This window comes from Streptomyces sp. NPDC023838 (assembly GCF_040639555.1).
Lineage (GTDB): Bacteria > Actinomycetota > Actinomycetes > Streptomycetales > Streptomycetaceae > Streptomyces.
The window spans coordinates 251,638-339,678 of sequence record NZ_JBFAAD010000005.1; the positions used below are offsets into that span (position 1 = coordinate 251,638).

75 protein-coding genes, 3 tRNA genes and 1 pseudogene (1 of these 79 only partly in view) are annotated in these 88,041 nt (G+C 72.2%); 47 read left to right on the top strand and 32 right to left on the bottom strand.

Annotated elements, in window-relative coordinates:
- A protein-coding gene (gene aceE, locus AB0G17_RS08990; RefSeq protein WP_361377821.1) for a pyruvate dehydrogenase (acetyl-transferring), homodimeric type crosses the window boundary here: on the top strand, positions 1 to 1,608 show its 3' portion. 1,140 nt of this gene lie to the left of the window's left edge; only the last 1,608 of its 2,748 coding nucleotides appear in the window; the start codon falls outside the window, past its left edge; its stop codon occupies positions 1,606 to 1,608.
- Positions 1,609 to 1,701: 93 nt separating this feature from the next.
- Positions 1,702 to 2,472, top strand: coding sequence for a potassium channel family protein (locus AB0G17_RS08995; RefSeq protein WP_361377824.1), 771 nt, complete (start codon positions 1,702 to 1,704; stop codon positions 2,470 to 2,472).
- 13 nt (positions 2,473 to 2,485) lie between these two features.
- Here the strand turns inward: AB0G17_RS08995 and AB0G17_RS09000 are convergent, their stop codons facing one another.
- Positions 2,486 to 2,932 (bottom strand): peptidase inhibitor family I36 protein, encoded by a 447-nt coding sequence (locus AB0G17_RS09000; RefSeq protein WP_361377827.1) that lies wholly within the window; start codon positions 2,930 to 2,932, stop codon positions 2,486 to 2,488.
- 177 nt (positions 2,933 to 3,109) lie between these two features.
- Between AB0G17_RS09000 and AB0G17_RS09005 the strand changes: the two are divergent.
- The 3 genes and pseudogenes from AB0G17_RS09005 to AB0G17_RS09015 form a co-directional block, all read left to right on the top strand.
- Positions 3,110 to 3,224 (top strand): annotated as a pseudogene (locus tag AB0G17_RS09005) (TetR family transcriptional regulator); the annotation flags it as partial.
- A 245-nt stretch (positions 3,225 to 3,469) separates the two neighbouring features.
- Positions 3,470 to 4,681, top strand: a complete 1,212-nt coding sequence (locus tag AB0G17_RS09010) for an alpha/beta hydrolase (RefSeq protein ID WP_361377830.1) — start codon at positions 3,470 to 3,472, stop codon at positions 4,679 to 4,681.
- A 96-nt stretch (positions 4,682 to 4,777) separates the two neighbouring features.
- Positions 4,778 to 5,641, top strand: a complete 864-nt coding sequence (locus AB0G17_RS09015) for a DUF4429 domain-containing protein (RefSeq protein WP_361377833.1) — start codon at positions 4,778 to 4,780, stop codon at positions 5,639 to 5,641.
- A gap of 87 nt (positions 5,642 to 5,728) precedes the next feature.
- Here the strand turns inward: AB0G17_RS09015 and AB0G17_RS09020 are convergent, their stop codons facing one another.
- Complete coding sequence (locus tag AB0G17_RS09020) at positions 5,729 to 6,190, bottom strand: MerR family transcriptional regulator (protein WP_361377836.1); 462 nt, start codon at positions 6,188 to 6,190, stop codon at positions 5,729 to 5,731.
- 74 nt (positions 6,191 to 6,264) lie between these two features.
- Between AB0G17_RS09020 and AB0G17_RS09025 the strand changes: the two genes are divergently transcribed.
- Positions 6,265 to 7,077, top strand: a complete 813-nt coding sequence (locus AB0G17_RS09025) for a serine hydrolase domain-containing protein (protein ID WP_361377839.1) — start codon at positions 6,265 to 6,267, stop codon at positions 7,075 to 7,077.
- 231 nt (positions 7,078 to 7,308) lie between these two features.
- Here the strand turns inward: AB0G17_RS09025 and AB0G17_RS09030 are convergent, their stop codons facing one another.
- Positions 7,309 to 7,968, bottom strand: coding sequence for a pirin family protein (locus AB0G17_RS09030; RefSeq protein ID WP_361377842.1), 660 nt, complete (start codon positions 7,966 to 7,968; stop codon positions 7,309 to 7,311).
- Between the two features lie 77 nt (positions 7,969 to 8,045).
- Here AB0G17_RS09030 and AB0G17_RS09035 point away from each other — a divergent pair, with 77 nt between their 5' ends.
- The 5 genes from AB0G17_RS09035 (at position 8,046) to fabF (ending at position 12,947) form a co-directional block, all read left to right on the top strand.
- Positions 8,046 to 9,242, top strand: coding sequence for a helix-turn-helix domain-containing protein (locus AB0G17_RS09035; protein WP_361377845.1), 1,197 nt, complete (start codon positions 8,046 to 8,048; stop codon positions 9,240 to 9,242).
- Positions 9,243 to 9,331: 89 nt separating this feature from the next.
- Positions 9,332 to 10,273, top strand: coding sequence for an ACP S-malonyltransferase (locus AB0G17_RS09040; RefSeq protein WP_361378079.1), 942 nt, complete (start codon positions 9,332 to 9,334; stop codon positions 10,271 to 10,273).
- A gap of 14 nt (positions 10,274 to 10,287) precedes the next feature.
- Positions 10,288 to 11,286 carry a ketoacyl-ACP synthase III gene (locus AB0G17_RS09045; RefSeq protein WP_361377848.1) on the top strand — a complete coding sequence of 333 codons (999 nt, stop codon included), beginning with the start codon at positions 10,288 to 10,290 and terminating at the stop codon, positions 11,284 to 11,286.
- Positions 11,287 to 11,342: 56 nt separating this feature from the next.
- Positions 11,343 to 11,591, top strand: a complete 249-nt coding sequence (locus AB0G17_RS09050) for an acyl carrier protein (RefSeq protein ID WP_356825481.1) — start codon at positions 11,343 to 11,345, stop codon at positions 11,589 to 11,591.
- Positions 11,592 to 11,684: 93 nt separating this feature from the next.
- Positions 11,685 to 12,947, top strand: a complete 1,263-nt coding sequence (fabF, locus tag AB0G17_RS09055; protein WP_361377852.1) for a beta-ketoacyl-ACP synthase II — start codon at positions 11,685 to 11,687, stop codon at positions 12,945 to 12,947.
- 98 nt (positions 12,948 to 13,045) lie between these two features.
- On the opposite strand, the gene AB0G17_RS09060 is transcribed toward fabF, so the two are convergent.
- Positions 13,046 to 13,540: a DUF3145 domain-containing protein gene (locus tag AB0G17_RS09060; RefSeq protein WP_101388175.1), complete on the bottom strand. Its 495-nt coding sequence runs from the start codon at positions 13,538 to 13,540 to the stop codon at positions 13,046 to 13,048.
- 315 nt (positions 13,541 to 13,855) lie between these two features.
- On the opposite strand from AB0G17_RS09060, the gene AB0G17_RS09065 reads away from it, so the two are divergent.
- A complete protein-coding gene (locus tag AB0G17_RS09065) occupies positions 13,856 to 14,794 on the top strand; it encodes an SGNH/GDSL hydrolase family protein (protein ID WP_361377855.1) in 939 nt (312 codons plus the stop codon).
- A 201-nt stretch (positions 14,795 to 14,995) separates the two neighbouring features.
- Positions 14,996 to 16,219 carry a pyroglutamyl peptidase gene (locus AB0G17_RS09070; RefSeq protein WP_361378082.1) on the top strand — a complete coding sequence of 408 codons (1,224 nt, stop codon included), beginning with the start codon at positions 14,996 to 14,998 and terminating at the stop codon, positions 16,217 to 16,219.
- A gap of 618 nt (positions 16,220 to 16,837) precedes the next feature.
- Here the strand turns inward: AB0G17_RS09070 and AB0G17_RS09075 are convergent.
- The gene (locus AB0G17_RS09075) at positions 16,838 to 17,653 is read right to left on the bottom strand and encodes an NAD(P)-dependent oxidoreductase (RefSeq protein WP_361377858.1); all 816 of its coding nucleotides are present in this window, start codon (positions 17,651 to 17,653) and stop codon (positions 16,838 to 16,840) included.
- A gap of 58 nt (positions 17,654 to 17,711) precedes the next feature.
- Here AB0G17_RS09075 and AB0G17_RS09080 point away from each other — a divergent pair, with 58 nt between their 5' ends.
- Positions 17,712 to 18,626, top strand: a complete 915-nt coding sequence (locus tag AB0G17_RS09080; protein ID WP_361377861.1) for a LysR family transcriptional regulator — start codon at positions 17,712 to 17,714, stop codon at positions 18,624 to 18,626.
- Here the strand turns inward: AB0G17_RS09080 and AB0G17_RS09085 are convergent.
- The 3 genes from AB0G17_RS09085 to AB0G17_RS09095 form a co-directional block, all read right to left on the bottom strand.
- Positions 18,604 to 19,392 (bottom strand): EI24 domain-containing protein, encoded by a 789-nt coding sequence (locus AB0G17_RS09085; RefSeq protein WP_361377864.1) that lies wholly within the window; start codon positions 19,390 to 19,392, stop codon positions 18,604 to 18,606. The genes AB0G17_RS09080 and AB0G17_RS09085 overlap by 23 nt on opposite strands.
- 117 nt (positions 19,393 to 19,509) lie before the next feature.
- A complete protein-coding gene (locus tag AB0G17_RS09090; RefSeq protein WP_361377867.1) occupies positions 19,510 to 19,935 on the bottom strand; it encodes an organic hydroperoxide resistance protein in 426 nt (141 codons plus the stop codon).
- Positions 19,936 to 20,108: 173 nt separating this feature from the next.
- The gene (locus AB0G17_RS09095; RefSeq protein WP_361377870.1) at positions 20,109 to 21,137 is read right to left on the bottom strand and encodes an NADP-dependent oxidoreductase; all 1,029 of its coding nucleotides are present in this window, start codon (positions 21,135 to 21,137) and stop codon (positions 20,109 to 20,111) included.
- 94 nt (positions 21,138 to 21,231) lie between these two features.
- Between AB0G17_RS09095 and AB0G17_RS09100 the strand changes: the two genes are divergently transcribed.
- The gene (locus AB0G17_RS09100) at positions 21,232 to 21,657 is read left to right on the top strand and encodes a MarR family transcriptional regulator (RefSeq protein ID WP_361377874.1); all 426 of its coding nucleotides are present in this window, start codon (positions 21,232 to 21,234) and stop codon (positions 21,655 to 21,657) included.
- 117 nt (positions 21,658 to 21,774) lie between these two features.
- On the opposite strand, the gene AB0G17_RS09105 is transcribed toward AB0G17_RS09100, so the two are convergent.
- Positions 21,775 to 22,512 carry a hypothetical protein gene (locus tag AB0G17_RS09105; RefSeq protein ID WP_361377877.1) on the bottom strand — a complete coding sequence of 246 codons (738 nt, stop codon included), beginning with the start codon at positions 22,510 to 22,512 and terminating at the stop codon, positions 21,775 to 21,777.
- A gap of 145 nt (positions 22,513 to 22,657) precedes the next feature.
- Between AB0G17_RS09105 and AB0G17_RS09110 the strand changes: the two genes are divergently transcribed.
- The 3 genes from AB0G17_RS09110 (at position 22,658) to AB0G17_RS09120 (ending at position 26,894) form a co-directional block, all read left to right on the top strand.
- The gene (locus AB0G17_RS09110; protein WP_361377880.1) at positions 22,658 to 23,239 is read left to right on the top strand and encodes a hypothetical protein; all 582 of its coding nucleotides are present in this window, start codon (positions 22,658 to 22,660) and stop codon (positions 23,237 to 23,239) included.
- Between the two features lie 1,013 nt (positions 23,240 to 24,252).
- The gene (locus tag AB0G17_RS09115; RefSeq protein ID WP_361377883.1) at positions 24,253 to 25,290 is read left to right on the top strand and encodes a rod shape-determining protein; all 1,038 of its coding nucleotides are present in this window, start codon (positions 24,253 to 24,255) and stop codon (positions 25,288 to 25,290) included.
- A gap of 29 nt (positions 25,291 to 25,319) precedes the next feature.
- Positions 25,320 to 26,894, top strand: a complete 1,575-nt coding sequence (locus tag AB0G17_RS09120) for a GAF domain-containing protein (protein WP_361377886.1) — start codon at positions 25,320 to 25,322, stop codon at positions 26,892 to 26,894.
- A gap of 75 nt (positions 26,895 to 26,969) precedes the next feature.
- Here AB0G17_RS09120 and AB0G17_RS09125 read toward each other — a convergent pair whose 3' ends face one another.
- A complete protein-coding gene (locus AB0G17_RS09125; protein WP_361377889.1) occupies positions 26,970 to 27,407 on the bottom strand; it encodes an Lrp/AsnC family transcriptional regulator in 438 nt (145 codons plus the stop codon).
- A 69-nt stretch (positions 27,408 to 27,476) separates the two neighbouring features.
- On the opposite strand from AB0G17_RS09125, the gene AB0G17_RS09130 reads away from it, so the two are divergent.
- The 3 genes from AB0G17_RS09130 to AB0G17_RS09140 all read left to right on the top strand — a co-directional run bounded on the left by AB0G17_RS09130 (position 27,477) and on the right by AB0G17_RS09140 (position 31,053).
- Positions 27,477 to 28,202, top strand: coding sequence for a hypothetical protein (locus AB0G17_RS09130; RefSeq protein ID WP_361377892.1), 726 nt, complete (start codon positions 27,477 to 27,479; stop codon positions 28,200 to 28,202).
- A gap of 69 nt (positions 28,203 to 28,271) precedes the next feature.
- Entirely contained in the window at positions 28,272 to 29,705 is a 1,434-nt protein-coding gene (locus AB0G17_RS09135; RefSeq protein ID WP_361377895.1) for an acyl-CoA synthetase, read from the top strand.
- Positions 29,698 to 31,053: a carboxyl transferase domain-containing protein gene (locus AB0G17_RS09140; protein ID WP_361377898.1), complete on the top strand. Its 1,356-nt coding sequence runs from the start codon at positions 29,698 to 29,700 to the stop codon at positions 31,051 to 31,053. Before AB0G17_RS09135 ends, AB0G17_RS09140 begins: the two co-directional genes overlap by 8 nt.
- Before the next feature lie 256 nt (positions 31,054 to 31,309).
- On the opposite strand, the gene AB0G17_RS09145 is transcribed toward AB0G17_RS09140, so the two are convergent.
- The 5 genes from AB0G17_RS09145 to AB0G17_RS09165 all read right to left on the bottom strand — a co-directional run bounded on the left by AB0G17_RS09145 (position 31,310) and on the right by AB0G17_RS09165 (position 34,990).
- Positions 31,310 to 32,572: an MFS transporter gene (locus AB0G17_RS09145; protein WP_361377901.1), complete on the bottom strand. Its 1,263-nt coding sequence runs from the start codon at positions 32,570 to 32,572 to the stop codon at positions 31,310 to 31,312.
- 437 nt (positions 32,573 to 33,009) lie between these two features.
- On the bottom strand, positions 33,010 to 33,765 hold the full coding sequence (locus AB0G17_RS09150; protein WP_361377904.1) for a class I SAM-dependent methyltransferase: 756 nt from the start codon (positions 33,763 to 33,765) through the stop codon (positions 33,010 to 33,012).
- Positions 33,766 to 34,598: 833 nt separating this feature from the next.
- Positions 34,599 to 34,675 (bottom strand) — tRNA-Ile (locus AB0G17_RS09155).
- Between the two features lie 164 nt (positions 34,676 to 34,839).
- Positions 34,840 to 34,912, bottom strand: a tRNA-Asn gene (locus AB0G17_RS09160).
- 5 nt (positions 34,913 to 34,917) lie between these two features.
- Positions 34,918 to 34,990: transfer RNA gene (locus AB0G17_RS09165), tRNA-Asn, on the bottom strand.
- A 194-nt stretch (positions 34,991 to 35,184) separates the two neighbouring features.
- Between AB0G17_RS09165 and AB0G17_RS09170 the strand changes: the two genes are divergently transcribed.
- The 4 genes from AB0G17_RS09170 to AB0G17_RS09185 all read left to right on the top strand — a co-directional run bounded on the left by AB0G17_RS09170 (position 35,185) and on the right by AB0G17_RS09185 (position 41,058).
- A complete protein-coding gene (locus AB0G17_RS09170; protein WP_361377907.1) occupies positions 35,185 to 35,496 on the top strand; it encodes a YtxH domain-containing protein in 312 nt (103 codons plus the stop codon).
- A gap of 189 nt (positions 35,497 to 35,685) precedes the next feature.
- Positions 35,686 to 37,131 carry an FGGY family carbohydrate kinase gene (locus AB0G17_RS09175; RefSeq protein WP_361377910.1) on the top strand — a complete coding sequence of 482 codons (1,446 nt, stop codon included), beginning with the start codon at positions 35,686 to 35,688 and terminating at the stop codon, positions 37,129 to 37,131.
- Between the two features lie 265 nt (positions 37,132 to 37,396).
- Positions 37,397 to 39,130 carry an ABC transporter ATP-binding protein gene (locus AB0G17_RS09180; RefSeq protein WP_361377913.1) on the top strand — a complete coding sequence of 578 codons (1,734 nt, stop codon included), beginning with the start codon at positions 37,397 to 37,399 and terminating at the stop codon, positions 39,128 to 39,130.
- Positions 39,127 to 41,058 carry an ABC transporter ATP-binding protein gene (locus AB0G17_RS09185; RefSeq protein WP_361377916.1) on the top strand — a complete coding sequence of 644 codons (1,932 nt, stop codon included), beginning with the start codon at positions 39,127 to 39,129 and terminating at the stop codon, positions 41,056 to 41,058. The genes AB0G17_RS09180 and AB0G17_RS09185 overlap by 4 nt, the downstream gene beginning before the upstream one ends.
- A gap of 33 nt (positions 41,059 to 41,091) precedes the next feature.
- Here the strand turns inward: AB0G17_RS09185 and AB0G17_RS09190 are convergent, their stop codons facing one another.
- The 5 genes from AB0G17_RS09190 to AB0G17_RS09210 all read right to left on the bottom strand — a co-directional run bounded on the left by AB0G17_RS09190 (position 41,092) and on the right by AB0G17_RS09210 (position 48,135).
- The gene (locus AB0G17_RS09190; RefSeq protein WP_361377919.1) at positions 41,092 to 42,324 is read right to left on the bottom strand and encodes an RNA polymerase sigma factor; all 1,233 of its coding nucleotides are present in this window, start codon (positions 42,322 to 42,324) and stop codon (positions 41,092 to 41,094) included.
- 152 nt (positions 42,325 to 42,476) lie between these two features.
- Positions 42,477 to 44,369, bottom strand: a complete 1,893-nt coding sequence (gene dnaG / locus AB0G17_RS09195; RefSeq protein ID WP_361377922.1) for a DNA primase — start codon at positions 44,367 to 44,369, stop codon at positions 42,477 to 42,479.
- 29 nt (positions 44,370 to 44,398) lie between these two features.
- Positions 44,399 to 45,694 carry an FAD-dependent oxidoreductase gene (locus AB0G17_RS09200; RefSeq protein WP_361377925.1) on the bottom strand — a complete coding sequence of 432 codons (1,296 nt, stop codon included), beginning with the start codon at positions 45,692 to 45,694 and terminating at the stop codon, positions 44,399 to 44,401.
- 175 nt (positions 45,695 to 45,869) lie between these two features.
- Positions 45,870 to 47,168, bottom strand: a complete 1,299-nt coding sequence (locus tag AB0G17_RS09205; protein WP_361377928.1) for a deoxyguanosinetriphosphate triphosphohydrolase — start codon at positions 47,166 to 47,168, stop codon at positions 45,870 to 45,872.
- 46 nt (positions 47,169 to 47,214) lie between these two features.
- Positions 47,215 to 48,135, bottom strand: coding sequence for a sirohydrochlorin chelatase (locus tag AB0G17_RS09210; RefSeq protein ID WP_361377931.1), 921 nt, complete (start codon positions 48,133 to 48,135; stop codon positions 47,215 to 47,217).
- A gap of 183 nt (positions 48,136 to 48,318) precedes the next feature.
- Between AB0G17_RS09210 and AB0G17_RS09215 the strand changes: the two genes are divergently transcribed.
- Positions 48,319 to 49,008, top strand: a complete 690-nt coding sequence (locus tag AB0G17_RS09215) for an ElyC/SanA/YdcF family protein (protein WP_361377934.1) — start codon at positions 48,319 to 48,321, stop codon at positions 49,006 to 49,008.
- Here the strand turns inward: AB0G17_RS09215 and AB0G17_RS09220 are convergent.
- Complete coding sequence (locus AB0G17_RS09220; RefSeq protein WP_361377937.1) at positions 48,938 to 49,453, bottom strand: gamma-glutamylcyclotransferase family protein; 516 nt, start codon at positions 49,451 to 49,453, stop codon at positions 48,938 to 48,940. The two genes, AB0G17_RS09215 and AB0G17_RS09220, sit on opposite strands and share 71 nt — an antisense overlap.
- Positions 49,450 to 49,776, bottom strand: a complete 327-nt coding sequence (gene cutA / locus AB0G17_RS09225; protein WP_361377940.1) for a divalent-cation tolerance protein CutA — start codon at positions 49,774 to 49,776, stop codon at positions 49,450 to 49,452. The genes AB0G17_RS09220 and cutA overlap by 4 nt, the downstream gene beginning before the upstream one ends.
- Before the next feature lie 442 nt (positions 49,777 to 50,218).
- Here cutA and AB0G17_RS09230 point away from each other — a divergent pair, with 442 nt between their 5' ends.
- Positions 50,219 to 51,889 carry a M4 family metallopeptidase gene (locus tag AB0G17_RS09230; RefSeq protein WP_361377943.1) on the top strand — a complete coding sequence of 557 codons (1,671 nt, stop codon included), beginning with the start codon at positions 50,219 to 50,221 and terminating at the stop codon, positions 51,887 to 51,889.
- Between the two features lie 34 nt (positions 51,890 to 51,923).
- Here AB0G17_RS09230 and AB0G17_RS09235 read toward each other — a convergent pair whose 3' ends face one another.
- On the bottom strand, positions 51,924 to 52,550 hold the full coding sequence (locus AB0G17_RS09235; protein ID WP_361377946.1) for an NAD(P)H-dependent oxidoreductase: 627 nt from the start codon (positions 52,548 to 52,550) through the stop codon (positions 51,924 to 51,926).
- A 57-nt stretch (positions 52,551 to 52,607) separates the two neighbouring features.
- On the opposite strand from AB0G17_RS09235, the gene AB0G17_RS09240 reads away from it, so the two are divergent.
- The 8 genes from AB0G17_RS09240 to AB0G17_RS09275 all read left to right on the top strand — a co-directional run bounded on the left by AB0G17_RS09240 (position 52,608) and on the right by AB0G17_RS09275 (position 60,353).
- A complete protein-coding gene (locus tag AB0G17_RS09240) occupies positions 52,608 to 53,387 on the top strand; it encodes an aminotransferase class IV (protein ID WP_361377949.1) in 780 nt (259 codons plus the stop codon).
- Between the two features lie 121 nt (positions 53,388 to 53,508).
- The gene (locus AB0G17_RS09245; RefSeq protein WP_361377952.1) at positions 53,509 to 54,093 is read left to right on the top strand and encodes a hypothetical protein; all 585 of its coding nucleotides are present in this window, start codon (positions 53,509 to 53,511) and stop codon (positions 54,091 to 54,093) included.
- Positions 54,094 to 54,123: 30 nt separating this feature from the next.
- Positions 54,124 to 54,810, top strand: a complete 687-nt coding sequence (locus AB0G17_RS09250) for a class F sortase (RefSeq protein WP_361378085.1) — start codon at positions 54,124 to 54,126, stop codon at positions 54,808 to 54,810.
- Between the two features lie 217 nt (positions 54,811 to 55,027).
- Entirely contained in the window at positions 55,028 to 57,559 is a 2,532-nt protein-coding gene (gene nirB / locus AB0G17_RS09255; RefSeq protein WP_361377955.1) for a nitrite reductase large subunit NirB, read from the top strand.
- Positions 57,556 to 57,885, top strand: coding sequence for a nitrite reductase small subunit NirD (nirD, locus tag AB0G17_RS09260; RefSeq protein WP_361377958.1), 330 nt, complete (start codon positions 57,556 to 57,558; stop codon positions 57,883 to 57,885). Before nirB ends, nirD begins: the two co-directional genes overlap by 4 nt.
- Before the next feature lie 59 nt (positions 57,886 to 57,944).
- Positions 57,945 to 58,529 (top strand): TetR family transcriptional regulator, encoded by a 585-nt coding sequence (locus AB0G17_RS09265; RefSeq protein ID WP_361377961.1) that lies wholly within the window; start codon positions 57,945 to 57,947, stop codon positions 58,527 to 58,529.
- A gap of 72 nt (positions 58,530 to 58,601) precedes the next feature.
- Complete coding sequence (locus tag AB0G17_RS09270) at positions 58,602 to 59,378, top strand: SDR family oxidoreductase (RefSeq protein ID WP_361377964.1); 777 nt, start codon at positions 58,602 to 58,604, stop codon at positions 59,376 to 59,378.
- Between the two features lie 54 nt (positions 59,379 to 59,432).
- Positions 59,433 to 60,353 carry an oxidoreductase gene (locus AB0G17_RS09275; protein ID WP_361377967.1) on the top strand — a complete coding sequence of 307 codons (921 nt, stop codon included), beginning with the start codon at positions 59,433 to 59,435 and terminating at the stop codon, positions 60,351 to 60,353.
- Positions 60,354 to 60,435: 82 nt separating this feature from the next.
- Here the strand turns inward: AB0G17_RS09275 and AB0G17_RS09280 are convergent, their stop codons facing one another.
- The 3 genes from AB0G17_RS09280 to dusB all read right to left on the bottom strand — a co-directional run bounded on the left by AB0G17_RS09280 (position 60,436) and on the right by dusB (position 66,418).
- A complete protein-coding gene (locus tag AB0G17_RS09280; protein ID WP_361377970.1) occupies positions 60,436 to 61,446 on the bottom strand; it encodes a winged helix-turn-helix domain-containing protein in 1,011 nt (336 codons plus the stop codon).
- 610 nt (positions 61,447 to 62,056) lie between these two features.
- Positions 62,057 to 64,780: a pyruvate, phosphate dikinase gene (gene ppdK, locus AB0G17_RS09285; protein WP_361377973.1), complete on the bottom strand. Its 2,724-nt coding sequence runs from the start codon at positions 64,778 to 64,780 to the stop codon at positions 62,057 to 62,059.
- Between the two features lie 492 nt (positions 64,781 to 65,272).
- Positions 65,273 to 66,418, bottom strand: coding sequence for a tRNA dihydrouridine synthase DusB (gene dusB, locus AB0G17_RS09290; protein WP_361377976.1), 1,146 nt, complete (start codon positions 66,416 to 66,418; stop codon positions 65,273 to 65,275).
- A gap of 64 nt (positions 66,419 to 66,482) precedes the next feature.
- Between dusB and AB0G17_RS09295 the strand changes: the two genes are divergently transcribed.
- The gene (locus tag AB0G17_RS09295) at positions 66,483 to 67,934 is read left to right on the top strand and encodes an MFS transporter (RefSeq protein WP_361377979.1); all 1,452 of its coding nucleotides are present in this window, start codon (positions 66,483 to 66,485) and stop codon (positions 67,932 to 67,934) included.
- 40 nt (positions 67,935 to 67,974) lie between these two features.
- On the opposite strand, the gene AB0G17_RS09300 is transcribed toward AB0G17_RS09295, so the two are convergent.
- Entirely contained in the window at positions 67,975 to 68,838 is an 864-nt protein-coding gene (locus tag AB0G17_RS09300; protein WP_361377982.1) for a helix-turn-helix transcriptional regulator, read from the bottom strand.
- Between the two features lie 146 nt (positions 68,839 to 68,984).
- Between AB0G17_RS09300 and AB0G17_RS09305 the strand changes: the two genes are divergently transcribed.
- The 3 genes from AB0G17_RS09305 to AB0G17_RS09315 all read left to right on the top strand — a co-directional run bounded on the left by AB0G17_RS09305 (position 68,985) and on the right by AB0G17_RS09315 (position 72,321).
- Positions 68,985 to 70,397 carry an MFS transporter gene (locus AB0G17_RS09305; protein ID WP_361377985.1) on the top strand — a complete coding sequence of 471 codons (1,413 nt, stop codon included), beginning with the start codon at positions 68,985 to 68,987 and terminating at the stop codon, positions 70,395 to 70,397.
- Positions 70,398 to 70,619: 222 nt separating this feature from the next.
- The gene (locus tag AB0G17_RS09310) at positions 70,620 to 71,636 is read left to right on the top strand and encodes an aldo/keto reductase (RefSeq protein WP_361377988.1); all 1,017 of its coding nucleotides are present in this window, start codon (positions 70,620 to 70,622) and stop codon (positions 71,634 to 71,636) included.
- 79 nt (positions 71,637 to 71,715) lie between these two features.
- On the top strand, positions 71,716 to 72,321 hold the full coding sequence (locus AB0G17_RS09315) for a TetR/AcrR family transcriptional regulator (RefSeq protein ID WP_361377991.1): 606 nt from the start codon (positions 71,716 to 71,718) through the stop codon (positions 72,319 to 72,321).
- 164 nt (positions 72,322 to 72,485) lie between these two features.
- On the opposite strand, the gene AB0G17_RS09320 is transcribed toward AB0G17_RS09315, so the two are convergent.
- The 3 genes from AB0G17_RS09320 to AB0G17_RS09330 are packed head-to-tail and all read right to left on the bottom strand — an operon-like array spanning position 72,486 to position 75,219.
- Entirely contained in the window at positions 72,486 to 73,334 is an 849-nt protein-coding gene (locus tag AB0G17_RS09320) for a hypothetical protein (RefSeq protein ID WP_361377994.1), read from the bottom strand.
- Entirely contained in the window at positions 73,331 to 73,984 is a 654-nt protein-coding gene (locus AB0G17_RS09325) for a response regulator transcription factor (RefSeq protein WP_361377997.1), read from the bottom strand. Before AB0G17_RS09325 ends, AB0G17_RS09320 begins: the two co-directional genes overlap by 4 nt.
- Complete coding sequence (locus AB0G17_RS09330) at positions 73,972 to 75,219, bottom strand: histidine kinase (protein WP_361378000.1); 1,248 nt, start codon at positions 75,217 to 75,219, stop codon at positions 73,972 to 73,974. The genes AB0G17_RS09325 and AB0G17_RS09330 overlap by 13 nt, the downstream gene beginning before the upstream one ends.
- A 176-nt stretch (positions 75,220 to 75,395) precedes the next feature.
- On the opposite strand from AB0G17_RS09330, the gene AB0G17_RS09335 reads away from it, so the two are divergent.
- Complete coding sequence (locus AB0G17_RS09335; protein ID WP_361378003.1) at positions 75,396 to 75,785, top strand: hypothetical protein; 390 nt, start codon at positions 75,396 to 75,398, stop codon at positions 75,783 to 75,785.
- A gap of 181 nt (positions 75,786 to 75,966) precedes the next feature.
- On the opposite strand, the gene AB0G17_RS09340 is transcribed toward AB0G17_RS09335, so the two are convergent.
- The gene (locus tag AB0G17_RS09340; protein ID WP_361378006.1) at positions 75,967 to 77,349 is read right to left on the bottom strand and encodes a glycine--tRNA ligase; all 1,383 of its coding nucleotides are present in this window, start codon (positions 77,347 to 77,349) and stop codon (positions 75,967 to 75,969) included.
- 202 nt (positions 77,350 to 77,551) lie between these two features.
- On the opposite strand from AB0G17_RS09340, the gene AB0G17_RS09345 reads away from it, so the two are divergent.
- The 5 genes from AB0G17_RS09345 to AB0G17_RS09365 all read left to right on the top strand — a co-directional run bounded on the left by AB0G17_RS09345 (position 77,552) and on the right by AB0G17_RS09365 (position 81,752).
- Complete coding sequence (locus tag AB0G17_RS09345) at positions 77,552 to 78,511, top strand: metal ABC transporter substrate-binding protein (protein WP_361378009.1); 960 nt, start codon at positions 77,552 to 77,554, stop codon at positions 78,509 to 78,511.
- Between the two features lie 64 nt (positions 78,512 to 78,575).
- Complete coding sequence (locus tag AB0G17_RS09350; protein WP_361378012.1) at positions 78,576 to 79,358, top strand: metal ABC transporter ATP-binding protein; 783 nt, start codon at positions 78,576 to 78,578, stop codon at positions 79,356 to 79,358.
- A 2-nt stretch (positions 79,359 to 79,360) separates the two neighbouring features.
- Positions 79,361 to 80,254 carry a metal ABC transporter permease gene (locus tag AB0G17_RS09355; protein ID WP_361378015.1) on the top strand — a complete coding sequence of 298 codons (894 nt, stop codon included), beginning with the start codon at positions 79,361 to 79,363 and terminating at the stop codon, positions 80,252 to 80,254.
- A gap of 59 nt (positions 80,255 to 80,313) precedes the next feature.
- The gene (locus AB0G17_RS09360) at positions 80,314 to 80,733 is read left to right on the top strand and encodes a transcriptional repressor (protein ID WP_361378018.1); all 420 of its coding nucleotides are present in this window, start codon (positions 80,314 to 80,316) and stop codon (positions 80,731 to 80,733) included.
- 383 nt (positions 80,734 to 81,116) lie between these two features.
- Positions 81,117 to 81,752: a ScbR family autoregulator-binding transcription factor gene (locus AB0G17_RS09365; RefSeq protein WP_361378021.1), complete on the top strand. Its 636-nt coding sequence runs from the start codon at positions 81,117 to 81,119 to the stop codon at positions 81,750 to 81,752.
- 268 nt (positions 81,753 to 82,020) lie between these two features.
- Here AB0G17_RS09365 and AB0G17_RS09370 read toward each other — a convergent pair whose 3' ends face one another.
- Entirely contained in the window at positions 82,021 to 83,784 is a 1,764-nt protein-coding gene (locus AB0G17_RS09370) for an AfsR/SARP family transcriptional regulator (protein ID WP_361378024.1), read from the bottom strand.
- Positions 83,785 to 84,605: 821 nt separating this feature from the next.
- On the opposite strand from AB0G17_RS09370, the gene AB0G17_RS09375 reads away from it, so the two are divergent.
- Both AB0G17_RS09375 and AB0G17_RS09380 read left to right on the top strand, forming a co-directional pair.
- Complete coding sequence (locus tag AB0G17_RS09375) at positions 84,606 to 86,360, top strand: biotin carboxylase N-terminal domain-containing protein (protein ID WP_361378027.1); 1,755 nt, start codon at positions 84,606 to 84,608, stop codon at positions 86,358 to 86,360.
- 11 nt (positions 86,361 to 86,371) lie between these two features.
- Positions 86,372 to 88,041: 2-oxoacid:acceptor oxidoreductase subunit alpha (locus tag AB0G17_RS09380; RefSeq protein ID WP_361378030.1), on the top strand; the 1,670-nt coding region annotated here is incomplete at its 3' end.

Below are 88,041 nucleotides of genomic sequence, written 5' to 3' on the forward strand. Positions count from 1 at the left end.
CACAAGAAGGTGTACGCGGCGTACGCGGCGGCCAAGGCGCACAAGGGCCAGCCGACCGTCATCCTCGCGCAGACCGTCAAGGGCTGGACGCTCGGCCCGAACTTCGAGGGCCGCAACGCGACCCACCAGATGAAGAAGCTGACGGTCGAGGACCTCAAGCGCTTCCGCGACCGGCTGCACATCCCGATCACGGACGCCCAGCTGGAGGCCGGCGCCCCGCCGTACTACCACCCGGGCCGCAACTCCGAAGAGATCCAGTACATGCACGACCGCCGCAAGGGACTGGGCGGTTACGTCCCGACCCGGGTGGTGCGCGCGAAGCCGCTGCCGCTGCCGGAGGACAAGACGTACGCGGCCGCGAAGAAGGGCTCGGGAGCGCAGTCGATCGCCACCACCATGGCGTTCGTCCGCATCCTGAAGGACCTCATGCGGGACAAGGAGATCGGCAAGCGGTTCGTGCTGATCGCGCCGGACGAGTACCGCACGTTCGGCATGGACGCCTTCTTCCCGAGCGCGAAGATCTACAACCCGCTCGGCCAGCAGTACGAGGCGGTCGACCGCGATCTGCTGCTCGCCTACAAGGAGTCCCCGACCGGTCAGATGCTGCACGACGGCATCTCCGAGGCGGGCTGCACGGCCTCGCTGATCGCCGCGGGCTCGGCGTACGCGACGCACGGCGAGCCGCTGATCCCGGTCTACGTCTTCTACTCGATGTTCGGTTTCCAGCGCACCGGCGACCAGTTCTGGCAGATGGCCGACCAGCTCTCGCGCGGTTTCGTCCTGGGCGCGACCGCCGGCCGCACGACGCTGACCGGCGAGGGCCTCCAGCACGCCGACGGCCACTCGCACCTGCTCGCCTCGACCAACCCGGGCTGTGTCGCCTACGACCCGGCGTTCGGGTACGAGATCGCGCACATCGTCCAGGACGGTCTGCGCCGGATGTACGGCCAGACCGCCGACGGCAAGCCCGGCGAGGACGTCTTCTACTACCTGACCGTCTACAACGAGCCGATCCAGCACCCGGCCGAGCCGGCGGACGTCGACGTCGAGGGCATCCTCAAGGGCATCCACCGCTACGCCCGGGGCACCGCGGGCACCATCCCGGCGCAGATCATGGCGTCCGGCGTGGCCGTCCCGTGGGCCGTCGAGGCGCAGCGGATCCTCGCCGAGGAGTGGAACGTACGGGCCGACGTCTGGTCCGCCACCTCCTGGAACGAGCTGCGGCGCGACGCCGTCGAGGCGGAGGAGCACAATCTGCTCCACCCGGAGGAGGAGCAGCGCGTCCCGTACGTGACGCGCAAGCTCGCCGACGCCGAGGGCCCGTTCGTCGCGGTCTCGGACTGGATGCGCTCGGTGCCGGACCAGATCTCGCGCTGGGTGCCCGGCCGGTACACCTCGCTGGGCGCCGACGGGTTCGGCTTCGCCGACACCCGGGGCGCGGCGCGGCGCTACTTCCACATCGACGCCCAGTCGATCGTCCTCGCGGTGCTCACCGAGCTCGCGCGGGACGGCAAGGTGGACCGCTCGGTGCTCAAGCAAGCCGTCGACCGGTACCAGCTGCTCGACGTCACGGCGGCGGACCCGGGTCCGGCCGGAGGCGACGCGTAGCCGTAGCCGCATACGAGAGGGCGGTGGGGCCGGTCGCGGTCCCGCCGCCCTTCGGCGTTCGTATGACCGCTTCACCGCTTTTACGATGCGCACATGAAGCAACTTCCCGCGCAGACGCGGTGGGAGCGGTGGACCCAGTGGCCGCTGCTCGCACTGGCCGTCGCCTTCGCCCTCGCGTACGCCGTGCCCGTCGTCCACCCCGGCGCGGGGACCTGGCTGCAGGACGCGTGCGTCGGCGTGGAGTGGGTGGTGTGGGGCGCGTTCGCCTGTGACTACCTGGTGCGGCTCGCGCTGTCCGGCCGGCGGCTGCTGTTCGTCCGCACGCACTGGCTGGACCTGCTCGCGGTGGTGCTGCCGCTGATCCAGCCGCTGCGGCTGCTCCGGGTCGTCTCCACGCTCGCCCTGGTGGGACGACGGGCGCGGATGGCCCCACAGATACAGCTGACCGTCTATGTCGGCGGGGCCGTGGTCGGGCTGCTGATGTTCGGCTCGCTGGCCGTGCTGGAGGTGGAGCGGGGCGCACCGGCCGGGAACATCAAGACGCTGGGCGACGCGGTGTGGTGGTCGTTCACCACGATGACCACCGTCGGCTACGGCGATCACGCCCCGACCACCGGGCTCGGACGGCTCATCGCGGTCGGCCTGATGCTGTCCGGCATCGCCCTGCTCGGTGTGGTGACGGCGAACATCGCGGCCTGGTTCATCTCCCGCTTCGAGCGCGACGACGAGGAGGAGCGGCGCCAGACCGCGCTCCTGGAGGCGCTCACCCAGGAGGTGCGGTCGCTGCGCGGGCAGGTGACGGCGCTGGCGGGCGGGGCGGAGTGCGCCTGCGGGCAGGGCACCCGAGGCGCGCCCCTGTCGTGACCCCCGCATGCCCTCAGCTCCCCCAGACCTTGAACGCCCGTACCCGGTAAGGGCTTTGGGGCACCCAGGACCCGCCGCCCGGATAGGTGTCGAACTCGGCGGTCTCCGCGCACTCCTCGGACTGGTACGCCGTCACCGGGCGGCCCGTCCGGTTGGCGAGGGACCCGGCGTCCGTGCCGGCCGGTAACGCCGTACAGCTCTCGATCTCGATGCTCCTCAGGTCGTACACCTGCCGGGTGCCCTTGAACTCCGGCTGCTTCCACAGGCACAGCTCGCCGGGCGCGCAGGAGCCGAGGCGCGGCGGGGCGGCCGCGCGGGCCGGGGCGGGCAGCAGGAAGGCGGTGGCGGCGAGGACGGCCGCGGCCGTCACGACCGTGGTCCGCGTCGTCGTCGCTGCCGTTGCCGCTGCCTTTGCCGTTGTCGCTGCCCTTGTCGCTGTCGCTGTCGTTGTCGTACGCATCGCGGGTCAACCCCCGTGTCGTCGGGCGATCTTCTTGTCCCGTTGAACGTGGCCCCGCCGCCACCAGTTTCCGTATCGCGCCGCTTCACCCGGATAGGTGAACAGCGGCTCGGACCACGACTTGGAGGGGCTCATATGCGGAGGGGTCATATGCGGCCGCGACCCGCCGCACGGACGATCACCGACCGTGAGGAGCTGGACGCGGAGTGCGATCCGCGCCCGCGTGTCGCGGTGGCCGCCCCCGGCGGTGTGACGAGAGTCGCGGGGCAGGGTGGAGGGGCGCGGCGAGGACACCGGCGTGGGACGCCCCGCGGCGGCCGGCCGAGGATCACCCCGGCCTTCCGGCCCAGCTCCGGCGGGTGATTGGCGGATGTGATCACCCGGGGGGCACCCGTGATCATCAGGGGCGCGCGCCGCACGGAGCGTGCGCCCGCGCGCGCGGGCGGTGACACCTCCCCACCCTCCACGACCTGCTCAAACGTGATCTGAGTCACTGTCACCCCAGTGGACCTTCCGGGCCTCCTACTCTGTACCGCAGTGACTTCCTTCGACTCCTCCCCCACACTCAACGTCTGGCGCGCGCTGCTCGCGCTCGCCGTCGTGTTCGTGATGCTCGCGACCTCGGGATGGACCGCGGTCCGCGGCCACCAGGGGTCGACCGAGCCGCGTGCCGTCGCCCTCGCCGCCTGGGCGCGGGGCACCCTCGACAACGAGAAGCTCCCGGCCCCGGACGCCTCACCGCGCCGGCTCGCCCACTTCTTCGCCTCGCTGACGGCCGGCGAGCGCACCGATCTGGTCCGGCGCTACCCGCTGGTCGTCGGCAACCTCAACGGCGCGCCGATCCCGCTGCGCTACGAGGCGAACCGGCTGGCCCTCGTCGAGGCGCGGGACACCGAGCGGGCCCGGATGCACGACAGCCGGCTCACCCCCGACGGCCGCCAGGGCGCGGGCCGCCAGATGCACCGGTACGAGTCGCTGCTCAGCGGCGACCGGCAGATCCTCGCCTTCGACCCGTCGGACAGCGGCCGCGTCGCCGAGGTCTTCGGCGACCTCGAACACGCCGAGCGCATCTCGATGATCGTCCCGGGCGTCGACACCAACGTCATGACGTTCGAGAAGACCACGCGCAAGTACTCCGCCCCGGTGGGCATGGCGCAGTCGCTGTACGCGGCGGAGCGCGCGGCGGGTCCCCGCACCCGCACCGCGGTCATCGCCTGGGCCGACTACACCACCCCGGCCGGGCTCGGCATCGACTCCGCGATCGGCCGGCTGGCCGAGGAGGGCGGGGTCCGGCTCAACAAGCTGGTCCGCGCGCTGCCCGGGAACGCGCCGGTCTCCCTGTTCTGCCACAGCTACGGCTCGGTGCTGTGCGGCGTCGCCGCGCACCGGCTGCCGCCGCGGGTGGTCGACATAGCGGTCGCGGGCAGCCCCGGCATGCGCACCCAGAGCGCCTCCCACCTGGGCACTTCGGCCCGGGTCTGGGCGATGCGGGACCGCGACGACTGGATCGAAGACGTGCCGCACCTGGACGTCGCGGGCCTGGGCCACGGCGCGGACCCGGTGTCCGCCGGGTTCGGCGCGCGGGTGCTCTCGGCGGCCGGCGCCGTGGGCCACGCGGGCTATTTCGAGCCGGGCACACAGAGTCTCGCCAACTTCGCCGCGATAGGCGTCGGTTCGTACGAGTCCGTCAGCTGTCTCAAAGGCAATACGGCCTGCCAGCGCGGTATTTCCGGCGCGGACGCGGCCTGACGCGCGTAGAAGTCGGCGCCGCCGCATACATACGTATGACATTGCGGCCGGCGCCGAGGGGGGACGCGCGGGCGTGCGCCGCCTACGATGAGGCGCATGGGTGATGTGCTGGCCGGAATTCATGCCACCTGGGAGTTCGAGCCCGACTCCGTACTCATCCGCTTCGAACGGGGGATCCGCACGCCGAAGCTGTTCACGGCGCTGCGCGAACGGCGCATCCCCCACGAAGCGTTGGAGTCGGTGACGCTGACCCCGGGCAAGCGCGGCACGGTGGTGCTGCACGCGGTGCCGAGACCCGGCGCCGACCCGCTGATGGAGGCCGCGGCGGGACAGCTCAAGGACGGGTGCGACCCGTACCGCCTGGTGCTGCCCGCGGAGCGCGAGACGCTCGCCGAGTACTACGCGGACGAGCTGCGCGCGCTGCTGGGCCCGGACGCGGCGGAGCCGTCGGAGCGGTATGTGGTGGCGGCGCCGGAGCCGCCGCAGAGCTTCAAGGCGTACGACGGGAAGGCCTCCTTCGACGGCCGCCAGGTGTCGTTCCGCTGGTTCTGGACGGGTGCCTCCTCGGCGAAGTGGAAGGCGGGCGACCAGACGTTCCCGCTGGCGTCGCTGTGCGGGGTCGAGTGGCGCTCGCCGGAGGTCTTCGACGGCTATCTGCGCCTGGTGCGGCGGGACGTCGACGCGGCCGCCGCGCCGCAGCCCGACCAGGACCCGGCCGCGGTCGTCTTCGGCCTCGGGTACGGGCCGGTCCACGAGTCGCTGCCGTTCGCGGCCGCGGTCCTCCAGGCGATCCGGGGCGCGGCCGGCGCGCCGGTCCCGGTGGCCCACGCGTCCCCCGGGCGGCGCGACCCGGCGGACATCGCCGAAAGGATCCGGCACCTGGGTGAACTCCACCGGGCGGGACTGGTGACGGACGCGGAATTCAGCGCGAAGAAGGCGGAGCTGCTGGCGGAGCTGTGAGCGGTGGAGCCGCTGGTGGAGCCGTGAGCGCCGGAGCCGTGAGCGCCGGAGCCGTGAGTGGCCGGGGTCTGTGGCCCCGGCCTCCGTTCAGGCCCTCTCCGCCGCTCGCCTCGAGTCCGCGTAAAAGTTGATCTTGTGGTCGAGGACGGCGAGGGTGTCCTGGAGCTCCGCCATGCGCGTCAGGACGTCGCGCCGGGTCTGCTCCAGGAGCTCCTGACGCGCGTCGAAGGTGTGCTCGCCCTCGCGGACCAGCTCGGCGTACCGGACCATGTCCGCGACCGGCATCCCGGTCAGCCGCAGCTTGGTGACGAAGGCCAGCCAGTCGAGGTCCTTGTTGGTGAACCGCCGCTGCCCGGTGTGCGAGCGGTCCACGTGCGGCATCAGACCGATCCGCTCGTACCAGCGCAGGGTGTGCGCGGTGAGCCCGCTCAGCGCGGAGACCTCGCTGATCGTGTAGCGGTCCTGGCCCTGGGGACGCGGGTGCGGCGGGCGCGCCTTGCACAGGTTCACGGCCGCGGGCTTCACAGGAATGCTCTCGATCACCGTCATGCCCCCACGCTAGAACGTTGGAGTGCACTCCAGGCAAGCGAAATTGGCGGCGGGGACCGTTTAGGCTCGTACGCATGAAGAGCCTGGCGCTGATCGAGAACTGGCCCGTGCCGCACGCGGCGGCCGCCGTCGTCCGTGCGGACGGCACCGTCGCCGGGGCGCACGGCCCGACCGGGCAGCGGTTCCCGCTCGCCTCCGTCACCAAGCCGCTCGCCGCGTACGCCGCGCTCGTCGCGTACGAGGAGGGCGCCGTCGAACTGGACGAGCCCGCCGGGCCCGAGGGCTCGACCGTGCGCCATCTGCTCGCGCACACCTCGGGGCTCGCGTTCGACGAGCACCGGGTGATGGGGGCGCCCGGGGAGCGGCGGCTCTACTCCAACGCCGGGTTCGAGGTTCTCGGCGACCACATCGCCAAGCGGACCGGGATCCCGTTCGCCGACTATCTGCGCGAGGGCGTCCTCGAACCGCTGGGGATGACGTCGACGTCGCTGGAGGGCTCGCCGGCCAAGGACGGCGTCTCGACCGTCGACGACCTGGCGCGGTTCGCGGCGGAGGTGCAGGCGCCGCAGCTGCTGCATCCGATGACGGTCGCGGAGGCGATGACGGTGCAGTATCCGGGTACGAAGGGGGTGCTGCCGGGGTATGGGCACCAGAACCCCAACGACTGGGGGCTGGGGTTCGAGATCCGGTCCGCCAAGTCCCCGCACTGGACGGGGAGTTCGTCCTCGCCGCGGACCTTCGGGCACTTCGGGCAGTCGGGCACGTTTCTGTGGGTCGACCCGGAGGCGTCGGTGGCGTGTGTCGCCCTGACGGATCGGGCGTTCGGGGCGTGGGCGGTGGAGGCGTGGCCTGGGTTTACGGATGCGGTGCTGGCGGAGCTGGGGTAGTTCCCCCCACCCCGCCCCTTCCCGAAAGCCCTCAGCCGGGCGGCTTGGTTCGTCGTCCGCGAGCCGGTGGGGGTTGCTCGCGCAGTTCCCCGCGCCCCTAGCCACTTAGGGGCGCGGGGAACTGCGCGAGCAACCCAGCACGTTCCGCAGACGACTCCCAGACCCCAAAGGGGCGCGGGGAACTGCGCGACCAGCCACCCACCCACCCACAGACAAACCCCGGGCCCCCACCTACGTCTCGTTCAGCTCCCAGAACAGCAGCTCCGCCCCCGTGCGCGCGATCACGTCGAGGGCCGGTTCGCCGGTGAGCCGGGCCGAGTCCCCCGGGCCCAGCCGCTCCGCCCCCAGGGCCACCTCGCCCCGGACCACGTGCACGTATGCCCCCGGCGCGTCCGGGACCGCCGTGCGCTCGCCGGGCGTGAGGCGGCGCACGTGGAGCATCGCGCCCGCCGCCAGGACCGCGTAGGGGGTCGAGTCGGCTATGCCGCGGACGATCTCGTACGACGGGGTGCCGCCGGGGTGCTGGGGGGCCAGCCACATCTGGACGAAGACCAGGGGGGCGGGGCCCTCGTTGCGTTCCTCGTGGCGCACCCCGCCGGCCGAACTGAGGTGCTGCACGTCCCCCGCCCGTACGACCGTGGCGTGGCCCGTCGAGTCGCGGTGGGTGAGCTCGCCCTCCACCACCCAGGTGACGATCTCGGTGTGGCTGTGCGGGTGCTCGTCGAAGCCCGCGCCGGGGGCGAGCCGCTCCTCGTTGCAGGCCAGGACGGGGCCGAAACGCAGATTGTCCGGATCGTAGAAGCCGCCGAAGGAGAACGCGTGCAGGGACGCGATACCGGCCGCGGCGTCGCCGCCCCGGTAGCGCTCATGGGCTCGCCTGACGGAAATCACGGGTCCACGGTAGGGCCTGGAACGCTCCCCGAACCCCGGCAGGGCACTCACCCGTCCCGATAAGGCAGTCTTGTCCCGTGCCCGAACCCGAATCGCCGCAGCCGCCGAACGCCGCCCATCCGCACGCCGCGACCCTCAAGCGCCTTGAGCAGTCCTCCGGCCGGCTCGCCGCGAACGCCATCGCCCGCATGGACGAGACGCTACCGTGGTACCGGGCGATGCCGCCGGAGAACCGGTCCTGGATCGGTCTGGTCGCCCAGGCCGGCATCGCGGCCTTCACCGAGTGGTTCCGGCACCCGGAGACCCCGCAGGCCATCTCCACCGACGTCTTCGGGACCGCGCCTCGCGAGCTGACCCGGGCCATCACCCTGCGCCAGACCGTCGAGATGGTGCGCACCACCATCGAGGTCATGGAGACCGCGATCGAGGAGGTCGCGGCGCCCGGCGACGAGTCGATCCTGCGCGAGGCCCTGCTCGTCTACGCCCGCGAGATCGCCTTCGCCACCGCCCAGGTGTATGCCCAGGCCGCCGAGGCACGCGGTGCCTGGGACGCCCGGCTCGAATCGCTGGTCGTCAACGCCGTGCTCTCCGGGGAAGCCGACGAGGGGGCCGTCTCCCGGGCCGCCGCCCTCGGGTGGAACTCGCCGGAGCATGTGTGCGTGGTGCTCGGTACCGCCCCCGACGGCGACAGCGAACTGACCGTGGAGGCCATCCGCCGGGCCGCCCGGCACGCCAAGCTCCAGGTCCTCACGGGCGTGCTCGGCGACCGCCTGGTCGTCATCGCGGGCGGCAGCGACAACCCGCTCCACGTCGCCAAGGCCCTGATCGGCCCGTACGCGGCCGGTCCCGTGGTGGCCGGCCCCGTCGTCCCCGACCTGCTGGCCGCCACCCGCTCCGCCCAGGCCGCCGCCGCCGGGCTCAAGGCGTGCACGGCCTGGCAGGACGCCCCGCGGCCCGTCCTCGCGGACGATCTCCTGCCGGAGCGGGCGATCGCCTCCGATCCGGCCGCGCGCGACCAGCTGGTGGAGGAGATCTACAGACCGCTGGAGGAGGCGGGCTCGGCGCTCCTGGAGACCCTGAGCGTCTATCTGGAGCAGGCGAGCAGCCTGGAGGGCGCGGCCCGGATGCTCTTTGTGCACCCCAACACCGTGCGCTACCGGCTGCGACGTGTGACGGACGTCACCGGCTGGTCCCCCTCCGATGTACGTTCCGCCTTCACGCTCAGGATCGCCCTGATCCTGGGGCGTCTGGCCGACGGAGATCCGCAGTCCTAGACTTTTGTCGGACACCCACAATTCCCCCGACGGTTCTTCGTCCCTGTCCCCACGGGCGAGCAGGGCCGTCCACAAGAGAGAGTGTGAGAGTGCTCGTACTCGTCGCTCCCGGCCAAGGCGCTCAGACGCCCGGCTTCCTGACTCCCTGGCTCGACCTCCCCGGCGCCGCCGACCGGCTCGCCGCGTGGTCGGACGCCATCGGGCTCGACCTCGTCCACTACGGCACGCAGGCGGACGCCGACGCGATCCGCGACACCTCCGTGGCCCAGCCCCTGCTGGTCGCCGCGGGTCTGCTCTCCGCCGCGGCACTGGGTGACATCACCCCCGGCGCGGTGGCCGGCCACAGCGTGGGCGAGATCACCGCCACCGCGTACGCGGGCGTGCTCTCCGACGAGGCCGCGCTCCGCTTCGTACGCACCCGGGGCCTGGGCATGGCCCGGGCGGCGGCCATCACCGAGACCGGTATGTCCGCGCTGCTCGGCGGTGAGCCCGAGATCGTCTTCCCGCACCTGGAGAAGCTCGGCATCACCCCGGCCAACGTGAACGGCGCCGGCCAGGTCGTGGCCGCGGGCACCCTGGAGCAGCTGGCCGCCCTGGAGGCGGACAAGCCCGAGGGTGTGCGCCGGGTCGTCCCGCTGAAGGTGGCCGGCGCGTTCCACACGCACCACATGGCCCCGGCGGTCGAGGAGCTGCGCCAGGCCGCGGCCTCGCTCGACGTCTCCGACCCGAGGATTCCTTACGTCTCGAACGCCGACGGCGCCACGGTCGCCTCCGGCGCCGAGGTCGTCGCCCGTCTGGTGAACCAGGTTTCGAACCCGGTCCGCTGGGACCTCTGCATGGAGAGGTTCCAGGAACTGGGCGCCACCGCGCTGATCGAGGTGTGCCCCGGCGGCACCCTGACCGGCCTGGCCAAGCGTGCGCTGCCCGGCGTGAAGACCGTCGCCCTGAAGTCCCCGGACGACCTCGAAGCGGCCCGCGCGCTCATCGCCGAGACCGGGACATCTGCCGCTGCCGCGGCGGGTGCCGAATAAGGAGCCGTAGCAGCATGTCGAAGATCAAGCCCAGCAAGGGCGCGCCGTTCGCCCGGATCATGGGCGTCGGCGGCTACCGCCCGACCCGGGTGGTCCCCAACGAGGTCATCCTGGAGACGATCGACTCGTCCGACGAGTGGATCCGCTCCCGCTCCGGCATCGCCACCCGGCACTGGGCCTCCGACGAGGAGACCGTGACGGCGATGTCGGTGGAGGCCGCCGGCAAGGCCATCGCGGACGCCGGTCTCACCCCCGAGCAGATCGGCGGTGTGATCGTCTCCACCGTCTCGCACTTCAAGCAGACCCCGGCCGTCGCCACCGAGATCGCGGACAAGATCGGCGCGGTCAAGCCGGCCGCGTTCGACATCTCCGCGGGCTGCGCGGGCTTCGGCTACGGCCTGACCCTCGCCAAGGGCATGATCGTCGAGGGTTCGGCGGAGTACGTGCTGGTCATCGGCGTGGAGCGGCTCAGCGACCTGACCGACCTGGAGGACCGCGCGACGGCCTTCCTGTTCGGCGACGGCGCGGGCGCGGTCGTGGTCGGCCCCGCGGACGAGCCGGGCATCGGCCGTACGGTCTGGGGCTCCGAGGGCGACAAGTCCGAGACCATCAAGCAGACCGTGCCGTGGACGGAGTACGACAGCTCCTCCGGCAAGTTCCCTGCGATCACGCAGGAGGGCCAGGCGGTGTTCCGCTGGGCCGTGTTCGAGATGGCGAAGGTCGCCCAGCAGGCGCTGGACGCGGCCGGAATCAGCGCGGACGACCTGGACGTCTTCATTCCGCACCAGGCCAACATGCGGATCATCGACTCGATGGTGAAGACTCTCAAACTGCCGGAGCACGTCACGGTCGCCCGTGACGTCGAAACCACCGGCAACACCTCGGCCGCCTCGATCCCGCTCGCGATGGAGCGGCTCCTGGCGACCGGACAGGCGAAGAGCGGTGACACCGCGCTCGTCATCGGCTTCGGGGCGGGTCTCGTCTACGCCGCGACGGTCGTTACCCTCCCCTAGGCACACCGGATCTTCCGGATGCCCACAAACCCGTAAAAACACCGAAGGAGCGCCACATGGCCGCCACCCAGGAAGAGATCCTCGAGGGTCTCGCCGAGATCGTCAACGAGATCGCCGGTATTCCCGTCGAGGACGTCCAGCTGGACAAGTCCTTCACCGACGACCTGGACGTCGACTCGCTGTCCATGGTCGAGGTCGTCGTCGCCGCCGAAGAGCGCTTCGAGGTCAAGATCCCGGACGACGACGTCAAGAACCTCAAGACCGTCGGCGACGCCGCGGACTACATCCTGAAGCACCAGGCCTGAGTCCCCGACTCAGTCCCGGACTCAGTTCCGCGTGACTGCCGCCACCCGGCGGTGGCGCCGCTGATCCCCCCTTACACCGTGGAGAAATTTCCTGTGAGCTCGACCAATCGCACCGTGGTCGTCACCGGTATCGGCGCAACCACACCGCTGGGTGGCGACTCCGCCTCGACCTGGGAAGGTCTGCTGGCGGGCCGTTCCGGCGTCCGGCCCCTGGAGGGCGAGCGCTTCGCCGACCTCCCGGTCCGCATCGCCGCCACCGCCGCCGTCGACCCGGGCGAGGTACTGCCCCGCCCGCTCGCCCGCAAGCTGGACCGCTCGGCGCAGTTCGCGCTGATCGCGGCCAAGGAGGCCTGGGCCGACGCGGGCTACACCGCCCCCGCCGGTGACGACCAGCCGATCGCCCCCGAGCGCCTCGGTACGGTCATCGCCTCCGGCATCGGTGGTGTGACCACCCTGCTCGACCAGTACGACGTGCTCAAGGAGAAGGGCGTACGCCGCGTCTCCCCGCACACCGTCCCGATGCTGATGCCGAACTCCCCCTCGGCCAACGTCGGCCTCGAGGTGAACGCCCGCGCGGGCGTCCACACCCCCGTCTCCGCCTGCGCGTCGGGCGCCGAGGCGATCGGCTACGCCGTGGAGATGATCCGCACCGGCCGCGCCGACGTCGTGGTCGCCGGCGGCACCGAGGCGGCCATCCACCCGCTGCCCGTGGCGGCGTTCGCCAACATGATGGCGATGTCCAAGAACAACGACCACCCCGAGCAGGCCTCGCGCCCGTACGACAAGGCCCGTGACGGCTTCGTCCTCGGCGAGGGCGCCGGTGTCGTCGTCCTGGAGTCGGCCGAGCACGCCGCCGCGCGCGGCGCCCGGGTCTACTGCGAGGTGCTCGGCCAGGGCCTGTCGGCCGACAGCCACCACATCGCGCAGCCCGAGCCGACCGGCCGGGGTGTCGCGGCGGCCCTGCAGAACCTGCTGGACTCCACGGACCTCAAGCCGTCCGAGGTCGTCCACCTCAACGCGCACGCGACGTCCACCCCGCAGGGCGACGTCGCCGAGATCAAGGCGCTGCGCAAGGTCCTCGGCGACGACATGGACCACATCGCGGTCTCCGCGACCAAGTCCATGACCGGGCATCTGCTCGGCGGCGCCGGCGGCATCGAGACCGTCGCGACGGTCCTGGCGCTGCACCACCGGATCGCGCCCCCGACCATCAACGTCGACGAGCTCGACGACGAGGTCGAGGCCGACATCGTCCGCGGCGAGCCGCGCGAGCTCCCGGCCGGGTCGATCGCCGCGATCAACAACTCGTTCGGCTTCGGCGGCCACAACGTCGTGCTGGCGTTCCGCTCCGTCTGAGACGCGCATACGTAACCGGAAGGGCCCCCACCGAGCGGTGGGGGCCCTTTCCGTTACGCATCTTTCCGTTACGCGTCGGACCGCGGTACGTGTCCGTGTCATACGACTTGGTGCAGCCACCTCACGGGCGCGCCCTCGCCCGCGTACCGGAACGGCTCCAGTTCGTCGTCCCAGGGCTTGCCGAGGAGGCGGGCGATCTCGGCCTCCAGGTCGGTCTCGCCGCGCACCGAGCGGGCGAGCGCGGCCCGCAGCCGGTCCTCGGGGATCAGGATGTCGCCGTGGATGCCGGTGACCGCGTGGAAGATCCCCAGGTCGGGCGTGGCGCTGTAGCGCTCGCCCTCGGCCTTGGCGCACGGCTCCGCCGTGACCTCGAACCGCAGCATCTGCCATCCGCGCAGGGCGGACGCGAGTTTGGACGCGGTGCCGGGTTCGCCCTGCCAGGAGAACTCGGCTCTCCAGGTGCCGGGCGAGGCGGGCTGGCGGATCCAGTCGAGCTGGACGCGCACACCGAGCACCCCCGCCACCGCCCACTCGACGTGCGGGCACAGCGCGCGGGGGGCGGAGTGGATGTACAGAACTCCACGTGTCGTCACCGGGACCTCCAGTGCGGTTCGAGGTTCGCCTTCCCCAGCGGCCTCGCGCCCCTACCGGTCCCGGTCAGGACAGCACCTGACATTCTGCCCCGGGGTTCAACAGTAAACAGCATCGGGAGTTAATCTCCTGAATGGGGACAGTATGTGACGTGATGTAATTTACCGGAGCCGTCTGGCGTGGTTCCTCTGGCTGGACGGGCCAAAGCTACCGCGCGGAGCAGACAGAAAGGTGTCGTACGGTCGGTCCTGGGCCCGGGAAACACGAAGCTTTCACCCGCCAGGACGCCAGGGGCACCCGAGGGAGGGGACCAGGGGATGGACCACGGGACGGACCAGGGGACGCCGCCGACACGCCGTGGCCGCCCCGCGCGCCGCCGCACCGCGGCCGCCGCCGCCCTCTCGGCGGTGGCGCTCGCCGTCACGGCGGGGTGCACCGGCTCGGGAGCGCCCGCGGAGCACCGCGCCGGGTCCGCCGCGAAGCCGTCACCGACGCCCGCCCCGCACTGGAACCCGCGCCCGGCGTCGATCGCCGCCGTGGGCGACTCCATCACCCGGGGCTTCGACGCCTGCATGGTCCTCTCCGACTGCCCCGAGGCCTCCTGGGCGACCGGCAGCGACGCGGGCGTCCGGTCGCTGGCGACCCGGCTGCTCGGCGCCGGCTCCGCGGCCGCCCGCAGCTGGAACTACGCGAAGACCGGGGCCCGGATGTCCGACATACCCTCCCAGCTGACCCGGGCGGCGGCCCACCGCCCCGAGCTGGTCACGGTGATGGTCGGCGGCAACGACGCCTGCCGGGACTCGGTCGACGGCATGACGTCGACAGCCGACTTCCGGACGGGCTTCGAGACGTCCCTGCGCCAGCTGCGCACCACCCTGCCCAAGACGCAGGTGTACGTGTCGAGCGTGCCGGACCTCAAGCGCCTGTGGTCCGAGGGGCGGGGGAACGCGCTCGGCAAGCAGATCTGGAAGCTGGGCATCTGCCGCTCCATGCTGAGCGACGCGGACGACCTGGGGGCGGCGGCGGCCGAGCGGCGCGACGCGGTGTACGAGCGGGTGGTGGCGTACAACAAGGCGCTGAAGGACGTGTGCGCGAAGGACCGTTACTGCCGTTACGACGGCGGCGCGGTCTTCGACTACCGCTTCACCGATGAGCAGCTCAGCCACTGGGACTGGTTCCACCCCAGCAAGGACGGCCAGGGGCGGCTGGCGGAGATCGCGTACCGCAATGTGACGGCGGCGCGGCCGCCGGCGTGACGGCCGGCGTGACGGCCGGCGTGACGGCCGGCGTGACGGCCGAATCCCTCGCGTCGCCCGGAGTCCCCCTGTTCACAGGGGAGTTCCTTCTCGATACTGGCCGCCCAGGCCTCGACGGAAGGATGCCCAGTGGTACGTGGACGGCGTGTACGGGGTGTACGGCGTGTGCGGGTGGCGCGGCTCGCCCTGCTGGTGGCTTCGATGACGGTCGGCGCCGTACTCGCGCCGGTCCCGGCGCAGGCGCAGGCCCCGGCCGCGACGGGGGCGCCGCCGACCGTGGAGGAGCAGCGCCTGGACCTGCCCGTACCGCAGGAGATACTGCGGCGCTCCGGGTTCGACGGTGTGGCCCCGGAGTTCGCGCGCGAGCTGAGCGGCGTACGGTCCTACCGGCAGGCCGAGCGCCTGGTCGCCCGCGAGAGCGCGGGGCTGTGGCGGCGGGCGGTGGACCGGGCGCAGGGGCGCGGCCCGACGGGCGGCGACCTGAGCCGCGACGACGACCGGCCGCTGTACTGGGCGCGGCTGGGGATGACGCGGGAACTGCGGGGTTGGGAGCCGGAGTTCGGGCTTTCGGCCGAGCGGCGGGCGGCGCTGCTCGACCGCCTGGAGCGGGGTTCGCGGGGCCAGGACTCGATCGCGTACGGCTCGGGCACGGGCTACAAGAAGATCCTGCTCACCGGGTTCGACCCCTTCACCCTCGACCAGGACATCCGGATCAGCAATCCGTCCGGGGCGACGGCGCTGGCGCTGGACGGCACGTGGGTCCGTACGGCGGCCGGGCTCGCCCGGATCGAGACGACCGTGTTCCCGGTCCGCTGGGACGACTTCGCGGCGGGCACGGTGGAGCGGACGCTGCGGCCGGTGCTGCCCCAGGTCGACCTGTTCACCACGGTCAGCCAGGGGCGGGTGGGCCGGATCGACATCGAGCGCTTCAACGGGGCGTGGCGGGGCGGCTTCCCGGACAACGAGGACCTGTCGCGGACGGGGCAGGTGCCGGTGTCCGACCCGGCGAGCCAGCCGCAGTGGACGACGACGACGCTGCCGTACCGGGCGATCGTGGCGGCCCGGACGGGGCCGTTCCCGGTGTACGACCACACGTCGGTGACGGAGATTCCGGCGGGTGGGGCCGGGCCGGTGGGGCGGGAGGACGGGCCTACGCCGGGGTCCGCGGCGCGGGCCGGTGGTGGGGGTGACTACCTCTCCAACGAGATCGCCTACCGGGCGACGCTGTTGCGGGACCGGTTGGGGCTGACGGTCCCTGGGGGTCATGTGCACACGCCTGTGCTGGAGTTCGGGGAGTCCAACGCGGATCCTTCGACGGGGGCGATCACGGATCCGGAGTTCTTGCGGAACCGGGGGGAGATCGTGGGGCAGGTGCGGGCGATCGTGACGACGGCGGTGGATGCCCCCACCCCGCCCGTTCCCTAAACCCTCCGGGGGTGGGGGTGGGTTGAGGAGGGTTTCCCGGGGGCTACGCCCCGGACCCCCGGGCGGGGGCTCCCCCCTGCACCCCTGGGCGGGGCTGCACCCCTGCACCCCCTCGCGGGGCCTGCGGCCCCTGCACCCCGCTCGGGGCTTCGCCCCGGACCTGCCTTTGTCTGCGGGTTGTGTGTGGCTGGTCGCGCCGTTCCCCGCGCCCCTTGTATGCCGCTGCGCGGCATCAGCCGAGAAGTTTTCGGGGCGGAGCCGGCCAGGACGGCCATGACGATGGCCGCCCAGACACTCCGACGCGCGAACAACCGACGGGCACGGTGCATCACTCTTCGTTTCCCCGCGTCGGCTGAGCGGGACGACCGGTGACTACCGCGGGCGTGGCCGCGCGGCCCGGCGGCCGCCGGCTCGGTACGCCGCCGACGACGTGGGTGGGGGAAGGGCATGTCTGTGCTCTCTTTCAGCCGTTGTGTCTGACCGGACCACCTGGCCGGACAACACCCGGTGGTCCGCGGAGGCCGAAAGGTTGCCGCGCACGCGAAGATTCACGGATTCACAGATTTATTCGCCTTGATCGCTGTCCGTCCGTCGCGGAGCGCGCCACGGCGAACGCCGTCAGTCCCGCAGCGCCGACAGATCCTCCCCCGCCAGGTCGCCCCTCTCCACCAACACCCCCCGCACCGCCTCCAGCACCGGCAACCCCACCACTCCCGTCGCCAGCGACACGTCCTTCGCCGCCAGCGCCACAGGGAAGTACGCGTCCGTCGCGAACGCCCGCCCCACCAGCCCGCCCAACGGGCTCGCCGCCAGCGCGGACCGGGTCAGTTCGGGCGGCAGGCCCAGGGCCGTGGCCAGGCGGAGGGACTCGGCGACCAGGGCCACCCCGCCGATCACCCCGCTGATCAGGACGAGCTTGAGCGCCGCCCCGGTACCCACCTCACCGCACCGCGTCACCGAGCCCAGCTCGGCGAGGAGACCGGCCACCGGGGCCGTCTCGCCGCCCGCCAGGATGAGGAGTTCGCCCGTCGCCGCGCGGTCCACGCTCCCCATCACCGGCGCGTCGATCAGCGCGACCCCCTCGGGGAGACGGGACGCCAGCTCCCGGACCGTGTCCGGGCCCACCGTCGAGGTGTCGATCCACGTCGTCCCCGCCCGCAGCGCCGGAACGATCGCGTCCGCCACGGCCAGCGCCGCCGCCGGGTCCGCGAGCATCGTGATCACCACGTCGGCGCCGCGCACCGCGTCGGCGGGGCTCGCGGCGGCCACGGCACCCTCGGCCACCAGCGCCTCGGCCTTGCTCGCCGTCCGGTTCCAGACCGTCAGCCCGTACCCCGCCGCCAGCAGCCGCCGCGCCATCGGCGCCCCCATGTTGCCGAGCCCCAGAAACGCCACCGTGGTCGACTTCTTCGTCTTTGCCTTCTCGCTGTTCATGAGAAGACCGTACGAAGCAACTCACCCATGCCACAAGCGAATGTCTAGCATGGCCACCATGAGCAATCCGCATGCCAGCCTCTATGACGTCTTCCTCCGCGTCGCCTCCTCCGGCTCCTTCACCGCCGCCGCCCAGGCCCTCGGCTACACCCAGTCCGCCGTATCACGCCAAGTCCAGGCCCTGGAGGACGAGTTGGGGAGCGTGCTCTTCGACCGGCTGGCCCGGGGAGTGCGGCTCACCGAGGCCGGGCGGGTGCTGGTGCCGCATGCCGAGGCCGTACGGGACCGGCTCGCCGCCGCCCGCGCCGAGCTCTCCGCGCTGCGCACACTCGACGGCGGGCTGTTGCGCGTCGGGGCGTTCTCGACCGCCGACGCCGCGCTGCTCCCCCGCGCCCTCGCCGCGTTCCGGCGCCGCCACCCCGGGGTGACCCTCGCCCGTACCGAGGGACCCTCCGTCAAACACCTCGGGCTGCTCGCCGCCGGGGAGCTGGACATCGCCGTGGTCAGCGCCACCGCCGGGCGCGCCCTCGACGGCTGCGCGCTGCGGCACCTGCTCGACGAGCCGATGTTCGTGGCCATGCCACGGGACCATCCCCTGGCGGACCGGAAGCGGCTGCGGCTGGCCGAGCTCGCCGACGAGGAGTGGGTCGCGGGCAGCACCCGGCCCGAGGACACGCTGATGCGGCCGGTCCTGGAGAGCGGGTTCCGGCCGCGCAGCACCCTGGTCGTACGGGACTGGATCGCCAAGCAGGGCTTCGTCGCGGCCGGGCTCGGCGTGACCCTGCTGCCGGCGCTGGCCGCCGACTCGGTCCGCGCGGACATCGTGCTCGTACCGGTCCACCCGGACGACGTGCCGCACCGGGCGGTCTACGCGGCGACCCCGCACGGCCGCGCCGACTCCCCCGCCGTGGCCGCCTTCCTCGGCGAGCTCCGGACGGCCGCGCGGCAGATCACCCCGTCGGGCCGCCCGTAGCGACCGCGTCCCGCTCCGGCTCCACCGTCTCGTCCAGCAGGTCGCGCACCATCAGCGTCGCCCCCGCCACCGCCCCCGGCATCAGGAACACCGCCACGAACGGCACCAGGAACGCCAGCGTCAGCGGGACGCCGAAGCCGAGGACGAGCAGGCGGCGCGTGCGCAGCAGGGCGAGGCGGTCCGCCAGCTCCACTCGCCGGCGCTGGAGCGCCACCGCCGTCAGCTCCTCGGTGAGAAAGAAGCCGGAGACGCAGAAGCCGATCGCCGGGACGACGGTCTGACCGACCACCGGCAGGAAGCCGAGGGCGAAGAGGAGGACGCCGTACAGAACGACCCTCGTCAGGACACGTACGGAGTCACGGGCGGAGATCCACAGCTCGCGCCAGAGCGGCAGGCCCGACTCCGGCGCCTCGCCGCCGCTCTCCGCGCGGTCGACGTCCTCGGACAGCTTCTCGTAGAAGGGCTGGCCGACCAGGAGCGTCACGGCCGTGAAGGTGATGACCGCCAGGAACAGGCCCATCGCGAAGACCAGCGCCGTCAGGAAGCCCCGGAACAGGCTCAGCCACGGCGACGACCAGCCGTCGGCGAACGGTGTCGCCCAGCCGACGAAGTCGTCCGCGCCGTAGGCGAGGCCGGTGAGCGCCGCCGCGTACAGGACCAGGGTGACCAGGCCCGGCAGCAGCCCTATGCCCAGGGGCCGGCCGTGGCCGGTGACCCATCGCTGCCCTTTGACCAGATAACCGAAGCCCGCCCCGAGATCACGCATGGCCGAACTCTATCGGCCGGTAACCGCCCCTCCCGTACGGGTGTTCCCCTCCCCGGAACACGGCGGAGGGCCGCACCCCGACATGCCGGGTGCGGCCCTGCGTACGGACACGGGGTGTCAGGCGACCGTCAGGTCCACCGTGATGTTGCCGCGGGTGGCCTTCGAGTACGGGCACACCTGGTGCGCCTTCTCGACGAGGTCGCGCGCGGTGGCCGCGTCCACGTTCGGGATGGCCGCGGAGATCTTGACGATGATGCCGAAGCCGTCGTCGTTCTTGCCGATGCCGACCTCGGCGGTGACCGTCGAGCCGGATATGTCGGCGTTCTCCTGGCGCGCGACCACACCGAGGGCGCCCTGGAAGCAGGCGCTGTAACCGGCCGCGAACAGCTGCTCCGGGTTGGTGCCCGCGCCGCTGCCGCCCATCACCTTCGGCGGGTTCACGACCACGGCGAGCTGACCGTCGTCGGTGGCGACCCGGCCGTCCCGGCCGTTCTCGGCGGTGGCGACGGCGGTGTACAGAACGTCGGACTGCTGGATGGACATGCTGGGGGTGCTCCTCCTGCTCGGTTCCTGCTCGTTCCCGGCCGCTCGCGCCCAGGACAGCCGTGATGTGGAAAGACCTTATCGGATGGCGGAAGTCATCCGATAAGGTCTTCAGGAGTGGCGGAGGTCACTCGCCCACTGTCCGGCCGCTACTCGGCCGGGTCCCCAGCTCGTCACTCGCCCAGCGAGACGACCATCTTTCCGGTGTTCTCGCCCCGGAGCATGCCGAGGAACGCGTCCACGCCCTTGTCGATGCCCGCGACGACCGTCTCGCCGTACTTCAGCTCGCCGGAGGCGATCCAGCCGGCCACCTCCTGGACGAACTGCGGCTGGAGCGCCGCGTGGTCGCCGACGAGGATGCCCTGGAGGCGCAGCCGCTTGCCGATGATCATGGCCATGTTGCGCGGGCCGGGCGTCGGCTCGGTGTCGTTGTAGCCGGCGATCATGCCGCAGATGGTGGCGCGGCCGTGCACCTTCAGCGAGGAGATCGCGGCTTCCAGGTGCTCGCCGCCGACGTTGTCGAAGTAGACGTCGATGCCGTCCGGGGCGGCCGCGCGCAGCTGGTCGCGGACCGGGCCGTTCTTGTAGTTGAAGGCGGCGTCGAAGCCCAGCTCCTCGACCAGCCACTTCACCTTCTCGTCGGAACCGGCCGAGCCGATCACCCGCGCCGCGCCCTTGAGGCGGGCCAGCTGGCCGACCTGGCTGCCGACCGCGCCGGCCGCGCCGGAGACGAAGACCGTGTCGCCCTCCTTGAAGGAGGCGACCTCGAACAGGCCCGCGTAGGCGGTGAGGCCCGGCATCCCGAGCACGCCCAGGTAGCTGGAGAGCGGGGCGAGCGAGGGGTCGACCTTGGTGGCGTGCTTGGCGTCCACGTCGGCGTACTCGCGCCAGCCGAGGCCGTGCAGCACGTGGTCGCCGACGGCGAAGCGCTCGTCGCCCGAGGCCACGACCACGCCCACCGCGCCGCCGTCCATCGGCTTGTCGAGCTGGAACGGCGGGACGTACGACTTCACGTCGTTCATACGGCCGCGCATGTACGGGTCGACGGACATGAAGAGGTTGCGGACCAGGATCCGGCCCTCGGCGGGCGCGGCGACCGGGGTCTCGCGCAGCGCGAAGTCGGCCGGCACGGGCCAGCCCTGCGGGCGGGCGACGAGGTGCCATTCACGGCTGGTGGCGGGGAGTGCGGACGGTACGGACATGACGGGTGCGTCCTCCTGCGTTTTATTTCATGAACTGAAACAACCATGCTCCTCGATATTTGAGATTGTCAAGTAACTGGGTAGGCTGGTTCCCATGGCCACGCGCATGGATCCCCTCACCCTCGAAGTCGTCGAGCTGATCGGCTCGGTGGTGGCCCGCTACCACGAGGAGTACGAGCGGGCGGCGGGCGAGCACGCCCTCACCGGCGCCCAGGCGCGGGTGCTCGGGCTGCTCTCGCTGGAGCCGGTCGCGATGCGCCAGATCGCCCGCAAGCTGAAGTGCGAGCCGTCGAACGTCACGGGGATGATCGACCGTCTTGAGGCGCGCGGCCTGGTCGAGCGGCGCCCCGACCCGGCCGACCGCCGGGTGAAGCTGGCCGCGGCGACGCCGGAGGGGCGGCGCACGGCGGCCCGGCTGCGCGACTCGCTCGACTTCGCGCGCGAGCCGCTCGCAGAGCTGTCGGCGCAGGAGCGGACGGTTCTGCGGGATCTGCTCCGGCGGATGCTCGGTGTGGACTGAGCGGGTCGGGTTGCGGGTGGGTGGGGGCTGAGCGGGCCCGGCTGCGCGGGGCGGTGGGGACTGGCCGGGTCCGGCTGCGGGCCGGTGGGGGCTGACCGCGCCCCTGAGGGCGTGCGCTTACAGGCACCACCACAGGAATCGGTCGCACGTCTTGGTCGGGGTCGGTGTGGGGGTCGGCGCCGGTGGTGGCGGGCCGTCCGACGTGGACGGCTGCGGTGACGTCGACGGCAGGGGCGAGCCGCCCGCGTCGGTGGGCGTGGGGGCCGGGGCGCTCGGGACGCCGGTCGGGCCGGTGGCCGGGTGCGAGCCACCCGGGGCCGGGGGGCCGTCGCCGGGACCGGTGCCGGTGCCAGTGCCGGCACCGGTCGCGCTGCCGCCAGGACCGGCGTGCGTACCGCCCGGACGCGGATGCCCCTTGCCGTGACCGTCCCTCGCGGGCACCGCGCTCGGCCGCTTGGGTCCCCCCACATCGCTCGGGTCGGGGGCGGGCGCGGTCGTCTCCTGCGAGATCTCCTCCTCCTCGTGTACGGAGGTGGCGGCGCCCCGGTCGTCCGGCGGCGGCTCCAGGGCGAGCTGCGCCAGCCCCAGCGCGCCGGCCGCGAGGACCACGCCCGCCGAGCCGAACAGCACGAGGCGGCCGCGCCGTTTGCGGGCGCGGCGGCGCGGGCGGGCCCGGGGCGGCTCGCGGCGCGCGCGGCGATGACCGGCGGGGGCCGGGTCCGCACCGGATACGGCGGACTCGTACACCCCAAGGTCAATGATTTCGGGCTGCCGCAGTTCCTCCGCGGGGGTGCCGCATCCGGCGCAGGCCAGTGCGCCGTTGAGGTGCCGTCGGCAGGCGTGGCAGTAATCCATGGCCAACGGAGGCTATGCGGGGAGCGGTCGACAATTGGGGCCGGGAATGTGTGGATCTTGTGTGGAAGGCTTCCTTCCGGGGCGTGTCGGGGGCACGAACTCGGGCGTTCGGTGCGTTGTCAGTGGGGCCGGGCAGGATGGGGACATGACGGACGCGCAGCCCCACCGTTTCGGCCCGCTCGACTTCCAACTCGTCCTGCTGCGGCGGATGGCCGACCACCAGCCGGAGCTGGTCGACGACGCCCGCCGCGAGCTGGGGGTTTCCCTGGCCCAGATGCGGGAGGCCAACCGCCGCTGGCAGGCGATGGCCCGCTCACCGCGCTCCCGGGGCGCCGCCGCGCGCTACCGGTCGGTGCTCGGCGAGCCCGAGACGGTGGCGCCGCGCAAGGTCGGCGACCTGGAGTGCGAGGCCCGGCTGTGGCCGGTGCCGCTGTGGCCGACGCTGCGGTTCGAGGTGCTGGCCGGGCCGGACGGGACGGTGTGGAACGAGTGGCTGGTCCGCGCCCCCGGGGTGCCCGGCCCCGCCCTGGAGACGGCGGCGGACCTGCACCCGTGGTCCTGCACGGTCGACGAGGCGGCCCGCGCGTTCCCCCCGGCCCGCCCGATGGAGGGCAGCGCCCCCACCCGCTGGCAGCTGGAGCTGACGGTGCCGGGCGGCGAGAAGTGCGTGGCGGAGTTCTCGTGGGGCTTGCTCCAGCGACTACTGCCGGCCGCGCGGGTGGGGTAGGGGGCGGCGGCTCACGCGGGCGGGGCTGGCGGGGCCGTCTCTGACCTGCGGACCGTGCGTGGCCGCTCACGCGGCGGGGCAGGCGAGGCACGTCTTCACCCGCGGGCCGGTGGGGGGCCGCTCACGCGGGCAGGGCAGGCGAGGCCCGTCTTCACCCGCGGGCCGGTGGGGGGCCGCTCACGCGGGCAGGGCAGGCGAGGCCCGTCATCACCCGCGGGCCGGTGGGGGCCGCTCACGCGGGCAGGGCAGGCGAGGCCCGTCATCACCCGCGGGCCGGTGGGGGCCGCTCACGCGGGCGGGGCAGGCGAGGCCCGTCTTCACCCGCGGGCCGGTGGGGGCTGGTCGCGCAGTTCCCCGCGCCCCTAAAAGCCCGGGCCCGAGCCCACCTCCCAGGAACGCGCGGCTCCGCCACGCGGGCGCGGCCAGCCCGAGCGAACCCGCACTCGCCCACCGCCAGGCCTGTAGGGGCGCGGGGAACGGCGCGACCAGCCACGCACGGCCCGCAGCCAAACACCCGGCCGATAAGGGGCGCGGGGAACTGCGCGAGCAACCACACACAACCCGCGGACGAACACCGGCCCAATAAGGGGCGCGGGGAACTGCGCGAGCAACCACACACAACCCGCAGCCAAACACCCGGCCGATAAGGGGCGCGGGGAACTGCGAAGCAACCCCACACAACCCGCAGCCAAACACCGGCCCGATAAGGGGCGCGGGGAACTGCGCGACCAGCCCCCACCGCCCCGCAGACAAACCCCGGGCCCCACCGCCCCGCAGACAAACCCCCAGCCCCCACCGCCCCGCAGACAAACCCCGGGCCAAACCACCCCGCAGACAAACCCCCCGTTCCGCAAAACGCCGCGCCGAGCAGGGACACCGTGTCCCCCGATCGGCCCCGCCCCCGGGGCAACTGGCACTCAGTCAGCCGACGCCCGACCGGCTCAGTCCAGCGCGCGCCCCGAGCTCGGGGACCGGACGATTCGATCAAGGACCCGCCACTCGGGAGGATCGCCGTGACCGTCAGCCTGGAGCAATTGCGCCGTTGCCATGTAGCCGTCGACCTCGGGGCCGCGAGGACGCGCGTATTCGTCAAGGGGCTGGGCCTCGTCGTGGACGAGCCCAGCGTCGCGGCCGTCAACACCCAGACGGGCGCACTGATCGCCGTCGGCGCGTTCGCCGAGAGGATGACGGGCCGTACGCCCCACTACATCCGCGTCGCCCGCCCCGTGTCCGGCGGCACGGTCGTCGACATCGAGATGGCCCAGCGCATGCTGCGGCATCTGATCGGCGAGAAGCTGCGGCGCCAGCTGCGCCGCAAGCCCCGGCTGCGGGCCGCCGCCTGCACGCCGCACGAGGCCGATCCGCTCGCCCAGCGCGCCACCGTGGAGACACTGGTGGGGCTCGGCGCCCGCCGGGTTGAGCTGGTGGACACCCTGATCGCGGCGGCGGTCGGCTGCGGGCTCCCGGTGGAGCAGCCGACCGCCACCATGATCATGGTGTGCGGGGCGGCCACGACCCAGATCGCAGTGCTCTCGCTCGGCGCGATCGTCACCGCCCAGCGGATCCCGGTCGGCGGCGACGCGATCGACCACGCCGTCATCCAGCACCTGCGCCACCAGCACGAGCTGATGCTGCCGAGCCAGTCCGTACGCCCCCTCCAGCTCGCCCTCAGCGGCAACGGACTGACCCCGCACGGCCCCGCCTCCACCGAGATCCACGGCCGGGACGTCGCCACCGGCCTCGCCCGCTCGGTCCGGGTCGACACCGCGGCCGTCCGCGACGCGATCCACACCCCGCTGACCGCCGTCCTCGACGGCATCGGCAAGGTCCTGCGCGACTGCCCCCCGGACCTGGTCGCGGACCTCGCGGACCGGGGGATCATGATGGTCGGCGGAAGCGCCCTGCTGCCGGGCCTGGACCAGATGCTGCGCAAGGCGACCGGCATGCCGGTGGCCATCGCCGAACGCCCGGACGTCTGCGCCATCCTGGGCCTCGGCGCGATGCTGGACGGCAAGATCGAGCCGATGGTCCTCAACCCGCTGGCCGAGTGAGGCGAGGGGCGGGAAGCGAGAGGGGTGCCGTGCGCGCGGACGAGGGCTCCGGCCGCAGCGGCGCCGGGGCGGCCGGGACGCCGCTGCCCGTCCTGCTCGAAGCCGTCCTCGGCGTCGGCTCCGAGCTCGAACTGCGCACCACCCTCCAGCACATCGTGGACACCGCGACCGAGCTGACCGGCGCCCGGTACGGGGCGCTCGGCGTCTTCGACCCCGAACGCGGCCGGCTCACCGAGCTGTTCACGGCTGGGCTCACCGACGCCGAGCGGGAGCGGATCGGGGCGCTCCCGGACGGGCTCACCGGGGTGCCCGGCGCGCTCATACAGGACCCGCGGCCACTGCGGCTGGAGGACCTCACCGCCGACCCGCGCTCCTCGGGCGTGCCGCCCGGCCACCCGCCGATGCGCTCGTTCCTGGGCGTCCCCATCCGCGTACACACCGAGGTGTTCGGCAACCTCTACCTCACCGAGAAGCACGGCGGCCCGTTCACCGAGCGGGATCTGGCGCTGCTGCGGGTGCTCGCCTCGCAGGCGGGGATCGCGATCGGTAACGCCCGCCTCTACGAGACGGCCCGGCGCCGCGAGCGGTGGATCGAGGGCGCCGCCGCCGTCACCACCTCGCTGCTGACCGGCGACACGGCGGCCGACGCGCTGATGACGGTCGCCGAGCGGGCCCGGCTGCTCGCGGACGCGGCCGCCGGGGTGGTGCTCCAGCCCACCCAGGAGGGCGGGATGGAGATCGTCGCCGCCTCCGCGCCGGACGACCCGGGCGACATCGTGGGGACGACCATCGCGCCGGGCTCTCCCGTGCTGGTCCAACTGCTCGGCGGCGAGGCGGTGTTCATCGAGGACTCGGCGACCGACCCCCGGATGACCACGCACGTACGGACCCGGTTCGGGCCGAGCATGATGCTGCCGCTGCAGAGCGGCGGCAGGCTCATCGGTACGCTCGCGCTCCCCCGGCGGCGCGGGGCCGAGCCGTACACGGCGGTGGAGCGGCTGCTCGCCGCGCAGTTCGCCTCGCAGGCCGCGCTCGCACTCGTCCTCGCGGACGCGCAGCACAACCGGGAGCGGCTCGCGGTGTACGAGGACCGGGACCGGATCGCCCGCGATCTGCACGACCTGGTCGTCCAGCGGCTGTTCGCGACCGAGATGATGCTGGAGTCCACGCGTCGCCGCGCCGCGAAGGCCACCGGCGACGACACGGACGAGCTGCTCACCCGGGCCGTGGACGAGCTGGACTCCACGATCCAGGAGGTCCGCACCGCCATCTTCGCCCTCCAGCAGCCGCCCGCCGACGCGCCGACGACCGTACGGGGCCGGGTGCTGCGCGAGACGGACGGCGCGGGGGCGCTGCTCGGGTTCCGCCCGTCGGTGCGGTTCGCGGGGGCGGTGGATGCCGTGGTGTGCGACGCCGTCGCCGGGCGGCTGCTGTCGGCGCTGCGCACCGCGTTGGCCGCCGCGCACCGCCGCCCCGGTGTTTCGTCCGTCGCGGTCGTCGTCGACGCGGCCGCCGTCCTGCCGGACGGGCGGCCCGGTGTGCGCCTCACCGTCACGGACGACGGGGAGGGCGGCGGGACCACGATGTGGGAGGCGCCTCTGTAGGGGGCGGTGAGGGTACGTCGGCGGCCAGGGGACCCTCCCGCGCGGCGCAGCCGCACATGTCACAGCCCCGCGCCCCTAGGGCATGCGGCTCCTGGCGGCCCGCAGGGCGATCCTCGTGTCCGAGCGCGCCACCCCCGCGTCCCGTTTCAGCCGGCGCAGCAGCCCGTCCAGCGCCGCCGGGTCGGCCGCTCTGGCCCGTACGAGATAGTCGTGCTCGCCCGTGACGTGCACGACCTCAGTGATGCCCGGCAGCTTCAGGGCGACCTTCTCGAACTCCTCGTTCGTGGTGTCCAGACGCAGCGTGACGTCGATGAAGACGACGAGCCCCGGCCCGGCGTCGGCCGTCGGGTCGACCAGGACCGTGAAGCCCCGGATCACGCCGTCGCGGCGCATCCGGCGCACCCGGTCGGCGGCGGCGTTCGCACTGAGCCCGACCTTCGTACCGAGGTCGCGGTACGAGATCCGCGCATCCTCCCGCAGTACGCCGAGGATTTCTCTGTCCAGGCGGTCCATACCGCGATTGTCGCAGCCCGGCCCGGTATTCGGCCGCGTACCGGGCGGGAGGGGCCGGACAGTGCCCCCATGAGCGAGATGTGGACGACGGCGGTGGCGGGGGCGGCGGCGGGCCTGGGCGTGGCGATGCCCGTGGGGGCGGTCGGGGTGCTGCTGGTCCAGGAGGGCATGCGCGACCGGCGCGGCGCGGTCGCGGCGGCGTCGGCGGTGGCGGTGGTCGACTGCGCGTACGCGGCGGCGGCGACGACGCTCGGCCCGTGGGTGGCGTCCACGCTGTCGGGGGTGGAGGCGTGGGTACGGCTGGTGGCGGCGGCCGTACTGGTGGGGATCGCGGGGCGGGGGCTGTGGGAATCACGCCGACCACCGGCGGGCGACGCCGGACCGGGGCCAGGGCCGGGACCGGGAACGGGACCGCGATCGGGGCCGGGACCGGGGCCGGGAACGGGGCCTGGACCGGGAACGGGGCCGGGACCGGGGCCTGGACCGGGAACGGGAACGGCCGCCGCCTCCCGTACCTTCGTCCGCTTCGCCGCCCTCACCCTCGTCAACCCCACCACCGCCCTCTACTTCACCGCCCTCACCACCGCCCAGGGCAGCGACCTGCACGGCGGCGGCAGCGGGGCCGTGTTCGTCTCGGCCGTCTTCGCCGCGTCGTTCGTGTGGCAGCAACTGCTCGTCGCGGCGAGCGGGTTCGCCGGGACGCGGATCTCCGGCACGGCTCGGATGTGGACGTTCCGGATCGGCTACGGGCTGGTCGCGCTGTACGCCGTCAAGGTGGCGCTGCCGCTGCCTTGATCACGGTGCCGCGTAGGGTTTCGGGTGGCCCTTCAGGGCCGGTGCCGTCGACTGCGAGGAGCTCTTTCCGTGTCCCCTCTCTTTCCCGCCCTGCGGACCGCCGACCGGAAGGAAGCCCTACGGTTCGGCGAGCGATCCCTCACGTACGCCGGACTCGCCGGGGCGGCGGGCGCCCTGGCGGCCCGGATCGCCGGGGCGGGCCGCGTCGCCGTCTGGGCGACGCCGAGCCTGGAGACGGCCGTCGGGGTGGTCGCGGCGCTGCTGGCCGGCGTGCCCGCCGTACCGCTGAACCCGAAGACGGGCGAGCGCGAGCTGGCGCACATCCTGACGGACAGCGCGCCCACGGCGGTCCTCGCCGCCCCCGGGGACGTTCTGCCTCCCGCGCTGGAGGCGCTGACCAGGATCGACGTGGTCCCGGAGGCGGGCGCGGGAGCGTTGCCCGTCGAGCCCCACGACGCCGAGCCCCACGACGCCGAGTCGCCCGCCCTCATCGTCTACACCTCCGGCACCACCGGCCCGCCCAAGGGGGCCGTCCTCCCCCGTCGGGCGGTCTCCGGCACGCTCGACGCGCTCGCGGAGGTCTGGGCGTGGACGCCCGACGACGTCCTCGTCCACGGTCTGCCGCTCTTCCACGTCCACGGCCTGATCCTCGGCATCCTCGGCCCGCTGCGGCGCGGCGGCTCGGTCCGGCACCTGGGCAGGTTCTCGGTGGAGGGCGTGGCCCGCGAGCTGTCGACGGGCGCGACGATGCTCTTCGGGGTGCCGACGATGTACCACCGGATCGCCGAAGTCCTCGACACCGACCGGGAGTTGGCGAAGGCGCTGGCCGGGGCGCGGCTGCTCGTCTCGGGGTCGGCGGCGCTGCCCGTCCACGACCACCGGCGGATCGCGGCGGCGACCGGGCGTGCGGTGATCGAGCGGTACGGGATGACCGAGACGCTGATGAACACGAGCGTACGGGTGGACGGCGAGCCGCGGCCCGGCACGGTCGGGGTGCCGCTGCCGGGCGTGGAGCTGCGGCTCGCGGACGAGTCGGACGGCATCGGTGAGATCCAGGTGCGCGGCCCGAACCTGTTCAGCGGCTACCTCAACCGGCCGGACGCCACGGCCGCCGCGTTCACCGAGGACGGCTGGTTCCGCACCGGCGACATGGCGAGCCTGGACGCCGACGGGTATGTGCGGATCGTCGGCCGCAAGGCGACGGACCTGATCAAGAGCGGCGGGTACAAGATCGGGGCGGGCGAGATCGAGAACGCGCTGCTCGACCACCCCGGGGTGCGCGAGGCCGCCGTCACCGGTGAGCCGGACGCGGATCTCGGGGAGCGGATCGTGGCGTGGGTGGTCCCGGCGGACCCGCAGGCGCCGCCCACGGCCGAGGAGTTGGCGGCTCACGTGGCCGCCCAACTCTCCCCGCACAAACGGCCGCGTACGGTCCGGTTCCTGGAGACGCTGCCGCGCAACGACATGGGCAAGATCATGAAGCGGGCGCTGGGCAATGGCTGACCGGCTCACGGCCCGGGCCGCGATCGAGGCGGCGGCCTCCGGCTTCACCGAACTGCACGCCCCCGAACGAGAGACGGCGGCCGAGGGCCCGCTGGGCTGGGAGGGGTACGCGGCGGCACGGGCGCGCGCGAGGCAACGCACGGGCGAGCAGGAGTCGGTGATCTACGGCGAGGCGGAGGTGGAGGGCCACCCCTGCATCCTCCTCTCCTTCGAATTCGGCTTTCTGGGCGGCTCGTTGGGCGAGCGTACGGGCGACCGGCTGGAGGCGGCGTACCGGGCGGCGCGAGAGCGGCGGCTGCCGCTGGTCTCGCTGATCTCGACCGGCGGCAGCCGGATGCAGGAGGGCATGGTCGCGCTCACCCAACTCCAGCGGGTGGCCCGCCAGTCCACCCTGCTGCGGTCGGCCGGGCTGCCGCAGATCGCGGTGGTGCGCGACCCGACGACGGGCGGCGGCTGGGCCACGCTCGGCGCGGGCGCGGACGTGGTCCTGGCGCTGCCCGGGGCGCAGGTGGGCTTCGCGGGTTCGCGGGTACGGCCCGCCGACGCGGATCCGGCGGCGTACTCGGCGGAGGGCCAGCTGGCGGCCGGGGCGGTCGACGCGGTGGTGCCGGTGGCTCAGCTGCGCGGGGTGCTGGGGAGGTGGCTGGGGCTGCTGTCCGGCGGGACCCCGGGCGGCCCGGTGACCCCGGCCGACGTGCCCTCGGCGCTCGGCGGGACGGGGCTGCCGGGGACGGGGTGGGAGGCGGTGGAACAGGCCCGCGCCCGGTGCCGCCCCCTGGCGTCGGCGTACCTGGACGCGTACTTCACCTTCCGCCTCCCCCTCAGCGGGGACCGGTGCGGGGGTGTGGACGCGGGGATGCTGTGCGGGTTCGGGGAGCGGGCCGGGCGTACGGTCGCGTACGCGGCCCAGGCCGGCACCGCGACGCGCCCGGCGGGCTACCGCACCGCCGCCCGCCTCCTCCGCCTCGCCGACCGCCTCGGCGTCCCCGTCCTCACCCTGGTCGACACCCCGGGCGCGGCGAACGACGCGGCGGCGGAACGGGCGGGCCAGGGCGCGGCGGTCGCGGAGTGCTTCGGCGCGGTGGCGGGGGTGGGGGTGCCGGTGACCACGCTGGTGATCGGCGAGGGCGGCTCGGGCGGAGCCCTGGCGCTCGCCTCCCCCGGCCGCACCTGGCTGACCCCGGACAGCTACTTCTCCGTGATCGCGCCGGAGCTGGCGACGGCGATCCTGAAGCGGGGGGCCGGGGAGGTGCGGGGGACGGCGGACCAGCTGGGGGTGCGGCCACAGGATCTCGTACGCCTGGGGTTGGCCCGGGGGGTGGTCTCCCCCACCCCGCCCCTTCCCTAGACCCTCCGGGGGTGGCGGTAGGTGAGGCGGTTCTCCCGGGGGGGGGTCCGCCCCCGGACCCCTGGCGGGGCCTGCGGCCCCTGCACCCCGCTCACGGGGCTGCGCCCCAGGCCCCTTTTCGCCCGCGGGCCGGATGTGGCCGGCCGCGCCCACGCGGCGGAGCCGCACATGTCACAGCCCCGCGCCCCTGAGGGGGTGCAGGGGCGCAGCTGCCTTGGCCGGCAAGTAACTTGGCCGCCTCCCGCCCGCGAGCGTCTTACGCCTCGGGGTCGCGGGAGTCGTACCGCGCGAACCGGCGGCGGGTGACGCCCAGCAGCGTGACGGCGAGCACGCACGCGAGGCCGCCGCCCGTGACGGCGACCGTGGGCGAGGCGAGGTCGGCGGTGGTGCCCGCGAGGAAGTCCCCGAGCCGGGGCCCACCGGCGACGACCACGATGAAGACGCCCTGAAGCCGCCCGCGCATCTCGTCCGGCGCGGCGACCTGGAGCATGGTGTTGCGGAACACCATGGACACGGTGTCGGCGCACCCGGCGAGGGCGAGGAAGAGCAGCCCGAGCCAGAGGTTGCGGGTCAGCCCGAACACGGCGATCGCGGCGCCCCACGCGCCCACGGCCAGCAGGATCGCCAGACCGTGCCGGTGGATGCGGCTGAGCCACCCCGAGAACACCCCGCCGAGCAGCGCCCCGAGCGCAGGCGCGGCGACCAGGAGCCCGGTGGTGCGGGCGTCACCGCCGTACCAGAGCGCGGCGACGGCCGGGAACAGCGCGCGGGGGTGCGCCAGGATCATGGCGCAGAAGTCGGAGAAGAACGTCATACGGAGGTTGGGCCGGGTGGCGAGAAAGCGGAACCCGTCGAGGACGGAGGCCCGCTTGGCGGTCGTACGGTCCCGGTCGGGCAGCATCGAGGGGAGCCGCCACATCGCGTAGAGGGAGGCGGCGAAGGTGACGGCGTCGATGAGGTACGCCGACTGGTACCCGGCGAACCCGACGATCAGCCCGCCCAGCATCGGGCCGAGCAGCGTCCCCGAGGTCATGGTGATCGAGTTCAGCGCGTTGGCGGCGGGGAGCTGCTCGGGCGGCAGCAGCCGGGGGATCATGGAAGACCGGGCGGGCCCGTTGAGGGCGGCGCAGACGGACTGCAGCGCGACGATCCCGTACAGGAACCACACATGCGCGAACCCGGCGATCGCGGCGGCGGCCAGCCCCGCCGACAGCACGGCGGACCCGGACGCGCTGGCCAGCCCGAGCCTGCGCCGGTCCACGGTGTCCGCGATGGCACCGCCGTACAGCCCGAACACCATCAGCGGCACGAGCGAGAACAACCCCACGAGCCCCACGCTGAAGCTGGACCCGGTGATGTCGTACACCTGAAGCGAAATCGCCAGGGAGGTCATGCCCTGCCCCACCCAGGAGATGGTGTTCCCGAACCACAGGCGGCGGTAGTGGGGGGAGGCGCGGAGGGGGGTGAGGTCGGCGAATATGCGGCTGCTTTTGGGCGGGGCGTGGGTTTCGGCGGTCACGGGGGATGCTAACCGTTCCACTGGGGTACGCGTTGTCCGCCTGCGCCCCGTCTGTGGCTGCTCGCGCAATTCCCCGCGCCCCTGAGGGGGTTGGGGCGGCGGGCGCTCCGACTGCGGCCTTGAGCCCGCGCCCCTGGAGGCGCCCCTGCGGGGGCCCGGGGGGATGCCGCACAGCGGCACCTGAAGGGCGCGGGGAACTGCGCGACCAGGCCCCACCGACCCGCAGACGAAACGAACCCGGGGCGAAGCCCCAAAGCGGGGCCCGGGGGGATGCCGCACAGCGGCACCTGAGGGGCGCGGGGAACTGCGCGACCAACCCCCACCGACCCGCAGACGAAACGAACCGGGGGCGAAGCCCGGAGTGGGGTGCAGGGGCCGCAGGCCCCGCCCGGGGGCCCGGGGGGCGTAGCCCCCGGAAGACCCCCTCCCCCGGAGGATCAGACGCGCTCGGCGTGCACGTACGACATCGGGTACACGATCCGCCCCTTCGCGTCGACATCGAAGGCATCCGGGTCGAACGGCAGCGTCCCCCCCGTCTCGGCCCGCTGCTTCTCGAAGTACTCACGCGTGTGGTTCGTCGTGCACAGGCTGTCCTCGATCGCGAGAATCCGCCACGTACCCGTGCCCTCCAGGTTGACGCGGAAGCTCTCCTTGCTCACCCGCAGCTGCTGCGGCGGCAGCCCGACCAGCTCGGACTCCGCGAAGGCGAACAGGTGCAACCGGGCGCCCGGCGCGGTCACCCGGTGCAGCGCGGCCGCGTACTTGCGCCGCTGCTCGTCGGTGAGGACGTGGTAGAGCCCGTAGTCGAGGACCGTCTCGAAGCCGCCCTCCACGCCGTCGAAGGCGGTCGCGTCGGACACGGCGAAGGTCATGTCGAGCCCACGCTCCCGCGCGCGCTCCTGCGCCTGCTCGATCGCGGAGGGCGAGAAGTCCAGGCCGGTGACGTGGTGGCCGCGGCTCTTGAGGTGCAGCGAGTTCTGCCCGGTGCCGCACCCCGCGTCCAGTACCTTCCCGCGGAACGCGCCGGACGCCTCCAGGGCCACCACGACCGGCTGCGGCTCGGGGATGTTCCACGGCGCGAAGTCGAACTTCATGCCCAGGCCCTCCGTCCGCACCTTCCCCGCGTACAGCGGATCGAAGTTGGCACTGCCCGCCGTGTAGACCTCGCCGCCCTGCGGTTCTTCCGTGCTCACCTGGTGCCTCCCCTTTGCGGTTCGTGATGCGGTCAATCTCCCGGAACGAATCACCTCCGGACAAGCCCGAGCGGCTGATCAGACGTTCAATCGCGGGAACTCCGCGGTTGAACACCGGCCTTGACAATTCGAGGAAAGAAATGCGCCACGGCCGCGCACCCGGCCCCCGCGCGGCGCGGCACGACGACGCCCCCGGCGCTGGGGCCGGGCCCCCGCACCCCCGCCCCGCGCCCCACGGGCCCACCCAGGGCCCCCAGGCCCCGCCCACGGGCTCCGGCCACGGGCTCCGGCCACGGGCTCCGGCCACGGCCCCGCCCGCCCCGGGCCGTGGCTCCGGACGGCCCGCCGCCGCCGGGACGGAACCGGAATGCGGAAGAATTCATCGTGACCGACAGCCAACAGCTGACAGCTGACAGCTGACAGCTGACAGCTGACAGCCGACAGCCGGGACGGGGATGCTCGGGAAATTCATTCCCAGCCCACCCCTCCCGTACTCGGGAATTCACACCCCGGAATGCGAGCCGGAAGTCCGAAAATGCGACCCGGAAGACCGGGAGTCCGGAAGCCTGGAACTCCGGGAGTCCCGGACTCCGAGAGTCCCGGACTCCGGAAGAGAGCCCCCGCCCACCGCACCCGCACGCCGCCTCATCCACAGGGCGCGCCTCCCAGCCCGCCCGGCCCCGGCCACCGCCCCCGCCCCCGCCCCCGCCCGCCCAGCCGTCACTCCGACCGGGTGGATACCACGATGCCCCCGGTGTGTCGTACGTGGAGTACGACGCCCCCGGGGGCATCCTGGTCTCGCCTGTGCGAAACGTTCCTGCAGGAACGACTCATGGTGGGGCGGGTGGGACTCGAACCCACGGCCGACGGATTATGAGTCCGCTGCTCTAACCGGCTGAGCTACCGCCCCTAACGGCGCGTCGCGCACATTTGTGCGCGCCGTCTGCCGCAGCATAGCCGCTCATACGATCTCCTGCCTCGGATGGTCGGCAACGCACGACCATGAGGACCCCGTCGCGGCCCGCCCGGTTCCACCGGGCATGAAAAAGGACCCTCAAGGGGTCCTTTTCACTGCTCTCCCGACTGGACTCGAACCAGTAACCTGCCGGTTAACAGCCGGCTGCTCTGCCAATTGAGCTACAGGAGACCGAGCTCCCCCGACTGGACTCGAACCAGTAACCTGCCGGTTAACAGCCGGCTGCTCTGCCAATTGAGCTACAGGGGAATGTCTCGTTGCGTCGAACGTACCTACCCCGGGTGTCCCCGGGCGGCGTGCGCTCGCTGCGACACATACATTAGCGCAAGCAGGGGGGTGCTCCGCCAATCGGTTCCGCCCCGGGTGATCACGGGGCTGCGCGGGTAGGCGCAGCACACGACGCCACAGCGACGTCAGACAGACGCCACAGAAGGGTGACCGCCATGCGCTACCGGCTCACGTTCGCCGTCGGACTCGTCGTCGGGTACGTGCTCGGGACCCGAGCCGGACGCGAGCGGTACGAGCAGCTGAAGAAGTCCGCCCGGCAGGTCTCGCAGAACCCGGCCGTCCGCAACACCGCCGAGTCGGCCGCGCAGAACGGCCGCGCGTACGCGGGCAAGGCGTTCCACGCGGTGAGCGAGAAGGTGTCCGAGAAGGTCGGGGACAAGGGGCCGGGGTCGATCGGCGCCCGGGTGCGGTCGCTGCGCGAGCGCGGGCAGGGTGCCGAGGACGACTGGGGCACCAGCAACACCTGACCCACGGCCGGCACCCGGCGCACCAGCAACGCCTGCCCCACGGCCCGCGCGCGGCGCACCAGCAACGCCTGCCCCACGGCCCCGACCCACGGCCCGCGCGCGGTGCACGGCACCCCGCGCGCGGCGCAGGGCAAGACCGTGACCCACGCCGGGCCCCGGTGGCCCCCCGCGTGATGCAGAATCGTGCGCATGGGGATAGTCGCCGGGCTGGACAGCTCTTCCGCCTTCACTCGCATCGTCGTCTGCGACACCGACACCGGTGCCGTCCTGCGGCAGGGGTACGCCCCGCATCCCGTCGACCCGAAGACCACCGAGGTGGATCCGCAGGCCTGGCTGCTCTCGCTCGGCGAGGCCGCGGCGGGCGGCCTGCTCGAAGGCGTGCAGGCCATCGGCGTGGCCGCCCAGCAGCACGCGCTGATCGCGCTGGACGGCCAGGGCGCTCTCGTACGGGCGGCGCTGGCCGGCAACGACAAGCGCGCCCAGGTCGCCGCGGCGGATCTCACCGACGCGCTCGGCGGGCGCGAGGCGTGGGCCAAGGCCGTCGGCTGTGTGCCGCAGGCAGGCCAGGCCGTGGCGAAGCTGCGCTGGCTGGCCCGCAACGAACCGGAGGCCGCCCAGCGCACCGCCGCGATCGTCCAGGCGCACGACTGGCTGGTGTGGCAGCTGCTCGGCCGCCCGGCCCGTCGCACCACCGACCGGGGCGCCGCCTCCGGCACCGGCTACTGGTCGGCCGCGACCGGCTTCTACCGCCCCGACCTCGTCGAGCTCGCGCTCGGCCACCACGTCGCGCTCCCCGAGGTGCTCGGCCCCTCCGACGCGGCGGGCACCACCCCCGAGGGCCTGCTGATCTCGGCCGGCACCGGCGAGACGATGGCCGCCGCGTTCGGCCTCGGCGTCGGGCCCGGCGACGCGGTCGTCTCGCTCGGGGCTTCGGGTTCCGTCATGGCCGTGCACCACGAGGCGCTGGCCGACCCGGCCGGGATGATTACGTCGTTCGCCGACGCCACCGGCCGCCATCTGCCCGTCGTGCATACGAGCAACGCGGTACGGGCGCTGCGCGGCACGGCGGAGATGCTCGGCACCGAGAGCCTGGAGGAGCTCTCCTCCCTGGCCCTGAAGTCGACCCCGGGCGCCTCCGGGCTCGTTCTGCTGCCGTATCTGGAGGGCGAGCGCACGCCCCGGCTGCCGCACGCGGCCGGCACGCTGGCGGGGCTGCGGCGCGAGTCGATGAAGCCCGAGCACCTGGCCAGGGCCGCCTTCGAGGGCATGCTCTGCTCACTGGCGGACGCGCTCGACGTGCTGCGGCGTCGTGGGGTCGAGGTGCGCCGGGTCTTCCTGCTCGGCGCCGCGGCCGAACTGCCCGCCGTCCAGGCGGCGGCGCCCGCGATCCTGGGCACCCAGGTGGTCGTGCCGCAGCCCGCCGAGTACGCGGCGCTGGGCGCGGCCCGGCAGGCGGCCTGGGCGCTCGGCGTCTCGCAGGGCACGCTGGCCGCGCACACCCCGCCGGCCTGGCAGGGCGCGGCCGCGCAGGTCTTCGAGCCGGGCGAGGAGCTGCCCGTGGGGCAGGCGGTGCGCCAGCAGTACATCGCGACGCGCGACGAGATCCACCCGGGCGCGTTCGACACGGGGTCCTGAGGCGGCGCTTCCGGTCACCGGGGCGACAGGAAGCGGCGCTTCCGGTCACCGGGGGCGGCCGGAGGCGGCGCTTCCGGTCACCCGGGAGGCGGCGAAATGAGCCGTTCGGGGGGATCTTCGGCGTGTTCCCTTGACTACGCCGGAGGTCCGCCCTTGACTCATCCTTTTGACTCGCCCTTGGCTTAATCGCTTGAGGTTCCAGGGGTGGAGTGTCGCAAGATGGGGGGTCGAACCCCTCGATCTTGCCGACCCGGAGAGCCTCCACGTGCTCATACGACTCCTGCGGACCCATCTGGTTCCGTACAAGAAACCGATCGCGCTCCTGGTGCTGCTGCAGCTGCTCCAGACCTGCGCGACCCTCTATCTGCCGACCCTGAACGCCGACATCATCGACAACGGTGTCGTCAACGGGGACACCGGCTACATCCTGGAGTTCGGCGGCATCATGATCGCCGTCAGCCTGGTCCAGGTGGTCTGCAACGTCGGCGCCGTCTACTTCGGCGCACGCACCGCGGCCGCCGTGGGCCGGGACATGCGCGCGGCCGTCTTCGGCCGCGTCCAGTCGTTCTCCGCGCGCGAGGTGGGCCACTTCGGGGCGCCGACCCTGATCACCCGGACCACCAACGACGTACAGCAGGTCCAGATGCTGACGCTGATGTCGTTCACGCTGATGGTGTCCGCGCCCATCATGTGCTTCGGCGGCATCATCATGGCGCTCGGCCAGGACGTGCCGCTCTCGGCGGTGCTGCTCGCCGTGGTGCCGGTGCTCGGCGTCTGTGTCTCGCTGATCGTGCGCAAGATGCGGCCGCTGTTCCGCACCATGCAGACCCGCCTGGACACGGTGAACCGCGTGCTGCGCGAGCAGATCACCGGCAACCGCGTGATCAGGGCGTTCGTGAAGGACGACTACGAGAAGGGCCGCTTCCGGGGCGCCAACACCGAGCTGACGGACGTCTCGCTCGGCACCGGCCGGCTGATGGCGCTGATGTTCCCCACCGTCATGACGGTGGTCAACGTCTCCTCGGTGGCCGTGGTGTGGTTCGGCGCCCACCGGATCGACAGCGGCTCCCTGCAGATCGGCCAGCTCACCGCGTTCCTCACGTATCTGATGCAGATCGTGATGGCCGTGATGATGGCCACGTTCATGTTCATGATGGTGCCGCGCGCCGAGGTCTGCGCCGAGCGCATCGAGGAGGTCCTCTCCACCGACACCAGCGTGGTCCCGCCGAAGGCCCCCGTGCGCGAGCTGCGCCGCAGCGGCCATCTGGAGGTCCGCGGCGCCGACTTCACCTACCCGGGCGCCGAGGAGTCCGTCCTGAAGGGGGTGGACCTGGTGGCCCGCCCCGGCGAGACCACCGCGATCATCGGGTCGACGGGCAGCGGCAAGTCGACGCTGCTCGGGCTCGTACCGCGGCTGTTCGACGTGACGGACGGCACGGTCCTGGTCGACGGCGAGGACGTGCGCGGAATCGATCCCGTACTGCTCGCCAAGACCGTCTCGATGGTGCCGCAGAAGCCGTATCTGTTCTCCGGGACGGTCGCGACCAATCTGCGGTACGGCAACCCCGACGCCACCGACGACGAGCTCTGGCACGCGCTGGAGGTCGCCCAGGCCAAGGAGTTCGTCTCCAAGCTGGAGGGCGGGCTGAACGCGGCGATCGCGCAGGGCGGCACCAATGTCTCCGGCGGCCAGCGCCAGCGGCTCGCGATCGCGCGCACGCTCGTGCAGCGCCCGGAGATCTACCTCTTCGACGACTCGTTCTCGGCGCTCGACTACGCGACGGACGCGGCCCTGCGGGCGGCGCTGCTGCACGAGACGCGCGAGGCGACCGTCGTCATCGTCGCCCAGCGGGTCTCCACGATCCGCGACGCCGACCGGATCGTCGTCCTGGACGAGGGCCGCGTCGTCGGCACCGGCCGCCACCACGAGCTGATGGCTCAGAACGAGACGTACCGGGAGATCGTGCTCTCCCAGCTGACGGAGGCCGAGGCGGCATGAGCGGAAACATGGCCCGGATGATGGGCCAGGGCGACGGCAAACGCTCGATGGACTTCAAGGGCTCCTCGAAGCGGCTGCTGCGGCAGCTCGCCCCGGAGAAGGGCACGCTCTATGTGATGCTCGTCGCCGCGGTGCTCAGCGTGGCGCTGTCGGTGGTCGGGCCGAAGATCCTCGGCAAGGCGACCGACCTGGTCTTCGCGGGGGTCGTCGGCCGGCAGATGCCGGCCGGGACGACCAAGGAGCAGGCCCTCGACCGGCTGCGCGAGAAGGGCGACGGCGGACTCGCCGACATGCTCTCCGGGGTCGGCTTCACCCCCGGCCACGGCATCGACTTCGGCTCGGTCGGCGGGGTGCTGCTCTGGGCGCTCGCGGTGTACGTGGGCGCGGGGCTGCTGATGCTGGTGGCGACCCGGCTCTCCAACCGGGCGATCAACCGCACGGTGTTCCGGATGCGCGAGCAGGTGCAGGCGAAGCTGTCGCGGCTGCCGCTGTCGTACTTCGACCGTGCCAAGCGCGGCGAGGTGCTCAGCCGGGCGACCAACGACATCGACAACATCTCGCAGACGATGCAGCAGACGATGGGCCAGCTCATCAACTCTCTGCTCACCATCGTCGGCGTGCTCGCGATGATGTTCTGGATCTCACCGCTGCTCGCCCTGGTGGCGCTGGCGACCGTACCGCTGTCGGTGTTCGTCGCGACGAAGGTCGGCAAGCGGTCGCAGCCGCAGTTCGTGCAGCAGTGGAAGACCACGGGACGGCTCAACGCGCACGTGGAGGAGATGTACACCGGGCACACCCTGGTGAAGGTCTTCGGGCGCCAGGAGGAGTCGGCGCGGCAGTTCGACGAGCAGAACGAGGCGCTGTACGAGGCCGGGTTCCGGGCGCAGTTCAACAGCGGTGTGATGCAGCCGCTGATGATGTTCATCTCGAACCTGAACTATGTGCTGGTCGCGGTCGTCGGCGGGCTGCGGGTCGCCTCCGGCGCGCTGTCGATCGGCGATGTGCAGGCGTTCATCCAGTACTCGCGGCAGTTCTCGATGCCGCTCACCCAGGTCGCCTCGATGGCGAACCTGGTGCAGTCGGGGGTCGCCTCCGCCGAGCGGATCTTCGAGCTGCTCGACGCGGACGAGCAGGCGCCGGAGCCGGACGCGAAGTCGGCCGACCGGCCGGTGGAGCGGCGCGGTGCGGTGACGCTGGAGAAGGTGGCGTTCCGGTACGACCCGGAGAAGCCGCTCATCGACGACCTGTCGCTGAAGGTCGAGCCGGGCCAGACGGTCGCGATCGTCGGCCCGACCGGCGCGGGCAAGACCACCCTGGTCAACCTCCTGATGCGGTTCTACGAGGTGACGGACGGGCGGATCACCCTGGACGGGGTGGACGCGGCCCGGATGTCGCGCGAGGAGCTGCGCTCGGGCATCGGCATGGTGCTCCAGGACACCTGGCTGTTCGGCGGCACCATCGCGGACAACATCGCGTACGGGGCGGCGCGGCCGGTCACCCGCGAGGAGATCGAGGAGGCGGCGCGGGCGGCGCACGCGGACCGTTTCGTACGGACGCTGCCGGACGGGTACGACACGGTGATCGACGACGAGGGCACGGGGGTGAGCGCGGGCGAGAAGCAGCTGATCACCATCGCCCGGGCGTTCCTGTCCGACCCGGTGATCCTGGTGCTCGACGAGGCCACGAGTTCGGTGGACACGCGGACGGAGGTGCTGATCCAGAAGGCGATGGCGCGGCTGGCGCACGGGCGCACGTCCTTCGTCATCGCGCACCGCCTGTCCACGATTCGCGACGCCGACGTCATCCTCGTGATGGAGAACGGGGCCATCGTCGAACAGGGCACGCATGACGAGCTGCTGGCGGCGGACGGCGCGTACGCGCGGCTGTACGCGGCGCAGTTCGCGCAGGCGGTGGCGGAGGTCGACTGACAGCGGGGCGGGGCCGCCGACGGCCCCGCCCGCTCAGTCCAGGTAGCCCCGCAGCTGGTCCGCGAACGCGTGGTCCCTCAGCTTGTTGAGGGTCTTGGATTCGATCTGGCGGATCCTTTCGCGGGTGACGCCGAAGATGCGGCCGATCTCCTCCAGCGTGCGCGGACGGCCGTCCGCGAGCCCGTAGCGCAGCTGGACCACCTTGCGCTCGCGCTCGCCCAGCGTGGACAGCACCGCTTCCAGGTGCTCGCGCAGCAGTAAGAAGGCCGCGGACTCCACGGGGGACGCCGCGTCGCCGTCCTCGATCAGGTCGCCGAGCGCGACGTCGTCCTCCTCGCCCACGGGCGCGTGCAGCGAGACCGGCTCCTGGGCGAGCCGCAGCACCTCGCTCACACGCTCGGGCGCCAGGTCGAGGTGCGCGGCCACCTCCTCCGACGTCGGCTCGTAGCCGCGCTCCTGGAGCATCCGGCGCTGCACCCGGACCACCCGGTTGATCAGCTCCACCACATGGACGGGGACGCGGATCGTACGGGCCTGATCGGCGAGCGCGCGGGACATGGCCTGGCGGATCCACCACGTCGCGTACGTGGAGAACTTGTAGCCGCGCGCGTAGTCGAACTTCTCGACCGCGCGGATCAGTCCGAGGTTTCCCTCCTGGACCAGGTCGAGCATGGTCAGCCCGCGCCCGACGTACCGCTTGGCGACGGAGACGACCAGCCGCAGGTTCGCCTCGATCAGCCGGCGCTTGGCCATCCGGCCCATGACCACCAACCTGTCGAGATCCACGGCGAGTTGGGAGTCCAGGTCGGGGGTGTTGCTCAGCTTCTCCTCGGCGAACAGGCCGGCCTCCACCCGGCGGGCGAGCTCGACCTCCTCGGCCGCGGTGAGCAGCGGGATCCGGCCGATCTCCCGCAGGTACTGCCGGAAGAGGTCGGAGGACGGGCCGCCGGTGTCCGCCCGCCCCGGCACCCGCTCGGGCGGCTCCGGTACGTCCACCACGTCGTCGGCGAGCTCGACGGGGGGCGCTTCGGCCTCGGGGTGGAGCACGGCCCGGGTCTGCGGGGGCACGGTGGCCACGACGTCGTTGTCGGTCAGGGTCTGGGTCTGCACGGGGGCGACCTCCAGGGTGATCGCTGCCGGATCGGGGGCGTGCGGCAGCGGGACGGGGGCGGCCGGGCCGCTGTCCGTCCCGTACACGATGAGCGGATCCGCGGGGGTGAGGTACCCACCTTCGGTGGGCCGGCCGCGCTCCGAGGACTCAGGCACCGCACCCCAGTGTGGGGTAAGACACATCTCCGCCACGAGGGGCGTGCGGTGACTTTTTGAAGCCGGTCCGTGACGGGGCGATTACCCGAGCGGCAGCGGTGTGGGGGCCGCGCTGTCACCGGACGGGTACCCCGCGAGCCCCCGGCCAGACCTCAGAGGGCTTCGGCGCCCCGGTTGCGCAGCGCCTGGCCGTACTGCTGGAGGACCCACAACTCGTTCTGGACGGCGGCCAGTCGCTCCGGATCGCCGTTCTGCCCGAGGCGGGCCAGGGTGCCCTGGATGTCGAGGAGGCGGCGGTCGACGGCGCGGCGGCGGACGGCGACCAGCTGCTCGCCCGCGTACGCCTCGTCGACCACGCGCGCGTGGACGGCCTCCACGGCGAGCTCGGTCACCAGCGCGCGGACCGTGTCGTTGGGGGCCGACTCCATGACCGCCGGGAGGTAGTCGGAGGGCGCGTCCGTGGCGCCGCCCGCGTCCATGATGCACTGGCGCACCGCCGCGTACGGGGGGGCCGTGAACTCGTCCACGCCGTACGCGTCGAAGGCCGGGGAGACCAGGTGCGGGTGCTGGAGGGCGAGCTTGAGGAGCTCGCGCTCGGTGCGGTGGGCGGGGCTGCGCAGGTTCAGGGCGGGGCCGGAGGGGGCGGCGGCCGGTGGCTGCACCTCCCCGTACGCGCGGCGGCGCTCGGGGGCCGGGCCCTTGCCGCCGCGGTCGCGGGCCCAACGGGCCAGCTGGCCCACGCGCTTGACCACGAACTGGGTGTCCAGGATGCCGAGGATGCCGGCGAGCTGGACGGCCACCTCGTGCTGGGAGGCGACGTTCTTGATCCGGGCGACGATCGGGGCGGCCTCGTCGAGGGCGGCGGCGCGGCCCGCCGGGGTCTCCAGGTCGTACCGCTGCACGATCTGGCGGATCGCGAACTCGAAGAGCGGGGTGCGGGGCTGGACCAGGTCCGCGACGGCCTCGTCGCCCTTGGCCAGGCGCAGGTCGCAGGGGTCCATGCCGTCGGGCGCGATGGCGATGTAGGTCTCGGCGGCGAACTTCTGGTCGTCCTCGAAGGCGCGCAGGGCGGCCTTCTGGCCCGCCGCGTCGCCGTCGAAGGTGAAGATCACGCGGGCGCTGCCGTTGTCCATCAGGAGGCGGCGCAGGATCTTGATGTGGTCGCCGCCGAAGGCGGTGCCGCAGGTGGCGATGGCGGTGGTGACCCCGGCGAGGTGACAGGCCATCACATCGGTGTAGCCCTCGACGACCACCGCGCGGCTGGACTTGGCGATGTCCTTCTTGGCCAGGTCGATCCCGTACAGGACCTGCGACTTCTTGTAGATCGCGGTCTCGGGGGTGTTGAGGTACTTGGGGCCGTTGTCGTCGTCGCGGAGCTTGCGGGCGCCGAAGCCGACGACTTCGCCGGACACGTCGCGGATCGGCCACATCAGCCGGCCGCGGAAGCGGTCGATGGGGCCGCGGCGGCCCTCCTGGGAGAGGCCGGAGAGGGTCAGCTCCTTGTCGCTGAAGCCCTTGCCGCGCAGGAAGCGGGTGAGGTGGTCCCAGCCCGCCGGGCTGTAGCCGACGCCGAAGTGGGCGGCGGCTGCCTGGTCGAAGCCGCGCTCGGCGAGGAACTTGCGCCCGATCTCGGCCTCGGGGCTGGTGCCCAGCTGCTCGATGTAGAACTGCGCGGCGGCCTTGTGCGCCTCCACCAGCCGGATGCGCTCTCCGCGCTGGTGGGACGGGTTGTAGCCGCCCTCCTCGTACCGCAGGGTGATGCCGGCGGTGGCGGCCAGGCGCTCGACGGCCTCGGAGAACGACAGGTGGTCGATCTTCCGGATGAAGGCGATCGTGTCGCCGCCTTCCTGGCAGCCGAAGCAGTGGAAGAGACCCTTGCTGGGGCTGACCTGGAAGGACGGTGACTTCTCGTCGTGGAACGGGCACAGGCCCTTGAGGTTGCCGCCGCCCGCGTTGCGCAGCTGGAGGTACTCGGACACGACGGCGTCGATCGGGACCGCGTCCCGGACCGCCTTCACGTCGTCATCGTTGATCCTGCCTGCCACGGATGAAGTCTACGGGGCGGGGGTGACAGTCAGGACTGGTCGGGCAACAGGTCTCCGAGGGGGACCGAGGGGTCCGCGAGCCGGTCCGGGTCCACCTGGACGCCCTTCGTTCCGGCCCTGATCAGGCCCTGGATGGCCGCTGTGACGTCCCACACATTCACGTTCATCCCCGCCAGCACCCGCCGCTCCTTCAGCCAGAAGGCGATGAACTCGCGCTTGCCCGCGTCGCCCCTGAGCAGCACCTGGTCGTACGAGCCGGGGGGCGCCCAGCCCGAGTACTCCAGGCCCAGGTCGTACTGGTCGGAGAAGAAGTACGGCACGCGGTCGTAGGTGACCTGCTGGCCCAGCATCGCGCGCGCGGCGGCCGGGCCGCCGTTGAGGGCGTTGGCCCAGTGCTCCACGCGCAGCCGGGTGTCGGGCAGCGGAGTGCCCCAGAGGGGAAAGGGAGTGGCGGCCACGTCGCCCGCGGCGAAGATGTCCGGGTCGGAGGTGCGCAGCGAGTCGTCGACCGCGATCCCGCCGCCGTGCTTGCGGTCGACGAGGGCGAGCCCGGCGCTCTCGGCGAGCGCGGTGCGCGGGGCGGCGCCGATCGCGGCGAGCACGTCGTGCGCCGGGTGCTCCTCGCCGTCGTCGGTGCGGACCGCGAGGACCATGCCGTCCTGGCCGGTGATCTCGGTGAGCCGTGCGCCGAAGTGGAAGCGGACGCCGTGCCCGGCGTGCAGATCGGTGAAGATCTGACCCAGCTCGGGGCCGATGACCTGGTGCAGCGGGGTCTGCTCGGGCTCGACGACGGTGACCTCCGCGCCGTATCCGCGCGCGGCGGCGGCGACCTCCAGGCCGATCCAGCCGGCCCCGGCGATCACCAGGTGGCCGTTGTCGCGGCCGAGGGCCTTGAGCATGTTGCGCAGCCGCTCGGAGTGGGCGAGGCGGCGCAGGTGGTGGACGCCGACGAGGTCGGTGCCGGGGATGTCGAGGCGGCGGGGCTCGGAGCCGGTGGCGAGCAGCAGCTTGTCGTAGCCGATGAGGGTGCCGTCGCCGAGGCGGACGGTCCTGGCCTCGCGGTCGATGGCGGTGACGGTCTGGCCGAGGTGGAGCTCCACGTCGTTCTGCGCGTACCAGGCGGGCTCGTGGACGAAGACGCTGTCGCGCTCCTCCTTGCCGGAGAGGAACCCCTTGGACAGCGGAGGCCGCTCGTACGGGTGCTCCCGCTCGTCGCCGATGAGGATCACCCGGCCGTTGAACCCCTCGGCGCGCAGGGTCTCGGCGGCCTTGGCGCCGGCCAGTCCTCCACCGACAATGACAAATGTCCGGTCTGCGTCGACCACTTGATGCCTCCTCGTTGCTCAACCGCCATCTGCGAGCGTCCCGCACGGAGCGTGATGGGGGAAGAGGGCTTGCTCCGTTGGGGGCGCCGAGTGGCCGGGCTTCATCGGTGCTTCACACGTACGTGGCTTCCTGCGTACGCGGCGTCATACGTACGGGAAAGGGCCCTGTGCCGTCTCAGCGGTGCCGGGCGGTGAGTCTGGCGTGCAGGGACAGGGCCGCCGCGTCGGTCAGGGACGCGATCTGGTCGACGATGACCCGTTTGCGGGCGCGGTCGTCGTCGGCGGCGGCGAAGAGCGCGCGGAACTGCGGGTCGAGCCCCTCCGCCGGGGCGCGCGCGGTGAGCGCTTCGGCCAGTTCGGCCAGAACGACGCGCTGGTCGGCGCGGAGCCGCTCCTGCTCGTCGCGCTGCATCACATAGCGGTCGGCCACCGCCTTGAGCACCGCGCACTCGTTGCGCGTCGCGCGCGGCACGACCAGCTCCGCCCCGTACCTGCTCAGCCGGCCCGTGCCCCAGCGGCCCCGGGTCGCGCCCTCGGCCGCCAGGCAGAACCGGCCGATGAGCTCGCTGGTGGCGTCCTTGAGGCGGGCCTGGGCGATCGCCGAGCCGTCGTACCCGTGCGGCCACCACTCCTCGTCGATCAGCCGGTCCAGCGCGTCCGCGAGCTCCTGGGGCGCGGTGTCCGCCGGCACGTACCGCCCGATCGCCACGCGCCAGATGTCCTCGCGCTCGGGCTCGGAGAAGAGCAGGTTGGGGTCGATGTGGCCGGCGTGCAGGCCGTCCTCGAAGTCGTGGACCGAGTACGCCACGTCGTCCGACCAGTCCATGACCTGGGCCTCGAAGCACTTGCGGTGGGGCTCGGCACCCTGGCGCACCCAGTCGAAGACCGGCAGGTCGTCCTCGTAGACCCCGAACTTCACGGACCGCGGGTCGGTGGGGTGGCCGCCGCGCGCCCAGGGGTACTTGGTGGCCGCGTCCAGGGCGGCCCGGGTGAGGTTGAGGCCGACGCTGACGGGTTCGCCGGCGCTCTCGCCGCGCACGAAGCGCTTGGGCTCCAGCCGGGTCAGCAGGCGCAGCGACTGCGCGTTGCCCTCGAAGCCGCCGCAGTCCTCGGCGAAGTCGTTGAGCGCGTGCTCGCCGTTGTGCCCGAAGGGCGGGTGGCCCATGTCGTGTGCGAGGCAGGCCGCCTCGACGAGGTCGGGGTCGCAGCCGAGGGCGGCGCCGAGCTCGCGGCCGACCTGGGCGCACTCCAGGGAGTGGGTGAGCCGGGTGCGCGGGCTCGCGTCCCACAGCTGGCCCATCACGCCGGGCGTCACGACCTGCGTCTTGCCCGCCAGACGGCGCAGCGCTCCGGAGTGCAGCACGCGCGCGCGGTCGCGCTGGAAGGCGGTGCGGCCCGGCCGTTTGTCGGGCTCGGCCGCCCACCGCTCGACGTCGGACGGGTCGTACCCGGGGTGTCCTGCGATGCCTTCCATGCACCGACAGTAAACGGAACCACTGACAACCGGAGCGGGCCGGGGATCAGGCCGTGGCGAGTTCGCGGGGCTGGGCGGCGAACGGGGCCGCGGCGAGCGCCTGGTCGTACCGGTGCAGGACGAGGCGGGCGACGGCCGGGTGCGCGCCGAGCGGGGCCGCCGCGACACCGCGCGCGTGGGCGGCGCTCTGGGTGGCGAACCGGCCGGGCGCGGTGAAGTACGACGCGATCGCGACCTGGTGGCGCCCGCGCGCGGCGAGCGCCCGCAGCGCCTCGGGGACGGTGGGTGCGGCGGCCGAGGCGTAGGCGGGTATCACCGGTACGCCGCCGAGGCGTTCGCTGAGCATCGCGGCGGTGCGGCGGGTGTCGGCGGCCGACTCGGGGTCGCGCGACCCGGCCCCGGCGAGCACCACTCCCCCGGCGCCACGCGCGCGTGGGCCGTCACTCCACCCGGCCTCGACGAGCCGCTCGTACAGCGCCTCGACGAGCAGCGGGTGCGGGCCGAGCGGCCGCGCGACACGGCCGCGCAGCCGGGGCGCGTCGGCGACAGCGGCCGGGATGTCCTGCTTGACGTGGTAGCCGCGGCTCAGCAGCAGCGGTACGAGGACGGCGCGGCCCGCGCCGAGCTCCGCGAGCGTGGCGGGCAGCGCGGGCTCGTCGATCTCGATGTGGCCGAGCCGGACGTCGAGCCCGGGGCGCAGCTCGCGGACCAGGTCGAGCAGGGCGGTGACGGTGCGCAGGGCCCGGGGGTCGCGGCTGCCGTGGGCGACGGCGACCAGGGCGGGCCGGGCGGGGGCCGGCCGGGCGGTCGTGGGCATCGGCTTGCGGCTCCCGTTCAGTCGGACGTGGCTGAGCTGGCTGCCCAGTTGGGCGGCGATGCGGGTGACGAGTTCGGCCGTGCTGTCGAACGGCAGCGACTGGCGGGCGGACAAGAACTGCGACTGCGTCTCCGGCTCCATCTCCGTCATGGACCGATCCTGCCGGGCTCACATTGCCATGTCGTTGCGCCGTGGTGACGAGTGTTTTCCGCCGCCTCACGGGGGCGGCGCGAACGGTGGGATCGCGGGGCCCGCCCGGGGCGGCGGGGCAGAACCGTCCGCCTCCCCCCTGCGTCCGATCATTCGAACACCGTCGAAACCAGGGGGAACCTCATGCGCCTGCCGCGCACGCGCGTACGGATCGGGCTGCCGCGCACCCGCAAGGGGCAGCGCCGGGCCGTGCAGGCGCTCGCGGCGCTGTGCACCCTGGCGCTGACGCCCGCCGCGTGGATGTTCGCGGCGGCCGACGGCAAGGTCGGCACCGTGGCGCAGGCGCCCGCGTCCGGGGTCGCGGTGGTGTTCGGGGCCGGGCTGTGGGACGGCGAGCCGTCGCCGTACCTGGCGCACCGCCTCGACGCGGCGGTCGAGCTGTACCGGGCCGGCAAGGTCAGGGCGGTCCTGGTGACCGGGGACAACGGGCGGGCCGAGTACGACGAGCCGGACGCGATGCGCGCGTACCTGGTCAAGCACGGGGTGCCGGACCGGCGGGTGGTCAGCGACTTCGCCGGGTTCGACACCTGGGACTCCTGTGTACGGGCCAGGAAGATCTTCGGCGTGGAGCGCGCGGTCCTGGTCAGCCAGGGCTTCCACATCCGGCGGGCCGTCGCGCTGTGCGAGGCCGCCGGGGTCGACTCGTACGGGGTCGCGGTCGACGCCGTGCACGACACGACCTGGTACTACGGCTCCACCCGCGAGGTGTTCGCGGCGGGCAAGGCCGTCCTGGACGCCGCCTTCAAGCCCGATCCACGTTTCCTCGGGCCGAAGGAGAGCGGGGTCGCGCGGGCGCTGGCGGACGGGCGCTGAGCCAGTCGCCGCCGGGCAGCGGTGTGCCGTACTCCCGCAGCTCCCGGGCGAGCGGGGCCGCCGCCAGATAGACCCAGGCGCGGGCGGTGCCCCCGCCGGGCAGCTCGACGGTCCGCGCCACCCGGTCGTACAGGTTGCGGGGGTTCCCCGGCCCGTAGCACTCCTCCAACTGGTCGAGCACCCGCAGGACTTGGCCGTACGCCTCGGGGAGCGGCGCGATCAGCGCGCCGGTGACGACGCCGTCGCCTTCCGTCGCATACGGATAGCCGGGCCCCTCGTACAGCACCGCCCCCGGCAGCCGCGCGGGCGCCTCGGAGGCGGTGCGGCCGGTCAGCAGGCGCAGGTGGTAGCGCTCGCCGGGGCGCAGGGTGCCGTAGACGAAGAACGGGAGCCGGGCCCCGGCGTCGTCGGGGGCGGGGCCGTGCGGCGTGTCCGCCGCCGTCATGGCGTCGTCTCCTGGGCGAGCCAGGCCAGATACCCGGCGCCGCCGCGCACCACGGGGGTCGCGATGATCTCCGGGGTGTCGTAGTCGTGGGCGGCGAGCAGCTGGCGCTCCAGGTCCTCGTACCGCGCGGCGGTGGTCTTGAACAGGACCTGCCACTCCTCGGCGGTCTCGACCGCGCCCTGCCAGCGGTAGACGGAGGTCACCGGGCCGGTGATCTGGGCGCAGGCGGCGAGACGGGCTTCGACCGCGCCGCGGGCCAGGGCGTCGGCCTTGGCGCGGCTGTCGGTCGTCGTCAGTACGGCCAGGTATTCGACCGGTGTCACAGGCGCTCTCCCTCGGCGTGCGGTGCGGCTGTCACCCAGTGTCCCGGATCCCTCAGCCTCGGGCCGCGCTACCTTTTTGGCCCGGGGTTCGCCTGCGGGCCGGTGGGGGCCGCGCCCCCTTTTGGCCTGGGGTTCGCCTGCGGGCCGGTGGGGGCCACATTTTTGGCCCGGGGTTCGCCTGCGGGCCGGTGGGGGCTTGTCGCGCAGTTCCCCGCGCCCCTGACAAGTGGCCCGGGACGGCTGCTCGGCCCCGAGCGGGCGCAACCCAACCCCCTAAGGGCCGCGAAGAACTGCGCGACCAGCCACCCACCAACCCGCAGCCGAATCGCACCGGTTCCGGCCCGGCGCGGCGCTGTCGCTATGGACACCACCTGTCATGTACCCCTAAAACTGATGCGGCATCAGCTTTACCCGAGCCGACCCCCCATGACCGAGGAGCCCGATGAGACCGACACGGAACGCATCGCGCCTCACCACCGCCGGGACAGCCGTCGCGGCCGGCGCCATGCTCGCCGCCGCGCTCGCACCCGCCTCCGCCGTGGCCGAACCCCGGCCGCAGGCCGCCACCGCCCCCACGGCCCCCACAGCCCCGGCCCGTGACGCCGCCGTCCACGACGCCGACCGCGCCGTCGCCGCGCACGCGGCCGCGCTCGCCGTGACGGCCGCCCAGGGCACCTCCGTACGGGACGTGGTCGTGGACCCGGACGGCAGCCGGCACGTGCGCTACGACCGCACGTACCGCGGACTGCCCGTGCTCGGCGGCGACTTCGTGGTCCACCTCTCCCCCGGAGGGGCCTATCGCGGCGCCGACCGGGCGGTGGCCAACGACCTCGCCGTGCCCAGCATCACCCCCGCCGTCTCCGCGCCCCGCGCCGCCGGGCTCGCCTCCGCCGAGCTGCGCGCGGCCCACCAGGGGCTGACGGGGCTGACCGCCAAGCCCGCGCTCGTCGTCGACGCGCTGCACGGCGCGCCCAGGCTGGCCTGGCGCACCCAGACCGCCGCCCGCGACTCGCTGGGCAACCCCGTCGCGCGCGTGGTCCTCACCGACGCCCGCACCGGCGCCCGCATCGACGCCTGGGACTCCATCGAGACCGCGGCCGGCGACGGCACGTCGCTGTACAGCGGGGCCGTGCACCTGGAGACCACGCTGTCCGGGTCCTCGTACCAGCTCAAGGACCCCACCCGCGGCAACACCTACACCGGTGACGCCCAGAACAAGACGGACCTGTGCTTCTTCGGCATCTGCTTCGTCCGGGCGCCCGCCGTCCTGTTCACCGACGCCGACAACCACTGGGGCACCGGCGCCAACACGGACCGCGCCACGGCCGCCGTCGACGCCCAGTACGGCACCAACACGACCTGGGACTACTACAAGAACGTCCACGGCCGCAACGGCATCGCCGGTGACGGGAAGGGCTCGTACAACCGCGTCCACTACGGCAGCAACTACAACAACGCCTTCTGGGACGACAGCTGCTTCTGCATGACGTACGGCGACGGCGACGGCACCATCTTCGGGCCACTCGTCGCCCTCGATGTCGCCGGGCACGAGATGTCGCACGGCGTCACGTCCAAGACGGCGGCGCTCACCTACTCCGGTGAGTCCGGCGGCCTCAACGAGGCCACCAGCGACATCATGGGCACCATGGTCGAGTGGTACGCGGCCAACGCGAGCGACCAGGGCGACTACCTCATCGGCGAGAAGATCGTGAAGCCCGGCTTCGGCAAGCCCGCGCTGCGCTTCATGGACAAGCCCTCGACCGACACCAAGTCGGCGGACTGCTGGTACTCGGGCGTCGGCAACCTCGACGTCCACTACTCCTCCGGAGTGGCGAACCACTTCGCCTATCTGCTCTCCGAGGGCAGCGGCGCCAAGGTCATCAACGGCGTCTCGTACAACAGCCCCACCTGCAACGGCTCCACGGTCTCCGGCATCGGCCACGACAAGGTCGGCAAGATCTGGTACCGGGCCCTGACCGTCTACATGACGTCCTCCACCAACTACGCGGCCGCCCGCACGGCGACCCTCAACGCGGCGAAGGACCTGTACGGCAGCGGCAGCGCGGAGCAGAACGCGGTCGCCGCGGCCTGGTCGGCGGTCGCCGTCGGCTGACCCGGCACCCCCTTTCCCGTCCGTACGCCGTGGCTCAAGCGGCGTACGGGCGGGTCTCCTTGGCGTCCCGCAGCGTCCGCCCCCACCAGCCGAGCTGGTCGAGGAGGCGCTTGGCGGCCGCCTCCGGCTCGGTGGGCTCGCGCAGCTCGCCGTCGGGCTCGAACAGGCCGCGCGCGTGGTGGAAGCTGACCGTGTCCCGCACCGTGACGGCGTGCAGCTCGGCGAAGACCAGCCGCAGGTGCTCGACGGCCCGCAGACCGCCCGACATCCCGCCGTACGAGACGAAGCCGACCGGCTTGGCCCGCCATTGCTCGTAGTGCCAGTCGACGAGGTTCTTGATCGAGGCCGGGAAGGAGTGGTTGTACTCGGGGGTGAGGACGAGGAAGGCGTCGGCCTCCGCAAGCTTGGGCGTGACGGTGTCGAGGAGCGCCTTGACGGGCGGCGTCGGGTCGTACGAGATCGAGGTCGGCAGGGCGGTTTCGGCCAGGTCGATCAGCTCGACCTGGAAGTCGTCGCGCTCGCGCAGCCGGGCGAGCAGCCACTGGCCGACGACCGGCCCGAAGCGGCCCTCGCGGTCGGAGCCGAGGATGACGGCGAGGCGGAGCGGGGCGGCGGAAGCGGTGGCGGTGGGCTCCGTGACGGGAGCGGTGGTGATGTCCATGCCGAGGAGCCTCACACCTCAAGCTAGCTTCAGGTCAACCCCTATTACGGTGGGCCCATGACGACTCCCTATGCCGAGATCAACGGCCGTCCCGCCGACGCCGAGAATCTGCGCATCCCCGCTCTGACCGGCTCGTACGGCCATTTCACCGCGATGCAGGTCCGCGGCGGGGCAGTGCGCGGCCTCGCCCTGCACCTCGCGCGGCTCGACACGGCGACCCGCGAGCTGTTCGGCCCCGGCCTCGACGGCGAGCGGGTCCGCGCACTGATCCGGCAGGCCCTCGGGGCGGCCGGCACCGAGGACGCGGCGGTGCGCGTCCATGTCTACGGGCCGGACGAGGACCCGGCCGTGATGGTGACCGTACGGCCGCCGCTGGAGCTGTCGCCGGAGCCGCAGCACCTGCTCTCGGTGCCGTACGAGCGGCCGGTCGCCCACCTCAAGCACCTGGGCGGTTTCGGCCAGGCCTACTACCGCCGGCTCGCCGCCCGCGAGGGCCGCACGGAGGCGCTCCTGACCGGTCCCGGCGGGGAGATCGCCGAGGGCGCGGTCACCAACATCGCTTTCTGGGACGGGAGTTCTGTGGTGTGGCCGGACCGGCCCGCACTGCTGGGCACGACGATGGCGCTGGTCGAGTCGCGGCTGCCGGGGTACGGCACCGCCACGGTCCGCCGCCCGGTCACGCTGGCCGGGCTCGGCGCGTACCGGGCGGCCTTCGTCACCAACTCGCAGGGGATCGCACCGGTGGCCCGGATCGACGACACCGCGTTCGCCGTGGACGCCGAGCTGATGGAGACGGTCTGGCGGCTGTACGCGGAGGTGCCCTGGGACGCGATCTGAGCGGGCGCGGGGCGGCGGGCTCGGCCGCCGTCACCCTTTCGCCCCCTGCCGGGAGGCGGGCGTCCGCGCGGGCCACTTACCTCGTAGGGAGAAGGAAAGCGTCCCGCTCCCCGGAGGACCCATGCGTACTGCCCGCCTGCTGACCGGTTCCGCGCTCGCGGCCGCCCTGCTGGGCCTCGGCGGCGCACCCGCGTACGCCAACGACTTCGGCGGGGCGGGCCTGGAGGTCTGGCCCTCGACGGCCGCGCCGGGCACCACGGTCACCGTGAACACGACCGCGTGCGGCCACGACGGCCATGCCACCGGGGACGCGCGGGCGGTGGGCGACGGGGAGTTCCCGCTCAGCGTCTCCACCCACAAGGACGTGCTCGCCGGGCAGTTCACCGTGCCCCACACCGCTCGGTCCGGGAGCTTCGAGATCACCGTGACCTGCGACAACGGCAAGTCCGCCCGAGGTGATCTCACGATCTCGGGCGGCGGCGAGAACACCGGCCGGGACTGGGGCGAGCACCACCCCACGGGCGAGCACCATCCGACGGGCGAGCACAACGAGCCCAAGGGCCATGTGAAGTCCGGCCTCGGCGGCAGCGCGGCCACCTCCAACCGGACCGAGATCGCGGCCGGGGCGGCCGTCCTGGCCGTCACCGCCGTCACCGGCGGTCTGCTGCTGCGCCGCCGCGCGAGCGGCCCGCAGGACCGGGGCTGACGGCTCTTGTCGGCGCGCTCGGCCCAGTCGCTGCGGGACGCCCAGGCCGCGCGGCGGCGCAACGGCTGGCTGTTGTGCGTCGCCGCGTGCGTCGGGGTCTGGCTGCTGCGGCAGGGCACGGAGACGGCCGAGCCGCCGCAGCCCACGCGCGCGGAGGCGTTCACCGGCGTGCCGAGCAGCGCCCCGGCGGGCGGCACCGGCTCGCCCCACGCGCGCGTAGGTGAAGCCCGTACCGGCGGCGCCCTCGCGGGAGCGGCCCTGCCGCCCTCCGAGCCCGTACGCATCCGGATCCCGGCGATCCGGGTGGACGCGCCGGTGATGCGGCTCGGCCTCGCCCCGGACGGCTCCCTGAACGTGCCGCCGCCGGGTCGCGGTGGATCGGCCGGCTGGTACAAGGACGGCACGGCGCCGGGGGCCGACGGCACGGCCGTGATGGCCGGGCACGTCGACGACGCGCGCGGGCCCGCCGTCTTCTACGCGCTGGGCGCGCTGAAGAAGGGCAGCCACATCGAGGTGGCTCGCGCGGACCGGCGCACGGCCGTCTTCACCGTCGACGCCGTCGAGGTGTATCCGAACGACGCCTTCCCCGACCGGCGCGTGTACGGCCCGGCCCGGCGCCCCGAGCTGCGCGTGATCACCTGCGGCGGCGGCTTCACCGAGAAGTCGGGCTACCGGGGCAACGTGGTGGTCTTCGCCCACCTGACCGGCACGGCGTAAGCCCCCCGTCGAGGGGGCTTACGCGTGCGGCGGCTCACCGCCGCCCCCGCCGCGTCCGCAGAACACTCACAGGGACCCCGTCGTGGGGCTGAGCGGGCCGTTGCGCCCGGGAAACCGGTCAGATCCGATCGGGAAACAGCGGCCTTGCAGGCTGCGGTCATGGGTTCGGACACCCCGCCCCCGCCGCACCCGCTCACCCACGACGGAGGGTTCCGACATGACCACACCCGCACCCTCGGCCGCAGCCCGCACGATCGTCGTGGTCGGCCACGGCATGGTCGGCCAGCGATTCCTGGAAGCCCTGGCCGAGAAGGGGGTCACCGACCACGCCCGCGTCGTGGTGCTCGGTGAGGAACCCCGCCCCGCCTACGACCGGGTCCACCTCACCTCGTACTTCTCGGGCACCACCCCCGACGAACTCTCCATGGTGGAGGACGGGTTCATCGAGAAGTACGGCATCGAGCTGCACCTGGGCGATGCCGCGCGGAGCGTGGACCGGGCCGCCCGCACGGTCACCGCGCACTCCGGGCGCGTCTTCGCGTACGACGTCCTGGTGCTCGCCACCGGCTCGTACCCGTTCGTGCCGCCGGTGCCCGGCAAGGACCTGGCGGGCTGTTTCGTCTACCGGACCATCGAGGACCTGCTCGCCATCGAGGAGTACGCCGCCACGGCGACCACCGGCGCGGTGGTCGGCGGCGGGCTGCTCGGCCTGGAGGCGGCGGGCGCGCTCCAGGGGCTGGGGCTGGCCACGCACATCGTGGAGTTCGCGCCCCGGCTGATGCCCGCCCAGGTCGACGACGGCGGCGGCGCGGCGCTCCTGCGCACCATCGAGAACATGGGCCTGTCGGTCCACACCGGCGTCGGCACCCAGGAGATCACCGGTGAGGGTGCCGTGGACGGCATGCTCCTGTCGGACGGCTCCCGTCTCGACACCGACCTGGTCGTCTTCTCGGCCGGGGTGCGCCCGCGCGACCAGCTGGCCCGCGACTGCGGTCTGACGGTGGGCGAGCGCGGCGGCATCGTGGTCGACGAGCGGTGCCGCACCTCCGACCCGGCCGTCTACGCGATCGGCGAGTGCGCCCTGGCCTGCGACGGAAAGGTGTACGGCCTGGTCGCGCCCGGATACGAGATGGCCGTCGCGGTCGCCGACGCCCTCGCGAGCGGCGAGGAGCAGCCCGAGAAGTCCTTCACCGGCGCCGACATGTCGACCAAGCTGAAGCTGCTCGGCGTGGACGTTGCTTCCTTCGGGGACGCGCACGGCACCACCGAGGACAGCCTCGACGTCGTCTACACCGACGCGCGCTCGGGCATCTACAAGAAGCTGGTCGTCTCCCCCGACGGCACCCTGCTCGGCGGCGTCCTGGTGGGCGACGCCGAGATGTACGGCACGCTGCGCCCGCTCACCGGCCACATCCCGCCGATCCCGCCCGAGCAGCTGGTGCTCCCCGCCGGCCTCGGCGCGCCCGTGGCGCTGGGCCCGGAGGCGCTGCCCGACGACGCGGTGATCTGCTCCTGCCACAACGTCACCAAGGGCGCGATCACCCCGCTCGGCTCGCTGCCCGAGGTCAAGAAGTGCACCAGGGCCGGTACGGGCTGCGGCAGTTGCCTCAAGACCATCGAGAAGCTGCTGCCGAAGACCGGCGACGGCGGCCTGTGCGACTGCTTCGCCCAGACCCGCCAGGAGCTGTACGAGATCGCGCTCGCGCTGCGGATCGGCTCGTACCAGCAGCTCCTGGACGAGCACGGGCGCCCGGCCGCGCGCGGCGGCGACGGCTGCGAGATCTGCAAGCCCGCCGTCGCCTCCATCCTGGCGAGCCTGGGCAACGGCCACATCCTCGACGGCGAGCAGGCCGCGCTCCAGGACACCAACGACCACTTCCTCGCCAACATCCAGCGCAACGGGTCGTACTCGATCGTGCCGCGCATCCCCGGCGGCGAGATCACCCCCGAGAAGCTGATCGTCATCGGCGAGATCGCCCGCGACTACAGCCTCTACACGAAGATCACCGGCGGCCAGCGCATCGACCTCTTCGGCGCGCGCGTCGACCAGCTCCCGGTGATCTGGGCACGGCTGGTGGCCGCCGGGTTCGAGTCCGGCCACGCGTACGGCAAGTCGCTGCGCACGGTGAAGTCCTGTGTGGGGCAGACCTGGTGCCGCTACGGAGTGCAGGACTCGGTCAAGATGGCGATCGACCTGGAGCTGCGCTACCGGGGCCTGCGCTCCCCGCACAAGCTGAAGGCGGCGGTCTCGGGGTGCGCCCGCGAGTGCGCGGAGGCCCAGTCCAAGGACTTCGGGGTGATCGCCACGGCCAACGGCTGGAACCTGTACGTGGGCGGCAACGGCGGCGCGACCCCGCGCCACGCGGACCTGCTGGCCCAGGACCTCACCGACGACGAACTCGTCCGCCTGATCGACAGGTTCCTCATGTTCTACATCCGCACCGCCGACCGCCTGGAGCGCACGTCGGTGTGGCTGGAGCGGATCGAGGGCGGCCTCCAGCACGTCAAGGACGTGGTGGTCGACGACTCGCTCGGCATCTGCGACGAGCTGGAGGCGCTGATGGCCGGCCATGTCTCCGCATACCGCGACGAGTGGGCCGAGACGGTCGAGGACCCCGAGCGCCTCGCCCGGTTCGTCTCCTTCGTCAACGCGCCCGGCACGCCCGACCCCACGGTCCGGTTCGTGCCCGAGCGCGGCCAGATCAAGCCCGAACTGCCCGTACTGGCCCTGGAGGTGGCCGCACGATGAGCGAGAACATTCAACTCCTGCTGGACGACGGCTGGTTCGCGGTCTGCGAGCGCGCACGGCTCATCCCGGGCCGGGGGGTCGCCGCGCTGCTGCCCGACGGACGCCAGGCGGCGGTCTTCACCGACCGCACGGGACGCGCGTACGCGATCGACAACCGCGACCCGTTCACCGGCGCGTACGTCATGTCGCGCGGGCTGCTCGGCTCGGCTCAGGGCCGGGCGTTCGTCGCCTCGCCGCTGCTCAAGCAGCGCTTCGACCTGGAGACGGGCCGGTGCCTGGACGACGAAGACGTGTCGGTACAGGCGTACTTGACGGAGGCGCAGTAACACTCGGACGCGCCCGATCATCTTGACCGGCCGTTCCAGATAGCCGTACTCTCCTCCTCGTGGCCAGAACCAAGGAATTCGATCCGGACGCCGCGCTCCAGTCAGCCCTGGAACTGTTCTGGGAGCGCGGTTACGAGGCGACGTCGATGGCGGACCTCGTCGACCACCTCGGCATCGGCCGCGCCAGCATCTACGCGACCTTCGGCAACAAGCACGAGCTGTATCTGAAGGCGCTCGACCGGTACGACGAGACGTACAGCGCGCTGCTGTTCCAGGAGCTGTCGGAACCCGGCCCCGCGCTGCCCGCGGTGCGCACGGTCGTCCGCCGCTTCGCCGACGAGTCGAGCGCCACGGAAACCCGCCTGACCGGCTGTTTCATCACCAACACCGCCGCCGAGGTGGGCGCGCGCGACGCCCCCGCGGCCCGTCGGGTCGAGCAGGCCTGGGAGCGTCTGGAGACGCTGCTGCACTCCGCGCTCGTACGGGCCGGGGCCCAGGGCGAGCTGCCGCCCGAGCGCGATCCGCGCTCGCTGGCCCGGCTGTTCCTGGTGCTCATGCAGGGCATGCGGGTGATGGGCAGGGCGACCGACGAACCGGCGCGGGTACGCGAGGCGGCCGAGGCGGCGCTGACACTGCTGGACTGAAGAAGCCACTTCTGGGGCGCCGCACGCGGCGCCCTTCCTCCTTCCCTAATAATAGAACGATTGGTCAAAAAAATGTCTACGTCGACTCGCTTCACGGGCAGGACCGTTCTCGTCACCGGCGCCGGATCCGGCATAGGCCGGGCCGTCGCGCTGGCGTTCGCGGCCGAGGGGGGCCGGGTGGCCGTGGCCGGTCGTACCGCGGCGTCCCTCGACGAGACCGTGGCGCTGATCGAGGAGGCGGGCGGGGTGGCGGCGGCGTTCACCGCCGATGTCTCCCGCGCGGACGACGTACGCGCCCTGGTGGCGGCGGCCGTCGCCCGGTTCGGCTCGCTCGACGTCGCCGTCAACAACGCCGGGGTGCTGCGCGGCCGGGGCGGCGCGGCCCTGGCCGACCTGGCGCCCGAGGACTGGCAGGCCATGCTGGACACCAACCTCACCGGCGTCTTCCTCGCCCTCCGGGCCGAGGTCGCCCAGATGCGCACCCAGGAGCACGGCGGCGCGATCGTCAACATCGGCTCCAACCTCGGCGCCCACAAGCGGATCCCGGGCGCGGCCGGCTACCTCACCACCAAGGCGGCGGTCTCCGCGCTGACCCGGGCCGCCGCCCTCGACCACATCCAGGACGGCATCCGCATCAACGCGGTGAGCCCCGGCGCCTCCGCGACCACGATGTCGCTGCGCGCGGGCGAGACGGAGGCCGAGCGCGCGGTGCGGATGAAGGGGGACTCGCCGCTGGGCCGGGTCTCGACCACCGCCGAGATCGCGGCGGCGGTCCTCTATCTGGCCGCGGACGACGCGGCGTCGGCAGTGGGCACGGACCTGGTGATCGACGGCGGCGCGGCGGCGTAGGGCCTGTCCGGCAGCCCCCTGCTGCCCAGACCTACCGGACGGTACGGTGGCCGCATGACTCAGGGCTGGAGCGCGAGGGACATCCCCGACCAGAACGGCCGTACGGCGGTGGTCACCGGGGCGAACAGCGGCATCGGGCTCGTCACGGCACGCGAACTCGCCCGCAAGGGCGCGCACGTGATCCTGGCCTGCCGCAGCGAGGCGCGGGGCAAGGAGGCGGAGGCGCTGATCAACCGGCAGGTGTACGGGGCGAGCGTGGAGTTCCGGCCGCTGGACCTGGCGGACCTGTCCTCGATAAGAACGTTCGCGGATAGGTATGAGCACTCCGCTCTGGACCTGCTGATCAACAACGCGGGCGTGATGGCGCTGCCGTACGGCAGGACGGCGGACGGCTTCGAGCGGCAGTTCGGGGTGAACCACCTGGGCCACTTCGCGCTCACGGGCCTGCTCCTGTCCCGGCTGCGGGCGGCCCCGGCGGCGCGGGTGGTCTCGGTCTCCAGCGGGCTGCACGCCCTCGCCAACATCGACCTGTCCGACCTCAACAGCGAGCGCCGCTATCGCCGTTGGATCGCGTACGCCCGCTCGAAGACGGCCAACCTCCTCTTCATCCACGAACTGGCCCGCCAACTGCCCTCGGCGGGCTCGGCCGTGGTGGCCGCCGCCGCGCACCCCGGCTACGCCTCGACCAACCTCCAGACGGCCGGGGCCCGCATGGAGGGCCGCCGCGCCGCCGAACGCCTGGCCCAACTGGGCAACCGCGTCCTGGCCCAACCGGCCGAAGCGGGCGCGCTCCCCACGCTGTACGCCGCCACGGCCCCGTCCGTCCGCCCCGACTCCTTCACCGGTCCCCGCCTCCAGGGCTGGCGCGGCGCCCCCGCGAGATCGGCCCGCGCGAAGTGGACCCTGGACGACGCCACGGGCGAACGCCTGTGGGTGGCTTCCGAGGAGCTGACTGGGGTGCGGTACGGGTTGTGACCCCTGGGGCGGCCCCTCGTACGACAGCCCCCGGGCAGCGGCTGTTTCCAGCCACTGCCCGGGAACCGCCCGCCGTACGCCCCTACATCGTCGCCGGGGCAGAACGTTCCGCCATCACCGGCTGGCCGCCCCGCAGCAGCGCCGTCCCCAGGGGGGTCAGCGTGTGCAGGACCGCGCTCCCGTGCCGCAGGGTCACCAGCAGACCGGCCTCCCGCAGGACGCCGGCGTGCTGGCTCGCCGAGGCGAGCGAGACCCCCGCCCGGCGGGCGAGTTCGCTCGTCGTACAGCCATGGCCTATCGACTGGAGCACCGCCGAGCGGGTGTGCCCGACGAGCCTGCCGAGCGAGGGGCCGGGCGCGGTGCCCGCGCTCTGCCGCTCGTACGGCGTGTGGGTGTGCGTCACCGGATAGACCAGCACCGGCGGCAGCAGCGGGTCCTGGAGCGCCACCGGTGTGCGGCGGCAGAAGAACGACGGCTGCAGCAGCAGCCCGCGGCCCTCCAGGTACAGGTCCCGGTCCACCGGGTAGTCCGCCTCCAGGACGGGGGCCCGCCAGCGCATCATCGGCGGGAGCGAGGCGAGGAGTTCGTCCGCCCCGCCGTCGAGGAGCGCGCGGCCGCGGGCCGCCCGGTCGGCGTCGACGCGGGCCTGGATGTGCGCCCAGTACGGCGAGATGGCGGCCCGGTGGTAGCTGCGGAGCACGCCCATGAGACGATCCAGCGGCTCGCCGCGGCCCTCGGCGAGCGCCCGCAGCCATCTGGGCAGCCCCCGGGGCCCGGCGACCCGGGAGAGCTCGTCGTACAGCCGGTCCTGCCCGGTCTCGCGCACGACCTCGAGCCCTGACTCGAGGGTGTGCGGCCCTTCGGCGGGCGTGAGAAAGTCGGGAAAATAGCCGCGGCCAGGCACCACTGCGGAGAGCAGACGTGTTTCACCGTTCAACCGGGTACGCGTTTCCGTTCGCCATTCACCGAAGACGAGGGCGCCCCGACGGTCTCTTAATCGATGAAAGCTGAGAATCGTTTCCCACAGCGCGTCCGGACCAGGTGCCATGCGCACCCGGGCCAGGTCCACGCCAGTGAAATGAATACGCAGCACCGAATCTCCACCTGTCTCGAATGTTGCAACGTGTTGCATCGTGTTGCATCCGCAATCGTCCCGCCCCTGAGTATGCCTACCGTCACAGGCCGTGACCACCGGCCTTTCAGCCACACTTGAAAGGCATCGCGAGCAGCCCGTGCGTACCGAAAAGCTGTACGACGTCGGGCACGACACCGGGCCAACCGGAAAGACGTTGTGAGGACCGTGGGGGGCTTTGCTTCGTCTGGCGGCGGTCGGCATGGTGGCGGCTCCGTGCCCGGCGGGGATGACAGAGTGCGGTTCGCGGATGGGGATCCGTGAACCGCACTCTGCATTTAGGACCAAGGGTCCGTTAAATGTCCGCACTTCAACAGGAATTAAGCGGACGCACACCCAGGAAACATCTGCGGCCCCGCGCCGGAACAAGAAGCGGAACGGCGCACGGGCATGCGGAAGGGGCGGCACCCCCGCACAGGGTGCCGCCCCTTCCCGGTGAACCGGAACCGCCGTCGGATCGGTGTTGAGGGTCGGGGACCCAACGGCGGTTCCGGAGCTCTGGCGCGAGCGCTAGGGCTCTGCTCGCGAGCGCTACGGCTCTCTCGCTGGCGCTAGGGCTCTCTCGCTGGCTTTATCGCGAGTCGCTGCCCTTCGACTCCGCCGCCGCGCGGCCCGCCTCCAGGCGCGCCACCGGGATGCGGAACGGGGAGCAGGAGACGTAGTCCAGGCCCACCTCGTGGAAGAAGTGCACCGACTCCGGGTCGCCGCCGTGTTCGCCGCAGACGCCCAGCTTCAGGTCCGGGCGGGTGGCCCGGCCGGCCTGGACGGCGGAGCGCACCAGCGAGCCGACGCCGTCCTTGTCGATGGTCTCGAACGGGGAGACCCCGAAGATGCCCTTCTCCAGGTACGCGGTGAAGAAGCTCGCCTCCACGTCGTCCCGCGAGAAGCCCCAGACCGTCTGGGTCAGGTCGTTGGTGCCGAAGCTGAAGAACTGGGCCGCCTCGGCGATCTGACCCGCCGTCAGTGCGGCGCGCGGCAGCTCGATCATCGTGCCGATGGTGAGCTTGAGGTCGGTGCCGGTGGCCGCCTCGACCTCCGCGATGACCTGGTCGGCCTCCTCGCGGACGATCTCCAGCTCCTGGACCGTGCCGACCAGCGGAATCATGATCTCCGCACGAGGGTCGCCCTTGGCGTTGCGGCGCTCGGCCGCCGCCTCCGCGATCGCCCGCACCTGCATGGCGAACAGACCCGGGATGACCAGGCCGAGGCGTACGCCGCGCAGACCCAGCATCGGGTTCTGCTCGTGCAGCTTGTGCACGGCCTGGAGCAGGCGCAGGTCGTTCTCGTTGGCGTCCTTGCGGGACTCGGCGAGCGCGACGCGCACCGACAGCTCGGTGATGTCGGGCAGGAACTCGTGGAGCGGCGGGTCGAGCAGCCGTACCGTCACCGGCAGGCCGTCCATCGCCTCGAAGAGCTCGACGAAGTCCTTCTTCTGAAGCGGCAGCAAGGCACTGAGTGCCGTCTCGCGCTCCTCGTCGGTGTCGGCCAGGATGAGGCGCTCCACCATCTCGCGCCGCTCGCCGAGGAACATGTGCTCGGTGCGGCACAGGCCGATGCCCTGGGCGCCGAAGCGGCGCGCCCGCAGGGCGTCCTCGGCGTTGTCGGCGTTGGCCCGCACGCGCAGCCGGCGCACCCGGTCCGCGTACGCCATGATCCGGTGTACGGCCGCGACCAGCTCGTCCGCGTCGTCGGCGCCGGCGTGCATCCGGCCCTCGAAGTACTCGACGACCGGCGACGGTACGACGGGTACCTCACCCAGGTACACCTTGCCGGTGGAGCCGTCGATGGAGACGACGTCTCCCTCCTCGACGACCACGCCACCCGGAGCCGTCATCCGGCGCCGCTTGGTGTCGACCTCCAGCTCCTCGGCGCCGCAGACACAGGTCTTGCCCATGCCGCGCGCCACGACCGCCGCGTGCGAGGTCTTGCCGCCGCGCGAGGTCAGGATGCCCTCGGCGGCGATCATGCCGTCCAGGTCGTCCGGGTTGGTCTCGCGGCGGATCAGGATGACCTTCTCGCCCGAGCGGGACCACTTGATCGCGGTGTACGAGTCGAAGACCGCCTTGCCGACCGCCGCGCCCGGGGAGGCGGCGATGCCGCGCCCGAGCTGCTCGACCTTGGCCTGGTCGTCGAAGCGGGGGAACATCAGCTGGGCCAGCTGGGCGCCGTTGACGCGCTGGAGCGCCTCGGCCTCGTCGATCAGGCCCTGGTCCACGAGCTGGGTCGCGATCCGGAAGGCGGCACCGGCGGTGCGCTTGCCGACCCGGGTCTGGAGCATCCAGAGCTGGCCGCGCTCGATGGTGAACTCGATGTCGCAGAGGTCCTTGTAGTGCGTCTCAAGGGTCTCCATGATCTGCATGAGCTGGTCGTACGACTTCTTGTCGATCTGCTCCAGCTCGGCCAGCGGCACGGTGTTGCGGATGCCCGCGACGACGTCCTCACCCTGGGCGTTCTGCAGGTAGTCGCCGTAGACGCCCTGGTGGCCGGAGGCGGGGTCGCGGGTGAAGGCGACGCCGGTGCCGGAGTCGGGGCCGAGGTTGCCGAACACCATCGAGCAGATGTTGACGGCCGTGCCCAGGTCGCCCGGGATGCGCTCCTGGCGGCGGTAGAGCTTGGCGCGGTCGCCGTTCCACGAGTCGAAGACCGCCTTGACGGCGAGGTCCATCTGCTCGCGCGGGTCCTGCGGGAAGTCGCGTCCGGCCTCGGTCTTGACGACCTTCTTGAAGTGCTTGACCAGCTTCTTCAGGTCGGCGGCGTCGAGGTCGGTGTCGACGGTGACCTTCTTGGCGGCCTTGGCCTCGTCGAGGGCGTCCTCGAAGAGCTCGCCGTCCACGCCGAGCACGGTCTTGCCGAACATCTGGATGAGGCGGCGGTAGGAGTCCCAGGCGAAGCGCTCGTCGCCGGACTGCTTGGCGAGGCCCGTCACCGAGGCGTCCGAGAGCCCGATGTTGAGGACGGTGTCCATCATGCCGGGCATGGAGAACTTGGCGCCCGAGCGTACGGAGACGAGCAGCGGGTCGTCGGCCTGGCCGAGCTTCTTGCCCATCTTCTGCTCAAGGGCGTCGAGGTGCGCACTCACCTCGTCGCGCAGCGCGGCCGGCTCCTCGCCGCTGTCGAGGTAGACCTTGCACGCCTCGGTGGTGATGGTGAAGCCGGGAGGAACCGGCAGGCCGAGGTTGGTCATCTCGGCGAGGTTCGCGCCTTTTCCACCGAGCAGGTCCTTGAGGTCCCTGTTCCCTTCGGTGAAGTCGTAGACGAACTTCTGGCTGTGCTGGAGGTTTTTGTCTTCCGACACGGGTCCCGACTCCTCGGCTCCGAAAAAGCGTGGCGGCTGCCCTGACGGCGAGGAACATACCCAGATCGAAGGTGTCTGGGTACGTCTACTTGCGCGTCATACGGCCTTAACCACTCGTCCGCCACCAGATCGAAAGTAACCGGGGTGTTACCGACGTGATCTTGATGTGTTCAGTTCCCGAAGCCGACCGTCGCGCAATCGCCGGTTTTGCGCTCAGCTGAGCGGCTGTCGTGACAGGTGAGTTCACTTCTTGAACGCTTAAGGGGTGGCACTCAGTGCCACCCCTTCTAGAGGTGCAGCCGCCTTGAAAGTGCTCATCTGAGCGCAACCCCTATCAGGGGTGGCGAGAATCACGCCGCCGGACGGGCCAGAATTCCACGATCCGGACCCCCGATCACGCCCACGCGAGACGGCGGAACCGGGTCCCCGGTTCCGCCGCTTCCGACCAGTTGATACGAGTTCGCCCGCCGGAGGTGTCCGGCCTCGGCGGCTCTACCCGCCGGAGGTGTCCAGCTCGGCGTCCGCGCTGATGCCCGAGCAGTCGTACGGGTCCTTCAGCCAGCCGTCCGGCAGGACGACCCGGTTGTTGCCCGAGGTGCGCCCGCGCGGCCCGTCCGCGCCGTCCGGCCACGCCTGGTCCAGGTCGAGCTCGCTCAACTGAGCGCTCAGCTCGTCCAGGGACGAGGTGATGGCCAGCCGCTTGCGCATCTCCGAGCCGACCGAGAAGCCCTTGAGGTACCAGGCCACGTGCTTGCGGAAGTCGATCACGCCGCGCGACTCGTCGCCGATCCACTCGCCGAGCAGGGTGGCGTGCCGCACCATCACGTCCGCGACCGTACGCAGGGTGGGGCGCGCATAGGAGTCCGTACCCTCGAACGCGCCCACCAGGTCGCCGAAGAGCCAGGGACGGCCGAGGCAGCCACGGCCCACGACGACGCCGTCGCAGCCGGTCTCCTTCATCATCCGCAGCGCGTCCTCGGCGGACCAGATGTCGCCGTTGCCGAGCACCGGGATCTCCGGGACGTGCTCCTTCAGACGCGCGATGGCGTCCCAGTCGGCGGTGCCGCCGTAGTGCTGGGCGGCGGTGCGGCCGTGCAGCGCTATCGCGGTCACGCCCTCCTCGACGGCGATCCGCCCGGCGTCCAGATAGGTGATGTGGTCGTCGTCGATGCCCTTGCGCATCTTCATGGTGACCGGCAGGTCCCCCGCGTTGGAGACCGCCTCGTTGAGGATGGCGCGCAGCAGCGGCCGCTTGTAGGGCAGCGCCGATCCGCCGCCCTTCCTCGTCACCTTGGGCACCGGGCAGCCGAAGTTCAGGTCGATGTGGTCGGCCAGGTCCTCGTCGACGATCATCCGGACCGCCTTGCCGACGGTGACCGGGTCGACCCCGTACAGCTGGATCGAGCGAGGCGTCTCGGTCTCGTCGAAGTGGATCAGCTGCATGGTCTTCTCGTTGCGCTCGACCAGTGCCCGCGTCGTGATCATCTCGCTCACGAACAGCCCCTTGCCGCCGCTGAACTCGCGGCACAGGGTACGGAACGGGGCATTGGTGATGCCGGCCATGGGTGCCAGCACCACGGGAGGCTGCACGGCATGCGGGCCGATGTTGAGCGTGGTCATTCCGCCATTGTCGCGCATCCCGGCAGTGGTTAGTTAGGCGTACTATGGACCAAGGTCATTAGTTAGACGTACTATCTACGCCATGCCCGATCTCAGCCCCCGCCGACGCATACTCGTGCTGGCGATCTGCTGCATGAGCCTGCTGATCGTCGGCCTCGACAACACGATCCTGAACGTGGCGCTGCCCACCATGCAGCGCGAACTGCACACCACGGTCTCCGGGATGCAGTGGACGATCGACGCGTACACCCTCGTCCTCGCCTCCCTGCTGATGCTCTCCGGTTCGACGGCCGACCGGATCGGCCGGCGCCGGGTCTTCATGGCGGGCCTGATCGTCTTCACCCTCGGCTCGCTGCTCTGCTCCCTCGCCCCGAACCTGGCCTTGCTGGTCGCCTTCCGCACGATCCAGGCGGTCGGCGGCTCGATGCTCAACCCGGTGGCGATGTCGATCATCACGAACACCTTCACGGACCCGCGCGAGCGCGCCCGCGCCATCGGCGTGTGGAGCGGCGTCGTCGGCATCTCCATGGCGGCGGGCCCGATCATCGGCGGTCTGCTGGTCGACTCGGTCGGCTGGCGCTCGATCTTCTGGATCAACCTGCCGGTGGGCCTCGCCGCCCTGCTCCTGACCTGGCGTTGTGTGCCCGAGTCCCGCGCGCCGAAGCCGCGCCGCCCCGACCCCGTGGGCCAGGCCCTGGTGGTGACGCTGCTCGGCTCCCTCACGTACGCGATCATCGAGGCACCGAGCGCGGGGTGGACGTCGGTACGGATCCTGTTCTTCTGCGCTCTCGCGACCGCCGCCCTCACGGGCCTCCTGCTCTACGAACCGAGGCGCCACCAGCCCCTGATCGACCTGCGCTTCTTCCGCAGCGTGCCGTTCAGCGGCGCCACGGTGATCGCGGTCTCGGCGTTCGCGGCGCTGGGCGGCTTCCTCTTCGTCAACACGCTGTACCTGCAGAACGTACGCGGCCTCGACGCCCTGCACGCGGGCCTCTACATGGTCCCGATGGCGGCGGTGACGCTGGTGGTCGCACCCCTCTCCGGCCGCCTGGTGGCGAGCCGGGGCCCCCGCCCGTCGCTGCTGATCGCGGGGGTCGCGATGGCGGCGAGCGGGCTGGTGTTCGCGGCGTTCCGGGGCGAGTCGTCGACGCTTCTGCTCTTCACCGGGTACGTCCTGTTCGGCCTCGGCTTCGGCATGGTCAACTCCCCCATCACCAACACGGCCGTCTCCGGAATGCCCCGCTCCCAGGCGGGCGTGGCGGCGGCGGTGGCCTCCACCAGCCGCCAGACCGGTCAGACGCTGGGCGTCGCCGTGATCGGCGCGGTCCTGGCGGGCGGCCTGTCGGGCGCGGGCCCCGCCGCGTACGCCACCTCGTTCCCGGACGCGGCCCGCCCGGCCTGGTGGATCATCACCGGCTGCGGCGTGGCCGTCCTCCTCATGGGAGCGGCCACGAGCGGCCGCCGCGCACGGGAATCGGCGCGGCGGACGGCCGAGCGGTTGGAGAGGGAGACGGAAGTGGTGGGGGTGTCGTGACCCTCCGGATCGGCGGGGCTCCGCGTGTCCGGCGGTTCCCTTACGCCGACACGGCTTCCAGAGCCGACATCTCCAGCAACCGCTCAAGCCCCGCCCGCGAGTCGGCGTCCAGCGGTACGTAGGTCACCAGGCGCGGGCCCGAAGAGGGGCCCAGCCACAGGTTGGTGTGTTCGAGGTGCAGCAGGCCCACGTGGGCGTTGCGGATGTACTTCGTGCGGCTGGACTGGTCGATCACCTCGTGGCGGGCCCAGATCTCGCGGAACTCGGGGGAGCCGTTCTCCAGCCGGTTCAGGAGCGTCTTCCAGGCGGGCTCCGCCAGGTGCTCGGCCATGGAGGCGCGGAACTTGGCGGCCATCATCCGGTTGGCGCCCGGGAGGTCCGCGACCGCCGCGCGCCAGTCGTCGTTGGTGAAGGCCAGCCACATGCAGTTGCGGTCCTCGGGCGGCAGCGCGTCCAGGTCGCAGAGCAGCCTGGCGTACGTGCGGTTGTACGCCAGGATGTCGTAGCGGCTGTTCTGGATGCAGGCGGGCAGCGGCTCCAGCTGGTCCAGCATCGCCCGCATCGACGGAGTCACCGTCGGGCAGGACGCGTTGGGGTTCGGGTCGCTCGTGCCCGCGAGGGCGAAGAGGTGCGCGCGCTCGCTGCGGTCCATCAGCAGGGCGCCCGCCAGCGCGTCCAGGACCTGCGCGGAGACCTGGATCTCCCGGGCCTGCTCCAGCCAGGTGTACCAGGTGACACCGACCGCGGAGAGGTGCGCGACCTCCTCGCGGCGCAGCCCGGGGGTGCGCCGGCGGCGGCCGTGCGGCAGGCCGACCTGCTCGGGGGTGATGCGCTCGCGGCGGCTGCGCAGGAACTCCGCCAGCTCGTGCCTGCGGACGTCGGACTCCGGGGCCACAGTGGTCATGGAACCAGGGTGCCGCACCGCCCACCCCATTGCCAGGTACTGCGTGTACCAGGATAAAGAGACTCTGGTACCAGGCTGAGCGAAGGACGATCGTCTTCTGCGTGAGCAATGACGTGAGTACTTCCGGATCCACATCCACTGCCGAGGTGACCGCCGTTCCGGTCATCCGCCACGGCGGCGCGGCGATCGGCTCGCTCGGGCTGTTCACCGTACTGCTCGGCGCGGCCCTCCCCCTGATCGACTTCTTCATCGTCAACGTCGCCCTGCCCGCCATGGAGAAGGACCTGTCCGCGGGCCCCGCCACCCTGGAGCTGGTGGTCGCGGGCTACGGCGTCGCGTACGCCGTCCTGCTCGTCCTCGGCGGCCGGCTCGGCGACACCGCCGGGCGGCGCCGGCTCTTCCTCATCGGCATGGCGGCCTTCGGCGTGACCTCGCTGGCCTGCGGCCTGGCGCCGACCGCCTGGACGCTCGTCGCGGCCCGGGTCGCCCAGGGCGCCGCGTCCGCGCTGATGCTGCCGCAGGTCCTCGCCACCATCCAGGCCACCACGGCCGGCCCGCGCCGGGCCCGCGCGATGAGCCTGTACGGCGCGACCGCCGGGCTCTCCATGGTCGCCGGGCAGATCCTCGGCGGCGTACTGGTCGCCGCCGACATCGCGGGCAGCGGCTGGCGCGCGGTCTTCCTGGTCAACGTTCCGGTGGTGGTCCTCGGGCTGGTGCTCGCCGTCCGCAGCGTGCCCGAGACCCGCTCGGACCGGCCCGCCTCGGTGGACGTGCCCGGCACGCTCCTGCTCGCGCTCTCGCTGATCAGCCTGCTGCTCCCGCTGACCGAGGGGCGCGCGGCCGGGTGGCCGCTGTGGACCTGGGTCTCGCTCGCGGTCTTCCCCTTCGCCGCCTTCGCGTTCTACCGGACCGAGCGGCGGACCGATCGCCTCGGCGGTACGCCGCTGGTCCCGCCGAGCCTGCTGAAGCTGCCCTCGCTGCACCGGGGCCTCGTCATGATCGTGCCGTTCTCGGTCGGCTTCAGCGGCTTCATGTTCGTGATCGCGGTCGTCCTCCAGCAGGGCCTGCGGATGGGGCCGGTCTCGGCGGGGCTCGCCCTGGTGCCGATGGCGGTGGCGTTCTTCGCCGCCTCGCTCGCGGGTCCCCGCCTCATCGGCCGGTACGGAACCCGGGTCGTCACCACCGGCGGCCTCATCCAGGGCGTCGGCATCACGGTCCTGGTGCTCACCGTCTGGCAGGGCTGGCCCGGCCTCGGGGTAGCCGAGCTGGCGCCCGGGGTCGCACTGGCCGGGCTCGGCCAGGGCCTCCAGCTGCCGGTGCTGTTCCGGATCGTGCTCTCCGACATACCGACCGACCGCGCGGGCGTGGGCAGCGGCGTCCTGGTCACCACCCAGCAGTCCGCCCTCGCCCTCGGCGTCGCCACCCTCGGCAGCCTCTTCCTCTCCCTCCTCCCCTCGATGGGCACCCGGGACGCCCTGGCGGTGACCCTGCTGGTGCAGCTGGCGGGGGTCGTCCTCACGGTGCTGCTGAGCCTGCGGCTGCCGAAGACGGTGGGGTGACGGGCCGCCCCGGCAGGCGCGGAATGTCAGATGACGGACGACGGACGGCAGATGACGGATGACGGATGGCGGATGACGGACGGCAGATGGCGGACGACGGATGACGGATGGGGGGTGACGGGTGACGGATGACAGGTAACAGATGACAGATATTGAAATCTGTCATCTGTTATGCGATGGTTGGTATCGCGACCCCCACACCCCCTCAAGGAGTGACCAGCCATGCGCACCCGCACCCTCGGCACCACCGGCCCCCAGGTCTCCGCCCTCGGCCTCGGCTGCATGGGCATGTCCGCGCTGTACGGAGAGGCCGACCGGGCCGAGTCGATCGCCACCATCCACGCCGCGCTCGACGCGGGCGTCACCCTGCTCGACACCGGCGACTTCTACGGCATGGGCCACAACGAGCTGCTGATCGGCGAGGCGCTGCGCAGCGCGCCCGCCGCCGCCCGCGAACAGGCCCTCACCAGCGTCAAGTTCGGCGCCCTGCGCGACCCCGACGGCGGCTGGGCCGGCTACGACGGCCGCCCTGCGGCGGTGAAGAACTTCGCGGCGTACTCGCTCCAGCGCCTCGGCGTCGACCACATCGACGTGTACCGCATCGCCCGGCTCGACCCGGACGTCCCGGTCGAGGAGACCGTGGGCGCCATCGCCGAGCTGGTCGAGGCCGGGCACGTACGGCACATCGGGATGTCCGAGGTCGGCGCGGACACCCTGCGCCGGGCCGCCGCCGTCGCCCCGATCTCCGACCTCCAGATCGAGTACTCGTTGATCTCGCGCGGCATCGAGGCCGAGATCCTGCCGACCGCCAAGGAGCTGGGCGTCGGGATCACCGCGTACGGCGTGCTCTCGCGCGGGCTGATCAGCGGCCACTTCACCCGTGACCGGCAGCTGGCGACCAATGACTTCCGCGGGATGAGCCCCCGCTTCCAGGGCGAGAACCTCGACCGCAACCTGGACCTGGTCGAGGCGCTGCGCAAGGTCGCCGATCACCAGGGCGTCTCGGTCGCGCAGATCGCGATCGCCTGGGTGATCGCGCAGGGCGAGCGGTTCGGCGCGGACGTCGTGCCTCTGGTCGGCGCCCGCCGCCGGGACCGGCTCGCGGAGGCGCTGGGCGCGCTGGACGTCACGTTCGACGCCCACGACCTGGCCGCCATCGAGGCGGCGGTCCCGGCGGGCGCCGCCGCGGGCGAGCGCTACCCGGAGGCGCAGATGGCCCATCTGGACAGCGAGCACTGAGCACCGGCTCTGAACAGCGGACACCGAGTTGTCCACAGGGCCCGGCCCGTCGGCGGACCCGGCGGGTAACGTCAAGGTCATGAGTACGGAACCACTGACCGCCGAGCGCATCCTCGAAGCGACCGAGGAAGTGCTGCGCCGACACGGCCCGGCGAAGGCCACGGTCGTCGATGTCGCCCGCCAGCTCGGCGTCAGCCACGGCAGTGTGTACCGCCACTTCCGTACGAAGTCGGCGCTCCGGGAGGCCGTCACCAAGCGCTGGCTGGACCGCACGACGCGCGAGCTGAGCTCCATCGCGGACGACGAGCCGGAGAACGCGGAGGCGACGCTGCGGGCGTGGCTGGCCAAGCTCTTCGACGCCAAGCGCCGCAAGGCGGGCGACGACCCCCAGCTGTTCGCGACGTACGAGGTGCTGCTCGCGGAGAACAGCGAGGTGGTCGAGGAGCACATCACCGAACTGGTCGCGCAGATCGAGCAGATCGTCCACTGGGGCGTGCGGCGCAGACAGTTCACGACCCTGGGTCCGGACGCGAAGGTGGCTCGCGCGGTCTTCGACGCGACGAGCCGCTTCCACGACCCGGCGTACGCGCCGCAGTGGCGGAAGGTGGAGATCATGGGGGAGTTCGGGGCCGTGGTCAACCTGGTCCTGGGCGGCCTGCGGCTCCCCCCGACCCCCGCCGCCTAGGGCCTGTCGTCACATTCCCGTCGTCGCCCGAAGGGCGGTCCGGCGGCGTCTGGTGCGTGCTCTCGGCGCGCCGGGCGAGAGGCCTCGTACTGGACGCACGTGGGCTTTCGCCCGGTGCGGCGAGAGTGCGTGCCAGGCGTCGCAGGACAGACGGGAATTAGGCCCTAGCGCAACCTCGTGTAGTCCAACGTCGCGGTGCCCGAGCCGGAGGACACCGTGATGTGGCGGTCCGACGACGGGTCGAGGAGGGAGTCCTCGATGTCGCGGGTGCCCGAGCCCTTGGTGCCCTCGACCCGGTAGCGCGAGCCCGCGGGGACGAGGAGGTCGACGCCGCCCGAGCCGGTGGAGGCGGTGACCTCGCGGGGCGGGGTGACGAACTCCAGCTCGGCGTGGCCGGAGCTGGAGTGCACCTCGGCCTCGGCGGAGCCGATCGCGGCGCCGCTGAACGAGCCGGAGCCGACGGAGGCGTTGATCGGGCCGCGTACGCCGTAGAGCTTGACGCTGCCGGAGCCGCCGTCGACGTCGACCGGGCCGGTGAGGCCGCTGACCCGGACGGTGCCGGAGCCGCTGTTCACCTTGAGCGCGACCCCGGCGGGCACGGTCAGGTCCAGCTCGACGGAGCAGCCGAGGCTGGTGACGGCGAGCCTGCCGTCGCACTCGGGCCGCAGTTTGAGGGTGTCGCCGTCCCACTCCTTGGCGACCTTGGGCTTGCGCAGCGACCAGGAGAGCCGCTCCTGGATGCGTACCTCGCCCTCGGCGCCCGGCACCACGGTCAGCTCGGCGCTGCCCGAGTCCACCTGGACCGTCTTGACCGGGTGGCGGTCGCTGGTCTCGACGCGGGTGTGGCTGGAGGTCTGGCGGGCGCACTGCGCGTACACCTCGAAGCCCAGCGGCGCGGCCACGAACAGCGCGCTGAGCACGGCGGCCAGGATCCACAGCCCCCGGTGCCGGGGCCGCTCGCCGCCGGGCCCACGGGGACCGGGGGCTGTGCGCACGTGCGCGTCCGTGCTCATGAGCCGCCGTCCAGGAACCGCAGGACCGCGAGGACGCGGCGGTGGTCGCCGTCGGCGACCGGCAGGTCGAGCTTGGCGAAGATGCTGTTGATGTGTTTGGCGACGGCGCTCTCGCTGACGACCAGTTGCTCGGCGATGCCCGCGTTGGAGCGGCCCTCGGCCATCAGGGCGAGTACTTCGCGTTCGCGCGGGGTGAGGCGTTCCAGCGGGTCGGTGCCGCCGCCCCGGCGCAGCAGCAGCTGGGCGACGACCTGCGGGTCGAGCGCGGTGCCGCCGCCCGCCACGCGCCGGAGGGCGTCGACGAACTCCTCGACGTCGGCGACCCGTTGCTTGAGGAGGTAGCCGATGCCGCCGGTCTGGGCGGTGAGCAGGTCGGCCGCGTACCGCTCCTCGACGTACTGCGAGAGGAGCAGCACGGCGGTGTCCGGCCACTGCTGACGGATCATCAGGGCGGCTCGTACGCCCTCGTCGGTGAAGCCGGGCGGCATCCGGACGTCGACGAGGGCCAGCTTCGGCCGGTGTTCCTCGACGGCGGCGAGCAGCCCGTCGGCGTCCTCCGCCTCGGCGGCGACCTCGAAACCCGCCATTTCCAGGACCTTGACGAGTCCTATCCGCAGCAGCACCGAATCCTCGGCGATCACAGCGCGCACGGCAGCTCCACAGTGATGACGGTCGGGCCCCCGAGGGGGCTGTTGATCCGGATGGTTCCGTCCACGGACCCTACGCGTTTGGCGAGGCCCCGCAGTCCGGTGCCGGCGGAGGCGTCGGCACCCCCGGCCCCGTTGTCGGAGACGGTGAGGCGCAGCAGGTCGCCGCGGCGGCCGACCTGGACGGAACAGCGGGTCGCCCGGGCGTGCTTGGCGACGTTCGCCAGTGCCTCGGAGACCACGAAGTAGGCGACGGCCTCGACCGTGGGGGCCGGGCGGCGGTCGATGTCGACGCTGAGCTCTACGGGCAGCGGGGCGCGGGCGGCGATGCCGGAGAGCGCGGCGTCCAGGCCCCGGTCGTCGAGGACGGCCGGATGCAGTCCGCGTACCAGGTTGTTGAGCTCCTCGATGGCCTCCTTGGCCTCGCGGTGCGCCTCGTCGATGACGGCCCGGGCCTCGGGCGGCAGATCGGTGAGGGTGGCGCGGGCCAGGCCCAGGTTCATGGCGAGGGAGACCAGGCGCTGCTGGGCGCCGTCGTGCAGGTCGCGCTCGATGCGGCGGCGCTCGGCGTCGGCGGCGTCCAGCACCCCGGCGCGGCTCTCGGCGAGCGTCTCCACGCGCCGCTCCAGCTCCTTGGCGCGGTTGGGGCCGAGCAGGGTCGCGGCCGCGTGGCCGTCGAGCCGGACGGTGGCGGCGGCGAACCAGGGGGTGGTGAGCAGGAGCAGCACCCCGCCGACGGCGAACAGGACGTACGCGTTGGTCCACCTCGGGAGCCCGGCGTTCAGCGGGAGCGCCCACACCCACGACAGGACGAAGGCGCCCACGATGCCCACCGCCCAGCCGCACACCACCAGGACGCCCGCGGTCGCGGCGAGCGGGGCGACCAGGAGGTGGTAGCCGTACTGCCGCCAGGTCGACTCCGACCGCAGCCGCTCGACGAGCCCGCGCCAGCTGAGCCTGCGGCTGCGCCAGGCGATGCCCGGCACGTCGAGGCCCAGCAGTGACCAGAAGCGGCTGCGCTGGAGTGCGGTCAGGAGCGGGCTGAGAGCGAGGACGAACAGCAGGGCGCTGGGGGTGTGTCCGGGCGCCAAGACCATGTACGTGAGGGAGCCGGCGGCGGGGAGCGCGAGCGGTATGCCCGCGACCGCGAAGGTGGTGTTGCGCCAGGCCCACGCCGACCACGGGGCGTGCGCGGCGGCCCAGTCGAACGCGCGCCGCAGCGGGCCGGGAGTTGCCATGTGCATACCGTAAACGCCCAGTTCGGAGCGGTGCCATCACGCTACTGCCCGCTCGGGGGTGGCACTGGTACCACCCCCGGTTCGGACAGCCGCGCTACTGATCTCAACGGCCCGGCGGGCGAGGCTTGTTGCGTGCCCGGCGGAGAGACCACCGGGCCGGAAGGAGACCCTCCGCCATGACGCTCGTCGCCCCGCAGATCCGCATCCGCCGGCCGCGCCTCGCGACGCTGCTGACGGTGGCGGGGGTTTCCCTGGTGCCGTGGATGGCGGTCCTCGCGCAGACCCTGCCGCAGACCGTAGAGGTCTCCCACTGGCCGGCGGCGTGGATCGGCCTCGACGCGGCACTGGCCGTGGGCCTGGCGGGGACGGGGGTGCTGCTGCGGCGCGGGGATCCGCGGGTGTCGCCCGCCGCCGCGGCGACCGGGGCGCTGTTGCTGATGGATGCGTGGTTCGACGTGACGACGTCGGCGCCGGGCCCCGAGTTCGCGACGGCCGTCGCGCTGGCGTTGCTCGCGGAGTTGCCGCTGGCGGTGGCGTGCGGGGTGGTTGCGGGGCGGCACGCGTAGGACTTCGGCTGCGGACCGTGCTGGGCTGAGCGCGCGGTTCCCCGCGCCCCCGAAGGCAAAAGGCCTGGCCCCGTACCGCATCAACATGCGGTACGGGGCCAGGCTTTCAGGGGCGCGGGGCTGTGACATATGCGGCTCCGCCGCGCGGGCGCGACCAGCCCCCCACGCACCCGCAGACGAACTAGCAGCCCAGAAGCCGCGCACCCAGGTACGACTGGATCTGGTCCAGGGACACCCGCTCCTGGGACATCGTGTCCCGCTCGCGCACCGTCACCGCGTTGTCGTCGAGCGTGTCGAAGTCGACCGTGACACAGAACGGCGTGCCGATCTCGTCCTGGCGACGGTAACGACGGCCGATCGCGCCCGCGTCGTCGAACTCGATGTTCCAGTTCTGCCGCAGGTCCGCCGCCAGCCCCTTCGCCTTCGGCGAGAGCTGCGGGTTGCGCGACAGCGGCAGCACCGCGACCTTGACCGGCGCCAGGCGCGGGTCGAGGCGCATCACGGCGCGCTTCTCCATGACGCCCTTGGCGTTGGGCGCCTCGTCCTCGCTGTAGGCGTCGAGGAGGAAGGCGAGCATGGAGCGGCCGACACCGGCGGCGGGCTCGATGACGTACGGGGTCCAGCGCTCACCGGCCTCCTGGTCGAAGTACGACAGGTCGCTGCCGGACGCCTTGGCGTGCGCCGAGAGGTCGTAGTCGGTGCGGTTGGCGACACCCTCCAGCTCGCCCCACTCGCTGCCGCCGAACTGGAAGCGGTACTCGATGTCGGCGGTGCGCTTGGAGTAGTGGGAGAGCTTCTCCTTCGGGTGCTCGTACCAGCGCATGTTCTCCTCGCGCATGCCGAGGCCCGTGTACCAGTTCCAGCGCTCCTGCATCCAGTACTCCTGCCACTTCTCGTCCTCGCCCGGCTTGACGAAGAACTCCATCTCCATCTGCTCGAACTCGCGGGTGCGGAAGATGAAGTTGCCGGGCGTGATCTCGTTGCGGAAGGACTTGCCCATCTGCGCGATGCCGAAGGGCGGCTTCTTGCGCGAGGTCTGCTGGACCTGGCCGAAGTTGGTGAAGATGCCCTGCGCGGTCTCGGGACGCAGGTAGGCGACGGAGCCGCTGTCCTGGGTCGGGCCGAGGTGGGTGGAGAGCAGACCCGAGAAGTTCTTGGGTTCGGTGAAGGTGCCCTTGTTGCCGCAGTTGGGGCAGTTGAGCTCGGCGAGGCCGTTCGCGGGCTCCTTGCCGTGCTTCTCCTCGTACGCCTCGATGAGGTGGTCCGCACGGAAGCGCTTGTGGCAGGAGGTGCACTCGGTGAGCGGGTCGGTGAAGGTGGCGACGTGGCCGGAGGCCTCCCAGACCTCGGTGGCCAGGATCACCGACGAGTCGATGCCGACGACGTCCTCGCGCGAGGTGACCATGTAACGCCACCACTGGCGCTTGAGGTTCTCCTTCAGCTCGACACCCAGCGGCCCGTAGTCCCAGGCGGCGCGCTGACCACCGTAGATCTCACTGCAGGGGTAGACGAAGCCACGGCGCTTGCTCAGGTTGACGATGGTGTCGATCTTGTCGGCGGCCACGGTGCTCTCTTCATTACGACGGCGACGAACGGCTAATGCCTCAGATTAGCGGCGGTCTCCACCCCTGGATCAAATCGGTATCCCCGCACGGGCCGGGGCAGCTCCCGGCGGGGGCCCGGTGAGGGGTCCTGAGAGGGACCCGGAGAGGAGCCCCACCAGCCTTTGTTGACAATCGTTTCCACTTTTGTTGAAAATGACTGTCATGAACGTACGACGACGCCTCATACCCACCGCCGCCCTCTCCGCCGCCGTGGTGCTCGGCCTCGGCGCCCTGACCGCCTGCTCGGACACCGGCGCGGGCTCGGGCAAGAAGGACGGCAAGCTCGACGTGGTGGCGTCGTTCTACCCGATGCAGTACCTCGCGGAGCGCATAGGCGGCGACCACGTCTCCGTACGCAACCTGACGAAGCCGGGCGTCGAGCCGCACGACCTGGAGCTCAGCCCGAAGCAGACCGCCTCCCTCGGCGAGGCCGGCCTGATCGTCTACCTCAAGGGCATCCAGCCCGCCGTGGACAAGGCCATCGACCAGTCCGGCGCCAAGCACACCGTCGACGCCGCCACCCTCACCAAGCTGGAGGACCACGGCACCGAGGTCGGCCACGGCCACGAGGGCGAGGAGCACCACGGCGACAGCGAGGCCGGCGCCGACCCGCACGTCTGGCTGGACCCGGTCAAGTACGCCGAGGTCGCCCAGGGCGTCGGCAAGGCCCTGGAGAAGGCCGACCCCGACCACGCGGCGGACTACAAGAAGAACACCGACGCCGTCGTCAAGGACCTCGGCGCGCTGAACGAGAAGTTCGCGGCGGGCCTGAAGACCACCGCCACCAAGACCTTCATCACCACCCACTCCGCCTTCGGCTACCTCGCCGAGCGGTACGGGCTGACCCAGGAGGGCATCGCCGGCGTCGACCCCGAGGCCGAGCCGAGCCCCGCCCGGGTCAAGGAGCTCCAGTCCGTGGCGAAGAAGGACCACGTCAACACCGTCTTCTTCGAGACACTGGCCAGTGACAAGACCGCCAGGACGCTCGCCGGGGACACCGGCCTGAAGACGGACGTCCTGGACCCCCTCGAAGGCATCACCAAGAAGTCCAGGGGCACCGACTACCTCCAGGTGATGGCGTCCAACCTGACCGCGCTCCAGCAGGCACTCGGCGCGAAGTGAGCACCCCGGGCGCTCCCCTCTCAGCACTCCCCGATCCGCAGCCGGCACATCGGAGGCACCCACGATGGAATCGTTGACCGACCCCGTGACCGACCCCGTCATTTCCCTGCGCGGAGCCACGGCGACCCTCGGCGCGCGCCCGGTGCTGCGCGGCATCGACCTCACCGTCCGGCGTGGCGAGGTCGTCGCCCTGCTCGGCGCCAACGGCTCCGGCAAGTCCACCGCCGTGCGCTCGGTCATCGGCCAGGTGCCGCTCACCGGGGGCAGCGTCGAGCTGTTCGGTACGGAGCTGAAGCGCTTCCGGAACTGGGCCCGCGTCGGCTATGTGCCGCAGCGCACCACCGCCGCCGCCGGGGTGCCCGCGACCGTCCGCGAGGTCGTCGCCTCGGGGCGGCTCTCCCGTACGAAGCTGGGTCTGCTCTCCAAGGCGGACCGGGCGGCCGTGCGCCGGGCCATCGAGCTCGTGGGCCTCGCCGACCGCGCCAAGGACTCGGTGAACGCCCTCTCCGGCGGTCAGCACCAGCGCGTCCTGATCGCCCGCGCGCTCGCCTCCGAGCCCGAACTGCTGATCATGGACGAGCCGATGGCGGGCGTCGACCTGGCCAGCCAGGAGATCCTCGCCGCGACCCTGCGCGAGCAGGTCGCGGGCGGCGCGACCGTGCTGCTCGTGCTCCATGAGCTCGGCCCGCTGGAGCCGCTGATCGACCGCGCGGTGGTGCTGCGCGACGGCTGCGTCACCCACGACGGCCCGCCGCCCAAGGCCACCGGCCAGCACGCCCTGCCGGGCCACGACCATGTCCACCCCCACTCGGCCGCCGAGCCGATCCGCACAGGACTGCTGACCTGATCATGGAAATCCTCCAGACCGCTTTCATGCAGCGGGCGCTCATCGCGGCCGTCCTGGTCGGCATCACGGCGCCCGCCGTCGGCATTTACCTGGTCCAGCGCCGCCAGGCGCTGATGGGTGACGGCATCGGCCATGTCGCCATGACCGGCGTCGGCCTCGGCTTCCTGCTCAACAGCAGCCCGGTGTGGATGGCGACGCTCGTCTCCGTCGTCGGCGCCGTGACGATGGAGCTGATCCGGGCGTACGGCAAGACGCGCGGCGACATCGCGCTCGCCATGCTCTTCTACGGCGGTATGGCGGGCGGTGTGCTCCTGGTCAACCTCTCGGACACCGGCTCCAACGCCAACCTCTCCTCGTACCTCTTCGGGTCGCTCTCCACCGTCTCGGACTCGGACGTCACCTCGATCTGTCTGCTCGCCGGGTTCGTGGTGCTCGTCACGGTCGGGCTGCGGCGGCAGCTGTTCGCGGTGAGCCAGGACGAGGAGTTCGCGCGGGTGACCGGGCTGCCGGTGCGGGCGCTGAACCTGCTGATCGCGGTGACCGCCGCGATCACCGTCACGGTGGCCATGCGTGCCGTGGGGCTGCTGCTCGTCAGCGCGCTGATGGTGGTCCCGGTGGCGGCGGCCCAGCAGATCTCGCGCTCCTTCGCGGTGACCTTCGTCCTCGCGGTGGTCATCGGTACGACGGTCACGCTGGCCGGGACGGTTACCTCGTACTACCAGGACGTGCCGCCCGGCGCGACGATCGTGCTGCTCGCGATCGGCGCGTTCATCGCCCTGACCGCGCTCGCGACGCCTTTGGCGCGCAGGCGTGCGCGGGTGGCCGAAACCGTCGCGGAACAGTGCACCCTGGAGGTGCCGGGGGCGCGTACCGCGACCGACGAGGCCACGGTCTGACCCCGACCTGGCAGAATGGCCCGACGACGTGAGCGGGCGACGGTTAGAGGGAGGCACCTGTGGTGACGGCTGGACCACCCGTACGCGGCCGGTCGACCAAGCAGCGGGCCGCCGTGGCGGCGGCGCTCGACCAGGTGGACGAGTTCCGCAGCGCACAGGAGCTGCACGACATGCTCAAGCACCGGGGCGACTCGGTGGGGCTAACCACGGTCTACCGCACCCTGCAGTCGCTCGCCGACGCCGGCGAGGTCGACGTGCTGCGCACGAGCGAGGGCGAGGCCGTCTACCGGCGCTGCTCGTCGGGCGACCACCACCACCATCTGGTCTGCCGGATGTGCGGCAAGGCCGTGGAGGTCGAGGGCCCGGCGGTGGAGAAGTGGGCCGAGGCGATCGCCGAGCAGCACGGCTTCGTCAACGTGGCGCACACCGTGGAGATCTTCGGCACCTGCGCGGAGTGCGCGGCGGCCGCGGGGAAGTAGGCACGACCAGCGCGAAGGGGCCCGGGGAGACGGTGGATTCACCGTCTCCCCGGGCCTTTTCGCGTACGCGGTCGTACGCCGCGTACGCCACTTGCAGACCGGGCGTCCCGTTCGTAAGGCGTACGGAGGGTATTCCGGCCTGAATCCGGCGGGGAGCACCTGCCCGGTTCCAGCCGGGGAACCGGGCCGCGATATCACCCAATCTCCCCTTAAGCGCAGATCAAAGGGCCACGGACACAGGGCGCCCGGACCGTTCGGCGACGGCTTTGCGACAGACTCCAACAGGAGTAAAGAAACCGTCGGGTTGGTTTCTATACAATCTCGTCCTTGGCTCCTGTCCTCCAGAAGCCCCCTTCCTTCCTGCGCGACAACGGAGTTACACCATGAGCAAGCAGCAACGGGCTGAGCGGACACGTCAGACGCTGATCCTGGCCGCGGCCGAGGTGTTCGACCGGGACGGTTTCGCGCCGTCCTCACTGACCGCGATCAGCACCCGGGCCGGGGTCAGCAACGGGGCGCTGCACTTCCACTTCGTCAGCAAGAACGCCCTGGCCGAGGCCGTCGGCGACCACGCCATGGCCTCCCTGCGCCGGATCGCGCCACCGTGCCAGGCCGGACACGGCAGAGCGCTCCAGGTCCTCGTGGACACCACGCACGCGCTGGCGTTCCGGCTCGGCGACGACGTGGTCCTGAGAGCCGGGTTCGGGCTCAGCTCGGACGCGACCTGGAAGGGGGCGACGGACCTGCGCCAGTACTGGGTCGACTGGGTGGGCGAGGTGCTGGCCGGGGCGGCGGCCGAGGGGTCGCTCGCCGAGGGGGTCGCGGTGGAGGACGCCAAGGCGGTGATCGCGGCGACCACCGTCGGCTTCGAGGCGATGGGGCGCAGCCAGCCGCGCTGGTTCTCGCGGCAGATGTTCGGCAAGTTCTGGCGGCTGCTGCTGCCCCGGCTGGCCCGGGCCGACGCGCTCGGCTCCCTGAAGCCCGACGGCACCCCGGGGCTCGCCGCGGCGCTGCCGTAGGGCCGCCGGCGGGGGCTGGGCTGGGCGTCGGGGTCCTGCGCCTGGCGCGTGGACCGCTGTTCGGGCGCGCGGTGGGGCGCCTGTGTGGGCGCGCGTTGGGACGCCTGTCCGGGCGCGCGTCTGGGCGCCTGTTCGGGCGCGCGTCTGGGCGCCTGTTCGGGCGCGCGTCTGGGCGCCTGTTCGGGCGTCGGGGTGAGTTCGTGTCCCGCACCCCGACGGGACACGGACTCACGTCGACGCCCGGACAGGCGGTTCCGAGCGCCGCCGGTCAGGCCCCGATCCGCCGGGGCGGCCCGACGATGGCCGAGGAGTACGCCGCGGTCACCGGCGACGGGCGGCCCGGCTGTTCGTCGACGGCCTGGGGGCGGGGACGGACCGAGCCCGGCCTGGCGTACACCTCACGCACCCGCCACAGGCGCGGCGAGCCCTCGGCCGGGCCGTAGGAGACCTCGGGTCCGGCGGCCAGCCGGGCGACCTCGCAGGCGATGATCTCGCCGGGGGCGGCCAGCGCCAACAGCCGCTGCCCGAGATCGAGGAGCGTCCCGTTGACGGACTGCGGGGTTCCGGGGTCGCCGGGGGCGAAGCGGACCAGCGCCTGGCCGGTCGCCACCGCCGCGTGCAGGGTCAGGCTCCGGTCGGCGGGCGAGCCGTGGCCGGTGGCCCGGCCGGGCGGGGTGACCGCGTCCCGTATGGCGGCGGCGGCCCGGAGCGCGCGCAGGGCCGCGCCGCCCACCCGGCCCGTGCCGTCCCCGCCGTCCTCGTCCTGGAACAGGCCGAGCGAGACCGGGCCCACGGAGCCCACGACACGGCCGCCGAAGTGCTCGATGCGGGCGCGCGCCGTCGCACTGACCCGCTCCAGTGACTCGTCCAGTTCGACCACCTCGTCGAGATCGAGGTCCGGGCCCCCGGCCCCGACGCCGATCCCCATGCCGATCCCCACTCCGTTTCCGGCTCCGACGCCGGCCCACGCACCGAGGGGCGGGACGACCGGCCCGGGGGCCACCCTGGCCTGCACGAGAAGCACGGTCAGCGACTGACGCTCGATCACACTGCGCTGTGCGCCGCTCCGTTGGGCCGGTATCACGGCGTGCGTGGACCCCGCACGCTCGCCGGGCCGGCCGTGCCTGCGATGGCCCGAGACCGCGGTGAGCGTACGACGCCGTTCACCGCGTTCGCACGGCAGGTCGGCGGCGGGGACGGGCGCCAGGGCGGCCGGCTGCGCGGGGACGGCGGCCGGGGGCGGAGTCGGCGTCGGAGTCGGCGTCGGGGGCACGAGGCCCAGCGCCGGGTCGTGGGCGAGGATCGCCCGCTGGAGTCCGCGCAGCTCGCGGCCGGGCTCCAGGCCGAGGTCCTCGACCAGGGTGGCGCGCAGACGGTTGTAGACGGCGAGCGCGTGGGCCTGCCGCCCGCAGCGGTACAGGGCCAGCATCAGCTGCCCCGAGCTGCGCTCACGCAACGGCTCGGCCTCGACGGCGGCTTCCAGCTCACCCAGGACCGCGTAGTGCTGGCCGCACGCCAGCCTCGCCTCGAAGTAGTCCTCCAGGACGTCCAGCCGGGCGTGCTGCACGGCCGTGAGCTCGGGCCATATGACGCCGGTCTCGGCGAGGTCGGCGAGCGCCGGGCCGCGCCACAGGGCGAGCGCCGCGCCGAGCGAGGCGACGGCCGCCTCGGGCCGCCCGTCCGCGAGTTCGGCCCGGCCCTCCCCGACCCGGCGCCGGAAGACGTTCAGGTCGATCTGGTCGGGGTCGGTCCGGATCACGTACCCCGGAGCCCGGGTGACCAGCTCGGCCGTGGCTCCGGTCCCCTCGGGGCCGGTCTCGGCGAGGATCCCGCGCAGCCCCCACACCGCGTTCTGCAGGATCTTCCGTGCGGTGGCGGGCGCCTGGCCCGGCTGCCAGAGCGCGGACAGCAGCCGGCTCGTAGGAACGACCTGATTGGCCTGCAACAGCAGATAGCCCAGCGTCGCCCGCTGCCTGATTCCCCCCAACGGGACCTGCCGGCCGCCGGACATCACCTCCAGCGGGCCCAACATCCGAAAGCGCATAGCTCCCCCCAGCCTTATGTGCACAGTGGTGCTGCAGTGACTTGCCAAAGAGATTACAAACCGGTATCCCGGTTTGTCAAAGCTATTAAACAGGTACGAAATCACCCAAACACCCGGACCGATTCCGGAATTCCTGCCCTCCCCTGGCCGATGGAACCGTACGGTAGGTCTGTTTTAGCGCACCCTTTACGGGGGCACGGCCGGGCACCCGTATGCGGCGTCCGCCACCCGGCCCTGCTCCGCCCCTGCTCCCGGCGTGCTCCGGCGCGCTCCTGGCGCGCTTCCGTGCGCTTCCGGCGCGCCCCGGTTGTGGCGTCGGTCACTGAGGCACCCGACCCGCGCCCCCGGCCCACGGTTCCTGCCCACGGTTCCGGTAAGAGCGGTGCTCCCCCAGGCAGTTCACACAACGCGCGAGGCAGGGGCCTTGATTCCCGCCTCCGCCGAAGACAGGGGTGGGGAATTCCGGGATTCCGGCAGCCGCGATCCGGAATGCATTACCTCGGCCACGCGCCGGACGGGGGCGGAAGTCAACCCCTGATGCGCTCTCCGGCAATTCCCCGTGATCGCGGGCCACTCGGGGTGCACCACCCGCGCCGTGGCCCGACTGGCGGGCGCGGTAGGGGTATTGGGGGCGGAATCGCGGTCAGGCATCCGGCACCACCCGTTTGGTTACCGGACGGTGGACAACTGCGGAGTAACGCCGGATACGGTCCCTCCAGGATGCTTCGAGGGTGGAGCTGTACAAACCCACTCGGCGTTTCGTTCTCGATCTTTCCGCTTCAGCACCCGCAAGTTGAGGAGCAGTCGTCGTGCGCAAGGTGCTCATCGCCAACCGTGGCGAAATCGCTGTCCGTGTCGCCCGTGCCTGCCGGGACGCCGGGATCGGGAGCGTAGCCGTCTACGCCGATCCGGACCGGGACGCTCTGCACGTCCGCGCGGCCGACGAGGCGTTCGCCCTGGGCGGTGACACCCCGGCCACCAGCTACCTGGACATCGCCAAGGTGCTCCAGGCGGCCCGGGACTCGGGAGCCGACGCGATCCACCCGGGCTACGGCTTCCTCTCCGAGAACGCCGAGTTCGCCCAGGCCGTCCTGGATGCCGGTCTGATCTGGATCGGGCCGCCGCCGCAGGCCATCCGCGACCTCGGCGACAAGGTGGCCGCCCGCCACATCGCCCAGCGCGCCGGAGCCCCCCTGGTCGCCGGCACCCCCGACCCCGTCTCCGGCGCCGACGAAGTCGTCGCCTTCGCCCAAGAGCACGGACTGCCCATCGCCATCAAGGCGGCCTTCGGCGGCGGCGGCCGCGGCCTCAAGGTCGCCCGCACCCTCGAAGAAGTGCCGGAGCTGTACGACTCGGCCGTCCGCGAAGCCGTCGCCGCCTTCGGGCGCGGCGAATGCTTCGTGGAGCGCTACCTCGACAAGCCCCGCCACGTCGAGACCCAGTGCCTGGCCGACACCCACGGCAACGTCGTCGTCGTCTCCACCCGTGACTGCTCGCTCCAGCGCCGCCACCAAAAGCTGGTGGAGGAGGCCCCGGCGCCGTTCCTGAGCCAGGCCCAGAACGCGGAGCTGTACGCCGCCTCCAAGGCCATCCTCAAGGAAGCCGGCTACGTCGGCGCGGGCACCGTGGAGTTCCTCGTCGGCACCGACGGCACGATCTCCTTCCTGGAAGTCAACACCCGCCTCCAGGTCGAACACCCCGTCACCGAAGAGGTCACCGGCATCGACCTCGTCCGCGAGATGTTCCGCATCGCCGACGGCGAGGAACTCGGCTACGGCGACCCCGAGATCCGCGGCCACTCCTTCGAGTTCCGCATCAACGGCGAGGACCCCGGCCGCAACTTCCTCCCCGCCCCCGGCACCGTCACCTCCTTCGCCCCGCCCAGCGGCCCCGGCGTGCGCCTGGACGCGGGCGTCGAGTCCGGCTCGGTCATCGGCCCCGCCTGGGACTCCCTCCTCGCCAAGCTGATCGTCACCGGCGCCACCCGCGAACAGGCCCTCCAGCGCGCCTCCCGCGCACTCGCCGAGTTCAAGGTCGAAGGCATGGCCACCGCCATCCCCTTCCACCAGGCCGTCGTGGTCGACCCCGCCTTCACCGCCGACCCCTTCCGCATCCACACCCGCTGGATCGAGACCGAATTCGTCAACGCCATCCCGGCGTTCGTCCCCCCGGCGAGCGACGGCGACGAAGCGGTCACCGAGCGGGAGTCGGTGGTGGTCGAGGTCGGCGGCAAGCGCCTGGAAGTCTCGCTGCCCTCCTCGCTCGGCATGTCCCTGGCCCGTACGGGCCTGGCGGCCGGGGCCAAGCCCAAGCGCCGCGCCACCAAGAAGGCCGGCTCGGCGGCCTCCGGCGACTCACTCGCGTCCCCCATGCAGGGCACCATCGTCAAGGTCGCCGTCGAAGAAGGCCAGGAAGTCAAGGAAGGCGACCTCGTCGTCGTCCTCGAAGCCATGAAGATGGAACAGCCCCTCAACGCCCACCGCTCCGGCACCATCAGGGATCTCGCGGCAGCAGTGGGCGCGTCCGTCACGTCCGGCGCCACCATCTGCGAAATCAAGGGTTGAGGAGCCACTCCATGCTGAAGGAAGTCAAGCGCCTTGATCGGGTGATCATCCGTTTCGCGGGTGATTCGGGTGATGGGATGCAGCTCACGGGGGACCGGTTCACCTCGGAGACCGCCTCGTTCGGTAACGATCTTTCCACGCTGCCGAACTTTCCCGCCGAGATCCGCGCTCCTGCCGGCACCCTGCCGGGCGTCTCCAGTTTCCAGCTGCACTTCGCCGATCACGACATCCTCACCCCCGGCGACGCACCCAACGTCCTGGTCGCCATGAACCCCGCCGCCCTCAAAGCCAACCTCGCGGACGTGCCGCGCGGCGCGGACATCATCGTCAACACGGATGAGTTCACCAAGCGCCCGATGGCGAAGGTCGGCTATGCGACCTCGCCGCTGGAGGACGGCTCTCTGGACGCCTACAACGTCCACCCGGTGCCGTTGACCACGCTGACGGTCGAGGCGCTCAAGGAGTTCGGCCTGCCCCGCAAGGAGGCCGAACGCAGCAAGAACATGTTCGCTCTGGGGCTGCTCAGCTGGATGTACCACCGGCCCACCGAGGCGACCGAAGCGTTCCTGCGGCAGAAGTTCGCCAAGAAACCCGAGATCGCCGAGGCCAACGTCGCCGCGTTCCGCGCGGGCTGGAACTTCGGCGAGACGACGGAAGACTTCGCCGTCTCGTACGAGGTCGCCCCGGCCACCAAGGCCTTCCCCACCGGCACGTACCGGAACATCTCCGGCAATCTGGCCCTCGCCTACGGGCTCGTCGCGGCGGGCCAGCAGGCTGATCTGCCGCTATACCTGGGCTCGTACCCCATCACCCCGGCCTCGGACATCCTGCACGAGCTGTCCAAGCACAAGAACTTCGGCGTGCGCACCTTCCAGGCCGAGGACGAGATCGCCGGCATCGGCGCCGCACTCGGCGCGGCCTTCGGCGGCTCCCTCGCGGTGACGACGACCTCCGGCCCGGGTGTGGCGCTCAAGTCCGAGACCATCGGCCTCGCCGTCAGCCTCGAACTGCCGCTCCTCGTCGTCGACATCCAGCGCGGCGGCCCCTCCACCGGCCTGCCCACCAAGACCGAGCAGGCCGACCTGCTCCAGGCGATGTACGGCCGCAACGGCGAAGCCCCAGTGCCGATCGTCGCACCGAGGACCCCGGCCGACTGCTTCGACGCGGCCCTGGACGCCGCCCGGATCGCCCTGACCTACCGGACGCCGGTGTTCCTACTCTCCGACGGTTACCTGGCCAACGGGTCCGAGCCCTGGCGTATCCCCGATGCCAGTGAACTGCCCGATCTGCGGGTCCAGTTCGCGACCGTCCCCAACCACACACTGGCCGACGGAACCGAGGTGTTCTGGCCCTACAAACGCGACCCGCAGACGCTGGCCCGGCCGTGGGCGGTCCCTGGCACCCCCGGCCTTGAGCACCGCATCGGCGGCATCGAGAAGCAGGACGGCAGCGGGAACATCTCCTACGACCCCGCCAACCACGACTTCATGGTCCGCACCCGGCAAGCGAAGATCGCCGGGATCGAGGTCCCGGACCTGGAGGTCGACGACCTGGGCGGGGCCAACACCCTGGTCCTCGGCTGGGGTTCGACCTACGGGCCCATCACCGCGGCCGTGCGCCGTCTGCGCGCCGAAGGCGTGGCCATCGCCCAGGCCCACCTGCGCCACCTCAACCCCTTCCC

Excerpts from the sequence above, each read along its gene's own strand:
- AB0G17_RS08995 (WP_361377824.1), top strand. The coding sequence starts at position 1,702 with ATGAAGCAACTTCCCGCGCAGACGCGGTGGGAGCGGTGGACCCAGTGG.
- AB0G17_RS09000 (WP_361377827.1), bottom strand. The coding sequence starts at position 2,932 with ATGCGTACGACAACGACAGCGACAGCGACAAGGGCAGCGACAACGGCA.
- AB0G17_RS09015 (WP_361377833.1), top strand. The coding sequence starts at position 4,778 with ATGGGTGATGTGCTGGCCGGAATTCATGCCACCTGGGAGTTCGAGCCC.
- AB0G17_RS09020 (WP_361377836.1), bottom strand. The coding sequence starts at position 6,190 with ATGACGGTGATCGAGAGCATTCCTGTGAAGCCCGCGGCCGTGAACCTG.
- AB0G17_RS09025 (WP_361377839.1), top strand. The coding sequence starts at position 6,265 with ATGAAGAGCCTGGCGCTGATCGAGAACTGGCCCGTGCCGCACGCGGCG.
- AB0G17_RS09045 (WP_361377848.1), top strand. The coding sequence starts at position 10,288 with ATGTCGAAGATCAAGCCCAGCAAGGGCGCGCCGTTCGCCCGGATCATG.
- AB0G17_RS09050 (WP_356825481.1), top strand. The coding sequence starts at position 11,343 with ATGGCCGCCACCCAGGAAGAGATCCTCGAGGGTCTCGCCGAGATCGTC.
- AB0G17_RS09065 (WP_361377855.1), top strand. The coding sequence starts at position 13,856 with ATGGACCACGGGACGGACCAGGGGACGCCGCCGACACGCCGTGGCCGC.
- AB0G17_RS09070 (WP_361378082.1), top strand. The coding sequence starts at position 14,996 with ATGACGGTCGGCGCCGTACTCGCGCCGGTCCCGGCGCAGGCGCAGGCC.
- AB0G17_RS09075 (WP_361377858.1), bottom strand. The coding sequence starts at position 17,653 with ATGAACAGCGAGAAGGCAAAGACGAAGAAGTCGACCACGGTGGCGTTT.
- AB0G17_RS09080 (WP_361377861.1), top strand. The coding sequence starts at position 17,712 with ATGAGCAATCCGCATGCCAGCCTCTATGACGTCTTCCTCCGCGTCGCC.
- AB0G17_RS09085 (WP_361377864.1), bottom strand. The coding sequence starts at position 19,392 with ATGCGTGATCTCGGGGCGGGCTTCGGTTATCTGGTCAAAGGGCAGCGA.
- AB0G17_RS09090 (WP_361377867.1), bottom strand. The coding sequence starts at position 19,935 with ATGTCCATCCAGCAGTCCGACGTTCTGTACACCGCCGTCGCCACCGCC.
- AB0G17_RS09095 (WP_361377870.1), bottom strand. The coding sequence starts at position 21,137 with ATGTCCGTACCGTCCGCACTCCCCGCCACCAGCCGTGAATGGCACCTC.
- AB0G17_RS09100 (WP_361377874.1), top strand. The coding sequence starts at position 21,232 with ATGGCCACGCGCATGGATCCCCTCACCCTCGAAGTCGTCGAGCTGATC.
- AB0G17_RS09105 (WP_361377877.1), bottom strand. The coding sequence starts at position 22,512 with ATGGATTACTGCCACGCCTGCCGACGGCACCTCAACGGCGCACTGGCC.
- AB0G17_RS09110 (WP_361377880.1), top strand. The coding sequence starts at position 22,658 with ATGACGGACGCGCAGCCCCACCGTTTCGGCCCGCTCGACTTCCAACTC.
- AB0G17_RS09125 (WP_361377889.1), bottom strand. The coding sequence starts at position 27,407 with ATGGACCGCCTGGACAGAGAAATCCTCGGCGTACTGCGGGAGGATGCG.
- AB0G17_RS09130 (WP_361377892.1), top strand. The coding sequence starts at position 27,477 with ATGAGCGAGATGTGGACGACGGCGGTGGCGGGGGCGGCGGCGGGCCTG.
- AB0G17_RS09140 (WP_361377898.1), top strand. The coding sequence starts at position 29,698 with ATGGCTGACCGGCTCACGGCCCGGGCCGCGATCGAGGCGGCGGCCTCC.
- AB0G17_RS09170 (WP_361377907.1), top strand. The coding sequence starts at position 35,185 with ATGCGCTACCGGCTCACGTTCGCCGTCGGACTCGTCGTCGGGTACGTG.
- AB0G17_RS09175 (WP_361377910.1), top strand. The coding sequence starts at position 35,686 with ATGGGGATAGTCGCCGGGCTGGACAGCTCTTCCGCCTTCACTCGCATC.
- AB0G17_RS09185 (WP_361377916.1), top strand. The coding sequence starts at position 39,127 with ATGAGCGGAAACATGGCCCGGATGATGGGCCAGGGCGACGGCAAACGC.
- AB0G17_RS09205 (WP_361377928.1), bottom strand. The coding sequence starts at position 47,168 with ATGGAAGGCATCGCAGGACACCCCGGGTACGACCCGTCCGACGTCGAG.
- AB0G17_RS09210 (WP_361377931.1), bottom strand. The coding sequence starts at position 48,135 with ATGACGGAGATGGAGCCGGAGACGCAGTCGCAGTTCTTGTCCGCCCGC.
- AB0G17_RS09215 (WP_361377934.1), top strand. The coding sequence starts at position 48,319 with ATGCGCCTGCCGCGCACGCGCGTACGGATCGGGCTGCCGCGCACCCGC.
- AB0G17_RS09220 (WP_361377937.1), bottom strand. The coding sequence starts at position 49,453 with ATGACGGCGGCGGACACGCCGCACGGCCCCGCCCCCGACGACGCCGGG.
- AB0G17_RS09230 (WP_361377943.1), top strand. The coding sequence starts at position 50,219 with ATGAGACCGACACGGAACGCATCGCGCCTCACCACCGCCGGGACAGCC.
- AB0G17_RS09235 (WP_361377946.1), bottom strand. The coding sequence starts at position 52,550 with ATGGACATCACCACCGCTCCCGTCACGGAGCCCACCGCCACCGCTTCC.
- AB0G17_RS09240 (WP_361377949.1), top strand. The coding sequence starts at position 52,608 with ATGACGACTCCCTATGCCGAGATCAACGGCCGTCCCGCCGACGCCGAG.
- AB0G17_RS09245 (WP_361377952.1), top strand. The coding sequence starts at position 53,509 with ATGCGTACTGCCCGCCTGCTGACCGGTTCCGCGCTCGCGGCCGCCCTG.
- nirB (WP_361377955.1), top strand. The coding sequence starts at position 55,028 with ATGACCACACCCGCACCCTCGGCCGCAGCCCGCACGATCGTCGTGGTC.
- nirD (WP_361377958.1), top strand. The coding sequence starts at position 57,556 with ATGAGCGAGAACATTCAACTCCTGCTGGACGACGGCTGGTTCGCGGTC.
- AB0G17_RS09270 (WP_361377964.1), top strand. The coding sequence starts at position 58,602 with ATGTCTACGTCGACTCGCTTCACGGGCAGGACCGTTCTCGTCACCGGC.
- AB0G17_RS09275 (WP_361377967.1), top strand. The coding sequence starts at position 59,433 with ATGACTCAGGGCTGGAGCGCGAGGGACATCCCCGACCAGAACGGCCGT.
- dusB (WP_361377976.1), bottom strand. The coding sequence starts at position 66,418 with ATGCGCGACAATGGCGGAATGACCACGCTCAACATCGGCCCGCATGCC.
- AB0G17_RS09295 (WP_361377979.1), top strand. The coding sequence starts at position 66,483 with ATGCCCGATCTCAGCCCCCGCCGACGCATACTCGTGCTGGCGATCTGC.
- AB0G17_RS09300 (WP_361377982.1), bottom strand. The coding sequence starts at position 68,838 with ATGACCACTGTGGCCCCGGAGTCCGACGTCCGCAGGCACGAGCTGGCG.
- AB0G17_RS09310 (WP_361377988.1), top strand. The coding sequence starts at position 70,620 with ATGCGCACCCGCACCCTCGGCACCACCGGCCCCCAGGTCTCCGCCCTC.
- AB0G17_RS09315 (WP_361377991.1), top strand. The coding sequence starts at position 71,716 with ATGAGTACGGAACCACTGACCGCCGAGCGCATCCTCGAAGCGACCGAG.
- AB0G17_RS09320 (WP_361377994.1), bottom strand. The coding sequence starts at position 73,334 with ATGAGCACGGACGCGCACGTGCGCACAGCCCCCGGTCCCCGTGGGCCC.
- AB0G17_RS09330 (WP_361378000.1), bottom strand. The coding sequence starts at position 75,219 with ATGGCAACTCCCGGCCCGCTGCGGCGCGCGTTCGACTGGGCCGCCGCG.
- AB0G17_RS09335 (WP_361378003.1), top strand. The coding sequence starts at position 75,396 with ATGACGCTCGTCGCCCCGCAGATCCGCATCCGCCGGCCGCGCCTCGCG.
- AB0G17_RS09345 (WP_361378009.1), top strand. The coding sequence starts at position 77,552 with ATGAACGTACGACGACGCCTCATACCCACCGCCGCCCTCTCCGCCGCC.
- AB0G17_RS09350 (WP_361378012.1), top strand. The coding sequence starts at position 78,576 with ATGGAATCGTTGACCGACCCCGTGACCGACCCCGTCATTTCCCTGCGC.
- AB0G17_RS09355 (WP_361378015.1), top strand. The coding sequence starts at position 79,361 with ATGGAAATCCTCCAGACCGCTTTCATGCAGCGGGCGCTCATCGCGGCC.
- AB0G17_RS09365 (WP_361378021.1), top strand. The coding sequence starts at position 81,117 with ATGAGCAAGCAGCAACGGGCTGAGCGGACACGTCAGACGCTGATCCTG.
- AB0G17_RS09370 (WP_361378024.1), bottom strand. The coding sequence starts at position 83,784 with ATGTTGGGCCCGCTGGAGGTGATGTCCGGCGGCCGGCAGGTCCCGTTG.